Below are 96,671 nucleotides of genomic sequence, written 5' to 3' on the forward strand. Positions count from 1 at the left end.
ACGATGTTTCTCTTCTGGTTTTGCTCCAAAAATAATTTCGTCCGTTTTTTGATCTGTTCCTAATTGATGATAATATAATTTATGTTGATCTGTCTTGGCAGAAAGTTCACTTCCTTCAGGTTTATCGTAACTTGAATAAAAGAAACCTTCGTTTCCTTTCCATGCAATTCCTGAAAATTTAACATCTACTAATGTATCTTCTTTTATTGTTTTAGAATCTGCATCCATTACAATAATTTTTCGCCAATCGCTACCTCCTTCAGATATTGAATACGCAACCGTTTTTCCGTCTTTAGAAAAACTAACTGAACCTAAAGAAGTGGTTCCGTCTTCTGCAAATGTATTTGGATCTAAAAAAACTTCTTCTTTACCTTCCTCTTTTTTTCGATATAAAACATAATGATTTTGTAATCCGTCATTTTTATAAAAATAAGTATAATCTCCCTCTTTAAATGGAGTGCCTATTTTTTCGTAATTCCAAAGTTCAGACAAACGATTTTTTAACTGTTCACGATATGGTATTTTATTCAAAAAATCGAACGTTACTTCGTTTTCTGCTTTTACCCAAGCTTCGGTTTCTTTACTTCTATCATCTTCTAACCATCGATAGTTATCAGTTATTTTGGTCCCAAAATAGTCATCAACTACAGGTTTTTTCTCTGTTTGAGGATAATTCACTTCAATGTTTCTTTTTTTATTTTCTTGCTTGCAAGCTACTATTAAAAGACTTGCGCTTAAAAAAGGGAGGATTAATTTTTTCATTCTTGTTCGATTAGATAATTCTCTCAAAGTTAGAAGAAAAACTATTTATTTGTTATACTTTAAGAGCTTTTTAACAATTTTATTGTCCTATAAACAATATTCTTTGTAATTATAGCTGTAAAATTCGTCTAACTTTACACAAAAAAGAATATTTATGACAGAATTATTAACAAAAGAAACTTTTTTACAGAAAGTTTTTAATTATGAAGAAAATAAAGAGTGGAAATTTGAAGGAAAAATTCCTGCAATTATAGATTTTTACGCTGATTGGTGTGGTCCTTGTAAAATGCTAGCACCAATTTTAGAACAACTAAGTGAAGAATATAATGATAAGGTTACTATCTATAAAATAGATACGGAAGCTGAACAAGAGCTATCTGCCGCTTTCGGTATAAGAAGCATTCCTTCTATGTTATTTTGCCCAGTAAACGAGGAACCTCAAATGGCACATGGAGCTTTACCAAAGCAACAAATCGAACAAATTATTGCCGAGGTTTTACAAGTAAAAAAATAAACTTTTTAAACATTAAATAGATTTAACATAAAAAAATACTTATTTTTAATAATATAGAACCCCTATAATTAAAATATTATCAAAAAGATAATCTTAAAATCACTTTTAATCTACCAAACACACAAATTTTTAAACCATTTATACAAATTAGTATTAAATTTTAATTAATGTATATACATTTGTAGAGTACTTTATGTATTTATAATCATAAATCGTATATTGGGGATTATTCGAGATTATGAAAAAAGAAAAAGCGATATATTTATATCGTTTTTTTTTGTTTTATTTTTTCCTGAAAATTCATTTTCTGCTTCAAATAAGAAACCCAACAAACTCCACTAGCGATAAATTTAACAACTACTTAAAACACTAAAAATAAGAACATTAGACTTGTGGTTATTTACTTTGATTTACTGCAAAAAAATCTATTTTGTTAAAAACTTCAAGGGGTTTGTGAATAAGTAGGTCTTTCATTTTGGAACAATTTTTCCAATCTTTGTTATTCCCCAAAAATTGAAAAAAAAGACCAACTTAAAATTATAGAATGGCTGCCATAGAACCTATTTTACAAGAAAACAAGGACAGATTTGTTATATTTCCTATTCAACACAATGATTTATGGGAATGGTACAAGAAACAACAAGCATGTTTCTGGACTGCAGAGGAAATCGATTTACACCAAGACCTAAACGATTGGAACAACAAACTAACTGATGATGAGCGATATTTCATCAAACATGTTTTAGCTTTTTTCGCTGCATCCGACGGAATTGTAAACGAAAATCTTGCTGAAAATTTTGTAAACGAGGTTCAGTATTCTGAAGCTAAATTCTTTTATGGTTTTCAAATTATGATGGAGAATATCCATTCAGAAACCTATTCTTTGTTAATAGACACTTATATTAAAGATGATAAAGAAAAGGACCGTCTTTTTAAAGCTATTGATGTTTTTCCTGCTATTAAGAAAAAAGCAGATTGGGCATTAAAATGGATTGAGTCCGATTCTTTCGCTGAGAGATTAATTGCTTTTGCTGCCGTAGAAGGAATTTTCTTCTCAGGTTCTTTCTGTTCAATTTTCTGGTTAAAGAAAAGAGGATTATTACCAGGTTTAACATTCTCTAATGAGTTGATTTCTCGTGATGAAGGAATGCACTGTGATTTTGCAGTTCATTTACACAATAATCACCTAGTAAATAAAGTTCCAAAAGAAAGAATTAGAGAAATTATTATCTCTGCACTTACTATTGAACGTGAGTTTATTACAGAATCTTTACCTGTAAGCTTAATAGGTATGAACTCTAAATTAATGACACAATATTTAGAGTATGTTACAGATAGGTTGTTGTTAGAATTTGAATGCGAAAAAGAATACAACGCTACCAATCCTTTTGACTTTATGGAGATGATTTCTTTGGAAGGAAAAACAAACTTCTTTGAAAAAAGAGTATCAGAATACCAAAAAGCTGGAGTAAAATCTGGAGGAACAGGAGATATTAGTTTCGATGCTGATTTTTAAAAATTTTCTGTTTTTTAAAGTAAAAAGACTTAAATTTAAAACAATTAGGAAACGTTAAAAAGGGGATATTTTAACGTTTCTATTAACCAATATAAAACCAAAAAAATATGTATGTAGTAAAAAGAGACGGACGAAAAGAGCCTGTGATGTTCGATAAAATCACAGCAAGAGTTAAAAAGATGTGTTACGGATTAAACAAAATTGTAGATCCGGTAAAAGTTGCCATGCGTGTTATTGAAGGTTTATATGATGGAGTAACTACTTCTGAATTAGATAACCTTGCTGCTGAAGTAGCAGCAACAATGACAACTGCTCATCCTGATTATGCAAAATTAGCTGCACGAATAGCCGTTTCTAACTTACATAAGAATACTAAAAAATCGTTCTCTGAGACGATGGTAGATTTATATGAATATATCAATCCAAGAACAGGAAAAAAAGCTCCTTTATTAGCAGATGATGTATATCAAATCATCATGGATAATGCAGAAAAATTAGATTCTACTATCATCTACAGTAGAGATTTTAACTACGACTATTTTGGTTTTAAAACGTTAGAAAGATCATACTTATTAAAATTAAACGGAAACATTGTTGAGCGTCCACAACACATGTTAATGCGTGTTTCTATTGGTATTCATAAAGAAGATATTGATGAAGCAATTGCTACATACGAGTTGATGAGTAAAAAATATTTTACACATGCAACACCAACCCTATTTAATGCAGGTACACCAAAACCACAAATGTCTTCTTGTTTTTTATTACAAATGCAAGATGATAGTATTGACGGAATTTACGATACCTTAAAACAAACGGCAAAAATTTCGCAATCTGCAGGAGGTATAGGTTTGTCTTTACACAATGTTCGTGCTACTGGTTCATACATCCGCGGAACAAATGGAACTTCTAACGGAATTGTACCAATGTTAAAAGTTTTTAATGACACAGCTCGTTACGTAGATCAAGGTGGAGGAAAACGTAAAGGTTCTTTCGCAATGTATTTAGAACCTTGGCATGCCGATATTTTTGAGTTTTTAGATTTAAAGAAAAACCACGGAAAAGAAGAAATGCGTGCGCGTGATTTATTTTATGCAATGTGGATTTCTGATTTATTCATGAAGCGTGTACAAGAAGATGCAGAATGGACATTAATGTGCCCAAATGAATGTCCTCATTTATTTGACACCTATGGTGAAGAATTCGAGCGTTTATACACCAGTTATGAAGCAGCAGGTAAAGGAAGAAAAACAATTAAAGCACGTGAGTTATGGGAGAAAATATTAGAATCTCAAATTGAGACTGGTACTCCTTACATGTTATATAAAGATGCTGTTAACCGCAAAACAAATCAACAAAATTTAGGAGTTATCCGTTCGTCAAATTTGTGTACAGAAATTATGGAGTACACTGCAGAAGATGAAGTTGCTGTTTGTAACCTAGCTTCTATTGCAATGCCGATGTTTGTTGCAGAAGATGAAAACGGAAACAAGTTTTTCGATCATAAAAAATTATTTCAAGTAACTAAAAAAGTAATTAGAAACCTAGATACAGTTATCGATCGTAACTACTACCCGGTAAAAGAAGCTGAAAACTCAAATTTCCGTCACCGTCCTGTTGGCTTAGGAATTCAAGGTTTAGCAGACGCCTTTATTATGCTACGTTTACCGTTTACATCAGAAGATGCAAAAAAATTAAACCAAGATATTTTTGAAACCTTATACTTTGCTTCTGTAACTTCTTCTATGGAAATTGCAAAAGCCAAAGAACCTTATTCAACGTTTGAAGGTTCACCAATGTCTCGAGGAGAATTCCAATTTAACATGTGGGGGATTTCTGAAGAGGATTTAAGCGGAAACTGGGATTGGAAAAAGTTGCGTAAAGCGGTAATGAAAAATGGTGTTCGTAACTCATTATTAGTTGCACCAATGCCAACAGCTTCTACATCACAAATTTTAGGAAACAATGAAGCTTTTGAACCTTATACTTCTAACATTTATACACGTAGAGTATTGTCTGGTGAGTTTATCGTAGTAAACAAACATTTATTAGAAGACTTAGTAGAACTTGGTTTGTGGGATAACAATATGAAAGAAGAGATTATGCGTGCAAACGGATCTATTCAAGATATTGAAGCCATTCCTCAAGATTTAAAAGAATTATATAAAACAGTTTGGGAGATGAGCATGAAAGATATTATCGATATGGCGCGCCATAGAGGATATTTTATCGATCAATCTCAATCGTTAAATTTATTTATGAAAGATCCTGACTTTGCTAAATTAACATCGATGCATTTTTATGGATGGAAATCGGGCTTAAAAACAGGAATGTATTACTTACGTACAAAATCGGCTGTAAACGCAAAACAATTTACGTTAAACGTAGAAAAGAAAGAGGAAGATAAACCGATGAGTGCAGATGAATTTAAAGCAATGGTAGAGGCTTCTAAAAATGAAGGGCCAGACGATTGCTTAATGTGTGGTTCTTAAGAATTAACACAAGATAATTTTCTTGTTTTGAAGGGGCAAGAATGTAGTATTAAATTAAAAGTGATAAAGAGAAGTCGAAAGGCTTCTCTTTTTTAGTAAATTCGAAAAAAATTCTGATTAATAATGAACTGGGAACAACTACTTTCTTTAAAACGATTTGGAGACACACAAAAGCGAGAACGCGCGCAACAAGACGAAACACGTTTAGGTTTTGAAGTAGATTTTGATCGAATTATATTTTCTTCAGCTTTTAGGAGTTTACAAGATAAAACACAGGTAATTCCATTGTCAAAAACTGACTTTGTTCATACGCGTTTAACACATAGTTTAGAAGTATCTGTGGTTGGTAGAACTTTAGGAAGAAAGGTAGGAAAAGTTCTTTTAGAACGTCATCCGAAGTTAAAAGAATTAGGATATACTTTTAACGATTTCGGGGCTATTGTTGCCGCTGCTTCAGTAACGCACGATATTGGGAATCCGCCTTTTGGTCATTCTGGTGAAAAAGCAATTGGTGAGTATTTTAAAACAGGAAACGGTTTACAATACAAATCAGATTTAACCGATAAAGAATATCAAGACCTTATCGATTTTGAAGGAAATGCTAACGGATTTAAAATTTTAAGCGAAAGCAGAGAAGGGATTTCTGGTGGTTTACGTCTTTCGTATGCAACTTTAGGAGCTTTTATGAAGTATCCTAAAGAGAGTTTGCCTAAAAAACCAACCAAACATATTGTCGATAAAAAATATGGCTTTTTTCAATCTGAAAAAGAAGAGTTTTTAGATATGGCAAACAATTTAGGTTTGTTAAAAAAAGAAAGTGACGGAATTTCATTTTATCGTCATCCACTTGCCTATTTAGTGGAAGCTGCTGATGATATTTGTTACACCATTATTGATTTTGAAGATGGTATTAATCTCGGACTCATTGATGAAGATTATGCGTTGGAATATATGATTATGTTGGTAAAAGGCGCTATTGATAGTAAAAAATATCATTCTTTACAACATAAAAAAGATCGAGTAAGCTATTTACGTGCGTTGGCGATTGGAGTTTTAATTAACGAAGCGGTAGATATTTTTTTAGCAAATGAAGAGGCTATTTTAAAAGGAGAATTTGACAAAGGCTTGCTAGATAAGTGTAAATATGAAGCACAAATTAATGATATCATTAAAATTAGTGTTGAAAAAATTTACCAGTCAAAAGAAGTCGTAGAAAAGGAAGTTGCTGGATATAAAATTATTGCCGATTTACTAGATGTTTTTGTAACCGCACTTAATAACAAATTCAACGGAACACAATCTAACTACGATAAGTTGGTTTTAAACTTACTCCCTGAAGAATATCAACAAGAAAGACAAAAACTATACGACAGAATCATGCAAATATGTAGTTATATAGCAGGAATGTCAGATGGTTATGCAATTAGGTTGCATAGAAAATTAACAGGAAATATTATATAATTGTATAGATATTTTATTAATTTAGCAGCATTTAGCAATCTTTTATATTAAAACATGAACAAAAAACTACTTTTATTGGGAATTTTTTTAGCAGCTGTAGTAGTTGTTTATAAATTTTATTCAACTGAATCTGAAGTTGAAAAAATACGCACTCAGCATGCAGAGTTTTTGAAAAACCACCCATTTAATAAAATAATGGAACTTTCTAAAAAAGAAAGAAAAGCAAATCGTTTACCTCCAAATAAATTCTTTGAACAAGAATATTTAAATGAGATAGATCCATCAACAGGTAAAACATATCCTAAGAATATTTTTATAACCCAAAAAGAGTTAATACAAAATAAGCCCTTAGATAGATCTCCAGGAGATGGAACTGATAATGCTTGGGTTGAAAGAGGTCCTGATAACGTTGGTGGTAGAGTTAGAGCAGTTCTGTTCGACCCTAATGACACCACAAATGAAACTGTTTTTTCTGGAGGAGTTAGTGGTGGTTTATGGAAAAACACAAATATTTCTAGTCCTACTTCAAAATGGACAAGAGTAGGTATCCCTGAAAATTTATCAGTTTCTTCTATTGCTGTCGACCCTAATAACTCAAATATTTTCTATGTAGGAACAGGAGAATCTTACGTAGGAGGTGATGTTAGTGGGGATGGTTTATGGAAATCTACAGATTCAGGAAATACTTGGACTAAAGTTTTTGGTGGTATTACTGGAGATAGCTTTTTTCAATCATCAGATAATATTACTGTTAATTCTCCTTCAAATATTCAAGGAGATTACATCTCTTATCCAACTACAAATTTTGGAACAACAGTTACTTCTCAAATAACAGCTGATTTAGTGTTAGCAAACGGAAATGTTCCAGTAACAGGAAGTAATGGGAATACATCTACTGACCCAAATGAAGGTTGTGGTAGCTCAACTGTTGATATGACAGGTAAAATCGCTTTAATAAGAAGAGGGGTTTGTGCTTTTGTTGAAAAAGTTAAAAATGCACAAGATGCTGGAGCTATAGCAGTAATTATGATGAATAATATTGATGGTGATCCAATTCCAATGGGAGGTGAAGATGCTACAATTACAATACCATCTATAATGGTTTCTAAAGCCCATGGAGATATGCTACAAAACGCATTAAGTTCAGGAAATGTAAATGTTTCTATAAACCCTTCTTCTGGTCTTTTTACAGCTGTCGTAGTACCTGGACAACAACATATTAATGACATTAAAATAAGAAATAACACAGGCCTTTCAGAAATATATGTCGCTGTTGCAGATGCCGCTTATGGTTCCTCAAATTCAGCAACAGTTTTAGGAGGTTTAACATTTGGACTGTATAAATCTATTGATGAAGGTGCAACTTGGGTTAAATTAACCTTACCTAATACTGTGAGTGGAAATGACACATGTCCTAATGATATTTCAATTGGTGCTGACAATAAAATATGGGTAAGCACAACTAGTAGTAGAGCATATGGAGATGGTGGTGGTAGAGTTTTCTCTTCTGATGATGGTGTGACTTTCATCCAAAAATATGAAGTAACTAATGGAGATAGAACTCAAATTGAAGCTTCTAAAATAAATGGAAATAAAATATTTTTATTAGCCGAATTATCAACGGGTGGTAGTGTAACAATTATTAAAACAGAAGATGCTTTTGCAACAGCCCCGACGACTTTACCTTTGCCTAATGATGCTGATACAGATATCTCTGCTGATGATTTTACACGAGGACAAGCTTTTTATGACTTAATGTTAGCTCTTAACCCAACAAACGATGATAGTGTGTATGTTGGAGGTATAGATTTATTTAAGTCTACTGATGGAGGAATAAGCTGGAATCAGTTCTCTCATTGGTATGGTGGTTTTAGTTTCCAAGAAGTACATGCAGATCAACACACAGCGGCTTTTGCAAATGGCGACAGCAATAAAATGTTGTTTGGAAATGATGGGGGTGTATTTTATACTACTGATTCTGGAGATAATACACAGTCTAGAAATAATGGTTTAAACATTACACAATTTTATACAGTGGGTGTAGCTCCTTCAACTACTTTTGGGGGAGATGAATATTTTTTAGCAGGCGCACAAGATAATGGAACTCAACTAATTGAAAATGCAAGTTCTACAATAAATAGTTCCATAGAAACTCAAGGAGGAGATGGGGCGTACAGTTTTTTTGATCAAGATGGAACCGATAAATACTATATTGCCAATTATGTATATAATGATAATATAAACTTATATAATCTTGAAAATGGACAGACTAAAAATATAAGTAGTGAAGACACTAGTAATGGGGATTTTATTAATCAAGAAGAATTAGATTCTAATTTAAATATTTTATATAGTAATTATTCTAATGGAACTAATATTAGAATTAGAAGATATGCAAATTTATTAGGGTTTATTTTTAAAACGATTTTAACTGATGATCTTTTAACTTCAAGTCCTAAAGCAATGAAAGTATCTCCATACACTACTTCTTCAACTACCTTACTAGTAGGAACAAGATTAGGAGATTTACTAAAAGTTGAAAATGCAAATGGGACTCCTGTATGGTCAGAAATATCTGGGCCAAGTTTTGTTGGGTCTATTTCTGATATAGAGTATGGGCAGTCAGAAAACGAAATATTTGTTACAATGCACAATTATAATGTTGTTAATGTTTGGTACACAAATGACGGCGGTTCAACATGGGAAAATATTGAAGGTAACTTGCCTGATATCCCAGTAAAAACTATTTTACAAAACCCTTTAAATACTAGTGAAGTAATTATTGGTACTGAATTAGGTGTATGGAAAACTGACGATTTAAACACAGGAAACCCAATAGAATGGTCCCATTCTTATAACGGTATGTCTAATGTTAAAGTAACAGATTTAGATTTACGTGATGATAATACAGTTTTTGCAGCGACTTACGGTAGAGGAATTTTTTCTGGTCAGTTTACTGCTGCAACTGCTTCTATCGAAGATGTTATTAAAGGAACAAAAGTATTTTCAGTATATCCAACCGTTTCTAATGGTACATTTAATGTGTTTGCAAAATCCACCCTTGGAAAAGCAAAAATGTTAATTTATAATATGAATGGGCAAGAAACATATCGTTCTGATTTAAATTTTAATTCTAAAGAAAAACATGAAGTTTCAATTAATGCTAATCCAGGTATGTATATTGTAAATATTATTGATGAAAACAATAAAAAAAGTTCTCAAAAAATAATTATTAAATAATTTAATTTAGGTATAAAAAAAGCTCCATATATATGGAGCTTTTTTTATACGTTTTTATATATATTCTTCAGAAAACAAAATTTAAATTGTTATCAATTAATTTCTATTTTTAACGATTGTTATTTTAAACGCATTTTTTTCTCAACTAAAAGTATTACTGAATAATTAATTTACATTTTCCTTTCCCGTTAACACCATTTATATTAAAGAAATAAATACCCGTTCCTATATTGTTAAATTCCTTTAAGTTTATTTGAAAACTTGATTTGTTTACTTTTATTTTTTTTGAAAAAATCTGTTTTCCCAGTATATCATTCAAGACACAAAGAAAAATACCTCCCGATTGCTCCATATTTAATTTTACATTAATAATACCATCAGTATCAATAGGGTTTGGATAAATTTCTGTTTTAATAGAATCAAAATCATTAAATCCTAAAGAGTTTTCAGAAATTTCAATCCAATTAATATTAAAGCCTGCGTCCTTTATTAACATTCTCAAAACATGTTCTCCTTCTTCAAGTTGGATTGTAGTTAAAACTGTAGTCCAGTTTTGCCAACCTCCTGTATTAGGAATATTAACAGACGTTTTTAACTCATTATTAATCAAAAAATCAATGCTTCCAGTATTTGTTCCTGCAACTCTTACGTTTACATTGTAATTACCCGCTTCATTCACTTTAATTTTATATTCTGCCCAATCTCCATTATCAGTCCACCCTATATTCATAAACCCATCAATATCTTCGGTAAGTTGCGTAAATAATCCAGACATAAGATAGTACTCTTCGGTTTCAATTCTACTTGGTATTTCAAATTTCAGGTTAGGATCATAAATAGGAATATCCATATATAATTGCCCTAACTCTGTTAGTGTACCATCTGCTCCATATAAATCAATAAAAGGATAAGAAGTCTGGTTAGATTCTCTACGTCCAATAAACCAGGCATAGCGATACACATCTGGATCACGTTCTAGAAAATTTACTGTTCCTGCCAAATATTCTTTTTGATCTTCTATTTCTGTTACTGAACTATCCCAAGCTGCAAATTCTGTAACCCATATAGGTTTATTATATTTTCTAGCATCCTCAATATAATCAACAATCGAATTTCCCCCTCCATACCAATGTAAGGCTATATGATCCACACGACAATCTGTACAAGCATCAAAAAAATCGTCTAAATACGTAAATGGATTGCTATAAGTAACTCCATTTTCAGAAACGCAATTACCACAATAATTTATTGCGGGACCTACAATAGTAAGATTATTATCTGTGGCAATTGTTTGAAGAGCAGGCCATCTATTAGCTGCTTCAGAAGGAGTCATATTTGCTTGATCCATAAAATTAGGTTCATTAAACCCTAATACATATTTTACATTACTGTCTTGAGAAACCCAATTATCTACATTTTGTATCCCGTTGGCACTCCAAGCCATTGAAGCAAAGTCTATATTGTAATTTTGATATGTAGATCGTATATCTGCATCCGGTTCTGCGGCCCAATTATACCACCAAGAAATATTTTCTGAAAAAATCTGTATATCCATCACTGAATGATAACCATACCCAACACCTCTTTTGTAACTTTTATTTTGCGAATACGATGATTTAATTATAATCAATAACACAAACAACAGTAATACTTTTTTCATACTCTATAGGGATATAGTTATTTTTATAACCAATAAGAATGCTATTTATTATAATCAACTAACAAAGATCATCTAACCATTAAGAAAGATTTATTTTCCTTGTTTTGCAGCCACTTTTTCCAACTCATCATACCAGTTTTGTCCAAACTTTCTTACTAGGGCTTGTTTTACAAATTTATAGATGGGAACTTGCAGCTCTTTTCCTAAAGAACAAGCATCATCACAAATTTCCCATTTATGGTAGTTAACAGCTGAAAATTCTGAATAATCTTGTACTCGAACAGGATATAAATGGCAGGAAACGGGTTTTTTCCAATTCACTTCTCCTTGATTATATGCTTCTTCAATTGCACACAACGCTGTGTTTTTTTCATCAAAAATAACATAAGCACAATCTGCTCCATCAATTAATGGAGTTTCTAACTCACCAAAATCATTTTTTATCCACCTTCCTTGTGCTTCGATGGCTTCAATTCCTTCTTTTCTTAAAAAGGGTTTTACTTTGTCGTAAATATCATCTAAAATCTTAGTTTCTTCTTCTTCTAAAGGGGCTCCTGCTTCTCCATCTATACAACAAGCTCCTTTGCAAGCCGATAGGTTACAAACAAAATCTTTTTCTATAATATCTTCTGAAACGATTGTTTTTCCTAACTGAAACATAAAATATCTTTTTTATAAGGCAAAAGTAGTGGATTGTTAGTTTACTTCTATAATTTTGTACTTTAAAAAACAAAAACTATGAATTTTAATATTAAAGAAATTGTAACTGCCTTTATGGTATTATTTGCAGTAATTGATATTATTGGAAACATCCCTATTGTTATCGATTTACGTAAAAAAGTTGGTCATATTCAATCAGAAAAAGCTTCTATAATTGCTGGAGCTATAATGATTGTTTTTTTATTTGTTGGTCAGCGGTTATTAAGTTTTATCGGTTTAGATGTTCATTCTTTTGCTGTAGCTGGTTCTTTTATATTGTTTTTTATCGCTTTAGAAATGATCTTGGGGATTACTTTGTATAAAGAAGATGATGATGACGCAATGAATGCTACGGTTTTTCCGCTTGCTTTTCCTTTAATTGCCGGACCAGGTAGTTTAACTACTTTACTTTCCTTACGTGCTGAATATTCAACAGAAAATATATTAGTAGCTATTTTAATTAACGTTATTGTAATTTTTATCGTTTTGAAAACTTCTTCTAAAATTGAGCGTTTAATTGGTGCTAACGGAATAAAAATTATACGAAAAGTCTTTGGAGTGATATTATTAGCTATTGCTGTTAAATTGTTTGCTGGGAATATTAAAGCTTTATTTATTTAAAATGATTTTTGATACTTTAATAATTGGTGGTGGTGTAGCAGGAATGCAATGTGCTTTAGTATTAGGCTCAGCAAAAGACAAGCCTTATGCTAAAGATAAAAGTATTGGAATTATTATCCATCAAAGAGCTTCTCATCTTCAAAATGCACTATTTAATAATGTTTTAGGATTGCCACAAGGAACACTGGGAAAAGATGTTTTAGAAGAAGGAAAAAAACATTTGTTGGAAGTTTATCCGAACGTTACTCAAATTGAAAAAGAAAAGGTTGAAGCGGTTTTAGAGAATGAAATAGGTTATAAGATTATTACCAATAAAAATGAATACTACTCTAAGATTGTTGTTTTAGCTTTAAACTATGCCAAGCCATTTGAAATTGCAGGATTGGAACAATATGTTGAACGTCATACGAGTGCTAACCCAATGAAAGACAGGATTCAATTACGAAACTATAATCACATAATTAAAGAAGGATTATATGTTTGCGGCACGATTGCAGGTTGGCGAAGCCAATTTGCAATTGCAGCGGGTAGTGGAGCGTCTGTAGCCTCTGATATTCTAACTCTTTGGAATGATAATATTGGGACGCAGGTTCATGATAAAACTAGCTGATATTTAAAAAATTTAATCCTTTCTTTTGATATAATATACAAACTAAAAATTCTTTTTGTGATATAAACTTCATTTCTATCTGTTTTTACTCTTTTTATATCGATGATATATGTTTATAAAAACAAATTAATGATTAGTTAACACGATAATTTATTGTTGTTAGATTATTTATCTATTCTTTTGTGGAGTCATGTTAAATAATCACTACATTCTTTGTGGGTTTCTTACGGTGTGTATTTTGTTTTTTAATAACGCTAATGGCCAATCTATAGATTTAAATACCCCTTTTTATAAAGAAACAGATTCTATATTATTAAATTACAAAAAAGAACTGGAGCTTGCTAAAAAGAAAGACTCCAACCACTTAATTGCAGAGAAAAGACAGCAATTGGGTCATTTTTATTATGATTCTGGATTGTATACAGAGGCTATTAATCAATATAATAAATCTTTAGAGCTTATTAACTCATTAAAAGTTGGCTCCTTACATATTTTACTAAACAATGACATTGGAAGAGTATATCTTTCTATGAATAACTACAGTTCTGCTGAAACTTTTTTTAAAGATGCTTTACAGATTTCAAAAAAATTAAATTTATTAAAAGGACAAGCCGATTCTCAGGGTTTATTAGGAGCTACTTACGAAAAAAAAGGAGAATATTTAAAAGCTTTAGAATATCAAAGAAAAAGTTTATCTCTGTTTGAAATCTTAAAGGATAGCACTGGAATCGCACTAATAAATGAAAATATTGGAAGTATTTATGAAGATCTAATCCAATATGATAAAGCTCATAATTATTTTATTAAAGCCTATCGTTACTTAAAAGACACCAAAACACATGCTGAAATTAATGTATTAAATAATTTAGGTGATGTGTATAGAAAAAAAGGAGAGTATGATGAATCAATATTATACACTAAAAAAGCCTTGGAATTAGCCATCATAATTAATGACGACAATGAGCTTGAAAGTGCCTATAAAGACATGTCTAAAGCTTATGCTTTAGTAGGAAATTATGAGAAAGCATTTGAGTTTTTAAAAAAATCAGAAAGGTTAAAGGAAGAAATACTAAATAATCAAAATGCTTATCAATTAAATGCTTTACAAACTGCTTATGATTCTAACAAAAAAGAAGCTCAAATTCGACTTTTAGAAGAAAAAAACAAAGTAAATCAGGCAAATCAAAAAGTATTAATCGTCATCTTAATTTCTATTTTAAGTATCATCTTGATTTTATTACGATATTTTAATAAAAAAAGGAAAGCAAATTTAAAACTACAAGATTATAAGCAACGAACTTTAAAGGCTGAACTCGACAAAAAAGAAATTGAAGAAAAAAATTTACAACGAGATAACCAGTTAAAAACTGCTTCACTATCAAAATACAGTTTGCATCTATCTCAAAAAAATAAAATTTTATCAGATATTTCTACCACTTTAAAAAACATCGCTACTCGAAAAAATATAGACTACAACTCTAAGTTAAAAGAATTAGCTAAAGAAATAGATTTTAATTTACAACAAGAAAGTGAATGGGTTGAATTCAAAAACTTATTTGAAGATATACATCCAGATTTTATAAAAAAACTATCTTCAGTATCTGTTGATCATTTGTCTCCAGCAGAACTAAAATTAGGAATGTTACTAAGATTAAACCTTTCTTCTAAAAAAATTGCCTCTGTATTAAGAGTAACACCAGATAGTGTAAGAGTCGCTCGATATAGATTGAGAAAAAAACTTCCTATAGATCAGAAAAAAGAATTAGTCAGTTTTATGCTTGAATTATAGCCTATTTCTACCTTTCTTTTTTTAAAGTTAGTACAATGTAAATTAATCTTTATTGTTGCCTATTTGTTTACCTAAAAACAGAATATAGTTGCTTGTTTGTTTACCTAAATAAAAACATATAACATATTGATATATATAAATTTGGAGTAAATAAAACTATAACTAAAATGAAACAAACCAACCTACTAAGATTCCTTTTTGTAACGGTTTTTATACTTTTTAATATTGTAAAAACCAATGCTCAAAACGGGACAATTCAAGGTATTATAACCGATGAAAACGGAATCTCTATTCCTGGAGCTACTATTTTAATAGAAGAATTAAAAAAAGGTGCAGTATCAGATTTTGATGGAAAATTCACGATGCTAAATATTCCTGAAGGTACTCATAAATTTTTAATCGAATATTTAGGATATGCAAACCAAGAACAAGAAGTGACTGTAAAAACATCAGTAACTACAGCTGTAAACATTATATTAAAATCCAAAAGTACAGAGTTGGATGAAGTTGAAATTACTGCTTATACCATAGGAGGACAAGCAAGAGCTTTAAATGCTCAAAAAAACAAGCAAAATATTACTAATATCGTTTCTACAGATCAAATAGGAAAATTTCCTGATGCTAATATTGGAGATGCTGTAAAACGTATTCCTGGAATTACTATGCAAGTAGATCAAGGAGAAGCACGAAATATTGTAATTCGTGGTTTAGCACCTCAATTAAATTCTGTTACCTTAAACGGAAGCAGGATACCTTCAGCCGAAGGTGATAACAGAAATGTCCAAATGGATTTAATTCCTTCGGATATGATTCAAACTATTGAAGTAAATAAAGCAGTAACTCCAGATATGGATGCCGATGCACTTGGTGGTTCTGTAAATTTAATCACAAGAACCTCTCCTCAAGGGTTCCGGTTTTCGGGTACTATAGGTTCTGGACTTAATTTTATAACAGACAAACGTATAATTAATGGATCTTTTCTTGTAGGAGACAGAACAAAAGATGATAAATTTGGATGGATGATTTCAGCATCTGTAAACGATAACGATTTTGGATCGGATAACGTTGAAGCAGAATGGGAAGATGAATTTGAATACAATGCTTTTGATGATGAAGATAATTTAGAAGAAGTTGCTGTAAATCCTTATGCTAAAGTAACTGAAATTAGAAAATATCTTGTACAGCGTATTAGACGTAGTTTCTCTGCTAACTTAGACTATAAATTCGACGATAATAACTCAATTTATTTAAAAACTATTTATAATTGGAGAGACGATCGTGAAAATAGATTCCGATTAGAACAAGAAATTTTAGATGGTGAAGATATTGAAGATGGTGATTTTTCTGTTGATGGAAATGGAAATTTAACCAGTTTTCCTGTTGAAGCTAAAAGACAAACTAAAGGAGGAATTTCAGGAGGAAGAAATAAAAATGCTCGTTTGGAAGACCAACGTATGCAAAATTACAGTTTTGGAGGTAAACACTTAGCAAACAACTTACAGATAGATTGGATGGCTTCTTATGCTAAAGCATCCGAAGAACGTTTAAATGAACGTTATTTAGAATATGAAAGTGAATATGGAATTACATACAACAACAACTCAGATTTTCCTCTTTATACACCATTAAGTACAGAGAATGCAGACTATAACCTTTTTGAATTCGGAGAATTAACGGAAGAAAACCAATACACAGAAGAAAAAGATTTCAATACATTTTTGAATTTCGAGTTACCATTAAACTTATTTAATAAAGAAAACGGGGTATTAAAATTTGGCTTTCGAGGAAGATTCAAAAACAAAAACAGAAATAATAATTTTACTGAATATAGTCCTGAAGGAGCAGAATTTGAATTCTTGGGAGGTATTCCCACTCAAAATTATACAGACTCTAATTTTGAACCAGGTAGTCAATATATAATAGGAGATTTTGGAAGTGCTGAATATCTTGGAAGTTTAAATTTAAACAACACTTCTCTTTTTGAAGGGGAAGATGTTCCGGATGAATATTTAACAGCAAATTTTGATGTAGACGAAACTGTGTCGGCTGGTTATATAATGACAACTCAAAATATAACTGAAAACTTCAGTGCATTATTTGGAGTACGATTGGAAAACACAAAAATAAAAAGTATAGGAAATGAAATTATCTTTGACGAAGATGGCGATTATGAAGCAACAAATGAGGTGAAGGATGAAAATTCTTATACTAACATCTTACCGGGACTTCATTTAAAATATGATATTTCAAAAAACACCATTTTACGTTTTGCTTGGACCAATACAATTGCAAGACCAAATTATGTAGATCTTGTTCCTTTTAAAGAAATAAATAATGAAGATGAAGAAATTGTATTAGGAAACTCAGAGTTAGATCCTGCAACATCAATGAATTTTGATATAATGGCGGAACATTATTTTAAATCTGTAGGATTAATTTCTGGAGGTGTATTTTATAAAGACATTAAAGATTTTACTTATATTTTTCAATATGAGGATGAGAACGAATACGAAGTGTACCAACCTTTTAATGGTGATGATGCTTCTGTACTAGGATTTGAGGTTGCTTTACAACGTCAATTAGATTTCTTACCAGGATTTGCTAAAAACTTTAGCATCTATTTAAACTATACTCATTTAACATCTGATGCTAATGGTATTAGAAATGAAGATGGTGAAGAACGTACAGATTTAGACCTTCCTAATACAGCTCCAAATATGTTTAATGCTTCTTTTGGTTATGCAGACAAAAGAATAAATTTACGTTTATCAGGTAATTATTCCGATGCATATTTAGATGAAATTGGTGGACGCCCTTTTGAAGACAGGTATTATGATAAACAGTTTTTCTTAGATTTTAACGCAAGCGTAGCATTAAATAAAAACTTGAGTTTATATGCAAGCATCAATAACATTACAAATCAACCTTTACGTTATTATCAAGGTGTAAGTAGTAGAACTATGCAAATGGAATATTATCAAAAACGTTTAACTTTTGGTTTAAAATACGACCTGTTCAAAAAATAAAAGATGAAATATTTATATATAACCTTATTAGTATTAACAATTGTTGCTTGTAAAAAACAATTACCTGAAATAAAACCAACAGTTATTACTGAAAAATTACCTCATGATAGTGATGATCCAGCAATTTGGATTAACAAACAAGATCCTGAAAAAAGCATTGTTTTTGGAACGGATAAAGACGAAGTTAATGGAGGAGTCTATGCTTTTGATTTAGATGGAAAACTTATCAAAGAAAAAAGTATTACAAATATTAATTATCCAAACAATGTAGATGTAGAATATGATTTCAAAATAAACGATTCTACAAAAACAGATATTCTGGTGTTTTCGGAAAGGGAAAAACATCAACTCCGATTATTTTCTGTTCCAGATTTAAAACCATTAGATAATGGTGGTTTCAAGGTTTTTGAAGATGAAACTGATGTTGAAATGAAACGACCAATGGGAATTTCTTTATATAAAAACCCTAAAAACGGAAACATCTCAGTGATTGTGAGTCGTAAAAACGGACCCACAGAAAACTATTTGCATCAATATGAATTCATTTCAGACTCTTTAGGGATAAAAGCCAATTTAGTTAGAAAGTTTGGAAAATTTAGTGGTAATAAAGAAATTGAAGCAATTGCTGTAGACGATACTTTAGGATATGTTTATTATTCAGATGAAGGAGTTGGAATACGTAAATATTATGCTAATCCTGAACAAGGAAATGAAGAAATCAAATTATTTGGTGGCGAACATTTTAAAGATGACATAGAAGGAATTGCCATTGCTACTTATGAAGGAGATAAAGGTTATATTATTGTTTCAGATCAACAAGACCATACATTTAATTTTTTTAAACGTAGCGATAATATGTTTGTTAAAAAACTAAATCTTGGAACTTTAGAAACTGATGGTTGTGATGTTACCACAACAGCTTTAGGAACTAAATATCCTAACGGATTATTTGTATCTATGAATGATGAGAAAGATTTCTTTTTGCACGCATTAGATTCGCTTAAAATTACAGAATAATTAAAATTATCTCATAAAAAACAAACCCTTTTTATTTCTAAAAGGGTCTGTTTTTTATATAATTTCCATCTTTTTTAACAAGAAACTCGCATTCATATTCTGGCAAATTCCTTTTTTGAAAGTATAGTCAAAATGAAGCTCGTCGTTGATAATTTCCGCATCAAAATAGTAGTTTTGTACAGCCTTTAATTCTTTTTCAATTTCACATAAACTTAAATCATGCGTAGCAATAATTCCTGTAGCTTTTGATGCTACCAATTTCTCTACAAATTTGCGTGAGCCAATAGCTTTATCAGTACTGTTTGTACCTTTTAATATTTCATCTAGAATAATAAAATAAGGTTCTTTCTGTATTGCGTCTACAATGAGTTTTAAGCGCTTTAATTCTGAAAAGAAATACGAACTGTCATCAGTTAATGAATCGCTTGTACGCATGCTTGTAATAAGCTTAACAGGAGAATATATACTAGACTCAGCACAAACAGGCAAACCAACATTAGCCATAACAATATGAAGCGAAACCGTTCTTAAAAAAGTACTTTTTCCAGCCATGTTTGCTCCAGTAACAATAAAAAATTGCTGATGATCTATATGAATGTCATTATCAATTCGTTTCGCTTCCTTAAGTAAAGGATGCCCTAAACCCTTGGTGTTAATAGCAACGTTATTTTCTATAATTTTTGGAAATATATACTGCGAATGATTATACGCATAATTACCTAAACTATTATATGCATCAAAAAACGAAACGACTTCAAACCAATCTTCTACTTTATCATGATAGTTTTTTATCCATTGTTCTACTTGGTAACTGTTTTTAATATCTACTAAAAACAATCCGTTTCCAAAAATGGCAGAAATTAAATTATTTCTATTATCTAAAGCATCTAAAGCCTTTGAAAGTTCCGTAAAAATAAGAGAAGCTTTTTTGTTTTCAGTTTGAATTTTCTTTTGCTTTTCCTTTAATAATTCTGAAGTAAAAGTCTCATTTTCTATCTGATTTAATAACTGAGCATATTGACGAAAGGTGTCTTTTACCTTGTCTGTATTTTGAGACAAGTCATTTATTTTTTTAAGATATTTTCCTGTAATTGCTAAACCTACCAACAACCAATACACTAAAAAAGAAGTATTTATAACATTTAACAAAATCAACCCAAATAAAATTGAGGATAATAATGAGAATACCAACGGAATCCATTGCATTCCTTTAGGTAAAAAGGATTGATGTTGTTTTAACCAAACTATAATCTTATTAGCGGGAGTTTCGGTTTTTATTAAACTAGATATTGCCTGAAAATGCTGCCTCCATACTGTCTTAGAAGCAAGTTCTTTTATGGCTTGCTGACGAGAAATAATATCTTTTGTATTATTAGCCGTTAGTTCATCTACTAATTTTTTAGTGCCTTCGCTTATAATGGTTCTATTCATAAATTGAAAGAAAGAACCTCTTCCAAATAAATCAATATCTAAGCTATAAAAGTGATGTGAATCTTGAAATTGTAAACCTTCTTCTCTTTCCTGAAAATCACCAGAAGCAATCTTGATTTCATCTTCATTTATATTCACTAACGCTTTGGCTAATTCTTGTTGTTGCTTAATATTGGTATACTTAATCAATAAAAACAAAAATATAGATACGCCTATCAATCCAATAACTACCGCTATTTGCCACTGATTAAAGAACCAATAAACACCAAAAGAAGTTGATAAGAACACTAATAATCTAAACATACTTAAAGCAGTCATCGACTTGTATAGTTTACTTATTTCCTTTTCGTGAATCTTAATTTGTTCCTTATAAAATGATATTGTTTCTTTCATTGATTTTTTGGTTTAAAGAAATAAAAAATCCCAAGTTTTATCTTGGGATTTTTCTTTCTATATAAAAGAAGTGATTTTATCCTTTTAAACTTGCTTTTAAGTATTCTGTATTCATACGAGCAATGTTTTCTAAAGAGATTCCTTTCGGACATTCTACTTCACAAGCTCCTGTATTCGTACAGTTACCAAAACCTTCTTCGTCCATTTGCTTCACCATGTTTAAAACACGATCCGTAGCTTCAATTTGTCCTTGTGGTAATAATGCAAACTGAGATACTTTTGCACCCACAAATAACATTGCTGATGAGTTTTTACAAGTTGCGACACAAGCACCACAACCAATACAAGTTGCTGCCTCAAAAGCTTTGTCTGCATCGTGCTTATTCACAGGAATAGCATTTGCATCAATAGTATTTCCTGATGTATTTACAGAAATAAAACCTCCAGCGTGTTGAATACGATCGAAAGAACTTCTATCTACAATTAAATCTTTAACTACAGGAAATGCTTTTGCTCTAAATGGCTCGATGTAAATTGTATCTCCATCTTTAAACATACGCATGTGTAATTGACACGTAGTTATTCCACGATCAGGCCCATGCGCTTCTCCATTAATATATAATGAACACATACCACAAATTCCTTCACGACAATCGTGATCGAAGGCTACAGGCTCTTCATCTTTATTAATTAATTGTTCGTTTAAAACATCTAACATTTCAAGGAAAGACATATCTGGTGAAATATCGTTGACTTTATAATCAACCATTTTACCTTTATCGTTAGCGTTTTTTTGACGCCATATTTTTAACGTTAAATTCATAGCTTTCCTTATTTGTATGATCTTTGTTTTAATTCTATATCTTTAAATTCTAACTGCTCTTTGTGTAAAACAGCATCGCTTGGTTCTCCTTTGTATTCCCAAGCAGCAACGTATGCAAAATCTTTATCGTTACGTAATGCTTCACCTTTTTGTTCACCATCTAACTCAACAGAATCTTCTCTAAAGTGACCTCCACAAGACTCTTCTCTATTTAAAGCGTCTTTTGCAAATAATTCACCTAACTCTAAGAAATCTGCTACACGACCTGCTTTCGCTAATTCTTCGTTGTATTCTTCGTTTGTTCCAGGAACTTTAACTTCTTTCCAAAACTGCTCTCTTAAAGCTTTTATTTCTGAAATAGCTTCTGTTAATCCTTGTACATTACGAGACATTCCTACTTTGTTCCACATGATTTTTCCTAATTTCTTGTGGAAATAATCTACAGAGTGTTTCCCTTCATTCGTTACAAAGAAATTTAATTTCTCTTTTACTTCTTTTTCTGCCTCTTCAAATTCTTTTGAATCTGTAGAAATTGGGCCTGTACGAATATCATCAGATAAATAGTCTCCAATGGTATATGGTAATACAAAATAACCATCTGCTAAACCTTGCATTAATGCAGAAGCTCCTAATCTATTTGCTCCGTGGTCTGAAAAGTTAGCTTCACCAATACAATATAAACCAGGAACTGTTGTCATTAAATTATAATCTACCCATATTCCACCCATTGTATAGTGAACTGCTGGATAAATCATCATTGGTGTATTGTATGGGTCTTGATCTACAATCTTCTCATACATTTGAAACAAGTTTCCGTATTTATTTTTTACTACTTCTTGTCCTAATTTTTTAACTAAAGCAGCATCATTTTCATTTAATCCTTTAACATGTGCTTGCTCTTTACCATAACGTTGAATGGCAGAAGCAAAATCTAAAAATACCGCTTCACCTGTTGCGTTTACACCAAAACCAGCATCACAACGCTCTTTTGCAGCACGAGAAGCAACATCACGAGGCACTAAGTTTCCAAAGGCAGGATAACGACGCTCTAAATAATAATCTCTATCTTCTTCAGCTAAATCTCTAGGTCTTAATTTCCCTGCTCTAATAGCTTCTACATCTTCCATTTTCTTTGGAACCCAAATACGTCCATCGTTACGTAAAGACTCAGACATCAAAGTTAATTTAGACTGATGATCTCCAGAAACAGGAATACATGTTGGATGAATTTGTGTGTAACAAGGGTTTGCAAAGTAAGCACCACGTTTGTGCGCTTTCCAAGCTGCTGTTACGTTACTTCCCATCGCATTTGTTGATAAGAAGAATACATTACCATAACCACCAGTTCCAAGAACTACTGCGTGTGCAGAATGACGTTCGATTTCTCCCGTAATTAAGTTACGTGTTATAATTCCACGAGCTTTTCCATCAACTTTAACAACGTCTAACATTTCGTGACGGTTGTACATTTTGATTTTACCACGACCTATTTGACGGTTCATAGCAGAATATGCTCCTAATAATAATTGTTGTCCTGTTTGTCCAGCTGCGTAAAAAGTACGTGATACTAACACACCACCAAACGAACGGTTATCTAACAAACCACCATATTCACGAGCAAAAGGAACTCCTTGTGCAACACATTGGTCAATAATATTTGCAGAAACCTCTGCCAAACGATACACATTTGCTTCACGAGAACGATAATCTCCACCTTTTACAGTATCGTAAAATAATCTGTAGGTAGAATCTCCATCTCCTTGGTAATTCTTCGCTGCATTAATTCCTCCTTGTGCAGCAATTGAGTGTGCACGACGAGGAGAATCTTGAAAACAAAATGCTTTTACATTATAACCTAGCTCTGCTAACGTAGCAGCAGCGGAACCCCCTGCTAAACCTGTACCTACAACAATAACATCTATGTTACGTTTGTTAGCTGGGTTTACTAAATTAATGTGGTTTTTATAATTAGTCCATTTGTCTGCAATTGGACCTTTTGGTATTTTAGAATCTAAAGCCATATTTAGATGTGTTTTTTAGTGATTAAAATGATGAAACAATGCAATAAAAATGAATCCTAAAGGAATACCAATTGCATAGATTTTACTAAATCCTTTTAATCCTTTTGTGTATTTGTTATTTGCTCCAATTGATTGGAAAGCAGAATTGAAACCATGTAATAAGTGAAGTGATAAGAATACAAAACCTATACAATACAGAGCAACTCTCCATATTGGAACAAATTTATGTTGTAATTCTTCAAAGTATCTATAACCTTCACCATCTGCTAATAAACCAGACATGTCACCTTGAATATATTTGGTGTTAATTTCTGGAATCCAAAAATCTAAAAAGTGAATAACTAAAAATACTAAGATAAAACCACCACTCCAAATCATGTTTCTGCTCATCCAAGAAGAATTAGCTCCTCCATTGTTTTTTGCATAACTAACTTGTCTGGCTTTGTTATTTTTTATTTCTAAAACAAATCCCATTACAAAATGGAAAATAACACCTATAATTAAAACAGGTTGCAATAAATACTGGACAGCCCAAAAAGTCCCCATAAAGTGAGAAGCTTCGTTAAAAGCATCTGGACTTATAACCGATAAAATATTAATTGCAAAGTGTTGTAAAATAAAAAACATTAGAAAGAGTGCCGAAAGTGCCATCGCAAACTTTCTTCCTATTGAAGAATTTAAAATTCCGCTCATTTTTTTGAAGTTGATTTATATCTAACAAAGTTAATATGTACGTATTTATTGCACAAATTTTACGAATTGTTTTGTTTGATATTTAGAATGTGTATAAATAGAGAGCTCTTTTTGAAAGGTTTCGCTATCGTGTTTGTATATGGTTTGTTGCGTGGTTAACAAATAAAAACCGAATAGAAAATCCTTGCGGATTTTCGTAAGTAGGCTAGAACTAGCAATAAATTATACACGTCTTAAGTTAGCAGCAGTTATTTATTTTCTTCACTTCTAATTAGAAAAGTAAAACTGAATATTGCAGAACGAACAATTTTAAGTAATTCCATTGTAAAGCTTTCTAATTCGCTTAATGAAATAGTTTTGTTACTCTCATTAAAAAAGACTTTGGTTTCAATTATTTTATATGTAAATTCATGTTCCATTAGGTTTCTTAATTTCTTATATAATCGTAGTTTTCCACTATCTTTATTTAAATCTAACGATAAGCTATATAGTGCGCATAAAGAAATGTTCTTTTCATTTATTAATTGAGCTTTATATACGTCAAATACATTTTCAAAATAGGTGAAATTATCTTGGTTTAGATTATAAAAGGTGACTATACCATTTCCTAACTTATCTAAAATACTATAAGCTAATTTAAAAGACATTTTCAAATATTCAATAGAGTAACCTGTCTTAATTTTAATTGAACTGTCATATAAAACATCATTCGGTTGTGGGTGAGATTGAGTTTTGTGTTCAAAAAGAAGAAATCTTGAAAACGAAAATTCGGATTTAATTATTTCAAGTAATTGGTTTAAGTCATTATTCTTAGAGTTTAATAATAAATCATCTTGATAAGCATCTGTGCATTTACAATATATTGCATGTTCAGAAAGTGTAACATTATTATCTAATGAAAACTTTCTTAACTCAGAATGATTTTTATAATATTCTATTTCTTCATTAATATTCTTTATTATTTGTTCTTTATTTAGTTCAAATCCATTTTCTTCTAGTCTTTTTTTGCAAAAGTTTATACTACTTTCTGTATTTCGTATAACCGCATCATGAGTAGGTTCAAGATATATTTTTTCTAATCTTTCAGCTGCTTTGTAATATAGAGAAGGTGTTTCTTTGATTTGATATTTTGAAACAATATTTAGTAAAGAATCAGCCCATGAAATACTAGACTTAATATGATTATTGTTTTTTTTAATATTTTCTTCATAATAGGTCATTGCTTCTAAATATCTACCAACATGGCCTAAAGAAACTGCTAAGTTATTTTTAATGTTAAATTCTTCTATTTCACTAGTGTTATCCTTTAAACTCACTCGATATAATGAAATAGATTTTTGGATACTATCTTTAATGGAATAGATGTTTTTTATTTTGGAATAGTCAATAAGTGTTTCTCCTTTTTTAAAAGTATTTTCTGCTAATTCTATCGTGTATTTAACTTCGTGTGCTCTAGCAGTAACAGAATTATGAAACTGTTTGAGTCCAACTTCTTCTTCTGGAATAATTTTTTTTAAACTTTTGAGTAATCCAATTCCTTTTGATATAACTTTTTTAGCTTGTTCAAATCGATTTCTATAATAGATTAGAGTATCTGCAATTACGATATATGACTCAACTAATTGAACTTTAAAAAATTCAGGTTCGATGGGAATTTCTCCGTTAATTACTTTATCCAATTTATCTAAGGCATCATCATATTTTTTATTGTCAATTAATAAATTTATTTCTTCGTGAATTGCAATAGAAGTTAATGGGATTGGATTCATTTGATAGTCGGTTTTCTAATTGCTGCTAACTTTAATGATATGAGTTCGTTTTAATAACTTATATCAGACGATAGCGAAGTTATCGAAAAATGACTTTAGAAACAAACTAAATATTTAAACAAAAAACCTCACAAATTTGTGAAGTTTTTTGTTTAAATACATAGAAAAATTATGCTTTCCCTCCATCTAATTCATCTTGCCACTTTACCAATTCTTCCCATCGGCCTTGATACGCCAATCTTGCTTGCCTTGGCCATGTTCCTGGCTTATGAATTTTATAACGATCTCCTCCGCTATTTAAAACTTCTTGACATTTTTCTATAGAAGTTTCACCTAAAGCTTTCCATGTTTTTATTCCGAAGTTATGAAAAAGGCCTTCAATTTTAGGTCCAATTCCTTCTACAATTTTTAAATCGTCTTGTTTTACTTTCTTTCCTAAAGCTGCTTTGGCTGCATCTGCTTTAAACGGAATAGTAGCAACGGTTCCTACTGCTGAAGTAAATGAAGAAGAAACGTTTCCTAAAGGTTTTCCTCCAGTTTGTAAGTTCTGTTCTTTTGATGTGCTTTCTTTTGCTGATTTTAAATCAGTTTCTAATTTTATTTTGCTTTTTTTACAAGCATTTAAATCGGTTTCTAATTTTGCTACTTGTTTTTTTAATGCTAATAATTCGTCATTATTTCCGCTTAAAAGCTTCCCTAATAAATAGCCTAATAAAGCTGAAATAAGACCTACTAATAAGGGGATTAATAAACACCAATTCATAATTTTTTGTTTTAAGGTTAGTTAATTGTTATTACTGTTCTTCTATTTTTTGCTCTACCTTCTTCGGTACCATTGTCTGCAATAGGCTCTGTTTGACCTTTAGAGGTTGCGATAATTTTATCTCCTGATATTCCATTAGTAATTAAGTATTGTTTTGCAAAATCTGCTCGGTTTTGGCCTAATAGTATATTATGAGTTGCATCTCCGGTTTTATCTGTATGACCTGTTACTAAACACATTGCTCCTTCAACCTTATCTAAATACATAGAGATATCGGCTATTTTACTTCTTTGTTCAGGCGTTAAGTTGATGTTTGCCTGACCTGTTTTAAAATATAACACTACTGGATTTTCCTTAATTTCATTAGCAGTCAATTTTAACTTTTCTGAATTATCAACAGAAGCTAAAACCTCAAAAGATAATGGTCCATGAAATACATTTAATGAATCTGCAACCATTTCATCATTTAATTGACTATAAGTGTCTATTAATTTTGATGAAATTCCTTTATCTTTTAAGTAATTTTTAATTGAATTTGCTCTAGCTAATCCTAAGTTTGGAAATGCTGAATTGTTCGTTTCATCACTTTGATAAAATCCTGTAACAGATAATGTTTTTCCTTCTTGAGAAGTTAAATATTCTTTTAATTTTTCTATTTCATGGTCTAAATTTGTAGAGACTGGTTGTAAATAATTTAAACCTGATTGTTTGAAGTTGAAATTATCCTCTACAGAGAGAGATAAGTTTCCGTTAACATCTTTTACTTGGAAAGGTAAAAAAGTAGTAGCAGGAATAATTGTACTAACATTTTCAACTTTTTTTTTCTGTTTGCATGCACCTACTTCACAACAAGGATTACAACAAAACTTCCAATAAAAATATGTTCCTAAGAGGATAGTACCTATAATACCTAATAGATACAGTAGTTTTTTGCTCATAGTATATTTTTTTAAGTTACTGAGGGTTAATTTATTAAAATTTTACCAAATTTTAACATTTAGCTCTTTTTAATTTTTTTGAACACTAAATTATCAAATTCACAATAAGATAAACTTACCTTAAAACATATAACACACACGCCTTTTACATTTGTTTATTAAATAATTTTAATAAAATGTTATAATGTTATTATTATGTTAATAAGTGTTTTAATTTGAAACTTCTTTTCTTTTAAAGCGTCTTTTAGTTGAACATAACTATTAACTTAAACCTTAAAATCATGAAAAAATCGGTTCTAACCATTATGGTCTTATTTTTAGCCATAACAACAACTAATGCAAGTTCAAAAAACATTAAACGCACAGAAATTACTACTCGTTACGCGGATGTAAGTCCGTTTTGTAAATTAATTCAGTCTGGTAATTATGAAGCTGTAAAAGCTATGATTGAAAGTGGTGTAGATATTAATAAAAAATCTACAGGGTTAACACCTTTAATGTTTGCGGCTCGTTACAACAAAGCTAAAATTGCTAAATTGTTAATTGAACGCGGAGCTAAATTAAAAGTAAAATCAGACAATGGTTTTACTGCATTAAAGTATGCACAATTATCGAAAGCAACAGACGCTTTAGCTGTTATTGAAGAAGCTCTAAACAGTTAAACTTGCAGTATTGTAATTATTTGAATAAACAAAAAGCCTCGCAAATTTGCGAGGCTTTTAACTTTTTATAAATCAAATTTAATTCCTTGTGCTAACGGTAAATCAGTTGTGTAATTAATCGTGTTAGTTTGACGACGCATATACACTTTCCATGCATCTGAACCAGATTCACGACCCCCACCAGTTTCTTTTTCACCACCAAAAGCTCCACCAATTTCTGCTCCTGAAGTACCAATGTTTACATTCGCAATACCACAATCAGATCCCTGAACAGATAAGAAACGCTCAGCTTCACGTAAATTATTGGTCATAATTGCTGATGATAACCCTTGTGCAACACCGTTTTGTAATGCAATTGCATTTTCAACATCTCCAGAATACTTCAATAAGTATAAAACAGGTGCAAATGTTTCGTGTTGTACTATCTCGTAATAATTTCCTGCTTCTGCAATTGCTGGTTTTACGTAGCATCCGCTTTCGTAACCTTCTCCTGATAAAACGCCGCCTTCAACAACAATTTTACCTCCTTCAGCAACAACTTTTTCTAAAGCATTTTCATAATTTTTAACGGCATCTTTATCGATTAACGGTCCAACATGATTGTTTTCATCTAATGGATTTCCAATACGTAATTGTTTATATGCATCAGCAACCGCATTTTTTACTTTATCATACATAGATTCATGAATGATTAAACGACGTGTAGATGTACAACGTTGTCCTGCAGTTCCTACAGCACCGAAAACAGCTCCAATAACCGTCATTTTAATATCGGCATCTGGAGTTACGATAATAGCATTATTTCCTCCTAATTCTAACAATGATTTTCCTAAACGACCTGCCACTTCTTTTGCAACGATTTTACCCATACGGGTAGAACCTGTTGCAGAAATTAAAGGAACACGAGTATCTTTAGTCATCATTTCACCAACTTTATAATCTCCATTAACTAAACAAGAAATTCCTTCTGGTAAGTTGTTTTCTTTTAATACTTCTGAAATAATATTTTGACATGCAACACCACATAAAGGTGTTTTTTCAGAAGGTTTCCAAATACAAACATCACCACAAATCCAAGCTAATGCTGTGTTCCAAGCCCAAACTGCTACTGGAAAGTTAAATGCAGAAATAATTCCAACAACTCCTAATGGATGATATTGCTCATACATTCTGTGGCCAGGTCTTTCTGAATGCATTGTTAATCCATGTAACTGACGCGATAAACCAACGGCAAAATCACAGATATCAATCATTTCTTGTACTTCTCCTAAACCTTCTTGATAAGATTTACCCATTTCATAAGAAACTAATTTTCCTAAAGCTTCTTTTTTCTCACGTAATTTTTCACCAAACTGACGTACAATTTCTCCACGTAATGGTGCTGGTTTAGTTCTCCAAGTTTTAAATGCTTCTGTAGCTGTTTTCATTACAGCTTCGTAATCATCTTTTGTTGATGCTTTTACTTTTCCTATAAGTTTACCATCTACTGGTGAGTAACTTTCTATAATATCTCCGTTAGAAAACCATTTAGTTCCCGTAGATGATCCGTTGTTTATATCTTCTAATCCTAAAGTAGATAACGCTTCTTTAATTCCAAAATCTGCCATTTTGTGTTTCCTTTTTAGTTGTTTAAATTGAGCTCAAATTTACAAATAATTTTTTTGTTATATAATTTAAACAAATTATTTGGTTTTTGTTTAAAATCAAACATTTAAAATGAAAAAAAACTATTTTTTATCGATCTTACTACTATCGTTTCTCGGATGTAATTCTGAGCCTAAAACATCATCTGAAAAGAATAAAAAAGTAAATGAATTTGCTATTGTTATCCACGGTGGTGCAGGTACTATTTTAAAGAAAAATATGACTCCTGAAAAAGAAAAAGCATATCAAGATAAATTAGAGGAAGCTATAAAAGTTGGTTATAATATTTTAAATAATGGAGGTTCTAGCTTAGATGCTGTAGAAAAAACAATTCACGTCATGGAAAATTCTCCATTGTTTAATGCAGGAAAAGGAGCTGTTTTTACACATGATGAAACCAACGAATTAGATGCTTCAATAATGACTGGAAATGATTTAAATGCCGGTGCTGTGGCTGGGGTAAAGAATGTTAAAAACCCTATTTCATTAGCTCGTAAAATTATGGAAGAGTCTCCTCATGTTTTACTTTCAGGTAACGGTGCTTCTGTTTTTGCAAAAGAACAAGGATTAGAAATCGTGGAACCAAGTTATTTTTATACTGAAAGTAGATTCAAATCTCTACAACGAGTAAAAGAGAAAATGAAAGCGGAATTAGATCATAATGCAAAAACTGCTTTTTACGACTCAGAAATTAAGAATAGTAAATTTGGAACTGTTGGTTGTGTTGCATTAGATAAAAACGGAAATATTACAGCTGGAACCTCAACAGGAGGAATGACCAATAAACGTTGGAACAGGATTGGAGATTCACCCATAATTGGTGCGGGTACCTATGCCAATAATGCTACTTGTGGTGTTTCATCTACTGGTTGGGGTGAATATTTTATTCGCGGGATGGTAGCGCATGATATTTCTGCTTTAATCGACTATAAAGGTTCAACATTAAAAGAAGCAAGTAAAGAAGTTATTCAGAATAAACTAACAAAGCTTGGTGGAACTGGTGGTATTGTCGCTATTGACAAGTTTGGCAATATTGTGTACGAATTCAACACCGCTGGAATGTACAGAGCATCTATGAACGATAAAGGTGAATTGGATGTGAAAATTTACAAAGAGTAAACTAAAAACTTTTCCAGAGAACTTTTTTATCTGTTGCTTTTTCGGTAAAATCTGGGCATGTGTTATTTAAACTAGGTAACATCCCTCCAAACGTGCAAAGCTTTTCTTTTTTAATGTTGTATAAAGTAGACATTGCATCCGGACATTGGTAACAACCGTCAACCATATAAACTATTTCTCCTTTATATGTATATTGAGTAATCATAGCTTTGGTTGGAAATGGACTTTTCTTAGTTTCTTCTATATATTCTTTTATCCAAACAATATCTTGTAACGGATTGTTGGTACTTTTTTGCGCATTTGAACTCGATTTACAAGACATCATCAAAACAATTAGAAGGGCGGGAAAAAATATTTTCATTTGTGTTTTTAAGCTAAGGTACAATTAAAATTCATACTTTATTCCTGTATAGATTCCGAAAGTATAAGGTTTAAAGCCGTTTGAGTTTTTTGAAAAAGTATTAAAATGTGATTTAAACATTGGGTTAATGTTAAATTTCATCTTATTATTAATAGAATAATCTACATCTAATCCAAAATTACCACTAAAATTTATGGTGTTTAAATTGTTTGCTTCTCCTAGAACTTCAGAAAAAGAACTTGTTTCTGCGGTAATTGTATTTTGATTTAAAAAAAGAGAACTAAAACCAGCGATTATATTTGTTCTTATTTTTGAGGAAGATAATATGTTATACTTCATCTCAATTGGTATTTCAATATACCCGTATGTTTGATTTAAGCTTCCTTGTTCTACAGCAAAGCTATTACTTAAAGATAAAGCATCTGCATTTTCAAATGAGTTTACAATAAAGTATTCTTGATTAGAATTAATATTTGTTAAATTACTACTTCCAATAACACTAGAGACGATAGCTACATTTTTTGTGTTGAATTCAACTTTTTGCATATGAATACCTGATTGAACAGACCATTTCTTATTTATTTTATAAGCAACATTTACACCATAAGAAAACGTGTTTTCTCCTGATGTTTTATTGCTATTAAGCCCTGCATCAATAGCGGATGCATTTGTAAAAGAATTCGATTTTAAAACTCCTAAAACAGGAGAAACTGACCACTTATTTTCTTTGGAAACAACTTTAACATTCTCTTTTTCTTTTTTTAATTCCGCAATAAAATCCTTTCTTCCTTTTTCTTTCTTTTTATTAGATTGATCCTTTTCTTCTTTATTAGAAAAAATCTTTTCCATAACAATTTTTTTGTCAGAAGAAATACCCTTCACAGTTTCTTCTGACTCTCTTCCTTTTTCAATATTTTTTTCAGTTTTTTTATCCCCAAAGGCCAAAATTTGTTTTGTTTTTATTTTCTTTTTGGAAGCTCCTATTTGTTTTTTTTTTCTTTTGGTAATTTCCCTTTTTTTTTCAATTGATACTATTTCTTGGTTAGTCTCTTTTTCGATTACATCTTTATTCTTTAATTTTTTTGTATTAACAACTTCTTCTATTTTTTGTGGTAAATTTAGATTGTCTTTTTGGTTATTATCCTCTATTTTTTTTATCTCTGGGAACAACAATAATCCAAAAATCAACATGGCTGCCACACCACTAGAAAGCCACCAAATTGGAAAAATTCTTCGTTTTTTCTTTTGAAGTTTTGCTTCAATATTCTCCCAAATTTCAGGACCAGGAGTCACCTCCATATCTTTGAATTTCTCTTGAAACAACCTATCAATATTTTTATTCTCTAACATTAAGCGTTTTCTTGTTTTTGCTGGTAATCTTCAATCTTTCTTTTTAAAATTAAACGTGCTCGTGATAAATTAGATTTTGAGGTTCCTTCAGAAATTTCTAACATATTCGCTATTTCTTTATGCGAAAAATTATCTAACACGTATAAATTAAAAACCAATCTATACCTATCTGGTAACTGCTGAATTAACTCTAACATAAAATTTAACTCTATTTTAGTTTCGTCGACATCTATTAAAATGTCTTCCTTACTTTCTATATTTTGTTCATCCTTTACTAACTGTAAAGGTGATTTTTCTCGGTACCTCTGTAATGCTGTGTTCACAACAATTCTTTTAAGCCAACCTTCAAAAGAACCTTTACTTTCGTATTGATACATTTTATTAAATGCTATTATAAAACTGTCTTGCAACACATCTTCAGCATCATGATAATTTCGAGAATACTTTAAACTCAATGCGAAAAGTTTACCAGCAAAAAGATGATAAACTTGAGTCTGCGCTTGCAAATTATTTTGCTTGCATTTTTGTATGAGCTCTTCTAGGTTAATTTTTATAAAGTTTATTTAAAAATAAACTAATATTTTAATACAGGATATCCGTTTTCACAAACTACCTCTTGTGGCTGAACGGGCAGTTCACAGGTGGAAGTTATATTCCATTTAATATTATATTGATTTTCTGCCTCGGTATATTCTTCTATTTTTTGTAAAAAATCAACTGTATCTATTTGATTAGAATATGGTATGTATCCTTGAGGACCTCCACAAGCTTTAGAACCGTATGCAGTAAAACTCCATTCTGTAGCATTTGTACAAGAAATACTGTTAGATACATTTTCTATTTCTGTAAACAATTCGATTAATTTTTGATGGTCTTTTTCTTGATCACTCAGCTCTCTTTTTACCACTAATTTCTCATCCGTTAACGAAACTATTCTCCAATTAAAATCTCCTGGAAAAAATTCCATTTTCACTTCTATTAAATCATTTTTGGTATTATACCTTCCTTCTACATCATTAAAAACCAACGGTGGAGTTCCACACCAACCAGATGTTCTTTCAATAAAAATTCCATTATTTAAGAAAGAGATTCCATATTCTTTTTCCATTAAATTAGTTGCCCTTTCAAACGTTAACGTTTCATTTTCATATACTGCATTTACCCAACTCCCTAACAATAAATTATTAGGATTAAAATCTGTGCTCGTATTATCTGAACAAGACACTAATGTGATGCAAAATAATATTGTAATTAAAATTTTAACTTTCATGTGTTTAGTAATTTTATGTTAAAAATTGATTAATTTACTGGCACAACAACTTCCTCGAAAATGTTTTCCCCATCATCATCTACTCCTTTCCAAAATTTAAAAACATAATCTTTTTCCTGTGTAACTTTTACAGGAAAAGTATATTCTTCTTGAACTATTTCTTCGGTACAATCTACATCGAGTCTTACACGTGCATTTATAGCAACAACTCTTATAGTGTCTTGATAATCATAATATAATCCGTTAAAGAAGTAACAACTATTTGGTAAAGAATATTTTACTGTAATATCGTAAGTCTCACCATATATGAAACTATCAGGAGTCTGTGCTTCATCAATCGTTAATAACTCATAATTATATTTAGGTGTATCATCGTCTCCTAAACAAGACTGAAATAATAGAACACTTAAAAAAAGAAAAACAAGCTTTTTCATAATAGTATCGTTTTTAATTGTTTATTATAAGATGTAGATTTTATAATTAGGTTGCGTTTAATAATCTTATTTTTGCAAAGGTTTATGCAAAAAGAAGTTTTTAACATACAATCTGAAGAAGATTTTAACAAAGTAACCATGCAAGTTTTTAAACATCAGTTTGAAAATAATGTGGTATATCGTTCTTTTTGTGATTTGTTATATGTACATCCGAGTGATGTAAAATCTATTGAAGAGATTCCTTTTTTACCGATTCAGTTTTTTAAATCGCATCCCGTTTTAAGTACTTCGGATGAAATTCAACAAACATTTACCAGTTCAGGAACTACAGGAAGCATAACTAGTAAACATTTAGTGTCTGACCTTTCTTGGTACGAAAAAAGTTATTTAAACGGTTTCAAACATTTCTATGGTAATATTGAAGAGTATACTGTTTTAGCCTTATTGCCAAATTATTTAGAGCGAACAGGATCATCCTTAATTTATATGGTTGATGATTTAATTAAACGCTCTAAAAATCTTGAAAGTGGATTCTATCTTAATAACCTTGAGGAACTCGCTAAAAAACTCATCAATCTTGATAAAAAAGGAAATAAAATTCTACTCATAGGTGTTTCTTTTGCTTTGCTAGATTTAGTTGAAAACTATCAATTCGATCTACAAAATACCATCGTAATGGAAACTGGCGGAATGAAAGGACGTAGAAAAGAATTAGTTCGTAACGAATTACATAAAATTTTATCTGATGGTTTTTCTGTTGATAAAATCCATTCAGAATATGGTATGACTGAACTCTTAAGTCAAGGATATTCAAAAGGAAACGGAGTTTTCGGTTGTCCACCTTGGATGAAAATTCTTACTCGTGATACTGAAGATCCTTTAACTATTCAAAACACTGGGAAAACAGGTGGAATTAATGTTATAGACTTAGCCAATTACAACTCGTGCAGTTTTATTGCAACGCAAGATCTAGGAAAAGTGTATAACGATGGTAGTTTTGAAATTATTGGTCGTTTTGATAACTCTGATATTCGTGGGTGTAATTTGATGGTTTTATAAAACTTTCCTTTCTCTAATTTTTTTCTTAATAATTATCTGAAAAAGAAATTCTAAAAAATTTAAAATCATTTAAGTTTATCATTATTTTTGGATGAAACTATATGCTATGAACAACTTTTCATTCTTTAATAGAGAAAACATCAAAAAAGAATTACAATCTAATGAGTTTGATATTCTTATTATTGGTGGCGGAATTACGGGTGCTGGAATTGCTTTAGACGCTGCTTCTCGCGGAATGAAAGTTGCTCTTATTGAAAAAAATGATTTTGCTTCCGGAACTTCAAGTAAGTCCACTAAATTAATTCATGGTGGGCTTCGTTACTTAAAACAATTTGATTTTTGGTTGGTAAAAGAAGTAGGTACCGAGCGTGCTATTGTGCACAAATTAGCACCTCATTTGGTAATTCCAGATAAAATGATTTTGCCTTTAATTGAAGGTGGAACTTATGGTTCGTGGTTAACATCTATTGGATTAAAAGTATATGATGTATTGGCTTCTGTTGAAGGTGATGACAAACGTAGAATGTTAGATAAAGAAGAAGCTTTAAAAAAAGAACCTTTGTTACCAGAAGAAATCTTAAGTGGTGCTGGTTATTATGCTGAATATAGAACGGATGATGCTCGTTTAACTATTGAGGTTTTAAAAACCGCGAGTCACTATGATGCAGAAATACTAAATTATACAGAAGCAACAGAGTTTTTGTATCATAAAAAGCGGGTTGGTGGTGTAAAAGCAAAAGATGTTTTCACTGATGAAACGTACAATATAAGAGCAAAATATGTAGTAAATGCTGGTGGGCCTTGGGTAGATGATTTACGTGAAATTAACAACTCTAAAACAGGAAGTCGTTTACACCTAACTAAAGGTGTGCATTTAGTGGTTCCTTTTGAAAAATTGCCTGTAAAACAATCGGTTTATTTTGATATTCCTGATGGTCGAATGATGTTTGCTATTCCAAGAGGAAAAGTAACCTATTTTGGTACTACGGATACAAATTACAATAAAGATTTAGATAGTGTAGAAACTGGTTTGGTAGATGCATTGTATCTAATTTCTGCAGTCAATAACATGTTTCCAAATATTGAATTAACCTTAGAGGATATTCAATCCTCTTGGGCAGGATTACGTCCGTTAATTCATGAAGAAGGAAAATCTGCTTCTGAGTTGTCTAGAAAAGATGAAATTTTTGTGTCTGACACTGAATTAATATCAATTGCAGGAGGGAAGCTAACGGGTTACCGGAAAATGTCGGAACGCATTGTAGATTTAGTTACTAAAAAATACAAAAAGAAATACGAAACAGAGTTTGATTCCATTCAAACAGAAGATATTGTTTTAACTGGTGGTCCATTTAAAAATTACAAATCGGTAAATCTTTACATTAAACAAGTTTTTAAACAAATCAAAAAAGACGGTTTAACGAAACAAAATGCTGAATATTTAGTTCACAATTATGGTAAACAAACCGATATTGTATTAGATAAATTTGATGAAATTAAAGAAAAAGATATAGAAAAACGTTTAATAAAAGCGGAAGTATGGTTTACTATTCAGCATGAAATGACCTGTACACCTTCCGATTTTTTTATGCGTCGTACTGGACGTTTATTTTTTGATAAACCGAGTGTAGATAAATATAAAGAACTCGTGTTAGAAGAGTTTTCTAAGTACTTTAATTGGGATACTCATACAGCGGAAAAACATCAACAAGAATTAGAGAAAAAAATAGACTTAGCTGTGAATTTTAAATAAAATTTTATTCAGAGTTTTCATGCTCTTCTAAATCTTTTATTAAGTCTAGTTTTCTTAATGTTGGATTAATAATTCCTGTTGTTAGCACAGTAATTAACGTCATAGTTCCACCAAAAACAACAGCGGTTACTGTTCCCATTAATTTGGCTGTAACACCACTTTCAAAGGCTCCTAATTCGTTTGATGACCCAACAAACATAGAATTTACAGAAGCTACTCTACCACGCATATGATCAGGTGTTTTTAATTGTAAAATAGTTTGCCTTATAACCATAGAAACTCCGTCTGTAACACCACTAAAAAACAATGCTACAAGTGAGATCAAGAAAACAGAAGATAAACCAAATATGATGATACAAATACCAAAACCAAAAATTGCAGTTAGTAATTTCATTCCTGCATTTTTACTAATAGGAAGGTATGCTGTAATTAACATCGTTAAAAAAGCACCGATTGCTGGAGCAGCTCTTAAAGCACCAAAACCTTCTGGTCCTACTTTTAAAATATCCTGCGCATATATAGGTAATAAAGCAACTGCTCCTCCAAAAAGTACGGATATCATATCTAAGGTGATAGCGCCTAAAATAGCTTTTGTTTTATATACAAATTGAATTCCTTCTTTTAAGCTTTGCATAACAGGTTCTCCTATTTTTGGATTTAAAATTGGTTTATTTTTTATAAAAAATACAGTGAAGAAAGACAATAAAACCAATGTAAATACTACACACAAAGACCAATGAACACCAATAAAGGAAATTAAATAACCAGCAAAAGCAGGTCCTAAAACAGAGGCTATTTGCCAAGTAGAACTGCTCCAAGTAGCGGCGTTAGGGTATAATTTTTTGGGAACTATTAAAGCTATTAAAGAAAAAATGGTAGGACCAAAAAAAGATCGTAAAAAACCTCCAAAAAAAACAAGTGTGTAAATAGCATACAAAACTGTGTTGGTAGACCAGTCTTTAATAAAACTAGGTAGTGTTAAAAAAAACAAACCTAAACTTATAAAAGAAAATGCTCCTATACATAAGGCTAGTAAATTTCGTTTTTCTTTCTGATCTACTATATGACCAGCGAATAATGCCATAGAAACTGCTGGAATTACTTCCATTAAACCAATAATTCCTAACGATAAGGGGTTTTTAGTAATACTATATACTTGCCATTCTATGATAATAAATTGCATAGACCAAGCAAATACTAACAAAAATCTTACTAAAAGGAAAATATTAAATTCTTTAATTCTTAAAGATGCATAGGGATCTTTTTTTTCCATGTAAACTTAATTTTTAACTCAATTTTAAATCCATTAAAATGGAAAAAGTTTCGTTTACCTCGACGTCTTTTACAACAATAGTCATCTCATGAGTTGTAGAAATAACTTCTTGTACTGCAATATTTGCCCAAGCAAGTTGTTTTAAAATGAAATAATAAATACCTGATTGCTCCATATTTTCTTTAGGTAATTTTATAGTAATTGAAGCTAAATCATCTATATTATTAATAAGGGTTTCTTTTTCAAACGTTTTTATAATTTGTGTTTGTAAACTCTTACTAGCCACAATATTTGTTTCAAAAATTCCTTGAGAAACCGTTAAAAAAGTATCGTTATTTTCTCCTGCTTCCGATAAAATAGAAGCAACTCTTTTAAATAAAGTCGATGAATTTTTGAAAGTATAATCACACAAATCCGAACGAACAATTACATCTCCCAAATTTAGTGCAAGGCGTTTAATATTTTTACGAATACGTAATTCGCTAGCTGGGGATAACCTGTTAATAGCCATCATAACAGCTCCAACTTTTACTTCCTTTTTAAGTTGTTGCGCTACTTCTGGCAAAATAATTCGTGCTAACGAGGAAACATTAATTAATTTTTCATGTAATGCTTCTTCTATAAAAGGAGTTTTACGTATCGTAATTTCAACAGCTTCCTGAATCGTTTTCATTATTGTTTAAAATTAAACTAAAAGTTATAAAAACAAATGTATGAAAGTTAAAAATAACTTATATCTAGAATTTTGTGTTTTTTTTGGGTAAGTTGTATGTAAATCAGAAATTTAATTAACTTTGGATAATGTTATTAATGCAACACAACTAAATAAAAGAGCGATTGATTGAGTTTTTAACTCATTTTTTGAGAACCCAAATATGTAAATAAACAACTAATTTAATCTATTTGTTAACTTTTCAAACTCGTCTTTCGCCTCTTTTTTTCCATACAAAACATTATAAACAGCATCTATAATCGGGGTTTTTGCACCATTTTTTTGGTTGATTTCATAAGCACTTTTAGTAGCATAATATCCTTCAGCGACCATACTCATTTCCATCATTGCAGATTTTACAGTATATCCTTTACCAATCATATTTCCAAACATTCTGTTTCTACTAAAGACTGAATATCCTGTAACCAATAAATCTCCTAAATAAGCTGAATCATTAATATTACGTTTCATCTTATGCACTTTTTTAATATACCTTTTCATCTCACGAATTGCGTTACTCATTAATACAGACTGAAAATTATCTCCATAACCCAATCCGTGTGCAATCCCCGCAGCTATTGCATAAATATTTTTTAGCATTGCAGCATATTCCGTTCCGATAATATCATCAGATATCTTGGTTTTTATATATCTACTAGCAATGTATTTACTTAAATTTTTTGCTTTTTCTTCATCTTCACATGCTAATGTTAAATACGATAAGCGTTCCATCGCGACCTCTTCTGCGTGACAAGGACCTGTAAGAACACCAATATTTTCAAATGGAACACTATGGTAATCATGAAAATGTTCTCCCACTATTAATCCTGTTTCTGGAACAATCCCTTTAATGGCCGAAAACACAACTTTATCTTTTAAGGATACTGTGAGTTTATCTAATTCTCCTTTTAAAAAAGCAGATGGTATAGCAAAAATTAAAATATCATAATTATCAACAATTTCATTAATATCATCAGATAAATCTAATTGCTCTGGATGTAATTCTGCAGAACTTAAGTAATTAGGATTATGTTTGTTTCGTTTTATATGTTCTATCGCATATACACTTCGCATATACCACCCAACAGTATCAAGGTTTTCAGATAACATTTTTACGATTGCTGTAGCCCAACTTCCACCACCTAATACAGCTATTTTTGCTTCTTTACTCATTTTACTTGGTTTTGTATTACAAAACTAATAAATCTAAACACTAAAGCTAAATAGTTTTTGTTATTATTATATTTGAAGTGTAAATAGATTATTATGAACGTACAAATTATAAACAAATCAAAACATCAAATTCCAGCTTATGAAACCGAAGGTTCTGCAGGAATGGATTTAAGAGCAAATATTGATGAATCTTTTACTTTGAAACCTTTAGAAAGAGCTATTGTAAAAACAGGTTTATTCATCGCTTTACCGAAAGGGTTTGAAGCACAAGTTCGTCCGCGAAGCGGACTCGCAGCAAAAAAAGGAATTACCGTTTTAAACTCACCTGGAACTGTCGATGCTGATTATAGAGGTGAAATAGGAGTAATTCTTGTAAACTTATCTAACGAAGAATTTGTAGTTAATGACGGAGAACGAGTAGCTCAATTAGTAATTGCAAAACACGAACGTATAAACTGGCAAGAAGTGGAAGTTTTAAACGAAACTGAACGTGGTACAGGTGGTTTTGGTAGCACTGGAGTTTAGAATAGAACCTAATAAATATTAAAAATCCGAAGTTGTTAACTTCGGATTTTTAATTTAGTTCTTTTACCATTTTATACATTCCTCGGTAATCATCAAAAACCAACGGAAATTCAATAAAAACTTTATCAACTTCTTTAAAGTTATATTTTTTATAGAAATGAAGTGCTTGTGATTGTTTTTCCATCACTTCTAACCACAATTTTTTATACCCTTTTTTAGTTGTAAAATCAATTAACCAATCCATCAATTTTTTCCCTATTCCTTGGTTTTGAATCTGTTGATCTAAATATATTCGGTGTAATTTCACAAATTTCATATCCTCTTCATAATCAGTATTTAAATTCCAAACTAATCGTAAAATTCCGATGTTTTTATTATTAAAAAGGATGAAGAAATAGTCTGAATTTTTTTCTTTAATTTCTTCTTTTACATTTTGATAATTATACAATTCATCAACGTACCATTTCCCTCCATCCTGCCAATAATCAAAATATGCTGGCGGATAAATTCTACACATCAACTCATACAATTCTTTATGATTGTTAATAGTAATTGATTGTAGTGATAAGTTTTCTGAAATTGAAATCATTTATTAAAAATAAAAAAACTGTTGTAAATACTTACAACAGTTTAAAATTTAAACACTAAAATATTTTGTGTTATATTATTCTTGATTGTCAATTACTTCTTTAATCTTTGTTTCAAGTTCCTCTGCTAACTCAGGATTATCCTTTATTAATCCTTTTACAGCATCACGTCCTTGTCCTAATTTAGTGTCTCCATAACTAAACCAAGAACCGCTCTTTTTAACGATTCCTAATTCTACACCAATATCTAAAATTTCACCAACTTTAGAGATTCCCTCTCCATACATAATATCAAATTCTGCCTGTTGAAAAGGTGGGGCAACTTTATTTTTTACTACTTTAACTTTGGTGCTATTTCCAATAACTTTATCACCTTCTTTAATTTGTGTTCTACGGCGAATATCTAAACGTACAGACGCATAAAATTTTAATGCGTTACCACCTGTTGTTGTTTCTGGATTTCCGAACATTACTCCAATTTTTTCACGTAATTGGTTAATGAAAATAACTGTACAGTTTGTTTTACTAATTGTACCTGTTAATTTACGAAGCGCTTGCGACATTAAACGTGCATGTAATCCCATTTTAGAATCACCCATTTCCCCTTCAATTTCTGATTTTGGAGTTAATGCTGCAACCGAGTCAATAACCACAATATCTATAGCTCCAGAACGGATTAAGTTATCAGCAATTTCTAATGCTTGCTCTCCATGATCTGGTTGGGAAATGATTAAATTATCAATATCAACTCCTAAATTTTCTGCATAAAAACGATCAAATGCGTGTTCCGCATCAATAAAAGCAGCAATTCCTCCTGCTTTTTGTGCCTCCGCAATTGCATGTAATGTTAAGGTTGTTTTACCAGAAGATTCAGGTCCGTAAATTTCAATTATTCTTCCTCGTGGATATCCACCAACACCTAAGGCTAAATCTAATCCTAAAGAACCTGATGAAATAGCATCAACTTCTTCAATAACTTTATCACCCATTTTCATTACGGTACCTTTACCGTAAGACTTATCTAATTTATCTAATGTAAGTTGAAGCGCTTTAAGTTTCGCTTCTTTTTCTTTATCTGCTGCCATAAAAATTGCTAAAAATGTTCATAAAAATAAGAGTTGCTAAGGTATAAAAAAGTGAGGTAATTCTATATGCTTTTTTTAGACTCCTTTTTTATTGTAATATTGCTGTTTATTAAGCCTTTTTAATGTTTAAACACCAACATTTCATTATTCATAAACCTTATGGTTTTATTTCTCAGTTTGTAAATCCTGGTAAAAGAAAGAAGAAATTATTAGGTGAGTTATATAATTTTCCTGAAAATACCATGGCAATTGGGCGTTTAGATGTTGCTTCAGAAGGATTATTATTATTAACTACGGATGGAAAAGTAAGTCATTTTATCAGAAGTAAAAAAGTGGAAAAAGAGTATTATGTTCAAGTAGATGGAATCATAACTCAAGAAGCAGTTAATAAACTTAAAGAAGGTGTAGAAATTGGATTTGAAGGAAAAAAATACCTCACAAATCCTGGAAAAGCAACATTAATTAAAGACCCTAAATTTCCTTTAAAATCTCAAAAAATACGTGATGAAAGACATGGTCCAACAAGTTGGGTTTCTATCATTATTAAAGAAGGAAAATTTAGACAAGTTCGTAAAATGACAGCTGCTGTTGGCTTTCCTACATTACGGCTTGTTAGAGTGAGGGTGGGATCAATTTTATTAGAAGGTTTAAATAATGGAGAAGTTAAAGAAGTAGATTCTTTACTTTAATGTAACTTTTATTACAGTACATAAATATTTTGCTTACTAATTTTGTTTACTATGAAATCAAATACATTTATTTACATAATTGCAAGTATTATCATTCTACATTTTATAGCAGGATTTGCATATTTAATTTATAAAATGAATAAAAAGAAATAATTATTTCTTTTTATATTCTTCTCGTACTTAAATAAATTATTAGCTCTCTAAAATTAATTCATATAGTTTTTCTCGGTAATAAAAAATAAGCCCTTTTATATATCAAAAGTAAATTATAATATCTTTTTGTATTATTGTCTCTTTATTATATAAATATAACTAACTATGAAAAAAGCATTCCCCTTTCTATTATTTTTATTAATTTCTAACTTTTCTTTTGCTCAAGACTCAGAAAATGATCAGATTTCTGAAGAAGAATATATCAGAAAAATTGATAGTATTAATAATGCATTTACTTATCAAGAAGGCAAAATTACTTTACAAGATGGAATTGCTGAAATTACAATTCCTGATGGATATAAATTTTTAGATGCTAAACAAAGTAGTTATGTATTAACAGACTTATGGGGAAATCCTCCTTCAGAAGTTTTAGGAATGTTATTTCCAAAAGATGTTAATCCTTTAGGAGATAACTTTACGTATGCAGTAGAAGTAACTTACTCTAAAGATGGTTATATTAATGATGAGGATGCTAAGGAATTAGATTATGATGAATTATTAGAGCAAATGCAAGAAGATACTGATGCTTCAAACCCGGAAAGAAAAAAATTAGGTTATCCAACAATGGATTTAGTTGGTTGGGCTTCTGCTCCTTTTTATGATGAAAATAATAAAAAGTTACACTGGGCTAAAGAAATAAGTTTTGAAGGAGAAGCAGAAAACACTTTAAATTATAATATCAGAGTCTTAGGAAGAAAAGGATATTTAAATTTAAATGCTATTGGAACTATTGATATTTTACCAAATTTTAAAAAAGATGTAAATCAAATATTAAATAGTGTTGCTTTTACAGAAGGTAATAAATATTCTGATTTTAATCCTGATATTGATCAAGTTGCCGCTTATGGTATCGGTGGTTTAATTGCTGGTAAATTATTAGCAAAAGCTGGCTTCTTTGTCGTAATTCTAAAATTTTGGAAAGTAATTGCTATCGCTGTTGCTGGTGGTTTTGCTGCTTTTAAAAATAAACTTTTTGGTAGAAAAGAAGAGGAAGAAGTTTCTTAGTTTAAGAATATACTTTAAAAATAAAAAGGGTGAAGAAAATTTCTTCACCCTTTTTATTTTTTTATCATATAAATATGAATAATTCCGTCTTCTAAATATTCATCGCCAATTTGTATAAAACCATGACTTTCGTAAAACTTCTTTAAATACTTTTGAGCACCAATTTTTATGAGCGAGGTATTATATAGTTTTTTTATAGTTTGTATTGAAAAATCCATTAAATCATGACCGTAACCATATTTACGTTCTTCTTGTTTTACAACCACTCTACCAATACTGGATTCTTTATAATAATCTCCTGATTGAAACAAACGAGTATAGGCTACTATTTTGTCATTTTTTTTTCCTAAAACATGTATAGCTTGTTGGTCTTTACCATCTAAATCAAGAAAAACACAATCTTGTTCTACTACAAAAACATCCGAACGTAATTGTAAAAGATCATACAATTCTAATGTTGTTAATTCCTCAAAAGTTTTAACTAAAAAATCCATTAAGATTCACAAGAAATTTTATCTACTCTATTTTTATGACGACCCCCTTCAAACTCTGTAGAAAGAAAAATCTTTACAAAATCTAATGCTTGATAAAGAGAAACAAAACGTGCAGGAATTGTTAAAATATTTGCATTATTGTGTTGACGAGATAATGCTACTAATTCATTATTCCAACATAAAGCAGCACGAATTCCTTGGTGTTTATTAGCAGTCATTTGAGCACCATTACCGCTTCCGCATAAAATAATTCCCATTTCTGCCATACCTGTTTCTACCGCTTCTGCAGTTGGATGAATAGCATCTGGATAATCCATACTGTAAGTATCATTGGTACCAAAATTGATAACTTTATGTCCCAACTTTTCGAGTAGTTTTATAATTTCGAACTTGTATTCGGTACCTGCATGATCGTTTCCGATTGCAATTGTCATAATTAATTGATTTTAATAGTGTTATTATAAACAAAAATACAGTTATTAACGGTTATCAACAGTAATTAACAATGCTTTTTTTACCGTACTTAATAACCCTTTAAAAATAAAGGTTTTATAAATATTATTTAAATGTTAAGAACTAGTTGTATGTTTTTAAAAATATATTTGATTCTTTCATAAAAATTTACAATACAATTACTAAATTTAATTATGCAACTTTTTTTTTAAGTTTTTAATGAACATTTATCAACATAAAATTAACCCTTTATTTACATTATAAATCATTTTAACTATTCATAAAAACTAGTTAATTGCTGTTTATAACTTTTGTTAATAACCTAACTTTATAATTGATTTTAAAGATTTTAATAATTGAATAACTTGTTTATTTTATTTAATAAGTGATAAATCAAAATTTAAAAGTAAAAAAGTATTGTAGAAATTAACAAGCTATAATAACAATCACCTTTTTTTAAATTTTAAAATATCTTTTTTAATAATAATATATATTGTTAACAACTGAAATTTTAAAAAGATGAATTTGATTTCTTTTCTGCTTTAATTAAGTAAAGCGTGTCTTTTTTTTTTCTTTTAAAGTTTGTGTAGGATCTTTTTTATTAAGCGTAGTGTTAATACTTATTGCAGTAATAATTATACCAGCAATAAATATTCCAAAAAATAGAGCAATTATTTTACGTAAGTTTTTCACTTTTAACGACTTCCTTTAAATAAAGACTTTAAATTTTAAGAAATGTTACAATTTTATTAAGTTTTTTTTAAGAAAGTTTATTACGATAATTTCTTCGTACTTTGGATGAAATTATAATGAGACAAAATATATATGTCAAGAAAGAAAAAAATATACAAGAAAAAAGGAAATGTAATAAAAGATTTAACGCGTAATATATTCAGAATTTTAAATGAAGACAGCGAAAAATCTTTCAACTATAAACAAATTGCTGCTAAAATAGGTGTTGTAGATACAGAAGGGAAAAATCAAATTATTCAAAAATTAGCTGAACTTAAAAAAAATCAAAAAATAAAAGAAATAGATAGAGGAAAATTCCAAATTAATGAAGATCGTAAATACCATGTTGGTAAGTTAGATTTAACCTCAAACGGTAATGGCTATTTTATTTGTGATGATTTCGAAGATGATATTTTTGTTCCTTCAGTAAATATAAACCATGGTTTGCAAGATGACCTAGTGCGTGTTTATGTATATAAAAAACGTAAAAGCTCAAAATTAGAAGCTGATGTTGTAGAAATTTTAGAACGTGCTAAAACAGATTTTGTAGGTACGTTACAAATGAATAAAAACTTTGGTTTTGTAGTACCTGATAGTTATAAAATGTATGCTGATATTTTTATATCTAAAGGAAAATTGGGAGGTGCACAAGACGGGGACAAGGTATTAGCTAAAATTACAGATTGGCCTGATAATTCTAAAAATCCTTTTGGTACTATTACACAAGTACTTGGTAAACCTGGAGAACACGATACAGAAATTCATTCTATTTTATTGGAGTATGGTTTACCTTATGAGTTTCCAAGAGAAGTAGAAAAAGATGCTGAAAAGCTTTCTATAGAAATAACCAAAGAAGAAATTGCCAAGCGTAGAGATATGAGAAATGATTTAACATTTACCATAGATCCAAAAGATGCTAAAGATTTTGACGATGCTTTATCATTTACAAAATTAGAAAATGGTAATTATGAAATTGGAATTCATATTGCTGATGTTTCTCACTATTTACAACCAAAATCTATTTTAGATGATGAGGCATATAATAGAGCAACATCAGTTTATTTAGTTGATAGAGTAGTACCTATGTTACCAGAAATGTTATCTAATGGTGTTTGTTCTTTACGCCCTAACGAAGAAAAATTAACTTTCTCTGCAGTTTTTGAAATAGATGAAAAAGCGAACGTTATCAATCAATGGTTTGGTAGAACAGTAACGTATTCTGATCAACGTTTCGCGTATGAAGAAGCACAATCTATCATTGAAAACTGTAAACTATCAGATACTATTGAATCATACACAATGCCAATAGATACTTCTATTATAGATAGAGAATATAATGTAGTACCTGAAATTGTAGAAGCAACTTTAAAATTAGATGAGTTAGCAAAAAAATTCCGTTCAAAAAGAATGAAAGCTGGAGCTATATCTTTTGATAGGGTAGAAGTAAAATTTAATTTAGATCAAGATTTTAATCCTACAGGAGTTTATTTTAAAGAGTCTAAAGACGCAAATAAACTAATTGAAGAGTTTATGTTACTTGCTAATAGAAAAGTGGCTGAATTCGTAGGAAAAGGGAAAGGTGCAAAACCTACTAATAAAACTTTTGTGTATCGTGTGCATGACGAGCCAAATCTAGAAAAATTAGCATCTTTACAGAATATTATTGGTAAATTTGGTTATAAAATTAACACTGAAAATAAAGAAACAACATCACAGTCGTTAAATAAATTACTTTCTGATGTTCATGGTAAAGGAGAAGCTAACATGGTTGAAACTTTAACCATTAGATCTATGAGTAAAGCAGAGTATACGACACAAAATATTGGACATTATGGTTTAGCATTTGACTATTATAGTCATTTTACTTCACCAATTCGTCGTTATCCAGATGTAATGACACATCGTTTATTACAACATTATTTAGATGGCGGTAATTCTCCTAAAGCAGATGTTTATGAAGAAAAATGTAAACATTCTTCTAAAATGGAAGAACTAGCTGCAAAAGCAGAAAGAGATTCTATAAAATACATGCAGGTTAAATACATGCAAGATCATCAAAATGAAGAATTTCCTGGAGTGGTTTCAGGAGTTACTGAATGGGGAATTTATGTTGAAATCATTAGTAATAAATGTGAAGGAATGGTTCGTATTAGGGATATTAAAGATGATTATTATATTTTTGATGAAAAGCAATATGCAATTGTTGGGCAAGCAAGTCAAAATATTATTCAGTTAGGTGATGAAGTAGTTGTTAAAGTTAAAAAAACTGATTTAGAAAGAAAACATCTTGATTTTGATTTGATTAGTCACTAAACAATATACTTTTTAATAAAAAAATGAGTTGGTATAATTATTGAATTACCTTTTCAAAATAAATTTCAAAAATTATGAATAAATTATTGTTTTTAAGCATGTTATTTACTGTAGCTTTATGCTCTGCACAAACAACCATAAACAAAGTTTTGCAAGATTTTTCAACTTTAAAAGTTTACAATGGTATTGATTTAGAATTAATAAAATCAGAGGATCAACGCATTGAAATAACAGGAGAAAAGACAGATAAAGTTGTTATTAAAGAAGAAGATAAAACTTTAAAAGTATATTTAAGATTCCCAGAAACAGTTGCAGAAGGAAAAGTGAAAGCTACTTTATATTTTAATAAAAACATAGATGTTATAGATGCTAATGAAGGAGCAACTTTAACAGGAAAAAATATTGATCAAACTAGTTTAGAAGTTAAAGCACAAGAAGGTGCTTTTATTAACCTTGTTGTAGCAACTAAACATTTATATGTTAAATCAACCTCAGGAGGAGTTATTAAATTATCTGGTACAACACAAAATCAAGATGTATCTGTAGATTTAGGTGGAGCTTATCATGGTTATAAATTAAAAACATCTCATGTATCTACAGTTAAGGCAGGATCAGGAGCAAAAGCAGAAGTTAGTGTTGGTGAAACATTAGATGCTAGGGTTACTTTTGGTGGTACAATTTTTTATAAAGGAACTCCAGAGGTTTTAAAAGATAAAAAAATTATTGGAGGTACTATAGAACAACGTAATTAAAGTTTTCGTATTTTTGTACTATTAAAATTTAAAAAATGACAGCATTAACTATTTTTTTAGGAATGATTGGACCATGGCAAATTGCAATTGTAGTTGCATTGGTTTTATTAATGTTTGGAGGTAAGAAAATACCAGAATTAATGAAAGGATTAGGTACTGGTATTAAAGAATTTAAAGACGCTACCAAAACAGAAGAGGAAGAAAATAAAGAAGAAAAATAATTTCTTTTAAATAATAAAAAATAACCGAAACTTTATGTTTCGGTTTTTTTATGAAATGAAATCTTACTCTTCATTTATAATTTTCGCTTATTCATCTTTCTTTTTCATATTTTTCATAGCTTCTCCAATCTGATTACTAGCTGTAAAACTTGCAACCATATCATTTAACATTTGACTACCTGCTTGAGGAGAATTAGGTAATAAAATTAAATTACTATTTGTTTCTTGTCCTATAGATTGTAATGTATCGTAGTGTTGTGTTACTACAATTAGAGCAGAAGCTTCTTGACTATTAATACCTACTTTATTTAATACTTCTACAGATTCTTCTAAACCACGAGCAATTTCTCTACGTTGATCAGCAATTCCCTGTCCTTGTAAACGTTTACTTTCTGCTTCTGCTTTTGCTCGTTCTACGATTAAAATACGTTGTGCATCTCCTTCAAATTGTGCAGCTATTTTTTCACGTTCAGAAGCATTAATTCTGTTCATAGCTTCTTTTACTTGTCCATCAGGATCTATATCAGTTACTAAAGTTTTTATGATATCATATCCATATTCTATCATTGCATCGTTTAATTCCGATTTTACTGCAATGGCAATATCATCTTTTTTTACAAATACATCATCTAACTTCATTTTTGGTACTTCAGCACGAACAACATCAAAAACATAAGAAGTTATTTGATCGTGAGGATAATCTAACATATAAAATGCATCATACACTTTATCTCTAATTACTTTGTATTGTACCGATACTTTTAGTTTTACAAATACATCATCCAATGTTTTTGTTTCAATAATTACATCTAATTGTTGAATTTTTAAACTCAATTTACCTGCAATTCTATCAAAAACAGGAATTTTAAATTGTAATCCTGATTGACGAATGCTATGAAACTTACCAAAACGCTCTATAATTGCTGCAGTTTGTTGTTTAACTATAAATACTGAAGCTAATAATATAAAGATTGATAATCCGATGAGAATAGGAATTAATGCCATAGTTTATTTTTTAAGTTGATAATTTGTTAAAGATACTATATAATTGATTTACTTATATGACGTAGTTTTTATTTAATGTTACAATTCATTTATTAAAATTATATTTGCTTAAAATCAACTTTATGGAATTATTACAGAAACACGCTACTGAAATTTTAATCTTATTTTTTTTAATTGTCACCTTTTTACAATCTGGAATTGATAAAGTGTCTGATTGGGAAGGGAATTTGTCTTTTATAAAAGCTCATCTCAAAAACACACCATTCAAAAATAGTGTTCCTCTCTTATTAGCAATAATCTTAGTTATTGAAATTATGGCAGGCGCTTTAATGTTCGTTGGTGTTTTTCAATTAGTAACTGTTGGTACAACTAATTTAGCTTTGATTGGTGTAGAATTGTCAGCTTTGTGCTTAATATTTTTATTAATTGGTCAACGACTTGCAAAAGATTATGCAGGTGCAATGACATTAGCAGTTTACTTTATCATTACAATTTTCGGTGTGTATTTATTAAATGCTCACTAAATCATTTGAGCTAAGATTTGTTTGTTTCAAGTCAATCCTACTTTCTTTTAGTATATAATTTTGTTCATTATTAACATTAAAATATTTTATTATGAACAAGAAACTATTTTTATTATTTGTGTTTTTCACTGCAATTATGAGCGCACAAAACTTTGGTATTAAAGGAGGGATTAATTTTTCTAATTTAACAAATTTTGACAAATCTTTTGAAGAAGAAGTAGAATCAGAAAGTATTAGAACATCATTTCATGTTGGTTTTTACAATGAATTCAAAATCAATGATAATTTAAGTATTCAACCAGAATTATTATATTCATCACAAGGTATAAATAATGAATCTGATGGTATTGATGGAAAGGTTCAACTAGATTATATTAATATACCAGTTTTACTTAAAATATATTTGACTGAAGGCTTCTTTTTAGAAGCAGGACCTCAAATTGGTTTTTTGGTTAATGATGACATAAAAGTTGGAACGTTAAATTTTTCAGATAATGAAGATTTATTCAATACTGTTGATTATTCTATGGATTTAGGTTTAGGTTTCAAATTATCTGAAGGAGTATTTTTAAATGCACGTTATGGTTTTGGTTTAAACGGAGTTTTTAATTCTTCAGAAGAAGGATCTGATAATAATCCAAAAAATAGTGTTTTTGCTGCATCTCTTGGTTTTAACCTATAATAATATTAATTTATATTAATTTTATTATTAATCAATTTTTTATATTTAAAAAGCTCTTAAAACATCGTTTTTAAGAGCTTTTTATTTTTACTTAATATGATTTACTATTTATATATTATAAATGAATTAAACATATATTAAAATTGATTTTATCTATTTTTTATGATATATATTAATGAAGAATGTTCTTTTGATGCTTTTGCTTTTCTATTCGACATAAAACCATTAATAAATGCATGAATAGGTCTCATCTTTCCTGTTTTGTATTTTTCTGATAATAAAGAAACATAATACGAATCAAACTTCATTGGTAATACTTTTTCAATTTTCATTTCTACAGTTGAAAATAACTTTCTGATTGAAGTTTTAGAGAAATGCCACAGATGTCTGGGTACATCAAATGCGGCCCAAAATTGTTTGTAATGCTTTGCATCATAACTTTTAAAATTTGGAACAGCAATTACCAACACACCATCGGGTTTTAATAAACCTTTTAATTGTTGAATATATTCTATTAAATCTGGTACATGTTCTAATACATGCCACATTGTAATAACATCAAATTTTTCGTTAATCTCACTAAGATTTTCCTTTACAACTAATTTTTTAGTTATAGATATTTCTCTTGCTTTTTTATTAGGTTCTATTCCCGATACTTTCCAATTATTTTGTTTACATATTGCTAAAAAATCACCCGTGCCAGAACCAATATCTAAGAGCGTTTTTTCTTTAGAGTTAAATGAATTTAGTAAGTTTAGTTTTGTCTTTAATGTATAATTACGCACTAATTTATACACTTTATCTATTATAGATTTACTACTATCAGTATGAGAAATATAGTCTTCACTTTTATAATAATCACCTAAATTTTTGGGTACAGGTTGTGTAACTAACATATCAAATTCCTTGTTAAATAAAAGTTGATATTCCTCTTTTGAAACTGTATAATCTATAGAATTTAAAAACGGTTCTAAATTATTATTTATTTTTTCTGTTATATTCAATGGTCTATTTGTTATTATGTTCCCCGTGGAACAATGCTATGATTTTGTTTTTTTACCTTGATACAATGAATACCAAACGGATTCAAAATTAAATAAAGGTTTTTAATTTATAATTGATTATTTTAATTTTTTAATGAACATTTCTATATAATGTTCCCCGTGAAACATTTCTTTATTTATATTAATGTGTTGTGATCATTATGCCGAATTTTATTAAATTATTTTAAACTTATTTTTTATTTCTATAATTATAACACTACCTATCCCATTTCTATTTGTTTCTTATTTTTAATTTAGAAATATCTGAATTTATTTATGGAGGATCTTTTATAAATTAATATCATAATTTTATTTACCTTATATTAATCTAAAAGAAATGTTTTAATATTTTAACGTATAAATAATTTTTCTTTTACTCATGTTTTTCAATTATCGTCGTGAAATTAGATTTCTATTTTAAGATGATTTAATTCTACTATTTCATCCTTATTTAATTGTGATTAATTTTTGTTTCTAAAATAAAATTTGATATTAGTATTGATCGTGATTAATTCTAGTTTTATTTATAGTCTATAAAATAATTACGTTTATTAATAATGTTCCTCGTGAAACAATTGCTTTTTCTTTAATTAATTATAATGTTATTGTAGGACTTATAAGAATCGTTTATTCTAATAATGATGGTTTTGTTATTTATTTTAAAATTGAATTCAATTATTAAAACCTGATTTAAATTAACTCTTTAGTTAGTTTATATTATTTTTTTATTGATGTTTACGACCTTATGAATGTTAAGTTTTATTTTGTGTCTCATAAAAGAACTTATGAGATAAAAGGAGTTAAACTTTATTGATTTCAACCTATCTTGGAATTTCATTATTTTTTTAATAATGTTCCTCGTGAAACATCACTCATAATATTTAATTTTTTAGTTTTGATATAATGACATTATTACCATTAGGATTTTAATTTAGTTATCTATCTTCTCAAGATAAGCCAGTGTATGATAATTTTTAAAAGGGTGTTTTTAGTTGTTTGTGGTGAATTCTTATTGCCAACTACTTTTATCATAATATAGATCATCGCCATTATTTTTAATTGTATTGTGTTTTATAATTTAATAACGGTGTTTAATAAAAATATAGATTTTATTTTTCTATTATTTTTGTAGTTTAAATATCGTTTCAATATAATGTTCCTCGTGAAACAATTCTATTATTTTTTATAAAATATGAGTAATAATTATAATTATGTATAGCCTAAAAGAGATAATTGTTTATCTTTTTTTATTACCTACTTATTACTTTTTAAGATTAGATTTTGATTAGCTGTTCAACTTTATAATTTTAAATTAGGGTAGAGTAATTTATTTTTGTTTGAAGTAAAAAAGAAAGGAATCATTAATTTTAAATAGCATTCTATAACTAATCTATTAGAAGTAAAATTAATAATGATGTAATTGTTTATTATAATTTAATTAGATGTTCCTCGTGAAACATTAACTATTTTATTTAATTATTTTGAAGTTAGATATAATCATATTGTAACCATTAGGATCTTGAATTAGGCATCCATTTCTTTCCAATATAGATTTTTAGGTATGTTGATTTTAATTCCACTCCTATTGATGTTTTTAAAATTAAGTTATACTCACCTCTTTGTTCTAGATAGAATACTAATATGTCATCATTAAAATTTGAATTAATTTATCCATTTATTGAAGTAAATTCTTGATGTTAATTCAAACCATCTTTAGCCAAAAGGCACAGTCTTAATTATTATGATTTTGATAATGTCCTTGTATTTAAAAAACTAATATAAACATGTAGAAATTAATTATTGGATGTAGTTTTTCAGTATGTCTTGCTATTCTATATATTATTTTATAAAGAATGTTCCTCGTGAAACATTAACTATTTTATTTAATTATTTTGAAGTTAGATATAATCATATTGTAACCATTAGGATCTTGAATTAGGTATCCATTTCTTTCCAATATAGATTTTTAGGTATGTTGATTTTAATTCCACTTCTATTGATGTTTTTAAAATTAAATTATACTCTCCTCTTTGTTCTAGATAGAATACTAATATATCATCATTAAAATTTGAATTAATTTATCCATTTATTGAAGTGAATTCTTGATGTTAATTCAAACCACCTTTAGCCAAAAGGCACGGTCTTAATTGTTATGATTTTGATAATGTCCTTGTATTTATAAACCTAATATAAACGTGTAGAAATTAATTATTAGTTGTAGTTTTTCAGTATGTTTCGCTACTCTAAAAATCATTTTATAGATAATGTTCCTCGTGAAACAATAAGTTGAAATTAGTAATAAATGTATAAAAATAAAAAAGCGTTCCATTTGGAACGCTTTTTTATTTGTTGTTTTTATCTACCCATGTAAACCAAGAGCACGGATACATCACTTGGTGATACTCCGCTTATTCTACCTGCTTGGGATATGGTTACAGGTTTTATTTTAGATAGTTTCTCTCGTGCTTCAAATGATAATGATTTCACTTTCGAATAATCAAAATTATAAGGTATTGGTACGTTTTCTAAACGATTCAATTTATCAGCATTACTTTTCTCCTTCTCTATATATCCAGAATATTTTAAGTAAATTTCTACCTGTTCAATAATTTCATTATCGATGTTATTCTCTTGAATATAATTTTCTAATTTATCAATAACTCTAAAATCATTAAAGTCTAATTGAGGACGTGCAGCAATCTTAAATAATTTTAACGATTGGTTCACCGTAGCTAAATTTTTAGCTTCTAAAATCGGATTTACTTCTTCTTTTTTAACACTTAAATTTTTTATAAAATCAATTAAGTTTTCCGTTTTTTCTTTCTTTTCAATAACACGATCCATTCTTTCTTTAGATGCTAAACCTATTTCAAAAGATAAAGGTGTTAATCTTAAATCTGCATTATCTTGACGTAATAACGTTCTATATTCTGCACGAGAAGTAAACATACGATAGGGTTCTTCTGTACCTTTTGTAATTAAATCATCAATTAAAACACCGATGTAAGCTTCACTCCTTTTTAAAATAAAAGGTGATCTGTTTTGTACTTTTAAAGCTGCATTTATACCTGCCATTAAACCTTGTGCAGCTGCTTCTTCATAGCCAGTTGTTCCGTTAATTTGACCAGCAAAGAATAAGTTTTTAATTAATTTCGTTTCTAAAGAATGCGTTAACTGTGTAGGTGGAAAATAATCGTATTCGATAGCGTATCCATATCTAAAGAATTTTACGTTTTCAAAACCTGCAATAGATCGTATCGCTTTATCTTGAATATCTTCTGGTAAGGAAGTAGAGAAACCATTTACATAAATTTCTACCGTATTCCATCCTTCTGGTTCAACGAAAATTTGATGTCTATCCTTTTCTGCAAAACGATTTATTTTATCTTCTATAGAAGGACAATAGCGAGGTCCTGTAGATTTAATTCTACCGTTAAACATTGGTGAACGATCAAAACCTTCTTTTAATAAATCGTGTACTTCTTGGCTCGTATAGGTTAAGTAACAAGAACGTTGTTTTTGTAGTGGTTTGGTTGTTGGTAAATAGGAGAATTTTTCGGGATTATCATCACCAGGTTGCTCTGTCATTTTAGAATAATCCAAAGATCTTCCATCTACTCTTGGAGGAGTTCCTGTCTTCATTCTACCCGATTCAAACCCTTTTTCAACTAAATCTTCTGTAATACCAGTTGAAGCTCCTTCACCAGCTCTACCACCACCAAAAGTTTTTTCACCAATATGTATTAATCCATTTAAAAAAGTACCAGCAGTAACAATAACAGTTTTAGCTTTTATTTCTAGTCCTAAAGCTGTTTTTACACCAATTATGGTATCTCCGTCAAAGATTAATCCGTTAACACTGTCTTGAAAAAAGTCTAGATTTTCCGTTTGCTCTAACATAGTTCTCCATGTTTCTGCAAACTGCATTCTATCAGATTGTGCCCTCGGACTCCACATTGCAGGTCCTTTCGACTTATTTAACATTTTAAATTGAATGGCTGTTTTATCAGTTACAATTCCGCTATAACCTCCTAAAGCATCAATTTCGCGAACTATTTGTCCTTTTGCAATTCCTCCCATGGCAGGATTACAACTCATTTGTGCAATGTTTTGCAAATTCATTGTAATTAACAATGTTTTTGCACCCATATTTGCACTTCCTGCTGCGGCCTCACTTCCTGCATGACCACCTCCAATAACAATGACGTCGTATGTTGTTGTAAATAAACTCATATTTTTACAGTTTCATTCGAAACTTTAATTTTTTTAATTAACTGGTAATCAATTATTTAGTTTATGTAAACATTGATTTTCTCTATCTCTCATTAGTTGTTTTTCTTCCTCAGATTTGTCTTTATAACCCATGTAATGCAACACACCATGGATGATAACTCTGTGTAACTCATTTTTGAAAGAAACCTCAAATTCTTTTGCATTTTCTGCTACTCTATCCACAGAAATAAATATATCTCCGCCTATTAATTTTCCTAAAGTATAATCAAAACTGATAATATCGGTTAAAGTATCGTGTTGTAAAAATTCAACATTGATTTTATGTAGGTAATCATCATCACAAAAAATATAGTTGATTTCGCCTAATTCAAATCCTTCTTTTTCGACACACTCTTCTATCCAATTAGTTGTTTTTTCTTCGTTATCTAACTGGAATTCTGTTTCGTAATTAAAAGCTATCATTCTTAATTTTTATCCTGATCAGGAATACTAAAATATTCCTGAACTTTCTTTTTATAATTTTGGCGCAAAGGTAAGGATTGTCGGTTTAATATTTCTGTTTGATTGTAAAACAACTTCTTAAATTCTAATTGTTTAGCATTATTTTTATTGTATTCAATTAAATTGGAGTTTGCTTTGCGTTGTTTATCACGACCTTGCTCAAAAGTAGCCTTGTCTAATTTTAACAATTCGTAGTTAAGTTTTTGCATTTTGTTTAAAGCGCCTTGTGTAAAACCTTTCTCCAGAATTTCATTCTCCAATTCCTCCATTTCTTTCAATGCTTTCTTTGCTTTACCATTTCCAGAACCACCTTCTTTTATTGCGTCTTCAAGTTGCTGACGTAGTTCAGATTGTTCTTTATAAATCTGATATAGTTCACCATTCATTTCTTCATTTTCTCCACCATTTCCTTGTTTTTCACCCTTACCTTCCTTACTACCTTTTCCCTCTTTCCCTTCTCCATCTTTAGGTTTTCCTTCATTTCCTTTCTTCTGCATTCCTTCTTTCATTTTTTGCATCAATTCACTTTGTTTTTGAATGATGTCTGGTAAACTAAAAGATTCTCCTTTTCCCTTTCCTTTTCCGCTACCAGGTTTGGCGTTTTTCATTGCGTCTAAGGTATTACTTAACATATTAGCTAATTCGTTCGCAGAAGTCATAATATAGCGTTGGTTAGAAACACCATTATTAAACCTGCTTTCCGCAAAATTTTCTAAAGATTGGTCTAAATTATAGTGTGCATTTCCTAAATGTTCTTGTATTTCAGAAGAAATTCTAGGCACACGCATCGATAAAACAAACAAACTATCATCTATATGTTCAAAATAAGTTTTAAGTTGAAATTGTTTTTTTAAGTTTTTACCAAAATCTGGATGCGAAGAAGATGAATCTGTAAATTCGTTCATTAATGCTTCTTGATCAAATGAAAAAGTAATTAGATTTTCTAGTATTTGACGTAAATCTTCTTCATTTTCTTCTTGCATTTCATCACTCATCATTTCCATAGATTTCTCCATCTTAGCACTCATTTGTTTCATTTTATCAGCAGCTTTTTGCTGATTTTTATTTGCGTCTTTTGGCTTATTTTGTTTTAAATTTTCTTCAGCTTTATTTAATTCCTGTTCAGTTTCTTTTTGTAATTCTTCCATCTTTGGAATATCCATTGGGTCTTTAAGCTTTTCATTGTCTTTTTGCAATTCCTTCATTTGCTCCTGAACTTTTTGAAACTCTTTTTTAACCGCTTCTTGCTCTTCTTTATCCGCATCTTTATTAGCCAAATTTTCTTGTTTTTTGGCCAATTCTTTTAATTCGTTTGCTAGTTGTGTGGTTTTTTGTTCCACATAAAACCTTTTGGTCATTTCTAATACACGCTCTAAACTACGCTCTTGTTGTTTGTTTTGTTGCGCTAGCTCTTTGGTTTTCTTTATCAACTCTTCTTTATTGAGTTTTTCTGCCATTTTCATGAGCTCGTCTAACAACTTTTGTTGTTTTTCTAATTTTTTAAGCTCCTCTATTCGTTTTTTTAAATCTTCTTTTTTCTGTTGTAAATCCTCAGTTTCTTCTTTTTTTTCTGAAAAATTTTCTTGCAACTTATCGGTTTGACGTTGCATCATTTGTTTATATTGTTGCTGTCGCTTAATTAAATTCTGAACTTTCTTTTGATCGTTCCAATTCATGTTCTTTTTGTTCTGTAAATCGAACTGAATTTTCTCTAGATCTTGTTTGCTTTTTTGTTGCTTTTCTAACGAGTTTTCTAAGTTGTTAATATGATCTCGTTGCTCTTGTAATAACTCTTGTTCTATTTCTTGTGTTGTTTTTTGTCGGTATGAGAACTTTTTACTCGTTGTTTTTTTATTTCCGTTAATGGCATCATTGTCAAAAACTTGAAAGAACATTTCATAATTAATACCTTCTTGTAAATTTAAACCATCAGGAAATTGATAAAAAAACGTTTGAATATTCTCTTTTCCTATAGTAATCTCTTTGGTTTGTTGCGACTGCGGATTTTGAGCATTGTAATACACCAACTGTAATTTTTTAAATCCGTAATCATCAGATATCTGACCCGCAAACATGGCAGGTCCACGTGAAACACTATCAATATTCGATTGCACAGAAATAATTGGATATTCATCTTTTACCACATTAACTGAAAATTGTAATTGCTCGTAATCTTGTAACTTTTCGTTTGAAGTTGTAATTTGGTAATTAATGTTCTTTAAAATTCGTTTCGAAAACACAAAAAGATCCGTTTCGTTTTGTTTAAAATCGGTACGAGTTTCTTCGTTAATAAAAGTAACCGTATTACTTTGAGATGTTTTTACATTCCACTCTATGGTGGTTCCTTGCGGAAGGGTAATATTACTTGTATTCGGAATCGTTTCGTTTTGTTTTCCTAAATATCTCGGATACAACAACCGCATCGAAACGTTTTGTATGGTGGGAGTTTTAATAATATTTATATGATAATCTACAGACTGAATTCCGTTTGCTTCTGCATAAAAATCAATGGGTTGGTTTACTTCTGAAAATGTATAGGAAAACAATCCTACTCCGTTATTTTCTAGATAATATTGCTGATTATCGTAAAAAATTTTCGCTTCTTGCGGAATTACTTCTCCTTTCGCTTCTACATAAATTGTTAAGGGTTTTCCTTGTATAACCTGTAAATTATTGTTGGTTAATGAAAGTGTAAAAGGAGCTGGTGGTGCGTAAGCAATACGGTGATTTACAACACGTTCTAAACTTTGATTTAATTTAGTGTTAGCGCCTGTAAATAAGGTTATTAACCAAATTATAATAGGAATTAAAGCGAATTTTAAGTATTTAGTATTGTTGTTAAAATCAACTGCTTTGGTAAAAGGGACAGGTTGTAGTTCGTTCGATTTTTGCTCGATACTTGCCAATAACAAATCCGATTGATTATTGGATTGTTTGAGTTGCAATACATTCAGTAATTTATCTTTAACCTCCGGGAAGTGATTTCCAATAATTTTTGAAGCTTCTTCGAACGAAATTCCTTTTTGCAATCCGAATAATTTAAATAATGGAAACCCAATAAACCGCACCAATAAAAAACCTTCAATTAATATAAAACCCCAAAACAAAATAGTTCTTGCCGTGGGTTTTAACCATAAAAAATACTCTATAAACAAGGTGAATAATAGGTACAATAACCCCAACGTAACAAATAAAATACTTCCTTTTATCAGTTCGTTGGTGTAATATTTACGGCTAAATTGCTGTAGTTTGTGTTCTATGTTGGTAAAATCGTTCATGACTAATACGTAAAATTACGGAAATTACGTTAGTTAGTTGATTTTTAGTTGAGGGAAAGTTTTAGCTATTTTTTTCAATATCAATTTTTATTTTCTAAAGTTGGAAAACGGGCTTTATTTTTTATAAAAAAGGAACTTCATAAGCTAGAAAAAGCACTACTAAGTTATCTAAAAATAAACCGACTTAAAAGAGGGTTATAATATTTGATATTTTACAAATTATTGACTTTTGCAACGGTTATTATTATGAGTTGTTTGTATTATACTAATAATTATAGTTCTTATGGATACAAAATGATTACTTCATTACAATTTTTCAAAAAACAATTTTTTATTTCTTCAACTTTGAATTGTAATCAAAATATATTATTCGATTGAATAGCTATTAATAATTTTTAATTACAATGGTGATATCCGAAAAACCAATTTTAAATAGAGTAGGAAAATTAAATTTTAACTATTATGAGTATTACACCACTTTTTGGAGCAGGAGTAGCAGGCTCTAAAACAGATTCATTTAATGATTCAGTGATCAAATTAGAACAAAAATATTGGTCATATTGCGGAGGTTCAACCGATTCTTTTGGATATAATGTTAATGAAATAACAATTACGAACATAGATCCAAATGGAGCTCATTTAGAGAACGTTGAAGTACTTTTAAGTGCTGATGACAATAGTATTAATTGGGAAGTGCTTCTAGCTAATTCAGAATATAAATCTGTAGAAACACTGACATTAGATTTTGGTTCTATTAAAAATGGACAAAGTGTTAAACTTTCTTATAGATGGTTTGCAAAATGTATTAACGGCATAGCCGGAGACACTAAATATGATTACCAATTCAATGTTATGCCTTCGTATACTGTTATCTACAATAAGGCTGAAGCTTGGACTAGTAAAGGATCTGGGAATCCTGCTTAAAATAGATTCTTTTGAAGTGAATCGTACATTTTTTATGGGTAATTTAAAAGGAGCGTTCTTGTTGGACCTCCTTTTAGTATTTAATAAACAATTAAAGAGAGCATGTCTAGTCTTGAAGAAATATGGTTACAGGTTAAAATTAAATTTACGCTGATAATTTATATACCATATTTGGTGTTTTATAGTCTAAAGATAAGTGTAATCTTATTTCGTTGTATAAATTAATTGCATTTTTTGCAGCTCTTTTTGCGTGAGCCACGTTTGTAAAGGTTTGGTCGAGATAAAATTCATCTTTTAAAATTCCATTTACACGCTCAGCCATTGCATTTTCGTAACAATGATTTTCTTGGGTCATACTAATATCTATTTTTTTTCTTTTAAGAATTTGGGTATATACATTACTACAATATTGTATTCCTCTGTCAGAATGATGAATAAGCTGTTTAATGTTTTTAGCTTGATAAATGGCCTTATTAAGTTCTCTTACACAGCCTTTTAGTTCTAGGCTATCCTAAGATCGTACCCAACAATTTTCCTAGAATGCATGTCGGTTATTAAAGCTAGATAACAAAAGCCATTTACGATTCTAATGTATGTAATATCAGATGCCCAAACATGATTAGGTCTATTAATTTCTATATCTTTAATAATGTTATTGTACTTATAAAACCGATGATAGGAATTAGTTGTTCTGGCGCTAGTTTTCTTTCTAAGAGTAAGCATATTGTGTTTTCTAAGGGCATTAAATAGCGTATCTCTACCAACTTTAAGATTAGCATTAGTAAACTCAGCACCTAATGATTTTTCAAGTTTACGTACGCCTTCTCAGGGAAGGGATTTACGTCTTTTCTTGACGATCTCAATAATTTGTTGTTCAAGTTTTAATCGCTTATCAGCTCTTACTTTATGCTTATAATACGCATCACGATTAAGTCGAAAACAATGGGTTATAGTGGTTAAAGAAGCAAACCCTTTAGCTTTAATTAAGACTTATACTTAACTTTTTTTTTAGTTCAGTAATAGATTTGTAACCTAAATCTTCAGCAGCTACTTCCAGGTAAGCATCCAACACCATGGCATCTAGATCCTTTTTAAGTAATAGTTTTTTAAGCTGTTCAATCTCTTTTTGAAGCGCTTTGATTCTAGATATCTAGATATTTCGTCTTTAGTTTCCACCTTAATTCTGGTGTTCATTAAGTCTTTCCGATTGTACTTTTTAATCCATTCGTTAACTGTTGTTGGAGCAATAGAATAGAGTTTACAAAGTTCACTCTTAGTGTGTTTTCCGATTGTAAGTTGGTCTAAAATCTTTAATTTAAAAGGTTCGTTGTAACGTCTAATTACTTTGTCATTTTTGTACATAATGTTTAAAATTATGTAGCCTTTATTCAGGACAACTCAAAATTAATGCAACGTTGTTGTATATGGTTTGTTGCGTGTTTTAGCACGTAATTTAGCAAATAAAAACTGAATAGAAAATCCGCGAGGATTTTCGTAAGTAGGCAAGAACTAGCAATAAATTATATACGGTGTTGCCACCCGTTTTTTATTCAGATTACTAATTTTAAAATAAATGAGTTGTGAGTTTCCATATTTTCCCAATAGTAATTTCCTCTGTTATTACCACAAGTATAATTCCAGATATTAATTTATTTTCAGTAATTAATTTCCAAAATTTTACAATAAGAGATTTTTTTTCTTGCGTAGCAGTCGGATTAATATTAGTCAGACTATTTGAAAAGTTAGATTCTTGGTTTAATTGACTAATTGTCGAATTATTAAAATTATTTGTTATGTTTTTATTTTCAGTTTCAAGTTTATTTAGATATTCAATACCTTTAAATTCAATCTTTGCTTTTATATGGTCAACTTTGATATTGTCTCCATCTCCAAAGCGCATATCTATTCCGCCACTATATGAAATTAGTTTTTCTTTAGAAATTCCGTTTAGTTTTATTCGTAATAATTTCTTATCGTCTGACAATTCAGAAACGTCTATATATTCTCCATTATCATTATCTTTTAAATGTTTAAGTATTTTATATTCTAAAGTATCTTTCATTTTTCAGAGTGTGATTGGTAAATGGTTGGCAACGTGGTTATATACGTGTAAAATACATCGTTATACCCCTTTTTTGAGGTGTAAAGGATGTATTTGTACATCTTTATGCATTTTAGAATAAAGATATAAATTAAATATTAATACTAACGCTTAGATTAATGTATCTTGAATAAATGAAAAACCTTTATTCTTAAGAAATTTAGAACAAAGGTTTTTACTTTCGTAAGCTTATATTTTACTACCTATTTCACTTTTTTTAAATCGAAAAGATCTTTTCTTCTGTCTTTTAAGTTTCGAACACTACCAAACTGGTTTAAATCTTTTAGTAGATCTAAATCAACATCCGCAATTAAGATCATTTCTGTATTGGTGGTAGCTTCCGCTTTAATTCCGTTTGCAGGAAAAGAAAAATCACAAGGCGTAAAAACCATAGATTGTGCATATTGTATATCCATGTTGTTTACTTTTGGTAAGTTACCAACACTACCCGCAATAGCTACATAACATTCGTTTTCTATGGCTCTTGCTTGGGCACAATGTCTTACCCTAGAATAACCATTTTGTGTATCGGTTAAAAAAGGTATAAATAAAATATCCATCCCTTCATCAGCTAAAAGTCTGCTTAATTCTGGAAACTCAGAGTCGTAACAAATAAGAACCCCAATTTTACCACAATCGGTATCAAAAGTTTTAAGTTCATGTCCACCTTGCATTCCCCACACCTTAGCTTCATCTGGCGTAACATGTAGTTTTTCATAACGCTCTGTAGTACCATCTCTTTTACAGATATAACCTACATTATACAAAAGTTGATCTCTTATTTCTGGCATACTGCCCGTAATTACGTTAATGTTATACGTAATGGCTAGTTCTGAAAACTTTTGAACGATTTCTGGAGTATATTTTGCCAATTCTCGAATGGCTTCTGCTTCTGGCAGATGATTGTTATCTGCCATTAAAGGCGCATTAAAAAATTCTGGAAACAACGCAAAATCTGAACGATAAGCAGATACAGCATCTATAAAATATTCTGCTTGTTGCATTAATTCGTTCAAATTTTTGTACAAACGCATTTGCCATTGTATCAAACCTAAACGCACCACTTTTTTCTTAGTAGCCGCTTTTTTAGATTTCTTCTCGTAGTAGATATTATCCCATTCTAACAACACAGCAAACTCTCCAGAATTTTCATCTCCTTCTAAATAGCTTTTTAAAACTTTTGATGGGTGAAAATCGTTTGATATTTGAAAATTTAATACAGGATCGTGAATTTCTTTGCGCTTCACTTTTTCGATATATTGCTTTGGTGATAAAGTAGTTGCGTATTTGTGGTAGTTTGGTATTCTTCCACCAAAAGCAATTCCTCTTAAATTTAATTTTTCTGCAAGTTCTTTTCTATAATCATACAATCTACGACCTAAACGTAGACCTCTGTATTCAGATTTAATAAAGACGTCAATTCCATACAACACATCGCCATCGGCTTTATGAGTATCGAAAGTGTATTTTCCTGTAATTTCTTCGTAGGTATGATGCTCATCAAAACTATCATAATCTACAATAATAGACAAAGCACAACCCGCTAACTCACCATTAATTTTTATAACAACCTGTCCTTCTGGGAATTTTTCAATTAAAGATTTTATATGAGATTCTCTCCAATATGAATCTGGCATACTACTCGAGTACGCCTCAATCATTGCATCTTTTAATTGGTTGTAATCACTTAGAGTTAAATATTTAAGCTCTATATTTTCAATATTTTCTATCATTTTATTAACGATTTAAGGCTCTTGTTTTAAAATGAATACACATTCATAGCCATTAACAAAGTTCAATAAAAAAAATATATAGAATAATATTTTTTTTCACTTATTTTTTCATCAATCTACGCAAGACTTCATACGCCATAGTCATCCCAAACATGGCAGGCATATAAGCAATAGTACCGTAAAAAGATTTTTAAAAGGAGAAGGTTAGTTATTATGTGTAGTATTAGTGGCTAAATTGTTGTTATATGTTAGTAAAATCATTCATAGCTAATACGGAAATTGTATTAGCTAGTTTATTTTTAGTTAAGGAAAAATTTTATTTACAGATAATATATTATGAACTATATTTTTATTTTTTCAATGAGAAATGACCAGAAAAAAATGTTCCGTCATCAAGAATAACTTTAAACCAATAATCATTATCATTCATCAATTTTCCATTATAAGTTCCATTCCAACCTAAACTATTAGGAGATAGTTGTTTTAATAGTTTTCCAAATCTATTGAAAATAAATATTTTAGAATTAGGGTATTTCTCTATTCCTTTAATTTGCCAATAATCATTATAACCATCATTGTTTGGAGTAAAGAATTTCGGATAGTCAATTACTATAACTTTTTTTGAATCTTCTCCACAATCTTCTTTATCTCTTACATATGTAGTATAGTTTCCTCCTTGAATGTTAGGAAAATAATTACTGTCTTGATAATTTATACCATCTATAGAATATTCAAAATTTCCGTCACCTGAAGCAATTATTTCTATAAAATTATTATCTGACAATTCCTCATATTTTATTTCTGTAATATTTGGAAGAACGGAACGTATTAATTCAAATTCAAAACTATTCTCACAATACAAGCCATTTTTATTTTCAGCTACTGTAAGTGTGTAATTACCTGCGTTTACTATAGTGGCTTCATGAGTGTTTGAAACTGTGTCACCATTTTGATATTCCCAAGTATATGTATTTAAATTATTATCAACACTTATATTTAATGATGTTTCTAGGTTACAAATAAAATAAGTTTCATCAATGTTTACGGTTGGCAATTCATTAACTATTAGTTCGAAACTAGTTTCGGAATAACACAAATTATTTAGCTCGTTTTCTACTTTTACATTTATGATTTGAGACCATGCTTGGGTATTTTGAAAAGGAATGGGTAATGGACTCGGTAATTGATTTCCACTAGTATCAAAATAAAATATTTTCAACCCATTTTGATTACCAATAAGTTCTGTTTCAATATTAGAGGTATCAAAACTTGCAAAACCATTACCTAAATCACATCCATAAAGCGATAGAGGTGTATTTATTTCTGGTTGCGAAGCTGTTTTTAAAACTAAAAGTGTTTCTGCATAACAACTTGTTAACGGGTTAGTAACTTTAACCGTAATTGTTTCTTGATTTATTATTGAATTTGTAAAAGGGTTCGGTAATGGACTTGGTAATTGATTGCCTGCAGCATCAAAATAAGAGACCTCCATATTTGTTTGATTCCCTAAAACGTTTACCTCAATATTTGAAGTGTCGAAATATTCAGAGACCCCATCATTATTATCATCGCAACCTATTAATTCATTTAAAGCGTTAGCTACAGGTAAAGGATTTACGATTAATTTAAAAGTAGTTTCATTATAGCAATTTGTATCAGTGTTAATAGCACGAACAGTAATTATTTCTTCATTTATAATTAAATTCATAATAGCATTTAATGATGATTGTATTAATTGCCCGTTTTCATGATAAAATTCGACTTCGATATTATTAGTGTTATTTATAATGCTTGTTTTCATTTGCTCTAAATCGAAAAAAGCAAATCCATCAGTATCATTATTACAAACATATAAGTCTGAAATGGATGCTAAACTTGGCAAAGGATTTGTAATTAGATCAAAAGTAGTTTCAGAATAACAACAAGGATTGTCATTGTGAGAAACTCTTACGCTTATAGTTTCTATATCTCTAATGGTGTTAGTAAAGGGATTAGGTAATGTGTTGTATTCGTTACCGCTACCATCTATGTAGGTAACAATTTTATCAATTTGTCCACCTAAAACCTGTTGTGTAACCATTGAAACATCAAAAGATGATGAAAGACCTGTGTCGAAATTATCTTCACATGCGTAAATGTTATTAATACCATAAGTATTTGGAGGCTCTTTAACATCAATGGTTTCTGTTAAAACCTCAATATTTGCATCATTACTAGTAACTGTAGCGGTAATTGTATATATACCGTCTGCTGAAAAATCGTGAAAAGGTGATAAATCGGTGGAAATATTATAGGCTCCAGTAGCAGGGTCTCCAAAATCCCATAAAACTGAAGCTATGTTTGTACTGTCTTCAACACTAAATTCTTTTAAAAACTCTGAACAAATATTTGAAATATTCATTTCAAAATTATTGGTAACATGATTTACATTTCCTGTTACATTTATATAAAGTTTTGTATTTGGATGACCAAGATCTACAACGTCAACAAATGTTCCAAATGGTCCGCAACCTCCATTATATGATCTAAACCAAGAAACACTATTATCATCTTGTTCAGTAGCTGCCGGAAAAGAAACTGCTCCTCCTTGATATACTTCTATGAGTATCCTTTCTACCTCATTTGAAACTACAATTGGAGAGTCAAAATCTACATTAAAAACAGTAGGCGTTGAACTTGAGTTAGAACCAATATAGGGAACTGATACAACCTGACTTGTGCCTATTAAATCTGTATCAGAAAAAGAAGATGGAAAATCATTATCTATTTTATAAACTCTAAATTGAATTGTTGTTCCCCAATTTGCATAATATATTCCAACTTGTCCAGAGTTGATTATAAATTCTTCATTAGAAGATATTCCAAAGTCGTCTAGTATAAAATCTCTTGACCAACTCATACCTCCACCAGAACAACCATAAATTGTTGGTTTAATTAAATCATCACATGTACTATGTGATAACCTAGTTGTTGAGCCGGAACTTTGCGTGTTAATTAATTCTCCTGTAACATTTATGAAAAAGTTGGCATTTGGTAATGGAGTACTTAAATTTTCTGTAGAAGTATATGTATAAAGCTCTCTACAACCTTTAAACCAAGAAATATCATTATCTTGTTCAGTACCTGCAATAATAACCTTTGTATAATCAGGATTATATATATCCTCCATTTGGGTAACTTCAACTAAAATTCTTTCAACTCCAGCAGGAATAATAATAGAAGTACTAAAATCAATCTGAACAATTTTTGGGGTATTACCTATCTCTGGAGCTAATACTAAATTTCCATAGCTAATTCTTTCTGGAGATGAATTAGGGAAATTTGAATCAACACTATAAAAATTAAATAGTAGCCTAGCACCGTCATAGGAGTTACTAATAGCTACTTGGCCAGAATTAATAATAAATTGGTCTGTAGTAGATATTCCAAAATCAGAAAGAGTAAATGTTCTAGCCCAATATTCTTCATACTCACAAGTTGTTATATCCGTTTTTATAGGGTTATTTCCAATATTATGAGTTAAGGTTATTTGGGCATTTATACTTTGAAAAGAAAGAACAAGAAGAATTAGTGCAATATTTTTAATCATAAATTTTTTAATCTTGTTGTGTTATTCCGGCTTTAGCTATTTTTAACTTATAAGTTATAGTAAAAGAGAACACCCATCTATTTTAATTATGAATATTCACCAATAGCGAAGTTCAATAAAATTAAATTAATAATCAAACTAAACTCTTGTTAACCGTCTAATTACCTCATACGCCATAGTCATCCCAAACATCGCAGGCATATAGGCAATTGTACCATAAAAAGATTTCTTATAATTAGTGCCATCGGTTAGTTGTAATGAATCTTTATTTTGAATTTCTTCAGAATAAACAGTTAATACTCCATCTCTAACTCCTTTAGCGCGTAGGTACTTTTTTACTGTTTGTGCAAACTTACAATCTCTAGTTTTTTTAATATCGGCAATACGTATTTTCGTAGGATCTAATTTACCTCCTGCTCCCATAGAAGAAATAAACTTACATTTCATTCTACGTAAGGTTAATATTAAACTCACTTTTGGGCTTACACTATCAATACAATCCATTACAAAATCAAATTGGTTTTGTAATAACAATTTTTGCATTGCTTCCGGTGTCATAAATTGATCGTATACGGTAATCTCTAATTCTGGATTAATATCTAAAAAACGATCTTTTAATACCTCTGCTTTTTGCATTCCAGCAGTAGAATCTAAAGCTTGCAATTGCCTGTTTTTGTTGGTTAAATCTACATCGTCTCCGTCTATAATTGTAATTTTTCCGATTCCAGATCGTACCATGGTTTCAGCTGCGTAACTTCCTACTCCGCCTAATCCGACAACAAGAATGTGTGTGTGTTTAAGTTTTTGTATTGCTTCTTTTCCTATTAATAATTCAGTTCGTTCTAACCAGTTATTCATGATTAAAAAATGTTATTGCGTTTTTATTGATTTGTTTTATGAGTGTTTCAACAGAAATATTGAGAATTTTTGCTGCCTGCAAATATATATTCTCTATAGAAATATTTGGCATACTATCTGTCTCTAAAAAAAACCGATCTAAAGGCAATGATGTAAGGAGTGTTTTATACTTTTCAGTAGGTTGTAAAACAGGTATTAACGAAATGTAAAAACCTTGATGTATGAGTTGTTTTGCTAATTCAGGGTGACGAGAAAAACCATGTATACACCAATTGGGTATATGTGGAAATTCTTTTTTAATCTGTATTAGTTGATCAAAAGCACGAACACAATGAATAATAACAGGTTTTTTAAGAGCATTGGCTAAAACGAGTTGACTTTTGAGTATTTCAATTTGTTTTGAGAGCTCTGGGCCTTTAAATTTATCTAAACCCATTTCTCCCATTGCTAAGCAATGCTCGCTGCTTAAATGTAAAGTAAGCGTGTTTAATTCTTCTTTTGAAAGCACTTCTTCGGTCCACCAAGGATGTTTTCCAATCGTATACAAACTATGTTCCGTTTCTTTTCCTAAATGAATTGAAACGATTTCGCTAATGTTAGCCTCACTTTGTCTACGCATTTTGTGGGTATGAAAATCTAAGTAATTAATATTTTCAAAAGGATTTTCACTCATTTTTTAAAACAATTATAATCCTAAAAAAGTTAAAACTGGTACTAAACTTGTATTGGGATCTTCTTCCATAGGCACATGTCCCAAATTTTCCAAAACAACCAAAGTGTCGTTTGGTAAATCTTCATGAAAACGATATGCATTACTTACAGGAATTAAAAAATCTTTATCACCCCAAAGCACTAATGTGGGTTGTTGAATGTTTTTAATTTTATCAATATTTGGTGTCTGGTTTTCCATCATCATTCTATCCACCAATGCTTGTCGGTTGCCTTCGCGTAAGGTCAATTCAAAATACCTCTCAACCAATTCAGGGGTTACTTTGGTTTTATCTGCATACACATCTTCTACACTTTTTTTTACCATAGGTTTTGGAGTAATAACTGTAAGAATTTTATTTAAAATAGGTGTACGAGCTATAGCAAAAGCAGCAGGCACACTTTCCGATTCAAACGGATAACCAGCGGCATCAATTAAAATTAATTTTTCTACTTTCTGCGGAAATTTTACAGTAAAATTCCACGCTATTTGTCCGCCTAAAGAATTCCCTCCGATTACGCATTTTTCAATGCCTTTAGCATCTAAAAAATTATTAATAAAGGTTGCATAACTGTTAATTGAATAGTTTTTATGCGGAAACGGTCCGGTTAAACCAAACCCGGGAATATCCATTCGAACAATTCGTTTTTTGTCTTTAAGTTGATTGGTCCAAGCATCAAAAGTGTGCAAACTTGCTCCAGTACCATGAATTAAAACCAATGGCAAACTATCTAACGGATTTCCTTCATCACGATAATGTACATCCATTCCATCAACAGCCATAAAAGAAGAAGGCGGATTTGCATATTTTGCTTTCAAATCTTCAAAAGGTCTATCTTGATATCCAAAAAATAGATAAACACCAAGGGCTATAAGCAGTAATGCAAAGAAGAAAACTCTTAAAATTTTAGTGATTAGTTTCATAACGGTAGCAGTTTGGTTAATAAAATATGTAATAATTATTGAATAAGTTTTAATAGGCGCCCCAACCACCATCGGCGACAAGCACTTCTCCATTTACAAAACTAGAATCATCACTTGCTAAAAATAGTGCAACTTTAGCTATTTCTGTAGGGTTTGCAGTTCTTGGGTTTAAAGCCATACCTGGCATTATCCTGTCATTTACCAAAGAAGAAACTTTAGTAAAATCAATTGTATCGCTAATATTAGTTTCTACAGCACCCGGAGCAATTGCGTTGCAACGAATACCTAATTTGGCGTACATATACCCTGTGTTTTTTGTCAAACCTACCAAGGCGTGTTTGCTTGTGGTATACGCAGCACCTGCTCTTGCTCCATTAATACCACCAAGAGAAGCAATATTAATAATAACTCCTTTTTGCTGAGGAAGAAATATTTTGAGAGCACTTCTAATAGCTTTGAAAGGACCGTCAACATTTACTTTCATAATCTTTTCCCATAGTTGATTACTCACTTCATCGGCTGGTTCAAAATTATCCATAATACCAGCATTGTTTACTAGAATATCTAGCGTACCATAGTTTGATGTAGCTGTATTGATCATTTTTTTTATATCATCTTCCTTAGAAATATCAGAAATTACAGTTGCAATCTCTCCGCCTATTTCTCTAATTTCTTTTTCAAGAACATCTAATCTTTCTTGATTAATATCGGCAGCTACTATTTTACTTCCTTCGGAAGCAAATAACAGAGCAATTGATTTTCCTATTCCAGAGCCAGCTCCAGTTATGATTGAAACTCTATTTTCTAATTTTTTTTCCATGCTTGAATTGTTTATTACAGAATAGATTACCAAAAAGGAATTCTGCTTGAAAGTAAGTGATTTATAATCTTGCTAGCTAAGTTCACCTTTTTTCGGTCAAAAAACAATCAAAAACCTTGTAATAATTATCTTTGCGCTTTCAAAACGAATAAAAATGTCAGAAAACGTACGTGTGCGCTTTGCACCAAGTCCTACCGGACCATTACATATTGGTGGTGTAAGAACCGCTTTATTCAATTATTTATTTGCTAAAAAACACAACGGAACCTTTGTATTGCGTATTGAAGATACCGATCAAACTCGTTATGTGGCGAATGCCGAACAGTATATAATCGATTCTTTAGATTGGTGTAATATTCCGTTTGATGAAGGACCAGGAAAAAATGAAAAGTTCGGACCGTACCGTCAATCAGAACGTAAAGAATTATACAAACAATATGCCGATGAATTGATTGAAAAAGGTTGGGCATATTACGCTTTTGATACTGCAGAAGAATTAGACGCTCACCGTAAAGATCATGAAGAAAAAGGAAAAACGTTTATTTACAACTGGCATAATCGCGAAAAATTACAAAACTCATTAGGGTTGTCTACAGAAGAAATTCAAAGTAAGATAAACGCAGGTGAAAAATACGTAGTTCGTTTTAAAACGCCGCAAGATGAAACCTTGATCATGCATGATGAAATTCGTGGAACGATTAAAATTGACACGAATACGTTGGATGATAAAGTGTTGTTTAAGTCTGATGGAATGCCAACCTATCATTTAGCAAATATTGTAGATGATCACTTAATGAAAATTTCCCATGTAATCCGTGGTGAAGAATGGTTGCCGTCAATGCCTTTGCACGTATTGTTATACAAAGCATTTGGTTGGGATGCACCAAAATTTGCGCATTTACCATTGATTTTAAAACCAGTAGGGAAAGGAAAGTTAAGTAAGCGTGATGGTGATAAATTAGGTTTTCCGGTTTTCCCATTAGAATATACAAATGATGAAACTGGTGATGTTTCACGTGGCTACAAAGAAGACGGATATTTTGCAGATGCTTTTATAAACATGTTAGCTTTATTGGGATGGAACCCAGGTACAGAGCAAGAAATTTTTACATTAGAAGAATTAATTCAGGCATTTGATTTAACTCGTGTAAGTAAATCAGGAGCTAAGTTCAGCCCAGATAAAACGAATTGGTTTAATCAACAGTATTTACAACAGAAATCGGATGCAGAATTAACAAAGTTATACTTACCAATTTTAAGAGAAAAAGGTATTTCTATAGATGAAAATTTTGTAGAAAAAGTAGTTTCTCTAATTAAAGAGCGTGCTGTATTTGTAGCAGATTTTTGGGAATTGTCTAACTTCTTCTTTGAAAATCCATCAGAATATGATGAGAAAGCAGCTAAAAAACAATGGAAAGAAGGAACTTCAGACCTAATGAAAGAATTAGTCGAGGTAATCTCTAAAATCGACGATTTTAATATAGAAAATGCACAAACTGAAATTAAAGGTTGGATTACTGCCAAAGAAATAGGTTTTGGTAAAGTAATGCAACCCCTTCGTTTAAGTTTAGTAGGTAAATTAGCAGGACCCGATTTGTTTGAAATTATGACAATGATTGGTAAAGAAACTACCGTTAAACGTATAGAAAATGCCATTTCTAATTTATTTTAAATGAAAAAACTACTTTTTATTATGCTGATATTGAGTAGTTTTTTTGCTCAATCTCAAATTATAAATGTTGAAAATCTTCGAAGAGTAACCGATACTTCGGGGTGGTCTGGTTACACAAGGTTTGATTTTCAACTCATAAAAAACAAGAACAGTATTTTTGTTTTGTCTAATGATGTTAGAGTTCAATACAAAACTAAAAATCATTTATGGTTACTTATTAATGATGTAGATTTTAAAAAGGCAAATTCAACAAAATTGGTTAGTAAAAATGCACAACATTTACGCTATAATTATCGTTTTCACTCTAAAATAACATGGGAGGCATTTTTACAATCTCAAGAAGATGAGATTTCAGCTATTAGATTTCGAGGATTAGCAGGAACAGGTTTTCGCTTTAAGTTTTTTAAATCAGAGGAGTATAAATTTTATCTTGGAAGTTTATTAATGTTTGAACATGAAAACTCTAATTCTCAAATTAAACGAATTCATAACGATTGGAGAAATAGTTCTTATTTATCGTTTAGTTTGTATCCGAAAGAAAATGTAACAGTGGTAAGTACGACTTATTTTCAACCAAGATTAAATCAGTTTTCAGATTTTAGGGTTTCAAGTCAAACCTCAGTAATATTAACGATTTTTAAGAACTTAGCATTTACAGCAACGTTTTCTTATCAGTTCGATAAGTTTCCTGTAGAAGGAGTTCCTAAAGAACAGTATACTTTAAAAAATGGATTAGTATATTCTTTCGATTAAAAAAAGCGCCAATTGGCGCTTTTTTTAATGTTGGTTGTAATAACAAGATCCTCCTACTGATCCGCCACTTCTTCCTCCAGAAGATAAATTTTTAATAACAAAAACGAGTCCGATTGTTACTTGAATATGTGAACGCATACTTTCGTACGATTCTAACGAATATTTGTAATATAATTGAGAATTAATACCTAAACCTTCAGAAAACCAGTAGGTAGCACCAGCACCAAAATTTAGTGTAGGTGTCATTTTACGTTCAGAATCTACTAAACTTCCTCCAGCAAAAACATAGGGATAAAAACTTTCTGAAACGTTTGTAAAACGATAACGAACAGAACCATCCATAGAGAAGTACTTTGCCGAATTTGTTATAAAACCAATATCAAACGTATTGAAAGACAAAGCTCCATCAATGGAGATGTTTTCTGTAATGGGTGCAGTTAAATTTAGTCTTGGTACCTGAAACAGGTATTGATCACCAATAAAAGCAGCATCTTCTTCACCAAATTTTACAATACTCGCGCCAACACCTATTTGCCATTTATTATTCTTTGTTTGAGCAACTAAGCTCGAACAAAAAGCAAAAACTATAACGAAAAGTATTTTTTTATAAACCATATTTATGGGGAATATTTATTTCTAAAACTAAAAAATTAAGATTTTAGTACGTAAATATACTAAACTGCATTCACTTCTTTAATTGAAGACGTAAAATCCTCTAAATCATTGTCATTCAATACTAAATGAATAGCTTCGTCACATACTTTTTCTACATTATCTGTAGGGAAATGTAAAGCAACAGCAATTTTTTGCATTAATTTAACTTCTTCTTTACTTACTTCATCATCTGCAAAAACCATTTTTGTTAAACGGTATAAACGCTCTATTCTTTCGTCATAGCTTACAGGTGCGTTTACTGGATATTTTTCAGGATTCTTTAAAATAAGTTTATATTCTTCCTCACTAATATTTAATCTTTCAGCAGTTCTATTTAACAACTTTTGTTCTCCTTCGGTAATTATAGTATCAGTTTTAGCTATTTTTACAATACTTGCAAAATGACCTACTTCTTGCTTGTGTTTCCCGTTTGAGTATAAATCAGATATCGACATATTTTTTGAATTTTCGACAAAAATAAAGGAAAATGAATGGTAAACTAAAATAAAATTATTGAAAACTTTACCTTTGCTTAAAATAGTTACCGTTGAGCAAGCAAACGATTGTTAATCACTACCAAAAATCTGCTAAAACAACGCAGGTTTTACAAGAGCTACAACACGATAAAAACCATTTTCAAATATCGAATTTGGTAGGGTCGTCGTTGTCTTTTGTTATTTCAGAAACGTTTAAAAAAGTAGATAAACCGTATTTGTTAATTTTTAACGATAAAGAAGAAGCGGCTTATTATTTAAATGATTTAGAACAACTTCTAGGAGATAAAAATGTACTTTTTTATCCAGGGTCATACCGAAGACCTTATCAAATAGAAGAAACCGACAATGCTAATGTTTTATTGCGTTCGGAAGTTTTAAACAGGATAAACTCTAGAAAAAAACCAGCAATAATAGTTACGTATCCTACCGCGTTGTTTGAGAAAGTCGTTACCAAAAAAGAGCTTGAGAAAAATACACTTAAGGTAAGTGTTGGTGATAATTTATCACTCGATTTTGTTAATGAAGTCTTGTTTGAATATAAGTTTAACCGTGTTGATTTTGTTACTGAACCAGGTGAATTTTCGGTTCGAGGCGGAATTATAGATGTGTTTTCTTTTTCTCATGACGAACCGTATCGAATAGAATTTTTTGGCGATGAGGTAGATAGCATTCGTACGTTTGATGTAGAAACTCAGCTTTCTAATGAAAAGCTAAAAAAAGTAAGCATTATGCCTAATGTTGAAAACAAGGCACTGCAAGAAAACAGAGAAAGTTTTTTAAAATATATTTCACCTCAAACCATTGTTTTTACCAAAAACATAGATTTACTTGTTGGAAATTTAGACAAGTTTTTTACCAAAGCACAAGAGGCTTTTAGTGGTTTATCGAAAGAAATAAAACATGCAGAACCGTCAGAATTATTTTGTGATGGTAATTTTATAAAACAACAACTTCAAGATTTTACCTTAGTTTCCTTCGGAAGCAATGAATCTGGTAAGAAGATTGATTTTAATATAAAAACGCAACCTTCTTTTAACAAACAATTCAATTTGTTAATAGAAGATTTAAATGAGCATCATAAAAACGGATTCACGAATTACATCTTTTGTGCAAACGAACAACACGCAAAACGATTTCATGATATTTTTGATGATGCAGATGAAGAAGTTCATTATGAAACCTTAGTTTTTCCAATTCATCAAGGATTTATAGACGAAGATGAAAAAATAGTTTGCTATACCGATCATCAAATTTTTGAGCGTTATCATAAATTTCGATTAAAAAATGGATATGCTAAAAAGCAATCTATAACACTTAAAGAACTTACAAATCTAGAAAAAGGAGATTATGTAACACATATAGATCACGGAATTGGAAAATTTGCTGGATTACAAAAGATTGATGTAGAAGGAAAAAAACAAGAAGCTATTAAATTAGTGTATGGAGATAGAGATATTTTATATGTAAGTATTCACTCATTACATAAAATCTCAAAATTCAACGGTAAAGACGGTAAACCGCCGAAGGTATACAAATTAGGTTCTGATGCTTGGAAAAAAGTAAAACAAAAAACAAAAGCAAGAGTTAAACACATTGCCTTTAATTTAATTCAATTATACGCGAAGAGACGTTTACAAAAAGGCTATGCTTTTGGTCATGATACGCATATGCAACATGAGTTGGAAGCAAGTTTTATTTATGAAGACACACCCGATCAATTTTCTGCTACGCAAGAGGTAAAAGCCGATATGGAAAAAGAACAACCGATGGATCGATTAGTTTGTGGTGATGTTGGTTTTGGAAAAACAGAAGTAGCAATTCGTGCTGCTTTTAAAGCAGTAGATAACGGAAAACAAGTAGCCGTTTTAGTACCAACAACCATTTTAGCATTTCAGCATTTTAAAACCTTTACAGAGCGGTTAAAAGGATTTCCAGTTACAATTGATTACTTAAACCGTTTTAGAACCGCTAATCAAAGAAAAGGAGTATTAGAAGGTGTTGCTAACGGAAGTGTAGATATTGTTATTGGTACACATCAATTGACTAACAAAAATATTAAATTCAAAGATTTAGGATTATTGATTATTGATGAAGAACAAAAATTTGGAGTTGCGGTAAAAGACAAATTAAAAACGATCAAGGAAAATGTTGATACGTTAACATTAACCGCTACCCCAATACCAAGAACCTTACAGTTTAGTTTAATGGCAGCTCGTGATTTATCCGTAATAAAAACGCCTCCACCAAATAGGCATCCTATTGAAACAAATGTAATTCGTTTTTCTGAAGAAACTATTCGTGATGCCATTTCTTATGAAATCTCTCGTGGCGGACAAGTGTTTTTTATCCATAACCGAATAGCAAATATTAAAGAAGTTGCTGGTTTGTTACAACGTTTGCTTCCGTCAGCTAAAATTGGCATTGGTCATGGGCAAATGGAAGGTAAAAAGCTAGAAGATCTTATGCTTGGTTTTATGAACGGAGATTTTGATGTGCTAGTTTCTACGACAATTATAGAAAGTGGATTAGATGTACCCAATGCAAATACTATTTTCATTAATAACGCGAATAATTTTGGATTATCTGACTTACACCAAATGCGTGGTCGTGTGGGGCGTTCGAACAAAAAAGCATTCTGTTATTTTATCACGCCGCCATATCATATGATGACCGATGAAGCTCGCAAACGTATTACAGCGTTAGAAATGTTTTCTGATTTAGGAAGCGGTTTAAACATCGCTATGAAAGATTTAGAAATTCGTGGCGCTGGAGATTTATTAGGAGGTGAACAAAGTGGGTTTATTAACGATATTGGTTTTGATACTTACCAGAAAATATTACAGGAAGCTATTGAAGAATTAAAAGAAAATGAATTTAAAGATTTATATGCTTCGGAAACAGAGAAAAAACCGAAAGAGTTTGTAAAAGAGGTTCAGATAGATACAGATTTTGAAATTTTATTTCCAGATGATTATGTAAATTCAACTACCGAACGTTTAAATTTATATAAAGAATTAAGTGATTTAACTTCGGAAGAAGAACTACTTGTTTTTGAGAAGAACATTATTGATCGTTTTGGAGAAATACCAAAAGAAGTTAAAGATCTATTAGATAGCGTTCGTATAAAATGGTTAGCGAAAGAACTTGGTTTAGAAAAGGTTATTTTGAAGAAAAAACGTATGGTTGGGTACTTTGTGTCCGATCAACAAAGTGATTTTTACCAAACCGAAGCATTTACTAGAATGCTGCGCTATGTACAACAAAACCCCAAAAGCTGTGTAATGAAAGAAAAACAAACCAAAAACGGATTGCGTTTACTCATCACGTTTATTAAAATAGATTCGGTAAGTACCGCCTTAAAAATATTAGAAAGAATATAAAATGGCATCAATATTTGGGCATGCAATAACCGCAATTGCTTTAGGGAAGAGTTTTTCTAAAACCATGATTAGTTATAAATTTTGGATATTAGGGGTTTTATGCTCAATATTGCCCGATGCAGATGTTATAGGTTTTAGTTTTGATATTAAATACCATAGTTTTTGGGGGCACCGAGGTTTTTCTCACTCAATTTTATTCGCATTTATTTTAGGAGGTCTTGTTACAGTATTGTTTTATAGAAAACAGACTTTTAGTTTTAATGGAGGTTTATATATTTTGTTTTTTACTTTATGTACAGCATCTCACGGAATTTTAGACGCTTTAACAACAGGCGGGTTAGGCGTTGCATTTTTTTCACCTTTTAACAATACTCGTTATTTCTTTCCTTGGAGGCCTATTCAGGTTTCTCCTATTGGCGTTGAACGATTTTTCGGTGAAAGAGGACTCAAAGTAATATCGAGTGAACTTATTTGGATTGGTATCCCTTCTATTTTATATATTGCTGTTGCAATATTTTTTAAACGATCTAATAGAAGAATTAATGGAAAACAATCACATTAAAAACTTATCAGGGTTAATATTAGCTGCTTTTTTTATAAGTACCTCTAGTGTATTAGGAAAGTATATAGCCATGCCATCTGAGGTTATTGTCTGGTTTCGTTCGGCGTTTGCTATGGTTTTTTTATTCATTTATTGTAAATATAAAAGCATTAATTTATTTATTAAATCAAGTAAACATTACGCACCATTTATAATTAGTGCTTTTTTTACGGCAGCTCATTGGATTACCTATTTTTATGCTTTAAAAAAAGCAAATGTTGCTATAGGAATATTGTCTTTATATACATTTCCTGTTATGGTTGCCTTTTTAGAACCTCTTTTTTTTAAAATAAAATTTAACCCAATTCATATCCTTTTAGGAGTATTAGTTTTACTAGGGGTATACTTATTAGCACCTGATTTTAATATTGAAAGCAGTAATATGCAAGGGGTTTTATTCGGATTGTTATCAGCACTATTCTATTCAATTAGAATACTTATTTTAAAACAATATGTAATTCAATATAACGGAATTATGTTAATGTTTTATCAAACATTCATTATTACTGTTTTCTTAGTTCCTGTGTTGTTTTTTATGGATGTTTCAGGGTTTGAAACTCAATACCCATATCTGTTATTATTAGCATTGTTGGCTACAGCGATAGGACACAGTTTAATGGTACATTCATTCCAGTTTTTCTCAGTATCTACCGCAAGTATCATTAGTAGTGTACAGCCTGTTTTCGGAATTATATTAGCTTTTTTGTTTTTAAACGAAATACCAACACTAAATACTTTTTTTGGAGGATCCTTGATTTTAGCTACTGTGTTTATTGAGAGTCTTAGAAGCAAGACGAAGTAAAAATAACTTAACGTATCATCGAAACATCTTCATAATTACGGCGGACAAAATCGAGTGCGTTTTCTAAGATTTCCCCCATATTATTACTTTTTTTAAAAGTAATATCTTTCGTAAAATCATATACTTGTTTTTTAAGAAGTTCAACGTTTTCATCAGTCGATATTGTGTCGTTTTTCATGCAAAAAATCAATTGATTCACTCGATCTTCGGATGATAAAATTCGTTTTGCAACAATAGACCGTTCTTCCAATTTATACTGTTCAATAGAGTTTTCTAATAATTTATCGGCGACCAATTGCACCATGGGATAATTCTCTTTAAAAAACTGTGGATAATATACTTTAAACTTTCCCTCAAAACATTGTTGGTCGAAATCAATTGCGCGAATTTTATACACTACATGGTCAAAATCGTGTGTCGTTACAATTACATAATTATACGAACGCATATCTCCCAACAAACGAATCATACAACGCTCATTAAATTTTACAAACTCTTTAGCAATCTGTGCTTTTTCAGGTTCCGAACAGTTAGGTAGTACTTCTTTAATAAATATATCCCCTGGTATCCCTGCTATATGTTCTTCTATCAATGTGTCTTTATACACTAAAAAGTTGAGGTTGTAGGGCGATAAAATATGTTCGAGTTCTAATCCGTAAACACGAGAAGCATCCGCTTTTTTAACATAGAAATAGGTGTAATTGTCATTTAAAACATTACGTACTTTTACTCGAAAAGGCTTCGAATTACCAAAAGTGCAGTAATCTACTGCATCAACACTTAAGTATTGAATATTGTCTAAATTACCGTTTGAGTGTAAAATATTATAGACCATTTTTAAATTCAAATCAATTTCTTTACGCTCAAAATCAGAATAATACACACGAATCCAAAGCGTGTCTTCATCATTTTTATCATACACCACAATTGAACCTTGAAAACGCAACAAATCATCATAAAAAATCGGAATTTTTATGTTTCTACCATGCTCTACCAAATAGTCATTTAAAAAATGATTTACAGGAAACGCAGGTTTCTTTTTAGACATTAATTTTTCTTCGGATGCCATCTACAATGATTTTCTTCAAAAATAAAACAAAAGGAATGGATATAACTAGACTTCAAACATTTTTCGTGGGTGTAGTTAATTATTTAGTTTATTAAAAAGGTATTTTTAATTCTTGTTTTTTATATTTAGAAAATGAAAAAGAGTCTTATCATTTTATTTATTATTCATTGCAATTTAAATGCTCAAAGTAGTTTTATTGATTCTGTAATAAAACCATTACAAAAAGAACCACTTTTTTCTGAAAAAGTTTATATACATACAAATAAAGAAATTTATAATTCTGATGATATAATTTGGTTTAAAGCCTATGTGGTTGGAAATAAAAATAAACCCTCTCAACATACAACACTCTTGTATGTTAACTTATTAAACGAGAAAGGGGATTTAATTATATCTAAAAATGTTTTGATAAATAAAGGCATTGGGGTTAACCAAATACAATTACCCTCAACTAAAAAAGGCGCAAAATATTATATACAAGCATATACCAATTATATGAAGAATTTTGGAGGTGATAATTATTTCTTCAAAAAAATAACAGCAAAAGGGAATACTAAAATTAACAAACCCTTTAAAAATAAGTATGATATTCAATTGTTTCCAGAGGGAGGATATTTATTAGAAGGTTTTAAAAATACAATAGGAATAAAAGTTACTAAAAATGGTTATGGAGTAGATTATAGCGCTAAAATAATAACACTTAATAAACAAGAGGTAACCAAATTTAAAAATGAACATAAAGGAATGTCTAAAACGTCTTTTTTTTATAAAAAAGGGCAAAATTATAGCGCCTCGGTAATTTTAAAAGATACTGTTATTAATATAGAGGTTCCTTTGGCTAAAAAAGAAGGGGTATTATTGAACTTAACTAAAAATAAAGATTCAATTAAAATAGAATTGAAAGGACAATTTATAAAAACTAATTATGATAATAATTATATTGTTTTATTTCACCAAAAAAACCAGTTAATAGACTATTTTCAACTGCCTAAATTTGAAAGAAGAGAGGTTAAAACATTACATATTGATAAAAGAATATTTTTAAATGGTGTAAATACAGTAACTCTATTTAAGAATAATGAACCTATTTCTGAGCGAAAATTTTTTATTGAAAAAAGTAATAAGGAAAGTGCTATTAAACTAGAAAAAATATCAGAAGAAATAGATTCTATAACTTATGGTTTAACAATATATGACACAAATAAAGAGCTTTTAAATGTTAACGCTAGTGTATCGGTTTTATTAGACAAATATTATAAGTTCAATCCAGAAGTAAACATTGTTAATGCGTTTAATTTATCTCCTTTTGTCAAAGGGTATATAGAAGAACCTTCACATTATTTTAATCAAAAAAATGCCAAAAGAAAAGAACATTTAGATTTACTACTATTAACTCAAGGATGGAGTAAATATGATTTAACAAAAATGATTTCTGATTTAAACCCTAAGTATAAATATAGTTTTGAATTAGGGTTTAATTTAAAAGGGAGCTTGTCTCCAGTATTAACAAACGAATTAGCTTTAATTTCATCAAAAGAAAAGTTGATAGATAAAGTAAGTTTAATAGGGAACAATGATTTTAATTTTAAAAAACTATTGATTTACAAAGGAGATACAGTTAAAGTATCTTTTATAAAAAACAACGAAGCTCTTTCACCAAAAAAAATAAAAATGGATACTGTAAGAAATTTTTTTAATCCTAAGGTAAAACATTTATCAGAATACACACATCACTCAGATTTAGATGAAAATTATTTTATTAATTCTGATATTATAAAGTTAGATGAAGTTGAGGTTAAAGGAAAAAAGAGAAGTGAAAAATATTTAAAGAAAAAAAAATTTGTAAAAAAATATAAATCTATTGTTTGGGATATTGGTAAGTATTACCCTTTAAAAATTAGCCAAAACTATAAAGAGGAAAAGATTAATTTAATGACATTTCTTTTTAATGAAGAAGGTGTTATAATAAAAAAGAGTAAAGGACCATTAAATTATTTGTCTGTTGGAGTAAATAAATTAGCCTTTTTATTTATTGATGGAAAAGGAATTGAACCAAATGAATTATCTAACGTGTTTTTAAGGATGAATGAAGTTAAAGATATAGCAATACAACCAAAAGGAAGAGGAAATAAAAAAATTCAAGTATTTACTACTGAAAATTACAAAAAAAACATTGAAAATTTATTTAAACAATTTATTATTAAAAACGGATATGACAGAGCAAAAAAATATTACTCTCCTACTTTAAACCCCGAAAATTTTAATGAAATACAAGAGTTAGACTGGAAACCCGTTTTAAGAGCAAACAAATCTGAAGAAAAGATAACTTTTAAATTAAAGAAGTATGAATATTTAAATCAAAAGAATATTGTTTTTTATATTCAAGGAATCTCGAATAAAGGGAATTTAATTAATCAAATAATTAAAAACAATAATTAAAACTAGACTTCAAACATTTTTCCAGGATGCGGTTTTACAACTCCTTTTAATTCCATTTGAATAAGAATTGAGGATAATTGATGAATAGGTATATTACAATCTAAGGCAATAACATCTAAGAGTTGTCTTCCGTTTTGGATTAAATAGGTATAGATTTTTTCTTCATCGTCATTAAGTTCAAAGAACAGTTTTTCTTGTATCTGTTTTGTTGGTTTATGTACATCCCAATTCAACATTTTCACTATATCTTCTGCAGAGCTTAATAAATGAGCTTGATTGTTTTTGATGAGGTTGTTACATCCTTTACTAAATAAATCACTTGCTCTTCCAGGCAACGCAAAAACATCCCTATTGTAAGAGTTGGCAATGTCTGCAGTAACTAATGAACCACCTTTTTCAGCAGATTCTATAACAATGGTCGCTTGCGAAATTCCTGCAACTACCCTATTTCTTTTTAAAAAATTTTCTCGAAGTGGTTTTTCATCATGCCAAAACTCGGTAATGAATCCACCATTTTCATTTACAGCAGGAATGTGTTTTTTATGAACTTTTGGGTAAATTTCATCTAATCCATGCGCTAACACAGCAATAGTTTGTAGTTTGTTTTTTATAGCTGCTTTGTGTGCACAAATATCTACTCCGTAAGCAAAACCACTAACAATAGTCGGGTTGTATACTGCTAAATCTTTAATGAGTTCATTACAAAAATCACGTCCATAAGAAGTTATATTTCGGGTACCTACAACAGAAATGATTCGTGGGTTAGTTAAGTTAAGATTTCCATCCTTGAACAATAAAATTGGCGCATCTATGCAATGTTTAAGGTTTTCAGGATAATCGTTATCTTTAAAAAAACAATATTGGGTTTTACTTTTTTCAATATAACTGAATTCAGTTTCTGCTTTTTTTAAATTTTTATTATCTAATAAATGAGAAATTAATTGAGCGCCAATTCCATCAATTTTTAATAAAGAAGATTTACTTTCTTTAAACACTTGTGTTGCACTTCCAGAAGTATTTATGAGTTTTTTGGCAATAATATCACCAACTTTTGGAGTTGCTTGTAACCGTAATATCGCTATTAGTTCATCTTTATTCATGTTCAAAAAATTGATAATCAATATACAAAATATTTGTTGATAACAATTAGGGTAGAACAGTTGTAAAAGTGAACAAAAAAAGTAACTTTGTTTTCATGAGTTTAGCCAACTATATTAATGATTTACTATACAGATATGATTGTGTAATTGTACCCAATTTTGGAGGTTTTGTAACCAATAAAATTAGTGCAGTTGTAAATAACCACACACATACATTTCATCCACCAACAAAACAATTAAGTTTTAATATTCATTTAAAGCATAATGACGGTTTATTGGCAAATTATATTGCTTCTGTAGAAAATATTTCATTTGAAAGAGCGAATGATGTTATTGTTTCATCAGTTTTAAAGTGGCAAACAGAATTACAATCAAAATCAATTGAAATAGCATCTGTAGGTAGATTATCTTTAAATGATGAAAAACAATTGATTTTTGAACCGAATACAACTACAAATTTCCTGTCTGAATCATTCGGTTTTTCTACGGTTAAATCTCCTGTTATAGAAAGATTTAAACAAGAAGTAAAACCATTAATTCCTGTTCAAGAGACTTCTAATGAAGAGGCAAAAAAGGGAATTCCTGCTTTTGTAAAATATGCTGCGACTGCTGCTATTTTACTTACGGTTGGTACTTTCAGTTTTAATCAATACAATCAAATACAACAGCAAAAAGAGTTTGCAAAACAACAGGAACAAGTGGAGCAAAAAATTCAATCTGCAACGTTTGTAATAGATAATCCATTACCAACCATCAATTTAAATTTTGATAAAGTTAATCCAAAAGAGTTTCATGTTATTGCTGGTGCTTTTCAATTAACTGAAAATGCTACTAAAAAAGTAAATCAGTTAAAAGAAAAAGGATATAATGCTCGTATTTTAGGTTTAAATGAATGGGGTTTAATCCAGGTTTCTTTTGAAAGCTTTGAAAAAAGACAAGAAGCTAAAACCGCTTTACGTACAATTAAAAACAGTGGTTCTGAAGATGCTTGGCTGTTGATTAAAAAGTTCGACTAATTCTATTTTTTAAATTCTATTTAGAAGATCACTTTTTATAAGTGATTATATATCTTTGCGCAAAATTTTACTGATGAAAGCAAAAACACCTAGAGAATCACTAACTGTACTAACCGACCTCGTTTTACCTGGTGAAACAAACTTTTTAGATAACCTTTTTGGAGGAGAATTGCTAGCTAGAATGGATAGAGCCTGTAGTATTGCGGCAAGACGTCACTCTAGAAGAACCGTGGTAACAGCATCTGTAAATCATGTTGCATTTTCAAAGTCTGTTCCTGTAGGAAGTGTAGTTACTGTAGAAGCGAAGGTTTCCCGAGCTTTTAAATCGTCTATGGAGATTTATGTAGATGTTTGGATAGAAGACCGTCAATCGGGTGAAAAAACAATGGTAAACGAAGGTATTTATACGTTTGTCGCTGTAGATGAAACAGGGAAACCAGTTCCGGTTCCGCCTATTGAAGCAGAAACAGCACTTGAAAAGCAACGTTTTGATGGAGCCTTAAGAAGAAAACAACTTAGTTTAGTTTTAGCGGGAAGAATGAAGCCAAATGAAGCTACAGAGCTAAAAGCGTTGTTTACAGAGTAGTTTTTACAAAGACTCTTTTGTTTTATCAATCTCTCCACTTTCAGATAACATAATTGCTATGGGTAATGTTTTTTCAAATTGAGAAAAGACGATAATCATAATTACCGTTATAGGTACTGATAAAATCATGCCAGTAATTCCCCAAATTTTTCCCCAAATGGCAAGTGCTAGTATCGTAACTAACGGACTTAAATTTAAAGATTTTCCGAAGACACGTGGTTCAACAACATTACCAACGATTACTTGCACAGAACCGACAGCAATTAATACGATTATAAAAGGGGTAAACTCACCAAACTGTATTAAGCTAAATATAGCGGGAAATACAGTGGCTACTAACGATCCAATCGTTGGAATATAATTCAAAAGGAATATTAAAAAAGCCCAAAAAGGCGCACTATCTACTCCAACTAATACTAAAACGATATAACTTAGAACACCCGTAAGTAAACTTACGTAGGTTTTTAAACGTAAGTAATTTGAAATAGAATATTCTACCTTCGTTAAGATAGCTTTCATACTACCATAGGCTTTTTCTGTAGAGAAAATTTTATGTAACTTTTTTATAAAGCTAGCTTCTTCTAAAAAGATAAACAATGCATAAATAACGATCATGAAAGTATCTCCCAGTAATCCGCTAATACCATTTGCAATATTCCCTAGAACAGACCCATAGTTAAAATCTCCAATAACAGATTTTACCGATGTGATAAAATCTGCATGAAAATAACCAGTTAAGCTATTAATAATTTTCTCAACATTAGGTTCGTATTTACTATAAGATGTGGTAAGTTCTGTAATGCTGTTGGTAATAATTTCTGATACAAAACCAAAGGCTAAAACGATTAATGTAAATACTAAAATATTACTTAACCATTTCGGTATAAATTTTTTAGCAAAAGGTAAACGATAAATAGTCTTTCGTATTTCTCGAGTTAAAAACCAAAAAATTAACGCAAAAATAAAAGGAATTAAAATTCCTTTACCAACAACCAGAACAACAATAATTGCTGTAGTTATGATAATAAAATTTGTAGCGTTTTTCATTATTTATCTTCTATCCAATCTGAAGGATCTAAACGTTCTGTATTTTTAAATAACACAAAAACAAGGTCTGTTTTACCAGTAACTTTGTCGGTAAAAATTTTACCTAAAGTATCTCCTGTTTTAATTCCATCACCTTTATTTACATAGATGTCTTTAAGGTTATTGTAAGCAGTAATATAGCTACCATGTTGTACTAAAACTGCTTTTCTTCCTTTAGATAATAATTGAATAGCCAACACCTTACCATTAAAAACACTTTTGGCATTATCTCCTTTTTTACCACGAATATGTAACCCTGTACTATTGATATTAATTCCTTTAAATGTTGGATGAGGTTGCACGCCAAATTTACGTGTAACCAATCCATTTACAGGCCACGGTAATTTTCCTTTATTCTGTTCAAAATTAGCTTTTAAAGATTTTTCTTCGGCATTTAGTAAAAGTTCATTTTTTTTAGCTTTTCCTTTTTTGGCTTTATTAGCTTTTGCAATTGCTTCACGAATAACTTTATCAAGTTTATTGGCAACTATTTTTTCTTCTTTAATTTTTTGTTGAAGCTGATTTTTATACTTTGTTTCTTGTTTTTTAATTTTAGAAACTATTTGTTCTTGGTCTTTTTTATCACCTTCAATATGATTTTTCTGCTTTTCTTCTTCAATAATTAACAGCTCTTTTGCCTTCTTTTTCTGAAAAAGAGAATCGTTAAACTTTTCAATTAACTTTGTTTTAGCAACAATTTCTTCTCCTTGTTTTTTACGGTAGTCTTTGTATTGCTCCATATATTTAATTCGCTTGTAAGCTTGATAAAAGCTTTTAGAAGACAGTAAAAACATGGTTTTACTTTGTTGCGATTTACTTTTGTATGATTTAAAAACCATATCTGCGTAATCGGCTTTTAAATTGGTAAGTTCTAGATTGTATTTATCGAGTTTTTTTTCATTTTCTTTAATCTCTTTAGATATTTCCTTAGTTTCTAATTCGATTGTTTCTATTAAACGTTCTCGAACCGTGATTTTTTGATTGATGTCCTTTAAATCATCTAGAGCATTACTTTTTTCTTTTGAGGTTTTAAAAAGTAAGGTGTTTACTTTTTCAATCTCTTTATTTAGTTTTTTCCTCTTTTTTTCGAGTTGTCTTCTACTTTGCCCAAAAGAAATGGTTACAGAAGCAAAAAAAAATAAAAAAGATATATAAAAAAGCTTGTTTCTCATTACAGTTTAATTTCTTTATATCCTGAAGGAATTTTATAGGGAATACTTACTTCTTCATCAAAAATAATAGAACGAACGCTAATATTAATATTTGTAAATTTATTTTTTTCTTGCGCATTAATATTTATTCTTTCAGGAAAAGAAACATGATGCCTTTTTAAATACTTTGGATATGAAATATCTAATCGCTGTTTTTTAAACTCATTAACCAACGATTGTTTATTTAACTTAAAATTAGAGGGATTAACCCAGTAAAAAAGATCAAATAAAACAGGCTGTTTTTTAGGGTGTAATTGATATGCTTTTTCTACAATTTCGACTTCATGTTTTTCTGATTTAACATCATATATAGCTTGCCCTAATAACAGGTTTTGCAGTTGCTGAAAATTAATATCCGTACCTAACATTTTTTTCAACATAGAAAAATTTCCTTCAATATAATTTTTCTTATAAGGTGAGTAAAAGCTGACTTTTTCTGGGGTTATTTTTGCTTTGAAGACCGTAATGATTTTAGTTCCTTTTAACCAAATAACTTCGTCTTTTTTTATTTTCATTCTTACAGAAAAACCAAGATCTTCCTTAGAGTCTTTGTAATTCACTTTTAATTTAGCGTCAATTGTTTTTTTGTTAAAATTCTCAGCCACGTGTTTTTTTGCTACTTTTTTTGCTGATAATTCTTTAACAAAAGAAGTCTTACCACTTATTGCTTTACTTGATTTACAAGAGCTAAAAACGATAAAAAAAACAAAAATATATTTAAAAATCTTCATTTATAATTTTAATTTTTTTTGATATTTACTTATGTTTTTATCATCGCCTAAACCTTTATAAGATTTAAGCAGTTCGGTATAAAAACGTTTTTCCATTTCTACATCATCAATTACAAAATCAATGCCGTTTTGCAAAGTTTCTATAGCTTTTTTAAAATCATTTTTTCGATTATGTGCTTTTCCATTCATTAAATAAACCAAAGGTTGTGCAGGAAATAAACGCATCCCTTCATTACTGTATTGTTGTAATTCAGGATTATTTTCTTTATCAAATTGATTCAGTAAGTTTTTTAGAAAAACAAAAGACTTGTTTTTAAGAAACTGATCTTTTAATGAGCTTTCAGTATTTTCTAGTACTACATTTTCTTGTTGAACAGGAGTTTTTTTAGTTTTAATTAAACGCTTATATATTCTTCGTAATCTCGAATTTAACATTTTAGCATCTGCTAATTCAGTCAATAGATTTTTAGCTGAATTTGTATCGTTATTTCGCAAATGTAAATAGACAATTTCTTGCTTTTTTTTCGGATATTTTTTAGCTATTTTTTCTTGAATTTTAATTGCTTTGCTATATTTTTTTTGTTTTTTATGAATTGTAACAAGATGTTCTAAAACCCAAAGATTTTCAGGGTCTGTTTTCAATGCTTGGTATCCATACTCTAACGCTTCCGGAATTTTATCTAATTGTAAGTAGTTCTTAGAAAGTTCAAACAAAACGGCTTTATTATTCGGAATTATTAAATTACACTCTTCTAAATTTTCAATTGCCTTTTGATAATTTTCAATTGCTTTTTCGGTAATCGCATTAAAAAAATATTCTTGAAAATCTAAATTCTTTTTTTCATTAATACTGCTTTGCAGAACAATACTATCTTGAGAAAAAACGGCATAAGACGAAAGAATCAAGACTAGAAATAATATGCTTGCCTTGATTCTTGAGTTTAAACTTATTGTTTTTTGTTCTTTATATAAGTTCTGTGTAATCACCAATGCTTACAGATGTATATTTTCCATTATATTTCGCATGATTCCCAATCATAGCATTATCTAAATTTGCGTTAGAAATTACAACATTTGTTTGAATTAAAGAGTTGGTAATTGTTGAATTTTCAACAACACTATTTTCTCCTATTGAAACAAACGGACCAATTTTGGTGTTTTTTAAGACTACGTTTTTACCAACAAAACAAGGTTGTATAATTTCAGAGTTTTGTAATACAACGTCGGCAGACACTAAATTATTACCACTTGCATGTTCAAAGCCTAAAACTTGTTTGTTAGTATCTACTGTTGGGTCTTTTTTTCCACAATCCATCCAAGCATCAACTTTACCTGGTATAAATTGAGCACCTTGTTGTTTTAACGATTCCAACACATTGGTTAATTGATATTCACCATTTTCTTTTAAATTGTTATCTAACAAGTATTTAATCTCTTCACGAACCTTATCTCCATCCTTAAAATAGTATATGCCAATAATGGCTAAATCAGAAACAAAGTCTTTTGGTTTTTCAACAAAATCAGAAATAACACCGTCTTTTAGTTTTACAACACCAAAAGCACTAGGATCTTCCACTTGTTTTACCCAAATTGCGCCATCTGCGTTTGCATCTAAGGTAAAATCTGCTTTAAATAAAGTGTCGGCAAAAGCGACCACACAAGGACCGCTTAATGAATCTTTTGCACAATAAATAGCGTGTGCAGTTCCTAAAGCTTCTTCTTGAACATAAACAGATCCTTTTGCATTAAGAGCATCAGCAATTTTTAAAAGCTCTTCTTTGGTATTCTCAGGAAACCCTTTTGTTGTTGGGCCAATAATAAAAGCTATTTCATCTATGGGTTGATTTACAACAGAGGTAATATCTTCAACCAAACGTTGTACAATTGGTTTTCCAGCAATAACAGTTAATGGTTTAGGTGTGGTAAGTGTATGTGGACGCAAACGCGATCCAATTCCTGCCATTGGCACTATAATTTTCATGTTTTTTCTTTTCGTTTTAACGTTGCAATATACTACTAATTCATCGATATAAAAAGAGAGGAATTGATGTGTAAAGCAGTTAAATTATATCCCTTTTGGGATAGAATCAATTAATTTTTTAGTATAACTTGTTTTCGGATTTTGATAAATAATATCAGCATCATTAATTTCTTCTATTTTTCCTTTATTCATTACCATTAGTTGATCTGCCATGTATTTAACAACAGATAAATCATGTGAGATGAATATATATGTGAATTTATATTCAGATTTAAGTTGATTTAACAAATTCAACACTTGAGCTTGTACAGAAACATCCAAAGCAGAAACAGATTCATCACAAATAATTAATTTAGGCTGAAGAGCTATTGTGCGAGCAATTCCAATTCGTTGTCTTTGTCCGCCAGAAAATTCATGAGGATAACGATAAAAATGTTCAGGTTCTAATCCTACTTTTTTAAGAAGTTTTAAAACATATTCTTTTCTTTCTTTCGAAGATGAAAATATATCGTGAACCTTCATCGGTTCCATTATAGCTTTCCCAACAGGGATTCTCGGATTTAAAGAAGAAAAAGGATCTTGAAAAATAATCTGAATTTCTTTTCGTAAGTTTTTAAATTCAGATTTTGAAAGATGGGTAATCTCTTGTCCTTTGTATTTAATTTGTCCAGAAGTAGCCTTTTCTAGTTGTAAAATTGTACGTCCGAGAGTTGTTTTTCCACAGCCACTTTCACCAACTAATCCGAGAGTTTCTCCTTCATAAATTTTAAAAGAAACATCGTCAACAGCTTTAATTATATCTGGTTTGGTAAACCAACTTTCTTTAGAAAAAAATTCCTTCTTCAAATTGTAGACTTCTAATAATGGAGTTTGGTTATATATTTTTTGGTGAAATTTTGAGCGCTCTTCATCAGAATATATTGAATAATCAATTGTATTATTAATAAAATCAGTAACTGTGGGAAGTGTTTTTGAGCGGTTTTTTAAATTAGGTTTCGAATTAATAAGTGCTTTTGTATAATTTTCTTTAGGATTAAGAAATATTTCTTTTGCATTTCCTTGCTCAATAGCACTTCCTTTATACATTACCACAACCTCATCCGCAATCTCAGAAACCAATGCTAAATCATGTGTAATAAATAAAATACTTAGCCCATTTTCTTGTTGTAGTTCTTTAAGTAAATGAATAATTTCCTTTTGAACCGTTACATCTAATGCGGTTGTGGGTTCATCTGCAATTAACAATTTAGGTTTACATGCTATTGCCATAGCGATTATAACTCGTTGTTTTTGTCCACCACTAATTTGATGAGGATATGAAGAGTAAATCTGCTCAGGTCTTGGTAATTTTACTTTCTCAAAAAGAGAAATTACTTCTGTTTGAATTTCTGAAGGAGACAAATTTGTATGTTGTTGTAAAATTTCAACAACTTGAAAGCCACAAGTTAAGGTTGGATTCAGAGAACTCATAGGTTCTTGAAAAATCATGGCAATTTCTTTACCTCTTATTTTTTGAAAATCTTTTTCAGAAAAGGATAATAATTTTTTTTTATTAAAAATTATTTCTCCCTCAACTTTTGCTGCTTTTGGAAGCAATCCTAATATAGCCAAAGAAGTAACTGATTTTCCACTTCCACTTTCTCCCACAACACCTAGTATATTATTGGGTTTTATTTCAAAAGAGATGTTATTTACAACCTTGTTTTCTGAAAATGAAATAGATATGTTTTTTGCGCTTACCATAATAGTTTTCCAAAAATAAGGATTAATAAATTGCTATGAAATTTATAAGACAAGGATTAAAATGTTAAAATAATGTTTTTGTTTTGTTAATAAAATTATATATTTACCGTTATCTTAACAAAAAATTAAGAATTTTAACAAGATTTTCGCCTTAAATCCCCTGAAATATTAAGTTAAATTTAATATAAACTTAAACCCTTCGATTAAATGAAAAAAAATTACTTAAGTTATGCTTTTGTTTTTTCTTTGCTAGCAGTAGGTACTGTTAATGCACAAAAAAATGAACTTCAAATTAAAAAGAAAATTTTAGACCAAAGAGGAAACCCCTCTATTGTCATGTTTAAAAAATCATCTAATTATTCCGTTTCTCAAGCTAAAGAAGCTATAATTCAAGATTTTGAATTAAAAAACAGTTCTTTAAAAAAAGTAAAAATTAATAATGATGATTTAGGCTTTACCCACGAGAAACAACAACAATTTCATAAAGGAATTAAAGTTGAATTTGGACAATACAACTTTCATGCTAAAAACGGAAGTGTTCAATCTGCTTCAGGTAAAATTTTTAGAATAGAAAAAGAAAATTTAACACCAAACTTATCAAAACAAGTAGCTTTTAATAAAGCAATTCAACATACTGGAGCAGAAAAGTATATGTGGGAATTCCCAGAAGCATCAAAAGAAATGGATAACTATAAAAAACCAGAAGGTGAATTATTACTATTACCGGGTGAAGTTATCGGACAAAAGGATGCGCGTTTAGCTTATAAATTTGACATTTTTGCAACGAAGCCCTTAAGTAGAGGTTATTTATATATTGATGCTCAAAATGGAGAAGTATTGTTTTATAACGCAATTATTAAGCACGCAGAAAAGTTTGGTCACGGAAGTGAAGCAAAACATGTTGATAAAGTAAATAAAACAACTACAGTAGCTACAGCATTTGTTTCTGCTATAGCAGAAACACGTTATAGTGGAGTAAAAAATATTGAAACTGCTTTAAGTGGATCTAATTATATTTTAAGTGATGCTTCAAGAAAAATATATACTCGAGATGCTAAACATCAAGCGCCAGGATCAACATATCCTTATGTAACAAATTATGATCAGTTCACAGATAGTGATAATAATTGGACAACAGCTGAACATAGCACAAATAAAGATGATGCCGCATTAGATGCTCATTGGGGAGCAATGATGACTTTTGATTACTGGCAACAAGAGCACGGTAGAAATAGTTATGATGGGAGTGGAGCACAAATTAGAAGTTATGTACATGTAGATAATAATTATGATAATGCATTCTGGAATGGTTCAGTAATGTCTTATGGAGACGGATCCTCAAATGGTAATGAAGGAAACGGAAATTTCGATGCTTTAACATCTATCGATGTAGCTGCACATGAAATTGGTCATGCAGTCTGCTCATATACTGCAGATTTAGCATATCAAAGGGAGTCAGGTGCATTAAACGAAGGTTTTTCAGATATTTGGGGAGCAGCTGTTGAACATTTTGCAAAGGGGAATGGAAATGATTTAAATCCTTCCGCTTCAGTATGGTTAATTGGAGATGAAATTGATAGGCGAAGCGGTTCTGCTGCTTTGCGCTCTATGAGTAATCCAACTTCAGAAGGTCAACCAGACACGTATGGTGGTACAAATTGGCAAAACCCAAATTGTGGTACACCTACAAATCTTAATGATTATTGTGGAGTTCATACAAACTCCGGAGTGTTAAATTATTGGTTTTATTTATTAACTGTAGGTGGTAATGGAACAAACGATGTAGGTGACGTTTTTAACGTAACTGGAATTGGGATGACTAAAGCAGCAAAAATTACATATCGTTTAGAAGCTAATTATTTATCACCTAGCTCAACCTTTGCTGATGCAAGAGCTGGAGCAATTCAAGCGGCTACGGATTTATATGGAGTTAATTCTCAAGAAGTAATTTCAACAACGAATGCTTTTTATGCAGTGAATGTTGGAGAAGAGTTTGTGCAGGCATGTGCATTAGGAGCTCCTTCTGGCCTATCGACTTCAAATGTTGGAGACAATGGCTTTACTGTTTCTTGGAACTCAGTATCAGGAGCTGCATCTTATGATGTTACTATCGGTGGAAATACAAGTAATGTATCTGGAACAACTTTTAATGCATCAGGATTGTTATCTGGAACTCAATATACAGTTAACGTTTCTGCTAAATGTTCAGGAGGAGGAAGTGGAACAGCAGCGACAACGAATGTTACTACAACAGGAACGCCACCATTAAACTATTGTGATTCTAAAGGAAATAGTGTTGCAGATGAATA

General features: G+C 30.2%; 79 protein-coding genes (1 of these 79 only partly in view). 32 read left to right on the forward strand and 47 right to left on the reverse strand.

What is annotated here, in order from left to right; translation table 11 throughout:
• Window positions 1-762 carry the 5' end (the start) of a prolyl oligopeptidase family serine peptidase gene (locus tag C7447_RS01980; RefSeq protein ID WP_148868503.1) on the reverse strand. Its footprint begins 1,395 nt before the window's first position, so 762 of the gene's 2,157 nt are visible here — the first part of the coding sequence; the start codon lies at window positions 760-762; the stop codon falls past the left edge of the window.
• 154 nt (window positions 763-916) lie between these two features.
• On the opposite strand from C7447_RS01980, the gene trxA reads away from it, so the two are divergent.
• The 5 genes from trxA (at window position 917) to C7447_RS02005 (ending at window position 9,985) form a co-directional block, all read left to right on the forward strand.
• Window positions 917-1,276 carry a thioredoxin gene (gene trxA, locus C7447_RS01985; RefSeq protein WP_148868504.1) on the forward strand — a complete coding sequence of 120 codons (360 nt, stop codon included), beginning with the start codon at window positions 917-919 and terminating at the stop codon, window positions 1,274-1,276.
• Between the two features lie 544 nt (window positions 1,277-1,820).
• Window positions 1,821-2,792: a ribonucleotide-diphosphate reductase subunit beta gene (locus tag C7447_RS01990; protein ID WP_148868505.1), complete on the forward strand. Its 972-nt coding sequence runs from the start codon at window positions 1,821-1,823 to the stop codon at window positions 2,790-2,792.
• Window positions 2,793-2,899: 107 nt separating this feature from the next.
• Window positions 2,900-5,284 (forward strand): ribonucleoside-diphosphate reductase subunit alpha, encoded by a 2,385-nt coding sequence (locus C7447_RS01995; RefSeq protein ID WP_148868506.1) that lies wholly within the window; start codon window positions 2,900-2,902, stop codon window positions 5,282-5,284.
• Window positions 5,285-5,407: 123 nt separating this feature from the next.
• Complete coding sequence (locus C7447_RS02000) at window positions 5,408-6,745, forward strand: deoxyguanosinetriphosphate triphosphohydrolase (protein WP_148868507.1); 1,338 nt, start codon at window positions 5,408-5,410, stop codon at window positions 6,743-6,745.
• A 54-nt stretch (window positions 6,746-6,799) separates the two neighbouring features.
• Window positions 6,800-9,985: a PA domain-containing protein gene (locus C7447_RS02005; protein WP_148868508.1), complete on the forward strand. Its 3,186-nt coding sequence runs from the start codon at window positions 6,800-6,802 to the stop codon at window positions 9,983-9,985.
• Between the two features lie 154 nt (window positions 9,986-10,139).
• On the opposite strand, the gene C7447_RS02010 is transcribed toward C7447_RS02005, so the two are convergent.
• Together C7447_RS02010 and C7447_RS02015 are read right to left on the reverse strand one after the other, a co-directional pair.
• The gene (locus C7447_RS02010; RefSeq protein ID WP_148868509.1) at window positions 10,140-11,645 is read right to left on the reverse strand and encodes a glycosyl hydrolase; all 1,506 of its coding nucleotides are present in this window, start codon (window positions 11,643-11,645) and stop codon (window positions 10,140-10,142) included.
• 90 nt (window positions 11,646-11,735) lie between these two features.
• Window positions 11,736-12,305 carry a DUF3109 family protein gene (locus tag C7447_RS02015; RefSeq protein WP_148868510.1) on the reverse strand — a complete coding sequence of 190 codons (570 nt, stop codon included), beginning with the start codon at window positions 12,303-12,305 and terminating at the stop codon, window positions 11,736-11,738.
• 78 nt (window positions 12,306-12,383) lie between these two features.
• On the opposite strand from C7447_RS02015, the gene C7447_RS02020 reads away from it, so the two are divergent.
• The 5 genes from C7447_RS02020 (at window position 12,384) to C7447_RS02040 (ending at window position 19,407) form a co-directional block, all read left to right on the forward strand.
• On the forward strand, window positions 12,384-12,965 hold the full coding sequence (locus C7447_RS02020; protein WP_148868511.1) for a MarC family protein: 582 nt from the start codon (window positions 12,384-12,386) through the stop codon (window positions 12,963-12,965).
• Between the two features lies 1 nt (window position 12,966).
• A complete protein-coding gene (locus C7447_RS02025) occupies window positions 12,967-13,575 on the forward strand; it encodes an NAD(P)/FAD-dependent oxidoreductase (RefSeq protein ID WP_148868512.1) in 609 nt (202 codons plus the stop codon).
• Window positions 13,576-13,813: 238 nt separating this feature from the next.
• On the forward strand, window positions 13,814-15,364 hold the full coding sequence (locus C7447_RS02030; protein WP_170245870.1) for a tetratricopeptide repeat protein: 1,551 nt from the start codon (window positions 13,814-13,816) through the stop codon (window positions 15,362-15,364).
• Between the two features lie 167 nt (window positions 15,365-15,531).
• Window positions 15,532-18,390: a TonB-dependent receptor gene (locus C7447_RS02035; RefSeq protein WP_148868514.1), complete on the forward strand. Its 2,859-nt coding sequence runs from the start codon at window positions 15,532-15,534 to the stop codon at window positions 18,388-18,390.
• 3 nt (window positions 18,391-18,393) lie between these two features.
• Window positions 18,394-19,407, forward strand: coding sequence for a phytase (locus C7447_RS02040; RefSeq protein ID WP_148868515.1), 1,014 nt, complete (start codon window positions 18,394-18,396; stop codon window positions 19,405-19,407).
• A gap of 54 nt (window positions 19,408-19,461) precedes the next feature.
• On the opposite strand, the gene C7447_RS02045 is transcribed toward C7447_RS02040, so the two are convergent.
• From C7447_RS02045 to C7447_RS02075, 7 genes are all read right to left on the reverse strand, one after another.
• Entirely contained in the window at window positions 19,462-21,231 is a 1,770-nt protein-coding gene (locus C7447_RS02045) for a MutS-related protein (RefSeq protein WP_148868516.1), read from the reverse strand.
• A gap of 76 nt (window positions 21,232-21,307) precedes the next feature.
• Window positions 21,308-22,054: a succinate dehydrogenase/fumarate reductase iron-sulfur subunit gene (locus C7447_RS02050; protein WP_148868517.1), complete on the reverse strand. Its 747-nt coding sequence runs from the start codon at window positions 22,052-22,054 to the stop codon at window positions 21,308-21,310.
• Between the two features lie 8 nt (window positions 22,055-22,062).
• Complete coding sequence (locus tag C7447_RS02055) at window positions 22,063-24,075, reverse strand: fumarate reductase/succinate dehydrogenase flavoprotein subunit (protein ID WP_148868518.1); 2,013 nt, start codon at window positions 24,073-24,075, stop codon at window positions 22,063-22,065.
• Between the two features lie 15 nt (window positions 24,076-24,090).
• Entirely contained in the window at window positions 24,091-24,768 is a 678-nt protein-coding gene (locus C7447_RS02060; RefSeq protein ID WP_148868519.1) for a succinate dehydrogenase cytochrome b subunit, read from the reverse strand.
• 248 nt (window positions 24,769-25,016) lie between these two features.
• The gene (locus tag C7447_RS02065) at window positions 25,017-26,537 is read right to left on the reverse strand and encodes an LA2681 family HEPN domain-containing protein (RefSeq protein WP_148868520.1); all 1,521 of its coding nucleotides are present in this window, start codon (window positions 26,535-26,537) and stop codon (window positions 25,017-25,019) included.
• Window positions 26,538-26,706: 169 nt separating this feature from the next.
• Window positions 26,707-27,300 carry a hypothetical protein gene (locus C7447_RS02070; protein ID WP_148868521.1) on the reverse strand — a complete coding sequence of 198 codons (594 nt, stop codon included), beginning with the start codon at window positions 27,298-27,300 and terminating at the stop codon, window positions 26,707-26,709.
• 17 nt (window positions 27,301-27,317) lie between these two features.
• On the reverse strand, window positions 27,318-28,238 hold the full coding sequence (locus tag C7447_RS02075; RefSeq protein ID WP_148868522.1) for an OmpA family protein: 921 nt from the start codon (window positions 28,236-28,238) through the stop codon (window positions 27,318-27,320).
• Between the two features lie 281 nt (window positions 28,239-28,519).
• On the opposite strand from C7447_RS02075, the gene C7447_RS02080 reads away from it, so the two are divergent.
• Entirely contained in the window at window positions 28,520-28,900 is a 381-nt protein-coding gene (locus C7447_RS02080; protein WP_148868523.1) for an ankyrin repeat domain-containing protein, read from the forward strand.
• A 65-nt stretch (window positions 28,901-28,965) separates the two neighbouring features.
• Here the strand turns inward: C7447_RS02080 and amaB are convergent, their stop codons facing one another.
• A complete protein-coding gene (gene amaB / locus C7447_RS02085) occupies window positions 28,966-30,507 on the reverse strand; it encodes an L-piperidine-6-carboxylate dehydrogenase (protein ID WP_148868524.1) in 1,542 nt (513 codons plus the stop codon).
• A gap of 109 nt (window positions 30,508-30,616) precedes the next feature.
• Between amaB and C7447_RS02090 the strand changes: the two genes are divergently transcribed.
• Window positions 30,617-31,663, forward strand: coding sequence for an isoaspartyl peptidase/L-asparaginase family protein (locus C7447_RS02090; protein WP_148868525.1), 1,047 nt, complete (start codon window positions 30,617-30,619; stop codon window positions 31,661-31,663).
• Between the two features lies 1 nt (window position 31,664).
• Here the strand turns inward: C7447_RS02090 and C7447_RS02095 are convergent, their stop codons facing one another.
• The 5 genes from C7447_RS02095 to C7447_RS02115 all read right to left on the reverse strand — a co-directional run bounded on the left by C7447_RS02095 (window position 31,665) and on the right by C7447_RS02115 (window position 35,078).
• On the reverse strand, window positions 31,665-32,024 hold the full coding sequence (locus C7447_RS02095; protein WP_148868526.1) for a DUF6970 domain-containing protein: 360 nt from the start codon (window positions 32,022-32,024) through the stop codon (window positions 31,665-31,667).
• Between the two features lie 24 nt (window positions 32,025-32,048).
• Window positions 32,049-33,374: an outer membrane beta-barrel protein gene (locus C7447_RS02100; RefSeq protein WP_148868527.1), complete on the reverse strand. Its 1,326-nt coding sequence runs from the start codon at window positions 33,372-33,374 to the stop codon at window positions 32,049-32,051.
• Entirely contained in the window at window positions 33,374-33,880 is a 507-nt protein-coding gene (locus C7447_RS02105; protein ID WP_394343749.1) for an RNA polymerase sigma factor, read from the reverse strand. The genes C7447_RS02100 and C7447_RS02105 overlap by 1 nt, the downstream gene beginning before the upstream one ends.
• 68 nt (window positions 33,881-33,948) lie before the next feature.
• Window positions 33,949-34,644 (reverse strand): hypothetical protein, encoded by a 696-nt coding sequence (locus C7447_RS02110; RefSeq protein WP_148868529.1) that lies wholly within the window; start codon window positions 34,642-34,644, stop codon window positions 33,949-33,951.
• 29 nt (window positions 34,645-34,673) lie between these two features.
• Window positions 34,674-35,078 (reverse strand): hypothetical protein, encoded by a 405-nt coding sequence (locus tag C7447_RS02115; RefSeq protein ID WP_148868530.1) that lies wholly within the window; start codon window positions 35,076-35,078, stop codon window positions 34,674-34,676.
• A gap of 84 nt (window positions 35,079-35,162) precedes the next feature.
• Here C7447_RS02115 and C7447_RS02120 point away from each other — a divergent pair, with 84 nt between their 5' ends.
• Window positions 35,163-36,137 carry a LuxE/PaaK family acyltransferase gene (locus C7447_RS02120; RefSeq protein ID WP_148868531.1) on the forward strand — a complete coding sequence of 325 codons (975 nt, stop codon included), beginning with the start codon at window positions 35,163-35,165 and terminating at the stop codon, window positions 36,135-36,137.
• 106 nt (window positions 36,138-36,243) lie between these two features.
• Window positions 36,244-37,890 (forward strand): glycerol-3-phosphate dehydrogenase/oxidase, encoded by a 1,647-nt coding sequence (locus tag C7447_RS02125; protein WP_148868532.1) that lies wholly within the window; start codon window positions 36,244-36,246, stop codon window positions 37,888-37,890.
• A gap of 4 nt (window positions 37,891-37,894) precedes the next feature.
• Here the strand turns inward: C7447_RS02125 and C7447_RS02130 are convergent, their stop codons facing one another.
• The 3 genes from C7447_RS02130 to C7447_RS02140 all read right to left on the reverse strand — a co-directional run bounded on the left by C7447_RS02130 (window position 37,895) and on the right by C7447_RS02140 (window position 41,048).
• Window positions 37,895-39,163, reverse strand: coding sequence for an MFS transporter (locus C7447_RS02130; RefSeq protein WP_148868533.1), 1,269 nt, complete (start codon window positions 39,161-39,163; stop codon window positions 37,895-37,897).
• Between the two features lie 13 nt (window positions 39,164-39,176).
• Window positions 39,177-39,836, reverse strand: a complete 660-nt coding sequence (locus C7447_RS02135; protein WP_148868534.1) for a hypothetical protein — start codon at window positions 39,834-39,836, stop codon at window positions 39,177-39,179.
• Window positions 39,837-40,052: 216 nt separating this feature from the next.
• Window positions 40,053-41,048 carry an NAD(P)H-dependent glycerol-3-phosphate dehydrogenase gene (locus tag C7447_RS02140; protein ID WP_148868535.1) on the reverse strand — a complete coding sequence of 332 codons (996 nt, stop codon included), beginning with the start codon at window positions 41,046-41,048 and terminating at the stop codon, window positions 40,053-40,055.
• A 93-nt stretch (window positions 41,049-41,141) separates the two neighbouring features.
• Between C7447_RS02140 and dut the strand changes: the two genes are divergently transcribed.
• Complete coding sequence (dut, locus tag C7447_RS02145) at window positions 41,142-41,573, forward strand: dUTP diphosphatase (RefSeq protein ID WP_148868536.1); 432 nt, start codon at window positions 41,142-41,144, stop codon at window positions 41,571-41,573.
• 49 nt (window positions 41,574-41,622) lie between these two features.
• Here the strand turns inward: dut and C7447_RS02150 are convergent, their stop codons facing one another.
• Window positions 41,623-42,162, reverse strand: coding sequence for a GNAT family N-acetyltransferase (locus tag C7447_RS02150; protein ID WP_148868537.1), 540 nt, complete (start codon window positions 42,160-42,162; stop codon window positions 41,623-41,625).
• Window positions 42,163-42,237: 75 nt separating this feature from the next.
• Window positions 42,238-43,245: a recombinase RecA gene (gene recA / locus C7447_RS02155; RefSeq protein ID WP_148868538.1), complete on the reverse strand. Its 1,008-nt coding sequence runs from the start codon at window positions 43,243-43,245 to the stop codon at window positions 42,238-42,240.
• Window positions 43,246-43,367: 122 nt separating this feature from the next.
• Here recA and C7447_RS02160 point away from each other — a divergent pair, with 122 nt between their 5' ends.
• A complete protein-coding gene (locus C7447_RS02160) occupies window positions 43,368-43,934 on the forward strand; it encodes a pseudouridine synthase (protein WP_148868539.1) in 567 nt (188 codons plus the stop codon).
• Window positions 43,935-44,252: 318 nt separating this feature from the next.
• Window positions 44,253-45,152: a DUF2167 domain-containing protein gene (locus tag C7447_RS02165; protein WP_148868540.1), complete on the forward strand. Its 900-nt coding sequence runs from the start codon at window positions 44,253-44,255 to the stop codon at window positions 45,150-45,152.
• A 53-nt stretch (window positions 45,153-45,205) separates the two neighbouring features.
• Here C7447_RS02165 and C7447_RS02170 read toward each other — a convergent pair whose 3' ends face one another.
• A complete protein-coding gene (locus C7447_RS02170; RefSeq protein WP_148868541.1) occupies window positions 45,206-45,646 on the reverse strand; it encodes a GNAT family N-acetyltransferase in 441 nt (146 codons plus the stop codon).
• The gene (rpiB, locus tag C7447_RS02175; protein WP_148868542.1) at window positions 45,646-46,080 is read right to left on the reverse strand and encodes a ribose 5-phosphate isomerase B; all 435 of its coding nucleotides are present in this window, start codon (window positions 46,078-46,080) and stop codon (window positions 45,646-45,648) included. Before rpiB ends, C7447_RS02170 begins: the two co-directional genes overlap by 1 nt.
• 844 nt (window positions 46,081-46,924) lie before the next feature.
• Here rpiB and rnr point away from each other — a divergent pair.
• From rnr to C7447_RS02190, 3 genes are all read left to right on the forward strand, one after another.
• Window positions 46,925-49,144, forward strand: a complete 2,220-nt coding sequence (gene rnr, locus C7447_RS02180; protein WP_148868543.1) for a ribonuclease R — start codon at window positions 46,925-46,927, stop codon at window positions 49,142-49,144.
• A 74-nt stretch (window positions 49,145-49,218) separates the two neighbouring features.
• Window positions 49,219-49,896, forward strand: a complete 678-nt coding sequence (locus C7447_RS02185; RefSeq protein ID WP_148868544.1) for a head GIN domain-containing protein — start codon at window positions 49,219-49,221, stop codon at window positions 49,894-49,896.
• A gap of 35 nt (window positions 49,897-49,931) precedes the next feature.
• Window positions 49,932-50,117, forward strand: a complete 186-nt coding sequence (locus C7447_RS02190; RefSeq protein ID WP_148868545.1) for a Sec-independent protein translocase subunit TatA/TatB — start codon at window positions 49,932-49,934, stop codon at window positions 50,115-50,117.
• Between the two features lie 87 nt (window positions 50,118-50,204).
• On the opposite strand, the gene C7447_RS02195 is transcribed toward C7447_RS02190, so the two are convergent.
• The gene (locus tag C7447_RS02195; RefSeq protein WP_148868546.1) at window positions 50,205-51,122 is read right to left on the reverse strand and encodes an SPFH domain-containing protein; all 918 of its coding nucleotides are present in this window, start codon (window positions 51,120-51,122) and stop codon (window positions 50,205-50,207) included.
• Between the two features lie 122 nt (window positions 51,123-51,244).
• On the opposite strand from C7447_RS02195, the gene C7447_RS02200 reads away from it, so the two are divergent.
• Both C7447_RS02200 and C7447_RS02205 read left to right on the forward strand, forming a co-directional pair.
• Window positions 51,245-51,646, forward strand: a complete 402-nt coding sequence (locus C7447_RS02200) for a DoxX family protein (RefSeq protein WP_148868547.1) — start codon at window positions 51,245-51,247, stop codon at window positions 51,644-51,646.
• 91 nt (window positions 51,647-51,737) lie between these two features.
• A complete protein-coding gene (locus C7447_RS02205) occupies window positions 51,738-52,328 on the forward strand; it encodes a porin family protein (RefSeq protein WP_148868548.1) in 591 nt (196 codons plus the stop codon).
• Between the two features lie 149 nt (window positions 52,329-52,477).
• Here the strand turns inward: C7447_RS02205 and C7447_RS02210 are convergent, their stop codons facing one another.
• From C7447_RS02210 to C7447_RS02225, 4 genes are all read right to left on the reverse strand, one after another.
• The gene (locus tag C7447_RS02210) at window positions 52,478-53,326 is read right to left on the reverse strand and encodes a class I SAM-dependent methyltransferase (RefSeq protein ID WP_148869481.1); all 849 of its coding nucleotides are present in this window, start codon (window positions 53,324-53,326) and stop codon (window positions 52,478-52,480) included.
• Between the two features lie 2,400 nt (window positions 53,327-55,726).
• Window positions 55,727-57,604 carry a tRNA uridine-5-carboxymethylaminomethyl(34) synthesis enzyme MnmG gene (gene mnmG / locus C7447_RS02215; protein WP_148868549.1) on the reverse strand — a complete coding sequence of 626 codons (1,878 nt, stop codon included), beginning with the start codon at window positions 57,602-57,604 and terminating at the stop codon, window positions 55,727-55,729.
• A gap of 48 nt (window positions 57,605-57,652) precedes the next feature.
• Window positions 57,653-58,066, reverse strand: a complete 414-nt coding sequence (gene ybeY / locus C7447_RS02220) for an rRNA maturation RNase YbeY (RefSeq protein WP_148868550.1) — start codon at window positions 58,064-58,066, stop codon at window positions 57,653-57,655.
• A 2-nt stretch (window positions 58,067-58,068) separates the two neighbouring features.
• Window positions 58,069-61,383: a DUF4175 family protein gene (locus tag C7447_RS02225; RefSeq protein WP_148868551.1), complete on the reverse strand. Its 3,315-nt coding sequence runs from the start codon at window positions 61,381-61,383 to the stop codon at window positions 58,069-58,071.
• Window positions 61,384-61,845: 462 nt separating this feature from the next.
• Between C7447_RS02225 and C7447_RS02230 the strand changes: the two genes are divergently transcribed.
• Window positions 61,846-62,307, forward strand: coding sequence for a hypothetical protein (locus C7447_RS02230; RefSeq protein ID WP_148868552.1), 462 nt, complete (start codon window positions 61,846-61,848; stop codon window positions 62,305-62,307).
• Window positions 62,308-62,452: 145 nt separating this feature from the next.
• Here C7447_RS02230 and C7447_RS02235 read toward each other — a convergent pair whose 3' ends face one another.
• The 9 genes from C7447_RS02235 to C7447_RS02280 form a co-directional block, all read right to left on the reverse strand.
• The gene (locus C7447_RS02235) at window positions 62,453-62,773 is read right to left on the reverse strand and encodes an integrase core domain-containing protein (RefSeq protein WP_148868553.1); all 321 of its coding nucleotides are present in this window, start codon (window positions 62,771-62,773) and stop codon (window positions 62,453-62,455) included.
• A gap of 35 nt (window positions 62,774-62,808) precedes the next feature.
• Window positions 62,809-63,030 (reverse strand): DDE-type integrase/transposase/recombinase, encoded by a 222-nt coding sequence (locus C7447_RS15085; protein ID WP_148868554.1) that lies wholly within the window; start codon window positions 63,028-63,030, stop codon window positions 62,809-62,811.
• 841 nt (window positions 63,031-63,871) lie between these two features.
• Window positions 63,872-64,369, reverse strand: a complete 498-nt coding sequence (locus C7447_RS02250; RefSeq protein ID WP_148868555.1) for a hypothetical protein — start codon at window positions 64,367-64,369, stop codon at window positions 63,872-63,874.
• A 242-nt stretch (window positions 64,370-64,611) separates the two neighbouring features.
• Complete coding sequence (locus C7447_RS02255) at window positions 64,612-66,141, reverse strand: bifunctional GNAT family N-acetyltransferase/carbon-nitrogen hydrolase family protein (protein ID WP_148868556.1); 1,530 nt, start codon at window positions 66,139-66,141, stop codon at window positions 64,612-64,614.
• A 349-nt stretch (window positions 66,142-66,490) separates the two neighbouring features.
• Complete coding sequence (locus tag C7447_RS02260) at window positions 66,491-69,730, reverse strand: T9SS type B sorting domain-containing protein (protein ID WP_148868557.1); 3,240 nt, start codon at window positions 69,728-69,730, stop codon at window positions 66,491-66,493.
• A gap of 138 nt (window positions 69,731-69,868) precedes the next feature.
• The gene (locus tag C7447_RS02265) at window positions 69,869-70,591 is read right to left on the reverse strand and encodes a tRNA threonylcarbamoyladenosine dehydratase (protein WP_211354896.1); all 723 of its coding nucleotides are present in this window, start codon (window positions 70,589-70,591) and stop codon (window positions 69,869-69,871) included.
• A complete protein-coding gene (locus C7447_RS02270; RefSeq protein ID WP_148868559.1) occupies window positions 70,581-71,261 on the reverse strand; it encodes a TatD family hydrolase in 681 nt (226 codons plus the stop codon). Before C7447_RS02270 ends, C7447_RS02265 begins: the two co-directional genes overlap by 11 nt.
• 12 nt (window positions 71,262-71,273) lie before the next feature.
• A complete protein-coding gene (locus C7447_RS02275) occupies window positions 71,274-72,221 on the reverse strand; it encodes an alpha/beta fold hydrolase (RefSeq protein ID WP_148868560.1) in 948 nt (315 codons plus the stop codon).
• A 49-nt stretch (window positions 72,222-72,270) separates the two neighbouring features.
• On the reverse strand, window positions 72,271-73,041 hold the full coding sequence (locus C7447_RS02280) for a glucose 1-dehydrogenase (protein WP_148868561.1): 771 nt from the start codon (window positions 73,039-73,041) through the stop codon (window positions 72,271-72,273).
• Window positions 73,042-73,195: 154 nt separating this feature from the next.
• Between C7447_RS02280 and gltX the strand changes: the two genes are divergently transcribed.
• Together gltX and C7447_RS02290 are read left to right on the forward strand one after the other, a co-directional pair.
• Window positions 73,196-74,713, forward strand: coding sequence for a glutamate--tRNA ligase (gene gltX, locus C7447_RS02285; protein ID WP_148868562.1), 1,518 nt, complete (start codon window positions 73,196-73,198; stop codon window positions 74,711-74,713).
• Window positions 74,714-75,466 carry a DUF481 domain-containing protein gene (locus C7447_RS02290; protein WP_148868563.1) on the forward strand — a complete coding sequence of 251 codons (753 nt, stop codon included), beginning with the start codon at window positions 74,714-74,716 and terminating at the stop codon, window positions 75,464-75,466.
• A 24-nt stretch (window positions 75,467-75,490) separates the two neighbouring features.
• On the opposite strand, the gene C7447_RS02295 is transcribed toward C7447_RS02290, so the two are convergent.
• Together C7447_RS02295 and C7447_RS02300 are read right to left on the reverse strand one after the other, a co-directional pair.
• Window positions 75,491-76,081 carry an outer membrane beta-barrel protein gene (locus tag C7447_RS02295; protein ID WP_148868564.1) on the reverse strand — a complete coding sequence of 197 codons (591 nt, stop codon included), beginning with the start codon at window positions 76,079-76,081 and terminating at the stop codon, window positions 75,491-75,493.
• Between the two features lie 59 nt (window positions 76,082-76,140).
• Window positions 76,141-76,575, reverse strand: coding sequence for a tellurite resistance TerB family protein (locus tag C7447_RS02300; protein ID WP_148868565.1), 435 nt, complete (start codon window positions 76,573-76,575; stop codon window positions 76,141-76,143).
• A 92-nt stretch (window positions 76,576-76,667) separates the two neighbouring features.
• Between C7447_RS02300 and mfd the strand changes: the two genes are divergently transcribed.
• Genes mfd through C7447_RS02315 form a run of 3 tightly spaced genes read left to right on the forward strand, consistent with a single transcriptional unit; the run spans window position 76,668 to window position 81,400 of the window.
• Window positions 76,668-79,997, forward strand: a complete 3,330-nt coding sequence (gene mfd / locus C7447_RS02305) for a transcription-repair coupling factor (protein WP_148868566.1) — start codon at window positions 76,668-76,670, stop codon at window positions 79,995-79,997.
• A gap of 1 nt (window position 79,998) precedes the next feature.
• Window positions 79,999-80,559 carry a metal-dependent hydrolase gene (locus C7447_RS02310; protein WP_148868567.1) on the forward strand — a complete coding sequence of 187 codons (561 nt, stop codon included), beginning with the start codon at window positions 79,999-80,001 and terminating at the stop codon, window positions 80,557-80,559.
• Window positions 80,540-81,400 carry a DMT family transporter gene (locus C7447_RS02315; RefSeq protein WP_148868568.1) on the forward strand — a complete coding sequence of 287 codons (861 nt, stop codon included), beginning with the start codon at window positions 80,540-80,542 and terminating at the stop codon, window positions 81,398-81,400. The genes C7447_RS02310 and C7447_RS02315 overlap by 20 nt, the downstream gene beginning before the upstream one ends.
• Before the next feature lie 7 nt (window positions 81,401-81,407).
• Here C7447_RS02315 and C7447_RS02320 read toward each other — a convergent pair whose 3' ends face one another.
• Entirely contained in the window at window positions 81,408-82,469 is a 1,062-nt protein-coding gene (locus C7447_RS02320) for a hypothetical protein (RefSeq protein ID WP_148868569.1), read from the reverse strand.
• 132 nt (window positions 82,470-82,601) lie between these two features.
• Between C7447_RS02320 and C7447_RS02325 the strand changes: the two genes are divergently transcribed.
• Complete coding sequence (locus tag C7447_RS02325) at window positions 82,602-84,908, forward strand: hypothetical protein (RefSeq protein WP_148868570.1); 2,307 nt, start codon at window positions 82,602-82,604, stop codon at window positions 84,906-84,908.
• Window positions 84,909-84,910: 2 nt separating this feature from the next.
• Here C7447_RS02325 and dprA read toward each other — a convergent pair whose 3' ends face one another.
• Window positions 84,911-86,008, reverse strand: a complete 1,098-nt coding sequence (gene dprA, locus C7447_RS02330) for a DNA-processing protein DprA (RefSeq protein ID WP_148868571.1) — start codon at window positions 86,006-86,008, stop codon at window positions 84,911-84,913.
• Between the two features lie 95 nt (window positions 86,009-86,103).
• On the opposite strand from dprA, the gene C7447_RS02335 reads away from it, so the two are divergent.
• Together C7447_RS02335 and C7447_RS02340 are read left to right on the forward strand one after the other, a co-directional pair.
• On the forward strand, window positions 86,104-87,024 hold the full coding sequence (locus C7447_RS02335) for an HU domain-containing protein (protein ID WP_148868572.1): 921 nt from the start codon (window positions 86,104-86,106) through the stop codon (window positions 87,022-87,024).
• 73 nt (window positions 87,025-87,097) lie between these two features.
• Window positions 87,098-87,610: an acyl-CoA thioesterase gene (locus C7447_RS02340; protein ID WP_148868573.1), complete on the forward strand. Its 513-nt coding sequence runs from the start codon at window positions 87,098-87,100 to the stop codon at window positions 87,608-87,610.
• A 3-nt stretch (window positions 87,611-87,613) separates the two neighbouring features.
• On the opposite strand, the gene C7447_RS02345 is transcribed toward C7447_RS02340, so the two are convergent.
• The 6 genes from C7447_RS02345 to C7447_RS02370 form a co-directional block, all read right to left on the reverse strand.
• Window positions 87,614-88,657 carry an AI-2E family transporter gene (locus C7447_RS02345; protein WP_148868574.1) on the reverse strand — a complete coding sequence of 348 codons (1,044 nt, stop codon included), beginning with the start codon at window positions 88,655-88,657 and terminating at the stop codon, window positions 87,614-87,616.
• Window positions 88,657-89,868, reverse strand: a complete 1,212-nt coding sequence (locus C7447_RS02350; protein ID WP_148868575.1) for a murein hydrolase activator EnvC family protein — start codon at window positions 89,866-89,868, stop codon at window positions 88,657-88,659. Before C7447_RS02350 ends, C7447_RS02345 begins: the two co-directional genes overlap by 1 nt.
• A complete protein-coding gene (locus C7447_RS02355; protein WP_148868576.1) occupies window positions 89,868-90,638 on the reverse strand; it encodes a DUF4292 domain-containing protein in 771 nt (256 codons plus the stop codon). Before C7447_RS02355 ends, C7447_RS02350 begins: the two co-directional genes overlap by 1 nt.
• Window positions 90,639-91,625: a tetratricopeptide repeat protein gene (locus C7447_RS02360; protein ID WP_170245854.1), complete on the reverse strand. Its 987-nt coding sequence runs from the start codon at window positions 91,623-91,625 to the stop codon at window positions 90,639-90,641.
• Complete coding sequence (locus C7447_RS02365) at window positions 91,603-92,619, reverse strand: sugar phosphate nucleotidyltransferase (protein WP_148868578.1); 1,017 nt, start codon at window positions 92,617-92,619, stop codon at window positions 91,603-91,605. Before C7447_RS02365 ends, C7447_RS02360 begins: the two co-directional genes overlap by 23 nt.
• An 84-nt stretch (window positions 92,620-92,703) precedes the next feature.
• Entirely contained in the window at window positions 92,704-94,362 is a 1,659-nt protein-coding gene (locus C7447_RS02370) for an ABC transporter ATP-binding protein (protein WP_148868579.1), read from the reverse strand.
• 207 nt (window positions 94,363-94,569) lie between these two features.
• Here C7447_RS02370 and C7447_RS14705 point away from each other — a divergent pair.
• Window positions 94,570-96,671 (forward strand): M4 family metallopeptidase (locus C7447_RS14705; protein WP_170245874.1); only part of this gene is annotated, 2,102 nt, incomplete at its 3' end.

The organism is Tenacibaculum adriaticum, assembly GCF_008124875.1.
GTDB lineage: Bacteria > Bacteroidota > Bacteroidia > Flavobacteriales > Flavobacteriaceae > Polaribacter > Polaribacter adriaticus.

Excerpts from the sequence above, each read along its gene's own strand:
- C7447_RS02045 (WP_148868516.1), bottom strand. The coding sequence starts at position 21,231 with ATGAAAGAAACAATATCATTTTATAAGGAACAAATTAAGATTCACGAA.
- C7447_RS02225 (WP_148868551.1), bottom strand. The coding sequence starts at position 61,383 with ATGAACGATTTTACCAACATAGAACACAAACTACAGCAATTTAGCCGT.
- C7447_RS02325 (WP_148868570.1), top strand. The coding sequence starts at position 82,602 with ATGAAAAAGAGTCTTATCATTTTATTTATTATTCATTGCAATTTAAAT.
- C7447_RS02270 (WP_148868559.1), bottom strand. The coding sequence starts at position 71,261 with ATGAGTGAAAATCCTTTTGAAAATATTAATTACTTAGATTTTCATACC.
- C7447_RS02195 (WP_148868546.1), bottom strand. The coding sequence starts at position 51,122 with ATGGCATTAATTCCTATTCTCATCGGATTATCAATCTTTATATTATTA.
- C7447_RS02250 (WP_148868555.1), bottom strand. The coding sequence starts at position 64,369 with ATGAAAGATACTTTAGAATATAAAATACTTAAACATTTAAAAGATAAT.
- C7447_RS02260 (WP_148868557.1), bottom strand. The coding sequence starts at position 69,730 with ATGATTAAAAATATTGCACTAATTCTTCTTGTTCTTTCTTTTCAAAGT.
- C7447_RS02040 (WP_148868515.1), top strand. The coding sequence starts at position 18,394 with ATGAAATATTTATATATAACCTTATTAGTATTAACAATTGTTGCTTGT.
- C7447_RS02160 (WP_148868539.1), top strand. The coding sequence starts at position 43,368 with ATGTTTAAACACCAACATTTCATTATTCATAAACCTTATGGTTTTATT.
- C7447_RS02125 (WP_148868532.1), top strand. The coding sequence starts at position 36,244 with ATGAACAACTTTTCATTCTTTAATAGAGAAAACATCAAAAAAGAATTA.
- C7447_RS02320 (WP_148868569.1), bottom strand. The coding sequence starts at position 82,469 with ATGGCATCCGAAGAAAAATTAATGTCTAAAAAGAAACCTGCGTTTCCT.
- C7447_RS02290 (WP_148868563.1), top strand. The coding sequence starts at position 74,714 with ATGAAAAAACTACTTTTTATTATGCTGATATTGAGTAGTTTTTTTGCT.
- C7447_RS02050 (WP_148868517.1), bottom strand. The coding sequence starts at position 22,054 with ATGAATTTAACGTTAAAAATATGGCGTCAAAAAAACGCTAACGATAAA.
- C7447_RS02150 (WP_148868537.1), bottom strand. The coding sequence starts at position 42,162 with ATGATTTCAATTTCAGAAAACTTATCACTACAATCAATTACTATTAAC.
- C7447_RS02070 (WP_148868521.1), bottom strand. The coding sequence starts at position 27,300 with ATGAATTGGTGTTTATTAATCCCCTTATTAGTAGGTCTTATTTCAGCT.
- C7447_RS02000 (WP_148868507.1), top strand. The coding sequence starts at position 5,408 with ATGAACTGGGAACAACTACTTTCTTTAAAACGATTTGGAGACACACAA.
- C7447_RS02300 (WP_148868565.1), bottom strand. The coding sequence starts at position 76,575 with ATGTCGATATCTGATTTATACTCAAACGGGAAACACAAGCAAGAAGTA.
- C7447_RS01995 (WP_148868506.1), top strand. The coding sequence starts at position 2,900 with ATGTATGTAGTAAAAAGAGACGGACGAAAAGAGCCTGTGATGTTCGAT.
- dut (WP_148868536.1), top strand. The coding sequence starts at position 41,142 with ATGAACGTACAAATTATAAACAAATCAAAACATCAAATTCCAGCTTAT.
- trxA (WP_148868504.1), top strand. The coding sequence starts at position 917 with ATGACAGAATTATTAACAAAAGAAACTTTTTTACAGAAAGTTTTTAAT.
- C7447_RS02095 (WP_148868526.1), bottom strand. The coding sequence starts at position 32,024 with ATGAAAATATTTTTTCCCGCCCTTCTAATTGTTTTGATGATGTCTTGT.
- recA (WP_148868538.1), bottom strand. The coding sequence starts at position 43,245 with ATGGCAGCAGATAAAGAAAAAGAAGCGAAACTTAAAGCGCTTCAACTT.
- gltX (WP_148868562.1), top strand. The coding sequence starts at position 73,196 with ATGTCAGAAAACGTACGTGTGCGCTTTGCACCAAGTCCTACCGGACCA.
- ybeY (WP_148868550.1), bottom strand. The coding sequence starts at position 58,066 with ATGATAGCTTTTAATTACGAAACAGAATTCCAGTTAGATAACGAAGAA.
- C7447_RS02345 (WP_148868574.1), bottom strand. The coding sequence starts at position 88,657 with ATGAAAAACGCTACAAATTTTATTATCATAACTACAGCAATTATTGTT.
- mnmG (WP_148868549.1), bottom strand. The coding sequence starts at position 57,604 with ATGAGTTTATTTACAACAACATACGACGTCATTGTTATTGGAGGTGGT.
- C7447_RS02010 (WP_148868509.1), bottom strand. The coding sequence starts at position 11,645 with ATGAAAAAAGTATTACTGTTGTTTGTGTTATTGATTATAATTAAATCA.
- C7447_RS02075 (WP_148868522.1), bottom strand. The coding sequence starts at position 28,238 with ATGAGCAAAAAACTACTGTATCTATTAGGTATTATAGGTACTATCCTC.
- C7447_RS02295 (WP_148868564.1), bottom strand. The coding sequence starts at position 76,081 with ATGGTTTATAAAAAAATACTTTTCGTTATAGTTTTTGCTTTTTGTTCG.
- C7447_RS02255 (WP_148868556.1), bottom strand. The coding sequence starts at position 66,141 with ATGATAGAAAATATTGAAAATATAGAGCTTAAATATTTAACTCTAAGT.
- C7447_RS02335 (WP_148868572.1), top strand. The coding sequence starts at position 86,104 with ATGAGTTTAGCCAACTATATTAATGATTTACTATACAGATATGATTGT.
- C7447_RS02280 (WP_148868561.1), bottom strand. The coding sequence starts at position 73,041 with ATGGAAAAAAAATTAGAAAATAGAGTTTCAATCATAACTGGAGCTGGC.
- C7447_RS02355 (WP_148868576.1), bottom strand. The coding sequence starts at position 90,638 with ATGAAGATTTTTAAATATATTTTTGTTTTTTTTATCGTTTTTAGCTCT.
- C7447_RS02130 (WP_148868533.1), bottom strand. The coding sequence starts at position 39,163 with ATGGAAAAAAAAGATCCCTATGCATCTTTAAGAATTAAAGAATTTAAT.
- amaB (WP_148868524.1), bottom strand. The coding sequence starts at position 30,507 with ATGGCAGATTTTGGAATTAAAGAAGCGTTATCTACTTTAGGATTAGAA.
- rpiB (WP_148868542.1), bottom strand. The coding sequence starts at position 46,080 with ATGACAATTGCAATCGGAAACGATCATGCAGGTACCGAATACAAGTTC.
- dprA (WP_148868571.1), bottom strand. The coding sequence starts at position 86,008 with ATGAATAAAGATGAACTAATAGCGATATTACGGTTACAAGCAACTCCA.
- C7447_RS02025 (WP_148868512.1), top strand. The coding sequence starts at position 12,967 with ATGATTTTTGATACTTTAATAATTGGTGGTGGTGTAGCAGGAATGCAA.
- C7447_RS02170 (WP_148868541.1), bottom strand. The coding sequence starts at position 45,646 with ATGGATTTTTTAGTTAAAACTTTTGAGGAATTAACAACATTAGAATTG.
- C7447_RS02055 (WP_148868518.1), bottom strand. The coding sequence starts at position 24,075 with ATGGCTTTAGATTCTAAAATACCAAAAGGTCCAATTGCAGACAAATGG.
- C7447_RS02275 (WP_148868560.1), bottom strand. The coding sequence starts at position 72,221 with ATGAAACTAATCACTAAAATTTTAAGAGTTTTCTTCTTTGCATTACTG.
- C7447_RS02190 (WP_148868545.1), top strand. The coding sequence starts at position 49,932 with ATGACAGCATTAACTATTTTTTTAGGAATGATTGGACCATGGCAAATT.
- C7447_RS02035 (WP_148868514.1), top strand. The coding sequence starts at position 15,532 with ATGAAACAAACCAACCTACTAAGATTCCTTTTTGTAACGGTTTTTATA.
- C7447_RS02135 (WP_148868534.1), bottom strand. The coding sequence starts at position 39,836 with ATGAAAACGATTCAGGAAGCTGTTGAAATTACGATACGTAAAACTCCT.
- C7447_RS02065 (WP_148868520.1), bottom strand. The coding sequence starts at position 26,537 with ATGAATCCAATCCCATTAACTTCTATTGCAATTCACGAAGAAATAAAT.
- C7447_RS02090 (WP_148868525.1), top strand. The coding sequence starts at position 30,617 with ATGAAAAAAAACTATTTTTTATCGATCTTACTACTATCGTTTCTCGGA.
- C7447_RS02140 (WP_148868535.1), bottom strand. The coding sequence starts at position 41,048 with ATGAGTAAAGAAGCAAAAATAGCTGTATTAGGTGGTGGAAGTTGGGCT.
- C7447_RS02080 (WP_148868523.1), top strand. The coding sequence starts at position 28,520 with ATGAAAAAATCGGTTCTAACCATTATGGTCTTATTTTTAGCCATAACA.
- C7447_RS02060 (WP_148868519.1), bottom strand. The coding sequence starts at position 24,768 with ATGAGCGGAATTTTAAATTCTTCAATAGGAAGAAAGTTTGCGATGGCA.
- C7447_RS02005 (WP_148868508.1), top strand. The coding sequence starts at position 6,800 with ATGAACAAAAAACTACTTTTATTGGGAATTTTTTTAGCAGCTGTAGTA.
- C7447_RS02120 (WP_148868531.1), top strand. The coding sequence starts at position 35,163 with ATGCAAAAAGAAGTTTTTAACATACAATCTGAAGAAGATTTTAACAAA.
- rnr (WP_148868543.1), top strand. The coding sequence starts at position 46,925 with ATGTCAAGAAAGAAAAAAATATACAAGAAAAAAGGAAATGTAATAAAA.
- C7447_RS02020 (WP_148868511.1), top strand. The coding sequence starts at position 12,384 with ATGAATTTTAATATTAAAGAAATTGTAACTGCCTTTATGGTATTATTT.
- C7447_RS15085 (WP_148868554.1), bottom strand. The coding sequence starts at position 63,030 with ATGCTTACTCTTAGAAAGAAAACTAGCGCCAGAACAACTAATTCCTAT.
- C7447_RS01990 (WP_148868505.1), top strand. The coding sequence starts at position 1,821 with ATGGCTGCCATAGAACCTATTTTACAAGAAAACAAGGACAGATTTGTT.
- C7447_RS02310 (WP_148868567.1), top strand. The coding sequence starts at position 79,999 with ATGGCATCAATATTTGGGCATGCAATAACCGCAATTGCTTTAGGGAAG.
- C7447_RS02110 (WP_148868529.1), bottom strand. The coding sequence starts at position 34,644 with ATGAAAGTTAAAATTTTAATTACAATATTATTTTGCATCACATTAGTG.
- C7447_RS02205 (WP_148868548.1), top strand. The coding sequence starts at position 51,738 with ATGAACAAGAAACTATTTTTATTATTTGTGTTTTTCACTGCAATTATG.
- C7447_RS02370 (WP_148868579.1), bottom strand. The coding sequence starts at position 94,362 with ATGGTAAGCGCAAAAAACATATCTATTTCATTTTCAGAAAACAAGGTT.
- C7447_RS02100 (WP_148868527.1), bottom strand. The coding sequence starts at position 33,374 with ATGTTAGAGAATAAAAATATTGATAGGTTGTTTCAAGAGAAATTCAAA.
- C7447_RS02350 (WP_148868575.1), bottom strand. The coding sequence starts at position 89,868 with ATGAGAAACAAGCTTTTTTATATATCTTTTTTATTTTTTTTTGCTTCT.
- C7447_RS02230 (WP_148868552.1), top strand. The coding sequence starts at position 61,846 with ATGAGTATTACACCACTTTTTGGAGCAGGAGTAGCAGGCTCTAAAACA.
- C7447_RS02315 (WP_148868568.1), top strand. The coding sequence starts at position 80,540 with ATGGAAAACAATCACATTAAAAACTTATCAGGGTTAATATTAGCTGCT.
- C7447_RS02200 (WP_148868547.1), top strand. The coding sequence starts at position 51,245 with ATGGAATTATTACAGAAACACGCTACTGAAATTTTAATCTTATTTTTT.
- C7447_RS02165 (WP_148868540.1), top strand. The coding sequence starts at position 44,253 with ATGAAAAAAGCATTCCCCTTTCTATTATTTTTATTAATTTCTAACTTT.
- C7447_RS02015 (WP_148868510.1), bottom strand. The coding sequence starts at position 12,305 with ATGTTTCAGTTAGGAAAAACAATCGTTTCAGAAGATATTATAGAAAAA.
- C7447_RS02340 (WP_148868573.1), top strand. The coding sequence starts at position 87,098 with ATGAAAGCAAAAACACCTAGAGAATCACTAACTGTACTAACCGACCTC.
- C7447_RS02365 (WP_148868578.1), bottom strand. The coding sequence starts at position 92,619 with ATGAAAATTATAGTGCCAATGGCAGGAATTGGATCGCGTTTGCGTCCA.
- C7447_RS02115 (WP_148868530.1), bottom strand. The coding sequence starts at position 35,078 with ATGAAAAAGCTTGTTTTTCTTTTTTTAAGTGTTCTATTATTTCAGTCT.
- C7447_RS02185 (WP_148868544.1), top strand. The coding sequence starts at position 49,219 with ATGAATAAATTATTGTTTTTAAGCATGTTATTTACTGTAGCTTTATGC.